Annotated in this window: 101 protein-coding genes; 38 read left to right on the top strand and 63 right to left on the bottom strand. The window is 73.4% G+C overall.

Annotated elements, in window-relative coordinates; genetic code table 11:
* Positions 1 to 109: 109 nt before the first annotated feature.
* On the bottom strand, positions 110 to 1,849 hold the full coding sequence (metG, locus tag AB0399_RS17020) for a methionine--tRNA ligase (RefSeq protein ID WP_366411839.1): 1,740 nt from the start codon (positions 1,847 to 1,849) through the stop codon (positions 110 to 112).
* 236 nt (positions 1,850 to 2,085) lie between these two features.
* Here metG and AB0399_RS17025 point away from each other — a divergent pair, with 236 nt between their 5' ends.
* Entirely contained in the window at positions 2,086 to 2,322 is a 237-nt protein-coding gene (locus AB0399_RS17025) for a DUF397 domain-containing protein (protein ID WP_328466874.1), read from the top strand.
* A gap of 192 nt (positions 2,323 to 2,514) precedes the next feature.
* Here the strand turns inward: AB0399_RS17025 and AB0399_RS17030 are convergent, their stop codons facing one another.
* Complete coding sequence (locus AB0399_RS17030; protein ID WP_328466876.1) at positions 2,515 to 2,970, bottom strand: ATP-binding protein; 456 nt, start codon at positions 2,968 to 2,970, stop codon at positions 2,515 to 2,517.
* 202 nt (positions 2,971 to 3,172) lie between these two features.
* Between AB0399_RS17030 and AB0399_RS17035 the strand changes: the two genes are divergently transcribed.
* Positions 3,173 to 4,039: a helix-turn-helix transcriptional regulator gene (locus AB0399_RS17035; protein WP_328466878.1), complete on the top strand. Its 867-nt coding sequence runs from the start codon at positions 3,173 to 3,175 to the stop codon at positions 4,037 to 4,039.
* A gap of 237 nt (positions 4,040 to 4,276) precedes the next feature.
* Entirely contained in the window at positions 4,277 to 5,734 is a 1,458-nt protein-coding gene (locus tag AB0399_RS17040) for an LCP family protein (RefSeq protein ID WP_329366799.1), read from the top strand.
* Positions 5,735 to 5,761: 27 nt separating this feature from the next.
* Here the strand turns inward: AB0399_RS17040 and AB0399_RS17045 are convergent, their stop codons facing one another.
* Both AB0399_RS17045 and AB0399_RS17050 read right to left on the bottom strand, forming a co-directional pair.
* Positions 5,762 to 6,202 carry a PPOX class F420-dependent oxidoreductase gene (locus tag AB0399_RS17045; RefSeq protein WP_329366797.1) on the bottom strand — a complete coding sequence of 147 codons (441 nt, stop codon included), beginning with the start codon at positions 6,200 to 6,202 and terminating at the stop codon, positions 5,762 to 5,764.
* An 85-nt stretch (positions 6,203 to 6,287) separates the two neighbouring features.
* Positions 6,288 to 6,518, bottom strand: coding sequence for a DUF2277 domain-containing protein (locus tag AB0399_RS17050; RefSeq protein ID WP_329366795.1), 231 nt, complete (start codon positions 6,516 to 6,518; stop codon positions 6,288 to 6,290).
* Between the two features lie 213 nt (positions 6,519 to 6,731).
* On the opposite strand from AB0399_RS17050, the gene AB0399_RS17055 reads away from it, so the two are divergent.
* The 3 genes from AB0399_RS17055 to AB0399_RS17065 all read left to right on the top strand — a co-directional run bounded on the left by AB0399_RS17055 (position 6,732) and on the right by AB0399_RS17065 (position 8,532).
* The gene (locus AB0399_RS17055) at positions 6,732 to 7,586 is read left to right on the top strand and encodes a chitosanase (protein ID WP_366411840.1); all 855 of its coding nucleotides are present in this window, start codon (positions 6,732 to 6,734) and stop codon (positions 7,584 to 7,586) included.
* A gap of 76 nt (positions 7,587 to 7,662) precedes the next feature.
* Positions 7,663 to 8,082 carry an RbsD/FucU domain-containing protein gene (locus AB0399_RS17060; RefSeq protein ID WP_329366791.1) on the top strand — a complete coding sequence of 140 codons (420 nt, stop codon included), beginning with the start codon at positions 7,663 to 7,665 and terminating at the stop codon, positions 8,080 to 8,082.
* 84 nt (positions 8,083 to 8,166) lie between these two features.
* Positions 8,167 to 8,532 (top strand): hypothetical protein, encoded by a 366-nt coding sequence (locus AB0399_RS17065; protein WP_328466890.1) that lies wholly within the window; start codon positions 8,167 to 8,169, stop codon positions 8,530 to 8,532.
* 100 nt (positions 8,533 to 8,632) lie between these two features.
* Here AB0399_RS17065 and AB0399_RS17070 read toward each other — a convergent pair whose 3' ends face one another.
* The 7 genes from AB0399_RS17070 to AB0399_RS17100 form a co-directional block, all read right to left on the bottom strand.
* Positions 8,633 to 10,102: a hypothetical protein gene (locus tag AB0399_RS17070; RefSeq protein ID WP_329366787.1), complete on the bottom strand. Its 1,470-nt coding sequence runs from the start codon at positions 10,100 to 10,102 to the stop codon at positions 8,633 to 8,635.
* A gap of 315 nt (positions 10,103 to 10,417) precedes the next feature.
* A complete protein-coding gene (locus tag AB0399_RS17075; protein ID WP_366411841.1) occupies positions 10,418 to 12,037 on the bottom strand; it encodes a HAMP domain-containing sensor histidine kinase in 1,620 nt (539 codons plus the stop codon).
* A 200-nt stretch (positions 12,038 to 12,237) separates the two neighbouring features.
* Entirely contained in the window at positions 12,238 to 12,978 is a 741-nt protein-coding gene (locus AB0399_RS17080; RefSeq protein WP_329366783.1) for a response regulator transcription factor, read from the bottom strand.
* Between the two features lie 69 nt (positions 12,979 to 13,047).
* Positions 13,048 to 13,965: a hypothetical protein gene (locus tag AB0399_RS17085; RefSeq protein WP_366411842.1), complete on the bottom strand. Its 918-nt coding sequence runs from the start codon at positions 13,963 to 13,965 to the stop codon at positions 13,048 to 13,050.
* A gap of 50 nt (positions 13,966 to 14,015) precedes the next feature.
* The gene (locus AB0399_RS17090) at positions 14,016 to 15,233 is read right to left on the bottom strand and encodes an ABC transporter permease (protein WP_329366779.1); all 1,218 of its coding nucleotides are present in this window, start codon (positions 15,231 to 15,233) and stop codon (positions 14,016 to 14,018) included.
* A complete protein-coding gene (locus AB0399_RS17095; protein WP_329366778.1) occupies positions 15,230 to 16,159 on the bottom strand; it encodes an ABC transporter ATP-binding protein in 930 nt (309 codons plus the stop codon). Before AB0399_RS17095 ends, AB0399_RS17090 begins: the two co-directional genes overlap by 4 nt.
* Positions 16,156 to 17,544, bottom strand: coding sequence for an HlyD family efflux transporter periplasmic adaptor subunit (locus tag AB0399_RS17100; RefSeq protein WP_329366777.1), 1,389 nt, complete (start codon positions 17,542 to 17,544; stop codon positions 16,156 to 16,158). The genes AB0399_RS17095 and AB0399_RS17100 overlap by 4 nt, the downstream gene beginning before the upstream one ends.
* Before the next feature lie 370 nt (positions 17,545 to 17,914).
* Here AB0399_RS17100 and AB0399_RS17105 point away from each other — a divergent pair, with 370 nt between their 5' ends.
* Complete coding sequence (locus tag AB0399_RS17105) at positions 17,915 to 18,595, top strand: hypothetical protein (RefSeq protein ID WP_366411843.1); 681 nt, start codon at positions 17,915 to 17,917, stop codon at positions 18,593 to 18,595.
* A gap of 113 nt (positions 18,596 to 18,708) precedes the next feature.
* Positions 18,709 to 19,248, top strand: coding sequence for a hypothetical protein (locus AB0399_RS17110; protein ID WP_366411844.1), 540 nt, complete (start codon positions 18,709 to 18,711; stop codon positions 19,246 to 19,248).
* Positions 19,249 to 19,269: 21 nt separating this feature from the next.
* Here AB0399_RS17110 and AB0399_RS17115 read toward each other — a convergent pair whose 3' ends face one another.
* The 5 genes from AB0399_RS17115 to AB0399_RS17135 form a co-directional block, all read right to left on the bottom strand.
* Complete coding sequence (locus tag AB0399_RS17115) at positions 19,270 to 19,464, bottom strand: hypothetical protein (RefSeq protein WP_366411845.1); 195 nt, start codon at positions 19,462 to 19,464, stop codon at positions 19,270 to 19,272.
* A gap of 86 nt (positions 19,465 to 19,550) precedes the next feature.
* Entirely contained in the window at positions 19,551 to 20,561 is a 1,011-nt protein-coding gene (locus AB0399_RS17120) for an aldo/keto reductase (protein ID WP_366411846.1), read from the bottom strand.
* Between the two features lie 152 nt (positions 20,562 to 20,713).
* Positions 20,714 to 21,241 carry a DUF3618 domain-containing protein gene (locus AB0399_RS17125; protein ID WP_366411847.1) on the bottom strand — a complete coding sequence of 176 codons (528 nt, stop codon included), beginning with the start codon at positions 21,239 to 21,241 and terminating at the stop codon, positions 20,714 to 20,716.
* The gene (locus AB0399_RS17130) at positions 21,238 to 21,639 is read right to left on the bottom strand and encodes a phage holin family protein (RefSeq protein ID WP_328466920.1); all 402 of its coding nucleotides are present in this window, start codon (positions 21,637 to 21,639) and stop codon (positions 21,238 to 21,240) included. Before AB0399_RS17130 ends, AB0399_RS17125 begins: the two co-directional genes overlap by 4 nt.
* A 124-nt stretch (positions 21,640 to 21,763) precedes the next feature.
* Positions 21,764 to 22,354, bottom strand: a complete 591-nt coding sequence (locus tag AB0399_RS17135) for a TetR family transcriptional regulator (protein WP_366411848.1) — start codon at positions 22,352 to 22,354, stop codon at positions 21,764 to 21,766.
* A gap of 88 nt (positions 22,355 to 22,442) precedes the next feature.
* On the opposite strand from AB0399_RS17135, the gene AB0399_RS17140 reads away from it, so the two are divergent.
* Together AB0399_RS17140 and AB0399_RS17145 are read left to right on the top strand one after the other, a co-directional pair.
* Positions 22,443 to 23,492: a zinc-binding dehydrogenase gene (locus AB0399_RS17140; RefSeq protein ID WP_366411849.1), complete on the top strand. Its 1,050-nt coding sequence runs from the start codon at positions 22,443 to 22,445 to the stop codon at positions 23,490 to 23,492.
* Between the two features lie 132 nt (positions 23,493 to 23,624).
* On the top strand, positions 23,625 to 23,933 hold the full coding sequence (locus AB0399_RS17145; protein ID WP_329366762.1) for a hypothetical protein: 309 nt from the start codon (positions 23,625 to 23,627) through the stop codon (positions 23,931 to 23,933).
* Here the strand turns inward: AB0399_RS17145 and AB0399_RS17150 are convergent.
* The gene (locus AB0399_RS17150) at positions 23,860 to 24,714 is read right to left on the bottom strand and encodes an NAD(P)H-dependent oxidoreductase (protein ID WP_366411850.1); all 855 of its coding nucleotides are present in this window, start codon (positions 24,712 to 24,714) and stop codon (positions 23,860 to 23,862) included. The two genes, AB0399_RS17145 and AB0399_RS17150, sit on opposite strands and share 74 nt — an antisense overlap.
* Positions 24,715 to 24,910: 196 nt before the next feature.
* Between AB0399_RS17150 and AB0399_RS17155 the strand changes: the two genes are divergently transcribed.
* The 3 genes from AB0399_RS17155 to AB0399_RS17165 all read left to right on the top strand — a co-directional run bounded on the left by AB0399_RS17155 (position 24,911) and on the right by AB0399_RS17165 (position 27,658).
* Positions 24,911 to 25,873: a sigma-70 family RNA polymerase sigma factor gene (locus AB0399_RS17155; RefSeq protein ID WP_366411897.1), complete on the top strand. Its 963-nt coding sequence runs from the start codon at positions 24,911 to 24,913 to the stop codon at positions 25,871 to 25,873.
* Between the two features lie 35 nt (positions 25,874 to 25,908).
* Positions 25,909 to 26,892, top strand: a complete 984-nt coding sequence (locus AB0399_RS17160) for an aldo/keto reductase (RefSeq protein ID WP_366411851.1) — start codon at positions 25,909 to 25,911, stop codon at positions 26,890 to 26,892.
* Positions 26,893 to 27,208: 316 nt separating this feature from the next.
* Positions 27,209 to 27,658 (top strand): type II toxin-antitoxin system PemK/MazF family toxin, encoded by a 450-nt coding sequence (locus AB0399_RS17165; protein ID WP_329366756.1) that lies wholly within the window; start codon positions 27,209 to 27,211, stop codon positions 27,656 to 27,658.
* A 49-nt stretch (positions 27,659 to 27,707) separates the two neighbouring features.
* Here AB0399_RS17165 and AB0399_RS17170 read toward each other — a convergent pair whose 3' ends face one another.
* Together AB0399_RS17170 and AB0399_RS17175 are read right to left on the bottom strand one after the other, a co-directional pair.
* The gene (locus tag AB0399_RS17170) at positions 27,708 to 28,436 is read right to left on the bottom strand and encodes a hypothetical protein (RefSeq protein WP_366411852.1); all 729 of its coding nucleotides are present in this window, start codon (positions 28,434 to 28,436) and stop codon (positions 27,708 to 27,710) included.
* Positions 28,437 to 28,824: 388 nt separating this feature from the next.
* Positions 28,825 to 30,294 carry a VWA domain-containing protein gene (locus AB0399_RS17175; RefSeq protein ID WP_366411853.1) on the bottom strand — a complete coding sequence of 490 codons (1,470 nt, stop codon included), beginning with the start codon at positions 30,292 to 30,294 and terminating at the stop codon, positions 28,825 to 28,827.
* Positions 30,295 to 30,392: 98 nt separating this feature from the next.
* Here AB0399_RS17175 and AB0399_RS17180 point away from each other — a divergent pair, with 98 nt between their 5' ends.
* On the top strand, positions 30,393 to 31,076 hold the full coding sequence (locus AB0399_RS17180) for a DUF4232 domain-containing protein (protein WP_366411854.1): 684 nt from the start codon (positions 30,393 to 30,395) through the stop codon (positions 31,074 to 31,076).
* An 83-nt stretch (positions 31,077 to 31,159) separates the two neighbouring features.
* Here the strand turns inward: AB0399_RS17180 and glpK are convergent, their stop codons facing one another.
* From glpK to AB0399_RS17200, 4 genes are all read right to left on the bottom strand, one after another.
* Positions 31,160 to 32,677, bottom strand: a complete 1,518-nt coding sequence (gene glpK / locus AB0399_RS17185) for a glycerol kinase GlpK (protein WP_329366750.1) — start codon at positions 32,675 to 32,677, stop codon at positions 31,160 to 31,162.
* A gap of 152 nt (positions 32,678 to 32,829) precedes the next feature.
* On the bottom strand, positions 32,830 to 33,675 hold the full coding sequence (locus AB0399_RS17190) for an MIP/aquaporin family protein (protein ID WP_366411855.1): 846 nt from the start codon (positions 33,673 to 33,675) through the stop codon (positions 32,830 to 32,832).
* A gap of 208 nt (positions 33,676 to 33,883) precedes the next feature.
* Positions 33,884 to 34,360: a universal stress protein gene (locus AB0399_RS17195; protein WP_366411856.1), complete on the bottom strand. Its 477-nt coding sequence runs from the start codon at positions 34,358 to 34,360 to the stop codon at positions 33,884 to 33,886.
* Positions 34,361 to 34,554: 194 nt separating this feature from the next.
* A complete protein-coding gene (locus AB0399_RS17200) occupies positions 34,555 to 35,811 on the bottom strand; it encodes an SLC13 family permease (RefSeq protein ID WP_366411857.1) in 1,257 nt (418 codons plus the stop codon).
* A gap of 605 nt (positions 35,812 to 36,416) precedes the next feature.
* On the opposite strand from AB0399_RS17200, the gene AB0399_RS17205 reads away from it, so the two are divergent.
* The 4 genes from AB0399_RS17205 (at position 36,417) to AB0399_RS17220 (ending at position 42,437) form a co-directional block, all read left to right on the top strand.
* Positions 36,417 to 38,417, top strand: coding sequence for a helix-turn-helix domain-containing protein (locus AB0399_RS17205; RefSeq protein WP_366411858.1), 2,001 nt, complete (start codon positions 36,417 to 36,419; stop codon positions 38,415 to 38,417).
* Positions 38,418 to 38,630: 213 nt separating this feature from the next.
* Positions 38,631 to 38,936 (top strand): zinc-ribbon domain-containing protein, encoded by a 306-nt coding sequence (locus AB0399_RS17210; RefSeq protein WP_328466947.1) that lies wholly within the window; start codon positions 38,631 to 38,633, stop codon positions 38,934 to 38,936.
* Between the two features lie 228 nt (positions 38,937 to 39,164).
* Positions 39,165 to 39,764: a TIGR03086 family metal-binding protein gene (locus AB0399_RS17215; RefSeq protein WP_329366741.1), complete on the top strand. Its 600-nt coding sequence runs from the start codon at positions 39,165 to 39,167 to the stop codon at positions 39,762 to 39,764.
* A 495-nt stretch (positions 39,765 to 40,259) separates the two neighbouring features.
* Complete coding sequence (locus AB0399_RS17220; RefSeq protein ID WP_366411859.1) at positions 40,260 to 42,437, top strand: transglycosylase domain-containing protein; 2,178 nt, start codon at positions 40,260 to 40,262, stop codon at positions 42,435 to 42,437.
* On the opposite strand, the gene AB0399_RS17225 is transcribed toward AB0399_RS17220, so the two are convergent.
* Together AB0399_RS17225 and AB0399_RS17230 are read right to left on the bottom strand one after the other, a co-directional pair.
* Complete coding sequence (locus AB0399_RS17225; RefSeq protein WP_366411860.1) at positions 42,427 to 43,695, bottom strand: hypothetical protein; 1,269 nt, start codon at positions 43,693 to 43,695, stop codon at positions 42,427 to 42,429. The two genes, AB0399_RS17220 and AB0399_RS17225, sit on opposite strands and share 11 nt — an antisense overlap.
* Before the next feature lie 228 nt (positions 43,696 to 43,923).
* A complete protein-coding gene (locus AB0399_RS17230) occupies positions 43,924 to 45,927 on the bottom strand; it encodes a S53 family peptidase (RefSeq protein WP_366411861.1) in 2,004 nt (667 codons plus the stop codon).
* A gap of 394 nt (positions 45,928 to 46,321) precedes the next feature.
* Here AB0399_RS17230 and AB0399_RS17235 point away from each other — a divergent pair, with 394 nt between their 5' ends.
* The 5 genes from AB0399_RS17235 to AB0399_RS17255 all read left to right on the top strand — a co-directional run bounded on the left by AB0399_RS17235 (position 46,322) and on the right by AB0399_RS17255 (position 52,032).
* Complete coding sequence (locus AB0399_RS17235) at positions 46,322 to 47,581, top strand: FAD-dependent oxidoreductase (protein WP_366411862.1); 1,260 nt, start codon at positions 46,322 to 46,324, stop codon at positions 47,579 to 47,581.
* A 137-nt stretch (positions 47,582 to 47,718) separates the two neighbouring features.
* The gene (locus AB0399_RS17240) at positions 47,719 to 48,432 is read left to right on the top strand and encodes a DUF1365 domain-containing protein (RefSeq protein WP_366411898.1); all 714 of its coding nucleotides are present in this window, start codon (positions 47,719 to 47,721) and stop codon (positions 48,430 to 48,432) included.
* Positions 48,429 to 49,814, top strand: coding sequence for a cyclopropane-fatty-acyl-phospholipid synthase family protein (locus tag AB0399_RS17245; RefSeq protein ID WP_366411863.1), 1,386 nt, complete (start codon positions 48,429 to 48,431; stop codon positions 49,812 to 49,814). Before AB0399_RS17240 ends, AB0399_RS17245 begins: the two co-directional genes overlap by 4 nt.
* Complete coding sequence (locus AB0399_RS17250) at positions 49,811 to 51,193, top strand: cyclopropane-fatty-acyl-phospholipid synthase family protein (RefSeq protein WP_366411864.1); 1,383 nt, start codon at positions 49,811 to 49,813, stop codon at positions 51,191 to 51,193. The genes AB0399_RS17245 and AB0399_RS17250 overlap by 4 nt, the downstream gene beginning before the upstream one ends.
* A complete protein-coding gene (locus tag AB0399_RS17255) occupies positions 51,190 to 52,032 on the top strand; it encodes a DUF1295 domain-containing protein (protein WP_366411865.1) in 843 nt (280 codons plus the stop codon). The genes AB0399_RS17250 and AB0399_RS17255 overlap by 4 nt, the downstream gene beginning before the upstream one ends.
* Here the strand turns inward: AB0399_RS17255 and AB0399_RS17260 are convergent.
* The 3 genes from AB0399_RS17260 to AB0399_RS17270 form a co-directional block, all read right to left on the bottom strand.
* On the bottom strand, positions 51,981 to 52,856 hold the full coding sequence (locus tag AB0399_RS17260) for a lysozyme (protein ID WP_329366727.1): 876 nt from the start codon (positions 52,854 to 52,856) through the stop codon (positions 51,981 to 51,983). The genes AB0399_RS17255 and AB0399_RS17260 overlap by 52 nt on opposite strands.
* 242 nt (positions 52,857 to 53,098) lie before the next feature.
* Positions 53,099 to 53,629 (bottom strand): TerD family protein, encoded by a 531-nt coding sequence (locus tag AB0399_RS17265; RefSeq protein ID WP_329366726.1) that lies wholly within the window; start codon positions 53,627 to 53,629, stop codon positions 53,099 to 53,101.
* Positions 53,630 to 53,783: 154 nt separating this feature from the next.
* Complete coding sequence (locus AB0399_RS17270; protein ID WP_366411866.1) at positions 53,784 to 54,779, bottom strand: amidohydrolase family protein; 996 nt, start codon at positions 54,777 to 54,779, stop codon at positions 53,784 to 53,786.
* A gap of 114 nt (positions 54,780 to 54,893) precedes the next feature.
* Between AB0399_RS17270 and AB0399_RS17275 the strand changes: the two genes are divergently transcribed.
* On the top strand, positions 54,894 to 56,723 hold the full coding sequence (locus tag AB0399_RS17275; protein ID WP_366411867.1) for an APC family permease: 1,830 nt from the start codon (positions 54,894 to 54,896) through the stop codon (positions 56,721 to 56,723).
* Positions 56,724 to 56,730: 7 nt separating this feature from the next.
* On the opposite strand, the gene AB0399_RS17280 is transcribed toward AB0399_RS17275, so the two are convergent.
* From AB0399_RS17280 to AB0399_RS17295, 4 genes are all read right to left on the bottom strand, one after another.
* A complete protein-coding gene (locus tag AB0399_RS17280) occupies positions 56,731 to 59,472 on the bottom strand; it encodes a molybdopterin-dependent oxidoreductase (protein ID WP_366411868.1) in 2,742 nt (913 codons plus the stop codon).
* Positions 59,469 to 60,380, bottom strand: a complete 912-nt coding sequence (locus tag AB0399_RS17285) for an FAD binding domain-containing protein (protein WP_366411869.1) — start codon at positions 60,378 to 60,380, stop codon at positions 59,469 to 59,471. The genes AB0399_RS17280 and AB0399_RS17285 overlap by 4 nt, the downstream gene beginning before the upstream one ends.
* A 192-nt stretch (positions 60,381 to 60,572) precedes the next feature.
* Positions 60,573 to 62,012 carry a cytosine permease gene (locus AB0399_RS17290; RefSeq protein WP_366411870.1) on the bottom strand — a complete coding sequence of 480 codons (1,440 nt, stop codon included), beginning with the start codon at positions 62,010 to 62,012 and terminating at the stop codon, positions 60,573 to 60,575.
* Between the two features lie 107 nt (positions 62,013 to 62,119).
* A complete protein-coding gene (locus AB0399_RS17295) occupies positions 62,120 to 63,046 on the bottom strand; it encodes an SDR family NAD(P)-dependent oxidoreductase (protein ID WP_329366715.1) in 927 nt (308 codons plus the stop codon).
* A 112-nt stretch (positions 63,047 to 63,158) separates the two neighbouring features.
* On the opposite strand from AB0399_RS17295, the gene AB0399_RS17300 reads away from it, so the two are divergent.
* Positions 63,159 to 63,725, top strand: coding sequence for a TetR family transcriptional regulator (locus AB0399_RS17300; RefSeq protein ID WP_329366713.1), 567 nt, complete (start codon positions 63,159 to 63,161; stop codon positions 63,723 to 63,725).
* 234 nt (positions 63,726 to 63,959) lie between these two features.
* The gene (locus AB0399_RS17305) at positions 63,960 to 64,817 is read left to right on the top strand and encodes a hypothetical protein (protein ID WP_366411871.1); all 858 of its coding nucleotides are present in this window, start codon (positions 63,960 to 63,962) and stop codon (positions 64,815 to 64,817) included.
* Positions 64,818 to 64,940: 123 nt separating this feature from the next.
* Here AB0399_RS17305 and AB0399_RS17310 read toward each other — a convergent pair whose 3' ends face one another.
* From AB0399_RS17310 to AB0399_RS17325, 4 genes are all read right to left on the bottom strand, one after another.
* Positions 64,941 to 65,882: a carbohydrate ABC transporter permease gene (locus AB0399_RS17310; protein WP_366411872.1), complete on the bottom strand. Its 942-nt coding sequence runs from the start codon at positions 65,880 to 65,882 to the stop codon at positions 64,941 to 64,943.
* On the bottom strand, positions 65,879 to 67,096 hold the full coding sequence (locus AB0399_RS17315) for a sugar ABC transporter permease (RefSeq protein WP_366411873.1): 1,218 nt from the start codon (positions 67,094 to 67,096) through the stop codon (positions 65,879 to 65,881). Before AB0399_RS17315 ends, AB0399_RS17310 begins: the two co-directional genes overlap by 4 nt.
* 93 nt (positions 67,097 to 67,189) lie before the next feature.
* Positions 67,190 to 68,428, bottom strand: a complete 1,239-nt coding sequence (locus AB0399_RS17320) for an extracellular solute-binding protein (RefSeq protein WP_328466989.1) — start codon at positions 68,426 to 68,428, stop codon at positions 67,190 to 67,192.
* 85 nt (positions 68,429 to 68,513) lie between these two features.
* A complete protein-coding gene (locus AB0399_RS17325; protein WP_366411874.1) occupies positions 68,514 to 69,668 on the bottom strand; it encodes a substrate-binding domain-containing protein in 1,155 nt (384 codons plus the stop codon).
* 199 nt (positions 69,669 to 69,867) lie between these two features.
* Here AB0399_RS17325 and AB0399_RS17330 point away from each other — a divergent pair, with 199 nt between their 5' ends.
* Positions 69,868 to 72,255 (top strand): glycogen debranching N-terminal domain-containing protein, encoded by a 2,388-nt coding sequence (locus AB0399_RS17330; protein WP_366411875.1) that lies wholly within the window; start codon positions 69,868 to 69,870, stop codon positions 72,253 to 72,255.
* Positions 72,256 to 72,300: 45 nt separating this feature from the next.
* Entirely contained in the window at positions 72,301 to 73,278 is a 978-nt protein-coding gene (locus AB0399_RS17335; protein WP_329366698.1) for an acetylxylan esterase, read from the top strand.
* Positions 73,279 to 73,329: 51 nt separating this feature from the next.
* On the opposite strand, the gene AB0399_RS17340 is transcribed toward AB0399_RS17335, so the two are convergent.
* From AB0399_RS17340 to AB0399_RS17350, 3 genes are all read right to left on the bottom strand, one after another.
* The gene (locus AB0399_RS17340; protein ID WP_366411876.1) at positions 73,330 to 73,632 is read right to left on the bottom strand and encodes an alpha/beta hydrolase; all 303 of its coding nucleotides are present in this window, start codon (positions 73,630 to 73,632) and stop codon (positions 73,330 to 73,332) included.
* The gene (locus tag AB0399_RS17345; protein ID WP_366411877.1) at positions 73,629 to 74,084 is read right to left on the bottom strand and encodes a hypothetical protein; all 456 of its coding nucleotides are present in this window, start codon (positions 74,082 to 74,084) and stop codon (positions 73,629 to 73,631) included. The genes AB0399_RS17340 and AB0399_RS17345 overlap by 4 nt, the downstream gene beginning before the upstream one ends.
* 149 nt (positions 74,085 to 74,233) lie before the next feature.
* On the bottom strand, positions 74,234 to 74,857 hold the full coding sequence (locus AB0399_RS17350) for a DUF998 domain-containing protein (protein WP_329366693.1): 624 nt from the start codon (positions 74,855 to 74,857) through the stop codon (positions 74,234 to 74,236).
* Between the two features lie 426 nt (positions 74,858 to 75,283).
* On the opposite strand from AB0399_RS17350, the gene AB0399_RS17355 reads away from it, so the two are divergent.
* Positions 75,284 to 76,432 (top strand): N-acetylmuramoyl-L-alanine amidase, encoded by a 1,149-nt coding sequence (locus AB0399_RS17355; protein ID WP_329366691.1) that lies wholly within the window; start codon positions 75,284 to 75,286, stop codon positions 76,430 to 76,432.
* Here the strand turns inward: AB0399_RS17355 and AB0399_RS17360 are convergent.
* Complete coding sequence (locus AB0399_RS17360; protein WP_366411878.1) at positions 76,429 to 77,706, bottom strand: TDT family transporter; 1,278 nt, start codon at positions 77,704 to 77,706, stop codon at positions 76,429 to 76,431. The two genes, AB0399_RS17355 and AB0399_RS17360, sit on opposite strands and share 4 nt — an antisense overlap.
* A gap of 70 nt (positions 77,707 to 77,776) precedes the next feature.
* Here AB0399_RS17360 and AB0399_RS17365 point away from each other — a divergent pair, with 70 nt between their 5' ends.
* Entirely contained in the window at positions 77,777 to 78,709 is a 933-nt protein-coding gene (locus AB0399_RS17365; protein ID WP_329366689.1) for a LysR family transcriptional regulator, read from the top strand.
* Between the two features lie 72 nt (positions 78,710 to 78,781).
* Here AB0399_RS17365 and AB0399_RS17370 read toward each other — a convergent pair whose 3' ends face one another.
* The 4 genes from AB0399_RS17370 to AB0399_RS17385 form a co-directional block, all read right to left on the bottom strand.
* Positions 78,782 to 79,408 (bottom strand): DUF5994 family protein, encoded by a 627-nt coding sequence (locus tag AB0399_RS17370; protein WP_366411879.1) that lies wholly within the window; start codon positions 79,406 to 79,408, stop codon positions 78,782 to 78,784.
* A 198-nt stretch (positions 79,409 to 79,606) separates the two neighbouring features.
* Entirely contained in the window at positions 79,607 to 79,969 is a 363-nt protein-coding gene (locus AB0399_RS17375) for an STAS domain-containing protein (protein ID WP_329366687.1), read from the bottom strand.
* A 387-nt stretch (positions 79,970 to 80,356) separates the two neighbouring features.
* Complete coding sequence (locus tag AB0399_RS17380; protein ID WP_366411880.1) at positions 80,357 to 81,568, bottom strand: PP2C family protein-serine/threonine phosphatase; 1,212 nt, start codon at positions 81,566 to 81,568, stop codon at positions 80,357 to 80,359.
* Between the two features lie 128 nt (positions 81,569 to 81,696).
* Entirely contained in the window at positions 81,697 to 81,942 is a 246-nt protein-coding gene (locus AB0399_RS17385; RefSeq protein WP_329366683.1) for a hypothetical protein, read from the bottom strand.
* 134 nt (positions 81,943 to 82,076) lie between these two features.
* On the opposite strand from AB0399_RS17385, the gene AB0399_RS17390 reads away from it, so the two are divergent.
* Positions 82,077 to 82,595 (top strand): GNAT family N-acetyltransferase, encoded by a 519-nt coding sequence (locus AB0399_RS17390; RefSeq protein ID WP_366411881.1) that lies wholly within the window; start codon positions 82,077 to 82,079, stop codon positions 82,593 to 82,595.
* A 32-nt stretch (positions 82,596 to 82,627) separates the two neighbouring features.
* Here AB0399_RS17390 and AB0399_RS17395 read toward each other — a convergent pair whose 3' ends face one another.
* The 4 genes from AB0399_RS17395 to AB0399_RS17410 form a co-directional block, all read right to left on the bottom strand.
* Positions 82,628 to 83,512, bottom strand: a complete 885-nt coding sequence (locus AB0399_RS17395) for a carbohydrate ABC transporter permease (protein ID WP_366411882.1) — start codon at positions 83,510 to 83,512, stop codon at positions 82,628 to 82,630.
* On the bottom strand, positions 83,509 to 84,507 hold the full coding sequence (locus AB0399_RS17400; RefSeq protein ID WP_328467018.1) for a sugar ABC transporter permease: 999 nt from the start codon (positions 84,505 to 84,507) through the stop codon (positions 83,509 to 83,511). Before AB0399_RS17400 ends, AB0399_RS17395 begins: the two co-directional genes overlap by 4 nt.
* 12 nt (positions 84,508 to 84,519) lie before the next feature.
* On the bottom strand, positions 84,520 to 85,860 hold the full coding sequence (locus AB0399_RS17405; RefSeq protein WP_366411883.1) for an extracellular solute-binding protein: 1,341 nt from the start codon (positions 85,858 to 85,860) through the stop codon (positions 84,520 to 84,522).
* Positions 85,861 to 86,178: 318 nt separating this feature from the next.
* Positions 86,179 to 87,342 (bottom strand): LacI family DNA-binding transcriptional regulator, encoded by a 1,164-nt coding sequence (locus tag AB0399_RS17410; protein WP_366411884.1) that lies wholly within the window; start codon positions 87,340 to 87,342, stop codon positions 86,179 to 86,181.
* Positions 87,343 to 87,502: 160 nt separating this feature from the next.
* Here AB0399_RS17410 and AB0399_RS17415 point away from each other — a divergent pair, with 160 nt between their 5' ends.
* Complete coding sequence (locus tag AB0399_RS17415) at positions 87,503 to 89,470, top strand: glycoside hydrolase family 2 TIM barrel-domain containing protein (RefSeq protein WP_366411885.1); 1,968 nt, start codon at positions 87,503 to 87,505, stop codon at positions 89,468 to 89,470.
* Positions 89,471 to 89,588: 118 nt separating this feature from the next.
* Here AB0399_RS17415 and AB0399_RS17420 read toward each other — a convergent pair whose 3' ends face one another.
* Together AB0399_RS17420 and AB0399_RS17425 are read right to left on the bottom strand one after the other, a co-directional pair.
* Positions 89,589 to 90,131 carry a hypothetical protein gene (locus AB0399_RS17420; protein ID WP_328467026.1) on the bottom strand — a complete coding sequence of 181 codons (543 nt, stop codon included), beginning with the start codon at positions 90,129 to 90,131 and terminating at the stop codon, positions 89,589 to 89,591.
* Positions 90,132 to 90,313: 182 nt separating this feature from the next.
* Positions 90,314 to 90,757, bottom strand: coding sequence for a protein-tyrosine phosphatase family protein (locus AB0399_RS17425; protein ID WP_329366670.1), 444 nt, complete (start codon positions 90,755 to 90,757; stop codon positions 90,314 to 90,316).
* Between the two features lie 76 nt (positions 90,758 to 90,833).
* Between AB0399_RS17425 and AB0399_RS17430 the strand changes: the two genes are divergently transcribed.
* Positions 90,834 to 92,402 carry an MFS transporter gene (locus AB0399_RS17430; protein ID WP_366411886.1) on the top strand — a complete coding sequence of 523 codons (1,569 nt, stop codon included), beginning with the start codon at positions 90,834 to 90,836 and terminating at the stop codon, positions 92,400 to 92,402.
* A gap of 133 nt (positions 92,403 to 92,535) precedes the next feature.
* Entirely contained in the window at positions 92,536 to 93,018 is a 483-nt protein-coding gene (locus AB0399_RS17435) for a MarR family transcriptional regulator (RefSeq protein WP_329366667.1), read from the top strand.
* 27 nt (positions 93,019 to 93,045) lie between these two features.
* Here the strand turns inward: AB0399_RS17435 and AB0399_RS17440 are convergent, their stop codons facing one another.
* On the bottom strand, positions 93,046 to 93,288 hold the full coding sequence (locus AB0399_RS17440; RefSeq protein WP_329366665.1) for a hypothetical protein: 243 nt from the start codon (positions 93,286 to 93,288) through the stop codon (positions 93,046 to 93,048).
* 300 nt (positions 93,289 to 93,588) lie between these two features.
* Here AB0399_RS17440 and AB0399_RS17445 point away from each other — a divergent pair, with 300 nt between their 5' ends.
* Positions 93,589 to 94,233, top strand: coding sequence for a methyltransferase domain-containing protein (locus AB0399_RS17445; protein ID WP_366411887.1), 645 nt, complete (start codon positions 93,589 to 93,591; stop codon positions 94,231 to 94,233).
* A 58-nt stretch (positions 94,234 to 94,291) separates the two neighbouring features.
* On the opposite strand, the gene AB0399_RS17450 is transcribed toward AB0399_RS17445, so the two are convergent.
* The 4 genes from AB0399_RS17450 to AB0399_RS17465 all read right to left on the bottom strand — a co-directional run bounded on the left by AB0399_RS17450 (position 94,292) and on the right by AB0399_RS17465 (position 99,047).
* Complete coding sequence (locus tag AB0399_RS17450; protein ID WP_366411888.1) at positions 94,292 to 95,704, bottom strand: hypothetical protein; 1,413 nt, start codon at positions 95,702 to 95,704, stop codon at positions 94,292 to 94,294.
* A gap of 340 nt (positions 95,705 to 96,044) precedes the next feature.
* The gene (locus AB0399_RS17455) at positions 96,045 to 96,881 is read right to left on the bottom strand and encodes a carbohydrate ABC transporter permease (protein ID WP_366411889.1); all 837 of its coding nucleotides are present in this window, start codon (positions 96,879 to 96,881) and stop codon (positions 96,045 to 96,047) included.
* Between the two features lies 1 nt (position 96,882).
* On the bottom strand, positions 96,883 to 97,776 hold the full coding sequence (locus AB0399_RS17460) for a sugar ABC transporter permease (protein ID WP_329366659.1): 894 nt from the start codon (positions 97,774 to 97,776) through the stop codon (positions 96,883 to 96,885).
* Entirely contained in the window at positions 97,773 to 99,047 is a 1,275-nt protein-coding gene (locus AB0399_RS17465) for an extracellular solute-binding protein (RefSeq protein WP_366411890.1), read from the bottom strand. The genes AB0399_RS17460 and AB0399_RS17465 overlap by 4 nt, the downstream gene beginning before the upstream one ends.
* 182 nt (positions 99,048 to 99,229) lie before the next feature.
* Here AB0399_RS17465 and AB0399_RS17470 point away from each other — a divergent pair, with 182 nt between their 5' ends.
* Positions 99,230 to 100,429 carry an MFS transporter gene (locus tag AB0399_RS17470; protein WP_329366655.1) on the top strand — a complete coding sequence of 400 codons (1,200 nt, stop codon included), beginning with the start codon at positions 99,230 to 99,232 and terminating at the stop codon, positions 100,427 to 100,429.
* A 210-nt stretch (positions 100,430 to 100,639) separates the two neighbouring features.
* Here the strand turns inward: AB0399_RS17470 and AB0399_RS17475 are convergent, their stop codons facing one another.
* From AB0399_RS17475 to AB0399_RS17510, 8 genes are all read right to left on the bottom strand, one after another.
* The gene (locus tag AB0399_RS17475; RefSeq protein ID WP_366411891.1) at positions 100,640 to 102,382 is read right to left on the bottom strand and encodes a zinc ribbon domain-containing protein; all 1,743 of its coding nucleotides are present in this window, start codon (positions 102,380 to 102,382) and stop codon (positions 100,640 to 100,642) included.
* Positions 102,363 to 102,887 carry a phage tail protein gene (locus tag AB0399_RS17480; protein WP_329374100.1) on the bottom strand — a complete coding sequence of 175 codons (525 nt, stop codon included), beginning with the start codon at positions 102,885 to 102,887 and terminating at the stop codon, positions 102,363 to 102,365. The genes AB0399_RS17475 and AB0399_RS17480 overlap by 20 nt, the downstream gene beginning before the upstream one ends.
* An 83-nt stretch (positions 102,888 to 102,970) precedes the next feature.
* Positions 102,971 to 104,929 (bottom strand): putative baseplate assembly protein, encoded by a 1,959-nt coding sequence (locus tag AB0399_RS17485; protein ID WP_366411892.1) that lies wholly within the window; start codon positions 104,927 to 104,929, stop codon positions 102,971 to 102,973.
* Positions 104,929 to 105,429 carry a GPW/gp25 family protein gene (locus AB0399_RS17490; RefSeq protein WP_329366648.1) on the bottom strand — a complete coding sequence of 167 codons (501 nt, stop codon included), beginning with the start codon at positions 105,427 to 105,429 and terminating at the stop codon, positions 104,929 to 104,931. The genes AB0399_RS17485 and AB0399_RS17490 overlap by 1 nt, the downstream gene beginning before the upstream one ends.
* Positions 105,429 to 107,330, bottom strand: a complete 1,902-nt coding sequence (locus AB0399_RS17495) for a VgrG-related protein (protein ID WP_366411893.1) — start codon at positions 107,328 to 107,330, stop codon at positions 105,429 to 105,431. The genes AB0399_RS17490 and AB0399_RS17495 overlap by 1 nt, the downstream gene beginning before the upstream one ends.
* A complete protein-coding gene (locus AB0399_RS17500) occupies positions 107,327 to 108,052 on the bottom strand; it encodes a LysM peptidoglycan-binding domain-containing protein (protein WP_328467050.1) in 726 nt (241 codons plus the stop codon). Before AB0399_RS17500 ends, AB0399_RS17495 begins: the two co-directional genes overlap by 4 nt.
* Complete coding sequence (locus AB0399_RS17505) at positions 108,053 to 108,490, bottom strand: phage tail protein (RefSeq protein ID WP_328467052.1); 438 nt, start codon at positions 108,488 to 108,490, stop codon at positions 108,053 to 108,055.
* Between the two features lie 109 nt (positions 108,491 to 108,599).
* Positions 108,600 to 109,541 (bottom strand): hypothetical protein, encoded by a 942-nt coding sequence (locus AB0399_RS17510; protein ID WP_366411894.1) that lies wholly within the window; start codon positions 109,539 to 109,541, stop codon positions 108,600 to 108,602.
* A gap of 445 nt (positions 109,542 to 109,986) precedes the next feature.
* On the opposite strand from AB0399_RS17510, the gene AB0399_RS17515 reads away from it, so the two are divergent.
* On the top strand, positions 109,987 to 110,919 hold the full coding sequence (locus tag AB0399_RS17515) for a hypothetical protein (protein ID WP_366411895.1): 933 nt from the start codon (positions 109,987 to 109,989) through the stop codon (positions 110,917 to 110,919).
* A gap of 627 nt (positions 110,920 to 111,546) precedes the next feature.
* A partial coding sequence (locus AB0399_RS17520; RefSeq protein WP_366411896.1) for a hypothetical protein occupies positions 111,547 to 111,755 on the top strand: 209 nt, incomplete at its 3' end.

Genomic DNA, 111,755 nt, shown 5'->3' on the forward strand with positions numbered 1-111,755 from the left:
GCCCCGTCTCCGCGATCGAGTTGGTGCCGTCCGACGGGCCGGGAAGCGCCGGGCGGGACCGGGCCGACTGAACCGGTGAACGGGGGCTCGGTGTTTCGCGGGTGGGTGGTTACGCCGCCGCGTCCGGGTCGCCGCCGAAGCGCTCGGTGTAGCCCGCCAGGTCCTCGTCGCTGATCTTGGCGAAGAGGACCGGCGGCACGGTGAACGGGGTGCCCGCGGGCAGGGTGGTGAGGGCCCGGGCCTGGTCGGCGGTGACCCAGGGCGCGGTGTCCCCCGGCAGGTCGAACGCGGCGCGCATGGCGCGGGCCGAGGCGGGGATGAACGGCTCGGAGACGACCGAGTAGAGGTGGATGAGGTTCATCGCGGTGCGCAGGGTGAGCGCGGCGCCCTCCGGGGAGGTCTTGATCTCCATCCAGGGCGCCTTCTCCTCCAGGTAGGAGTTGCCCGCGCTCCACAGCGCCCGCAGGGACTGGGCGGCCTTGCGGAACTGCAGGGTCTCCATGTGGCCCTCGTACTCGGCGAGGAGCGTGGAGATCTGCTCGCCGAGCTTCGCCTCGGCCGCGCCCGGGGCGCCGCCGTCCGGCACCGCGTCGCCGAACCGCTTGCGGGAGAAGGACAGCACCCGGTTGACGAAGTTGCCGAGGGTGTCGGCGAGGTCCTTGTTGACCGAGGAGGTGAACAACTCCCAGGTGAAGGAGGTGTCGTCGGACTCCGGCGCGTTGGCGATCAGGAAGTAGCGCCAGTAGTCGGCCGGCAGGATCTCCAGCGCGGCGTCGGTGAAGATACCGCGGCGCTGCGAGGTGGAGAACTTGCCGCCGTAGTAGTTGAGCCAGTTGAAGGCCTTGACGTAGTCGACCTTCTTCCACGGCTCGCGGGTGCCCAGTTGGGTGGCCGGGAACATCACGGTGTGGAAGGGGACGTTGTCCTTCGCCATGAACTCGGTGTAGCGGACCGGGTTCTCGCCGCCGTCCGCGTCGTACCACCACGACCGCCAGTCGCGGGTCTCGCCGTCGCCTGCGGCGTCGGCCCACTCCTTGGTGGAACCGATGTACTCGATCGGTGCGTCAAACCAGACATAGAAGACCTTGCCCTCGGCAGCCAACTCCGGCCAGGTGTCGGCGGGCACGGGGACACCCCACTCGAGGTCGCGGGTGATCGACCGGTCCTGGAGCCCTTCGGTGAGCCACTTGCGGGCGATCGAGGACGCCAGGGTCGGCCAGTCCCCGCTGCTGGCGTCGATCCACGCCTCGACCTCGCCGGCCAGCTTGGACTGGAGGAGGAAGAGGTGCTTGGTGTCGCGGACCTCCAGAGCGCTGCTTCCGCTGATCGCCGACCGCGGTTCGATCAGGTCGGTCGGGTCGAGCACGCGGGTGCAGTTCTCGCACTGGTCGCCGCGCGCCTTGTCGTACCCGCAGTGCGGGCAGGTGCCGACGATGTAGCGGTCGGGCAGGAAGCGCTCGTCGGCCAGCGAGTAGACCTGCCGGACGGTGCGCTCCTCGATGAAGCCGTTCTCGTGCAGGGTGCGGGCGAAGCGCTGGGTGATGTCGCGGTTCTGCGCGGAGGAGCTGCGGCCGAAGTGGTCGAAGGACAGCTCGAAGCCGTCGTAGATGGCCTTCTGCGCGTCGTGGGCCTGGGCGCAGAAGACGTCGACCGGCAGGCCGGCCTCCTTGGCGGCGAGTTCGGCAGGGGTGCCGTGCTCGTCGGTGGCACAGATGTACAGCACTTCGTGGCCGCGGTCACGCAGATACCGGGAGTAGACGTCCGCCGGGAGCATGGACCCCACCATGTTGCCCAGGTGCTTGATCCCGTTGATATAGGGCAAGGCAGAGGTGATGAGGTGACGAGCCATTGCAGGCTGCTCCCAATTCGTTGCGCGGAGTGAGTAATTCGTCTACGGACCGTCAATAGCGTATCTGACCCGAACAGGTGGTAACCGACCGTGGATAAGTCGGTACCGCAACCCGGAAGTTCAGCCCCGAAGATCACCGCGCGTGACTGCACATGCACATGCACGTGCACATGCACGCGACTTGGCTACGAGTTATGATTCGAGTACCAGACGAGGCACAGGTGTAGGAGTCGCTGATGCGCCGGACGCACAACGGAATGGCTGCGGAGGATCTCTCGGAAGCGGTCTGGCAGAAGAGTCGGCACAGCAATGCCAATGGCACCTGCATGGAGTTCGCCGCCCTGCCGGACGGCGAGGTCGCGGTGCGCAATTCGCGGTTCCCTGACGGGCCCGCGCTGATTTACACCCGGGCCGAGATCGAATCGATGATCATCGGTGTGAAGGCCGGCGAGTTCGACCATCTCATGCCCTAGCGGACGGACGTCCGACCTGGTAACCGCCTCGATCTCCGCTTCGATCTTCACGTCCGACCGACCGTCCGACCCGCCCGTCCGGTAGCCGGCGTCGGTTTTCCGATGCCGGTCTCCCGGCGCGGGTTCCTCGGTTTCCCGGCCGTCCGGTTTCCCGGCCGTCCGCGTCGCTGTCCCCGTCCCCGCGGGGGGAAGTCAGAGCGCACCGCCGGGCGCGAGGAAAAGCGCCCAGACCACCTTTCCCGCCCCGCTCAGCGGGTGCCAGCCCCAGTTCTCGCTGAAGGACTCCACCAGGTGCAGTCCGCGGCCGGTCTCGGCGACGTAGTCGGCGTCCTTCGCGATCGGCGCGACCCCGCTGGGGTCGCGCACCGCACACACCACGCGTGACGTCCAGCGCACCAGGCTCAGTTGGACCGGTCTGCCGGGCGTGCCGATCGGCACCGCGTACCGCAGCGCGTTGGTGACCAACTCGGAGGCGACCAGTTCCATCGCGTCGCGCAGCAGCGGCAGATCCCAGCGCTGAAGGGTGGCGCGGGTGAACCCGCGCGCCTCGCGCACCGACGCGGGGGCAGCCGCCAGTCCGCACGTGGCCCCGTTGCCGGCGGCGAGTCGCTCTGGCGCGAGTACGCCTTGCCATAACGGTTCCAGCACGGCTGCTGCCTCTGCCCTCATGCGAGCCCCCGAGGTATCTGCACGGTCACCATGCTCATGGATCAGCACCCCACCATGCAAGGGCGTCTGCACGTGCATCTGCAAGGAATTGATGCACGTGACGATGGAGAGTGACTGTATGGGTACTGCGCGCAGCGCATAAGTGGCAGACTGCTGATGAGCTAAGGGCGGAGCGTGACCTATGAGCGCAGGGCAGCCGGGAGGCGGGTCCATCGTGCGACGAATGCTGCTCGGAGCGCAGTTGCGGCGGCTGCGGGAGTCCCAGGGCATCAGCAGGGAGGACGCGGGCTACTCGATCCGTGCCTCCGAGTCGAAGATCAGCCGCATGGAACTGGGGCGGGTCAGCTTCAAGGAACGCGATGTCGCGGACCTGCTGACCATGTACGGAGTGACGGAGGAGGCCGAGCGGTTGGCGATGCTGGGACTGGTCCGGGAGGCCAACGCGGCCGGCTGGTGGCACGGGTACGGCGAGGTGATGCCGACCTGGTTCCAGACGTACGTCGGGCTGGAGGAGTCGGCGGCGCTGATCCGTACCTTCGAGGTGCAGTTCGTGCACGGCCTGCTGCAGACCGAGGACTACATAAGGGCCGTGATCCGGCTCGGGCACCCCGGCGCGGCCGATTCCTGGGTGGAAAGACGAGTCGGCCTACGCCTGGAGCGGCAGAAGCTCCTCGTCTCCGAGCGGGCACCCCACTTCGTATCGGTGATGGACGAGGGCGCCCTGCGCCGGGCGTTCGGCGGACCGAAGGTCATGCGGGATCAGGTCGGCCACCTCCTCGAAGCGGCCGAGGCGTCCAACGTCGACGTACGTATCCTGCCGTTCGCGACCGGCGGCCACGCGGCGGGCGGCGGCGCCTTCACGCTGCTGAGCTTCCCCGAGTCCGATCTGCCCGACCTGGTCTACCTGGAGCAGCTGACCGGCGCGCTCTACGTCGACAAGCACGACGAGGTGGTCGAGTACACCAAGGCGATGGACGCGCTGGACCGGATCGCCCTGGACCCGGCCCGGTCGGTGGACTGGCTGCGCGCCCTCCAGCGCGAACTGTGAGGCGCGGGGCCGGTTCCGGCCCCGCCCCGCCGGTGTTCCGCGCGCCTGAAAGACAACGGTAAGGATCGCGCTTCCGCGGTCCCCTTCCTTCGAAGTCCCCGGCAACTACAGTGGCTTGCCGGGTGCCGGCCCGATCCCCGATGGGCGATGTGACCTGCGTCATATATCCGCTCAGGGAGAGCTGGTAGAAGTTGGGGCTTCGTGTGTCGCGAAGGCCGCCGGACCGAAGGTGTGGGGATGGGCGTTCGTGGGCGTAAGCCCAAGCGGAGCCGCAAGCGCTGGATCATCGCGATCGCGGTCTCCTTCGTCCTGCTGGTCGTCGGCGGCGCCGGGGCGATCTACTTCAAGCTGAACGCCAACATCTCGACCTTCGACTCCGCCGGCCTCAGCAAGGACCGCCCGGAGGCCGAGCAGGCCGACGCCAACGGGCACAAGGCGGAGAACGTCCTGCTGATCGGCTCCGACACCCGCTCGGGCGACAACGCCAAACTGGGCGGCAAGGGCACCTCCGGCGACATCGGCCGCTCGGACACCACGATCCTGTTGCACGTCTACCCCGACCACAAGCACGCGGTGGGCATCTCCATCCCGCGCGACTCGCTGGTGGACGTCCCGCCCTGCCTGCTGCCGGACGGCAAGTGGTCGGCGGAGCAGCCGAGCGCGATGTTCAACTCGGCCTTCTCGGTGGGCGACACCGCCAAGGGCAACCCGGCCTGCACGCAGAACACCGTGGAGAAGCTCTCCGGGATGCGCGTGGACCACACCATCGTGGTCGACTTCGAGGGCTTCGCCGCCATGACCTCGGCCGTGCACGGCGTCGACGTCTGCGTGCCCAACGACATCTACTCCGGGGACATGAACCCCAACCTCGGCTACAAGGGCAAGCTCGTCCTGCACAAGGGCATGCAGAACCTGTCCGGGCAGGACGCGCTGGACTACGTACGGATGCGGCACGGCATCGGCGACGGTTCCGACGTCGGCCGGATGCTGCGCCAGCAGGCCTTCCTGTCCGCCCTGATAGCCAAGGTCAAGGGCGAGGGCATGAACCCCACCACGCTGCTGCCGCTGGCCAACGCGGCGACCAAGTCGCTCACGGTGGACCCGGGGCTCGGCACCGCGGCGAAGCTGATGTCCTTCGGGCTGTCGCTGAAGAACGTCGACCTGGACAACATCCAGTTCATCACCGCGCCCTGGAAGTACGCCGGGGCGCGGATAGACCTCGTCCACCCGGACGTGGACGACCTGTTCGCGGAGCTGCGGGCCAACCGCACGCTGAACGGGACGAACGCCTCCGGCCAGGTCACCCCGAAGGCCACCCCGGCGCCGACGGTCGACGGCTCCGGCATCGCCGTCGCCGTCTACAACGGCACGACCACGGACGGGCTCGGCGGCAAGGCGTCGGACAAGCTGACGAAGTCCGGGTTCACCGTCACCGGCACGTCGACCGCGCGGACCCAGGACCACGCGACGACCGTCATCGAGTACGGCTCCGCGCAGGCCGATCAGGCCCAGTCGCTCAAGAAGCTCTTCCCGGGGTCCCAGTTGCAGCCGCTGGCCATCAGCGGGATCAATCTGGTGGTCGGCGCGGACTACGCGAAGTCCGCGGACTCCACGCCCAAGCAGCTCTCCAAGTCCGTCACCGACTCCGCCCGCAGCGCCTCCAGCAACCCCTGCGACAAGCTCTCCTACGGGTGAGCGGCCGGCCCGCGTCGCCGGGCCCCGTCAGTCCGACACGTTCGCCACGGCCGTGAGGCGGTCGATGCGACCCCTGACGAGGTACTCACCGGGTACGGCGTTGCGCGCGCCGAACTCGGCGGCGCGCTCCGCTCCCATGTAGCGCGCGCCGATCCGGGTGCCCCAGTCCTGGAGGGCCACCGGGTCCTCCAGCAGCTCCGCGGTGCACTCGAAGAGCACGTAGGAGTAGGGCGGCGCCTGGTCGTCCACGCAGAGCGCGAAGTGCGGGTCGCGCCGGAGCGCGTGGCCCTTGAGGGAGTCCTGCCCGGTCATGAAGACCACGCCGACGTCGGCGGGGTCGGCGTCGTCCAGGACGAACCAGACAGGAGTGACGTGCGGCCGCCCGTTCTTGCGCTGGACGGCGAGCTTTCCGGTGCGAGTGCCGGTCGTGGCGAACTCGCGCCACTCCGCCTCGGTCATGTGCGCCATGGCGAAAGGTTAGTGCCGCGCCACCGTGCGTGACGTGCGGCGCGGCGGGCGCGTGCGCCACCGGTCGTGCGCGGTCGGCGCGCGGTCAGCCCGCCGCCTTCGCCGGCGAGGCGCCCCGCACCTCCAGGCCGTCGAGCAGCTCGGCGGTGGCCGCGGCGACGGCGGCCACCGCCGCGTCGAAGACCTCCTGGTTGTGCGCGGCGGGCGCGCGGAACCCGGAGACCTTCCGTACGTACTGGAGCGCGGCGGCGCGGATGTCCTCGTCGTGCACCTCGGGGACCATCGGCGGACGCAGGGTCTTGATGCTTCTGCACATGCCTCCAGTGTGCCGCGCGGGTCCGACATGGGGCGCGGGTGGCGGAAGGGGGGCGTGCGAATCGATCCGGTCCACCCCCTTGGCGAGCGGCCCCAGTGGTGCTTCAATGCTGCGCATAGTTAGGAACCTTTCCTAACTAACGGCAACTCCCAGCACAGCAACCGCAGTTGGCCGCTGCCCGGAACCGGGTCGTGGCCGGAAACGGAGACGCACGTGCACACCTCCCCCCACCGCGCCGGCGCCCCGCGCCGCACCCTGACCCGGCGCACCGCGCTGGCCGCCGCCGCGGCCGTGCTCGCCGCGGGCACCGCGACCCTGTCGATGGCCGGCACCGCCGGCGCGTCGACCGCCACCGGTCTCGACGACCCGCACAAGAAGGAGATGGCGATGGAGCTGGTCTCCTCCGCCGAGAACTCCTCGCTGGACTGGAAGGCGCAGTACAAGTACATCGAGGACATCGGCGACGGCCGCGGCTACACGGCCGGCATCATCGGCTTCTGTTCCGGCACCGGCGACATGCTCGAACTCGTCCAGCACTACACGGACATGGAGCCGGGCAACCCGCTGGCGAAGTACCTGCCCGCCCTGGAGGCGGACAACGGCTCCGACTCGCACTCCGGTCTCGGCTCGGCGTTCGTCAGCGCGTGGAAGACCGCCGCGAAGGACACCGTCTTCCAGCAGGCGCAGGACGACGAGCGCGACGACGTGTACTTCAACCCGGCGGTGGACCAGGCCAAGTCGGACGGGCTGGGCACGCTGGGCCAGTTCATCTACTACGACGCCATGGTCATGCACGGCCCCGGCGACGACCCGGTGAGCTTCGGGGGCATCCGCAAGACCGCGATGAAGAAGGCGAAGACGCCCGCGCAGGGCGGCGACGAGACGAAGTACCTCAACGCCTACCTCGACGCGCGCAAGGCCGCGATGCTCACCGAGGCCGCGCACGACGACACCAGCCGGGTGGACACCGAGCAGCGGGTGTTCCTCAACGCCGGCAACCTCAACCTCGACCCGCCGCTGCACTGGAAGACCTACGGGGACTCGTACGAGATCCTCACCCTGCCGTAGGGCCTGCCGGTCCCGGTACGCTCGCGGGCGTAGAGATCCGATCTCTACGCCCGTCTGCGCGTTCAAGGAGCCGTCCATGCTGCGATACCAGCTCACCCACCCGACGATTCTCGCCGCGCTCGCGTCGGCGGGCCACGGCTCGCGGGTGCTGATCAGCGACGGCCACTACCCGCACACCACGGGCGCCCACCCGGCCGCCCAGCGGGTCTACCTCAACCTCACCCCGGACCGGATGCTGGTCACGGAGGTGCTGGCCGCGCTGGTGGACGCGGCGCCGTTCGAGGCCGCCACGGTGATGACCCCGCCGCCCGAGCAGCCCGAACCCCCGGTCTTCGCCGAATTCCGTTCCGCGCTGCCGGAGTTGACCCTCGACGGCCTGGACCGGCACGCCTTCTACGAGGCCGCCCGCGGCGCCGACACCGCGCTGGTGATCGCCACCGGCGACCGGCGCACGTACGCGAACCTGCTGCTCACGCTCGGCGTGCGCGCGGACTGACCGGCACCCGCCCGCGGCCCTAAGCTGTAACCGTCAAAGAGCAGCGGGTGCCGGACGGCACCGGGCGGATGGGGGCGCGGCGCGATGGATGCCTGGGTGTGGTGGGTGATCGCCATCTTCGGCCTCGGAGGGGTCAAGTCGGTGAACGACACGGTGCGCACCGCGTTGCGCACCCGCCACAAGCGGCAGATGGAACGGATGAAGGCCGAGCAGGCCGAGCGGCGCGAACTCGCCGCGGCCGGGCGCGCGCCGGAGCCGGTGTGCGGCTGCACCCACCACCTCGCCAAGCACGACAAGCAGGGCAAGTGCCATGAGGCGGTGGAGGTCCCGACCGCGTGGGACGCCGACCGCAAGCCCACCCAGTACGAAGCCGGCACCTGCAACTGCCAGCAGTACGTCGGCCCGCAGCCGCTCGGGCAGATCTACGCCGAGGAGATCGCGGACCTGTAGCCGTGCCCGGGAAGGGAGCCGTCCGCGCGGCCGCGGTGGCGGCCCTGCCCCCGGCCGCACCGGTCGCACCGGTCGCACCTTCCGGGTCGGCCGCCCGGCCTCACCGGGACGGCGGCAGGTAGGCGCGGAAGGCGCGGGCACCGTGCGGGGTGGGCAGCGGCACCGACCGCCAGTCGCGGGCGAAGGCGGGCGGGCGGCCGCCGCCGGTGACCAGGTAGGCGACCGGCCGCTGACGGGTCTGCGCCAGCAGCCCCGCCGTGTCGATGCTCACGTCAGGTCCGCTCAACTGCCGTGACGAGCAACCGGCGTAGAAGGCGATCGGCACCGCCGAGACACCGCTGACGGTGCAGGGCGCGCGGACGCCGTGGGCGTGCAGCCCGTCGGCGACGGCGCGGTACTCCTGGCTGGTGCGGTGGTTGTTGCGGGTGGCGATGTGCAGGATGCCGCCCTGGATGGCGAGGTGGCCGCACAGCCCGACGGCGACCAGCGCGGTGGCCACCGGGCGCAGCCGCGACTTCCCTGGCAGGCCCGGGCGTTCGCCCGGCACCTCGCCCGGGCGCCGGACCTGGTCCGCCTCGGTCCGGCTGTCGGGGCGTGTGACCAGCCACCACAGGCACTCCGAGACCGGCAGCGCCAGCAGCGCGTACGTCGGCAGCAGGAAGCGCGGGGCCGCGTACGAGATCGTGAAGAGGTACGGCACGGCCATCGCGAGCCCGGTCAGCGCGGCGATCCACACCGCCGAGCGCCGTACCCGGGGCGCCACGGCGGCGCCGCCCGCGGCCAGGAACGGCAGCACGAACCACCAGACCGACGCGTCCTTGTGCCGCCACGGCACGTTGCAGGGGCGGCACAGCGCGCGGCCGCTGAGCGAGCGGATCTGGTCGTCGATCGCCAGGTGCAGGCCCATCCCGCCCTCGACCGCGCTGGAGCTGTGCAGCCGCTCGGTCACGCCGCCGTAGCGGACGTACGCCTCGATCACCCACTCCGCGCAGCCGAGCACCACGCCCGCGACCAGCACCGCGAACAGCGCCGGCCGCCGCCAGCGCGGCACCGCCAGCGCCACGACGGCCAGCGGCAGCGCCAGCCAGCCCGCGTCCGGCGGGCGCATCAGCCCCACCACGGTGATGCCCGCGGCGAGCCCGACCAGCGCGGCGCGGTTACGGGGATCGCGGGTGGCCCGCACGAAGCAGCCCACGGCGGCGAGCGCGCCGAAGGTGCTCCACATGTTCGGCATCACCTGCGGCCCGTAGAACAGGGTGATCCACAGTCCGGCGAACAGGGCGCCGGCCAGCGCGAGTACGCGTTCGGGCAGTACCCCGCGCCATGCGCGCAGCGCGACGTAGAGCCCGATGCCGGACAGTGCCGCCATCCACAGCCGCAGCGCGACCGGGGAGTCGGTGAACTGCGCGACCGGCGCGGCCAGGAAGGAGATCCCGCGGGCCCGCGGGGCGCTGAAGGTGGCCGCCGGGATGTGGCCGCTGACCTGGCTGGTGTAGACCGTCTCGTCCCAGCCGAGCCCCGAACCCGGCAGCACCAGGATCAGTTGCGCCGCGACGTACACCGTGCACACGGCCGCGATCCACAGCCCCCACCGCCTGGGCGCCCCTGCCGCCGCTCCCGCCGAGGACGCGGCGGCCCTCCCGGGTGCCGACGACGGGTCTCGGCGTGCAGCGCTCAGCGGTTCGGGCATCGGCGACCTTCCAGCCTCGGGCGTGGCGCGGTCCCCCCGGATTCGCGAGCGTAGACGTACGAAACGCCGAAACCGCAGTTGAACGCGCGTGTGCACCTAAAGAGCGGCTATCCGGACGGATGGTTGCCTCCTGATACCCATCCGTAACCCGCGCACCACGGAGCGGAGTCCGGGCCCGGCGGCGAGGCGTCCAGGTCAGCGCGCGGACGGCAGGCGGATGCGGAAGGTGGCGCCGTCGCCGGGCTCGGTGTCGAGTTCGACGGTGCCGTGGTGGGCGGTGACGAGCGCGGAGGCGATGGCGAGGCCGAGGCCCGCGCCGCCGCCGGTGGCGCGGGAGCGGGAGGCGTCGACCCGGTAGAAGCGCTCGAAGACGCGCGCGGCCTGGTCAGGGGTCAGGCCCGGCCCGCGGTCGGCGACTTCGAGGATTCCGTGCCCGCCCGAGGCGCCGACGCCGATCCGTACCGGGGTGCCGGGCGGTGTGTGGGCGACGGCGTTGCCGACGAGGTTGGCGACGACCTGGCGCAGCCGCGCCTCGTCGCCGAGCACCGGTGCCGGCCCTGGCGGGGTGCCGGTGCCGCCGGGCCCGGTGAGGGTGACCGGGCGGGTCGGGTCGAGGGCGGTGGTGTCGTGCAGGGCGTCCACCGCGAGGGTGCGCAGGTCCATCGGCGCGAGCTGGACCGGCCGCTGCTCGTCCATCCGCACCAGCGTGAGCAGGTCCTCCACCAGGCCGCCGAGGCGTACGGCCTCGCTCTCGATCCGGGCCATCGTCCGCTTCACGTCGGCGTCGTCGGCGAGCGCGCCCATCCGGTACAGCTCGGCGAAGCCGCGGATACCGGCCAGCGGGGTGCGCAGTTCGTGGCTGGCGTCGGCGACGAACCGCCGCATCTGCTGCTCGGACTCGGCGCGGGCGGCGAACGCGGACTCTATCTGCGCGAGCATGCCGTTGAGCGCGGACGACAGCCGGCCGACCTCGGTGCCCGGCGACGCCTCCGGCATGCGGTGCGACAGCGGGCGGCCCGCGGCGATCTCGGCCGCGGTCGCCTCGATCCGCCGCAGCGGCCGCAGCCCGGCGCGGACGGCGAACCAGCCCGCGACCCCGAGCAGCGCCACCACGACGCCGCCGATCAGCAGGAACGCGGTGCTGAGGTGGCTGGTGGTGGAGGAGACGTCGTCCAGGGAGGAGGCCACCACGACCCCGGCGGGCAGATCGGCGGTGGGCGTGCCGGCGCGGTCGAGGGCCTCGTCGGTGTCGGTGCCGACCGGCATGATCAGCACCCGCCAGCTGCCGCCGCCGTGGTCGCTGCGTACGTCGAAGGGGTGGCCGAAGCGGGAGCGCAGCTGGGCCGCGTCCATCGTGGGCCACAGCGGCTGCGGGTCGTTCGCGGCGACCGGCATCCGGAACTGCTCGGCCACGTGGCCGTCGGCGGCGGCGAAGGCGACGACGAACTGGCTGGGCAGCCAGGGGCGGGCCCCGCCGGGGCCGTTCACGGTGTTCGCGGCGGCCGGGCCCGAAGCGTTGCCGCTCCCGCCGGTCGTGCCGTTCGCGTTGCTTCCACTGGTCGTGCCGGTCGCGCCGTTCGCGCCGTGCGTGCTCATGGAGCCGCCGTGGCCGGTTCCGGGGGCCAGGTAGCGCGGCGGCGGGACGCCCTCCGTGCCGAGCCGGCGGGCGAGCGGCTGGCCGTACCGCTGGAGCTGCTGGTCCACCCGCTGCACCAACTGCCCGCGCACCGAGCCGAGGACCACCGTGTCGCTGACCGCCAGGCCCAGCAGCACCAGCACCAGGGCGAGCAGCACCAGCCGGGAGCGCAGCGACACCGCCGACCACTGGAAGCCGGCCGGCCACCGCCTGATCCGGCGCGGCGCCGCGCCGGGGCCTGAGCGTCCGGCCGGTCCGGACGCGCCGGGTCGTGTGCCGGGCGGGTCGGTCCGTATGCCGGGCGGGTCGGTCCGTGTGCCGGGCGGGTCGGGAGGGCCCGCTGGTCGCGGCGGTGGGAACCCCATGGCCGCGCCGCCGTTCAGCCCTGGCCCGGCGCGGGACGGCGCAGCACGTAGCCGACCCCCCGCACCGTGTGGATCAGCTTCGGGCCGCCGCCCGCCGCCGCGTCCACCTTGCGCCGCACGTACGAGATGTACGACTCGACGATGCTCAGGTCGCCGCCGAAGTCGTACGCCCACACGTGGTCGAGGATCTGCAGCTTGGAGACCACCCGGTCGGCGTTGGCCATCAGGTAGGCGAGCAGCTTGAACTCGGTGGGGGACAGGGAGATCTGGCGGCCGGCCCGCAGCACCTGGTGGCCGACCGGGTCGAGCTCCAGGTCGCCCGCGACCAGCCGCCCGTCGTCGGTGGGGCCGCCGGTGCGGCGCAGGATCGCCCTGATCCGGGCGATCAGCTCCTCCAGGCTGAACGGCTTGGTGACGTAGTCGTCGCCGCCCGCGGTGAGGCCGCTGATCTTGTCGTCGACGCCGTCCTTCGCGGTGAGGAAGAGCACCGGCAGCCGGTCGGGCCCGCCGCCCGCCCGCGGGTGCGGCCCGGTCTCCTCGCGCAGCCGCTTGACGACGGTGAAGCCGTTCATGTCCGGCAGCATCACGTCGAGGACCACCAGGTCGGGCCGTTCGCGGGCGACGGCGGCCAGCGCGTCGGCGCCGGTGGCGGCGGAGACCACCTTGAAGCCGACGAACCGCAGGGACGCGGAGAGCAGTTCCCTGATGTTCGGTTCGTCGTCCACGACCAGCAGGCTGGCCTCGGGTGTCTCCATGGGGACTCCTCCTCCCGGCCCGGTGGGATACGACCGCACCGTACGTGCCGATGCTGTGAGCCGCGTGTGTCAGTTGCCGGTGCCCCCGGTGCCCCCGGTGCCCCCGGTGCCCCCGGTGCCGCCCGCGGTGCTCCCGCCGCCGAAGCCCCCGAACCCGCCGAACCCGCCGAAGCCGCCGGCGGTGCCGCCGCCCTCGGTGACGGTGGTCGCGGTCACGTTGCCGTCGGCGCCCTTGGTGCCGAGGACGGTGACGCTCTGGCCGGCCTTGAGGTCGGAGACTTTGCCGGACTTGGACTCGGTGACCTTGGTGGAGCCGCCGGTGGTGACCTTGACGATGTTGCCCTGGGCGTCGGTGACGTAGAGGGTCTTGCCGTCGACGAGCTTGACCGTGCCGACCGTCACGCCGTTCGCGGCGGTGCCGCCGCCCGCGGTCGTGCCGGTGCCCGCGGTGCCGCCGAAGCGCCCGCCCGCGCCGCCGGTCCGGCCGGTGGCGCCGGTGCCGCCGGTCAGCCCGCTCGGGAAGCCGGACCGCCCGGCCGTGGTGCTGCCGTTCAGATGGTGCTTCTCGACGAGGGCGCCGCCGGAGAACGCCGCCGCGGCCACCACGCACGCGGACAGCACCAGGGTCAGCCACGGCAGCTTGCGGCGCGGCGGGGCGGCCAGCTCGGCGGAGATGTCGCGGGCGTCCGGCGGCTCGGCGAGGATGTCCTCGGGGTGCTCGCCGGGACGCTCGGCGTCGTACCCGTCCTCGGGATACGTGCCTTCGGGGTACGTGCCCTCGGGGCCCGCGCCGTTCGCCGGGTACCCGGCTCCGCCGCGGGGGTCGGGCACGGTGCCGCCCGGACCGCCCGCGCGGCTCGGACCACCGGGGCCGCCGGCGCCGGCCGGGGTCTGCGAACTCCCGGTCTGCCGCGGCCCTTCCATGATCTCGATCCCGCCTGCGGCCTCGGCGTCTGCCTTGACAAGCTCGGTGCGGCGTCGCGCCATCTCGGCCCCTCTTCCTGATCCCGTGTTCCGCTTGTGTCTCTTGGTGAACATCACTCGTGCCGCAGGGCCTCGATGGGCCGCAGGCCCGCCGCCCGGTTGGCCGGGTAGCTGCCGAAGAAGAGCCCGATGGCCACCGCGATGGCGAACGCGCCCCACACCGACGCGGGGATGACCGCGGGTTTGATGCCGACGATGGTGAACCGCGAACCGATCAGCCCGCCGACCACCCCGAGCCCGCCGCCGATCAGCGACAGCAGCGTGGACTCGGCGAGGAACTGCCCGAGGATGACGCCCTTGGGCGCGCCGATCGCCTTGCGGATGCCGATCTCCCGGGTCCGCTCGGTGACCGTGACCAGCATGATGTTGGTGATGCCGATCCCGCCGACCAGCAGCGAGATCGCCGCGACCGCGCCGAGCAGCACCGTGAAGGTCTTGTTGGTGTCGGACTGGGTGCTCAGCAGCGACGCCTGGTTGCTCACCCGGAAGTCGAGCGCGTTCGGGTCGCTGATGCCGTGCGTGCCCATCAGGATCGTGGTGATCTCGTTCTGCGCGGGCGTGGTCGCGCCGGCGGACTTCGCCTCGACCAGGATCTGGCTGATCGGCCCGAAGCCGGTGAAGGCGTTCTGCACGGTCGGCAGCGGCGCGATCACCGTGTCGTCCGGGTCCTGGAAGCCGGTGCCGCCCTTGGTGGCCAGCTCCCCGACGACCGTGAACGGGGTGCCGCCGATCACCAGCTTCTTCCCGATCGGGGAGGCGGTGCCGAACAGGTCGGTCGCGGTGGTGGAGCCGATCACGGCGACCTTGCGGGAGTTGAGCACGTCGTCGGCGCTGAAGTAGTCGCCCTTGTCGACCTTGCTGTTGGAGGTCTGGAAGTAGGCCGGGTACGTGCCCACGACCTGCCCGACGGTGTGCGAGGTGCCGTTGTAGACCGCCGACTGCGAGGTGGTGACCTCGGGCGCGACGGACTGGATGTCCGGCGCGTCGGCGGGGTTGGCGAGCGCGCGGGCGTCGTCCACGGTGAGCGGCTTGGTGCTGGTCGCGGACGACGAGCCCGACGCGCTGAAGCCGCCGCCGGAGGAGACGGTGAGCGAGTTGGTGCCGAGCTTCTCGATGGAGTCCTTGACCGACTGCGAGGAGCCGTTGCCGACCGCGAGCAGGATGATCACGGCGGCCACGCCGATCAGCACGCCGAGCATGGTCAGCGCGGAGCGCACCTTGTTCGCGGCGAGCCCGCCGACGGCGAACCGCAGGATCTCGAACGGGTTCACCGGGCCGCACCCCCGCTCATGGCGTGCGGGGCGTGGGAGGCGAACTCGGCCGGGTCGCGCAGCGCGGGCGGCGGCCCGTCCACCGCGGCCTGCCGTACGTCCTCCACGACCTGCCCGTCCACCAGCCGGATCACCCGCTTGGCGTGCCGGGCCACTTCGTCCTCGTGGGTGATCAGTACGACGGTGCGGCCGGACGCGTTGAGCCGGTCGATGATGGCGAGCACATCCTCGGTGCTGTGGCTGTCCAGGTTGCCGGTCGGCTCGTCGGCGAGCAGCATCGCCGGCGCCGTGACCAGGGCGCGGGCCACCGCCACGCGCTGCTGCTGGCCGCCGGACAGTTCGTTGGGCCGGTGGTCGACGCGGTCGGCGAGGCCGACCAGGGACAGCGCGGCCAGCGCCCGGCGGCGCCGCTCGGCGGCCTTCACGCCGGCGTAGGCGAGCGGGAGTTCGACCTGGGCGAGCGCCGGGGTGCGCGGCACCAGGTTGAACGACTGGAAGACGAAGCCGATCTTGCGGTTGCGGACCAGGGAGAGCTGGTGCTCGTCCAGGCCGCCGACGTCGATGCCGTCCAGCAGGTAGCGGCCGGCGGTCGGCACGTCGAGGCAGCCGAGGATGTTCATCAGGGTGGACTTGCCGGAGCCGGAACTGCCCATCACCGCGACCATGTCGCCCTGTTCGACCAGCAGGTCCACGCCGGGGGAGTCACCGGTGAGCGGGTCGGCGGGGCCGCCGAGCGCGCGGACGGCGGCGTCGCCGTGGCCGTACGTCTTGAGCAGGGAGCGCACCTCGATGACCGGGGCCGGGCCCCAGGGGCCGTCGTCGGCCGGCTCGGCGGCCGCCTGGTCATCCGCCGTGCGGCGCAGCCGGTGCAGCCCGGACGCCGCTCCGGCCAGGCCGCCGAGCCGCTTGCCCAGGGCCTGCCTCATCCGCGGCCACCTCCGCCGGCGAAGCCGCCGGTACGGAAGCCGCCGCCGGCGCCGCCCGCGGTGCCGAGCCGGTTGGCGCCGCCGCCGATGCCGCCGGGGAACGCACCGCTCGGGAAGCCGCCGTTGCCGGAGGAGGCGACCTGCGGGATCTGCACCTGCTGGCCCTCCTTCAGGCCGCTGGTGATCTGGTCGGCCGAGTCACCCTCGACGCCCACGGTCACCGGGGTGCGGGTGGTGGAGCCGTCGGAGTTGACCACCAGGACCGTACGGTTGGTGCCGGTGCCGGAGACCGCGGCGGTCGGCACGCTCAGCGCGTCGGCCGCCTGGCCGGTGGTCACCTGGATGCTGGCGCTCAGGCCGGTGCGCAGGTTCGAGGTGTCACTGGTGATGCTCAGCGTGGCGGCGTACTGCACCGCGCTGCCGCTGGAGCCCGACCCGCCGGAGCTGGAACTGCTGCTGACCGGAAGCGAACTGATCGACAGCACCTTGGCGTCGAGCACGGTGCCGGACTCGGCGTTCAGCGTGACGGTCGCGGCCTGGCCGGCCTTGATCTTCAGCGAGTCGGCCTCGGAGAAGTCCGCCTTCACCTGCATGCCCGAGGGGTTGGTGAGGACCACGAACCCGGTCGGGGTGGAACCGGAGGAGCCGGTGGAGGAGCCCGACGACGAACTGCCGCTGGAACCCGAACCCGACGAGCCCGAGCCCGAACTCGTACCGCTGCCGGAGGTGCCGCTGACCGTGTCGCCCTTCACGCCGTCCACCGAGGCCACGGTGCCGCTGACGGCGGCCTTCAGCACGCAGCCGTCCACCGCGCGCTGAGCGGCGTCCACGGCGTTCTGGGCTTGCGTCAACTGGGCCTGTGCGGAGGCGAGTTGGGCCGGGTCGACGGTCGGGGTGGGGGTCGGGGTGACGACCGTCTCGCGGCTGCCGCCGGAGTTGGAGCCGGAGCCGGACGAGCCGGAGCCGGAGTCCGTGCCGGAGGAGGCGGGGGTCTCGCCGGCCTCGACCTTCGTCAGGTTCGCCTCGGCCGCGGTCAGGGACGCCTCGTCCTGCTGGAGCGTCTCCTTCGCGGCGGTCGGGTCGACCTTCGCCAGCACCTGGTCCTTCTTCACCTTGTCGCCCGGCTTGACGTCGACCTCGGTGAGGGTGCCGCCGGTGGTGAAGTTCAGCCCCGCGTCGCTCGGGGAGGAGAGCGTGCCGGAGCCGGATACGGTGGCCGACACCGTGGCCGTGGTCACGGTCGCGGTCCGTGCGCCGCCCGAGCTGGCGGACTTGCCGCTGTCGTCGTGCACCGCCGCGTAGGCGCCGCCGGCGCCCGCGAGGACCACCACGCCGAGCACCGAGTTGATCAGGACGGCCCTGCGCCGCCGTGGGAGCACCTTCATGGCGCGCATCTTGGACTCCGACGCCATTGAAGGCCTGGGAGCAGCCTGGGAGTTTGCTGGGAACCTGGCCGGCCGTGCGGCCGCCGCGGGCGCCTCCGAAACGGACTTCCGCCGCTCAACCGGGCGAAAAGGCCGCCCCGGGAAGCCCGTTGCGACGGGGCGCTCCCCGGGAACTCACAGCTCGATCCCCGACAGTCCCCACCTGTATGCGGTTCAGTTCCACCGTCGCTCGCGTGTCCCCGCGTCCCGTGCGTGCGCGCGGGCGGCCCCAAGTACGGCTGACAGCCATACGGCAACGTGCCGCGGCACCTCGCCACCGGACGCCGATCCGGTGGTGCGGTGTCCGGCTTTCCCCGAGGAGACCACGGTCATGAACTGGACCACCAGCCGGCCGCCCGAGGCGCGCATCGCGGTGCGGGCCGGGGCGTTCGTCGCCGTACTCGCCTCGGGCGCGCTCGCGCTCACCGCGTGCTCCTCCGGCGGTTCCTCCTCCTCGGACGCGAAGTCCTCCGCGTCCGCCTCCGCGTCCGTGGCCGCCTCGGGCGGCGGGGGCGGGCAGGACATGGAGGCGTATCGGCAGTGCCTGTCGCAGCACGGTGTCAACCTGCCCACCTTCAAACGCCCTTCGGGCGGTGCGCGGCCCAGCGGCCGCCCCAGCGGTGACCCGAGCGGACGTCCCAGCGGCGGGTACCGCGGCGGTTTCGGCGGCGGCTTCGGCGGGATCGGCGGGGCCTCGCCCGACGCGGCCACCCAGAAGGCGCTCAAGGCGTGCGCCTCCAAGCAGCCGAAGTTCCCGGGCGGCGGCCCCGGCGGCGCCAACGGCGGGGCCGACGCCAGCGCGATCCAGGCGTTCACCAGTTGCCTCAAGGACCACGGCGTCACCCTCCCCACCCCCTCACCCGACGCGAGCCCCTCCGCCGGCAACGGCCGCGGCGGCTACGGCGGCTTCGGCGCCATCCGCAACCTCAACACCGCCGACCCGAAAACCGCCAAGGCCTACGCCACCTGCAAACCCCTCCTCCCCCAACGCCCCACCTCCACCCCCTCCTAGACCCCACCCGGCTCCACTCCACCAGGGCCCCCTCCCGCCCCGGCCCACCGTGCGGTAGTTTCCGAACGCACGCCGTCCGAGGCCGTGCGGTCATGCCACACATGGGGGTCCATATGTCCGGGATCGGGCGACGCGGGCACCTGCCACGCGGCGCCGTGCGGCTCTCCACCTGTGCGGTCGGTGCGGTGGTGCTCGTGCTGGCGGTGTCGGGGTGCTCCAGTTCGCCGTCGGGCCCGAAGGCGAAGGACTCGGCGGCGACGATGTCGACGGACGCGCGGTGGGTGGCGGCGAAGGTGCGGGCGGGCTTCAAGCCACTGGGCGTGTTCACGGTGACCCAGGACGGGACGAAGGCGGTGTCCTGCGGTCACGGCAAGGCCAGCTACTCCTTCGCCGGGCACCAGACGTTCACCATCGGCCCGGTGGACACGTATCTGAACCTGTCGACAGTGGTTGATCCGTGGCTCAAGGGCCGCGGCTACTCCATCGATTTCGACAAGAAGTCGACCTATGAGTTCGGCACCCGAAATTCCCAGAATCTGGTGAACAAGAAAGCCCACATCAACTTGACCGTGAGCGCGACCGCGTCCAGTGAGAAGGCCACCACCGAGGTATGGACCGCTACCTCGCACACGGACTGCCTGCGCGCCGGCTGAACCGGGCCGGGGGCAGGACGCTCAGATGTATCGGCTCTGGTCCATGTGCCACTGCTTGGCCTCGGCCTGAGTGACCTCGGCCGGGGTTCTGGCGATCTCCGCGTCGACGATCGGCAGGAGCTTGTCGACCAGGGTCTTCACCTGGGACCGCTGGTACGTCCCGTGTTGTTCCCAGCTACTGGCGGCCTTGCCGGTCCACACCTTCCTTCCGCCCATGTCGCCGGCGGTGAGACACCGTATCCACTGCGATGCGGCGGGCGCAGCCCCGAGTTGTGGGGGGCAACTCGCGGGCGGGGGTGGGGTTACCAGGCGAAGGATTCCGGGGCGGGGCCGGGGCTCGGGAAGATGGTGTCGAGTTCGGCGAGGAATTCCGGAGTGAGGGTCAACTCGGATGCGCGGAGGGCGGATTCGAGGTGGTGCGGGGTGCGCGGGCCGACGATGGGGCCGGTGACGCCGGGGCGGGTGAGCAGCCAGGCGAGGGCGACCTCGCCGGGCTCGACCGCGTGCTTGTCGCAGAGCGCTTCGTACGCCTCGACCTGTGCGCGGACCGCCGGTTTCGCCAGGCCCGCGCCGGAGCGGCCGACGGAGGTACGGGACCCGCCGCCCTCGCGCTCCTTGCGCAGTGCCCCGCCCAACAGCCCCTGGTGCAGGGGTGACCAGGGGATGACGCCGAGCCCGTACGCCTGCGCCGCGGGGATCACGTCGGTCTCGGCGCTCCGCTCGAAGAGGTTGTAGAGGCACTGCTCGCTGACCAGGCCGAGCGAACCGCGCCGGGCCGCCGCTTCGTTGGCCTGGGCGATGTGCCAGCCGGCGAAGTTGCTGGACCCGGCGTAGAGGATCTTGCCCTGCCGCACCAGGACGTCGATCGCCTGCCAGATCTCCTCCCACGGTGTCGCGCGGTCCACGTGGTGGAACTGGTAGACGTCGATGTGGTCGGTACGCAGCCGCCTGAGGCTCGCCTCCACCGCGCGGCGGATGCCCAGCGCGGAGAGCCGGTCGTGGTTGGGCCACGCCCGGTCGAACAGCGTCGAGCCGTCGTTCGTGTCGTTCAGGTAGACCTTCGTGGCCAGCACGACCTTGTCCCGGCGGCCACCGCCCCGGGCGAGCCAGTTCCCGATGATCTCCTCGGTGTAGCCCTTGTTCTCGTCCACCCCGTAGACGTTCGCGGTGTCGAAGAAGTTCACCCCCGCGTCGAGGGCCGCGTCCATCAGCGCATGGCTTCCCTCTTCCGTCACTTCCTCGCCGAAGTTCATGGTTCCGAGTACGACCCGGCTCACTCTGAGCCCCGTCCGACCGAGCTGCACGTATTCCATGGCGCCAGCGAACACCTTGGAGCGCACTCGATGGCAAGCCCCCGCGTACGGGACCGGCGTACGGGCACGGGCATACGGGCACGGGTTCGGCGTACGGGTTCGGCCCGGCGCCGGCCGACGGGGGCCGGTCCGGGCCGAGCCGGAGCGACGGGTCAGGTGCGGTCGTTGTGACGGGCCCACACGAGGGCGGCGGCCGCCGCCGCGGACAGGGTCGCCGCCGCGACCGCGGGGGCGTAGGAGCGGACGGCGGACACGGCGGTCGCGGCAGACGCGGATACGGACCTGGACGCCGGTCCGGACGCTGACCCAGTGGCTGATCCGGCGGCGGGGGACGCCGCGGCCTCGGCGTCCGGCGCGGCCTCCGGCACGGATACGGGCGCGGCCGGGATCTCCGCACGGTGGGAGCCTGACCCCGCGGAGAGCTCCGCCGCGCCGTCGGGCCCGCCCGTCGAGCCCCCCGGCAGCCGGGACTTGACGCTGCTCGCCGCCTGAGCGGCCCTCGTCCGGGTCCGGTCCTCCGCCGACCGCAGCCGGCCCGCGGTGTCCCGCGCCTTCGCCTTCGCCCGGGACGTGACGTCCACCTTGGCGGCGAGTTCCTCGACGGTCTGGCCCAGCGCCTCGCGGGTCTCGGCGATCTGCCGTTCGAGTTCGGCGAGGTGGGGGTCGGTACGGGGCGTCATCGCTTGGCCCTCTCCTTCAGGATCACCAGGTCCTGGTGAACGCTGTCCACGGTCTCCCCCGGCACGGGTGGCACCGCCCGCTTCACCTCACCGCGGCCGATGAGCGCCGCGATCCCGGCGATGAGCAGCAGCCCGCCCGCCACGATCAGCGCGGACGCCCACAGCGTCAGCGGCATCGCGATCGCGGCGATCGCGGCCGTGATCAGGGCGGCGAGGGCGAAGAACGCCATCAGCCCGGCCGCCCCGAACAGCCCGCCGCCGATCCCGGCCCGCTTGCCCTTCTGCGTCAGTTCGGCCTGCGCCAGCTTCAGTTCCTGTCTGACCAGGTCGGAAAGCTGCTCGGTGCCCTCCTTGACCAGTGTGCCCACCGACCTGGCGGACCCGTTCGCATGCGCCACGACCTTCACCTCCGGCTCCAGGGAGTTGTCCTGCCCGGGTTGCCCGTATTCGCGAACGGAAACATGCGAGCGGATCGAACCCGCGAACCCGCGAACCCGCGAACCGCCCGGGCGCCGGGGCGCCCTACCCCCGAGGCGGCGCGGCGGCCCGCACCAGCGCCCGTGCCAGCTCCGCACTCCCCGCCAGCGTGTCGACCCCGAGCGTGCCGACCGCGAGCGGCTGCGTCGCCAGCGCACCCTCGTGCAGCACGAGCAGCCGCGTGGCAAGGGTGTCGGGCTCCGCGCACCCGGCCTCCGCGGCGAGGCCCCTGAACAGGTCCAGCAGCCAGAGCTTCTGCTCCGCGGCGACCCGGTGCGCGGGATGCGCGGGGTCCGGAAGCTCGGCGAGCGCGTTGACGAACGCGCAGCCGCGGCGGTTGGTCCCGCTCCAGGTCCGCAGCGCGTCGAAGGGCGCGGTGACGGCTCGGACCGGGTCGTCGCAGACGTCGACGGCGGCGACGACCAGCGACCGCCAGCGCCGGTCGCGCTCCGCGAGGTAGGCCGCCACGAGGTGGTCCTTGGAGCCGAACCGGTTGTACAGGGTCCGCTTGGTCACGCCCGAGCGCTCGGCGATCAGGTCCACGCCGACCGCCGTGATCCCGCGGTCGTAGAACAGCTCCTCGGCCGCCGCCACGATGCGGCGGCCGGCCGGTGTCATGGGCCGCGTCTCCGGCATCGGGCGCTCCTTCACTGATCGGTGTAGCTGAGCGGTGTACCGTGGGTCGAAGTTCACAGATCAGTATACCTGCGAGGAGGTTCAGGCGATGGGTGTTCCCGAGCGGATGCGCGCGGTGCGGATCGCACGGCACGGAGGGCCGGAGGTCCTCGAACCGGTGGAGGTGGCCGTGCCCGCCCCGAAGGCCGGGGAGGTGCTGGTCCGGGTCGGCGCGGTCGCGCTGAACAACACCGACCTGTGGACCCGGGAGGGCGCCTACGGCCGCCCGGGAGACCCGAAGGCGGCGGCGGGCTGGCGCGGCCCGATCGACTTCCCGCGCATCCAGGGCGCCGACGTGGCCGGCCGGGTCGTGGCGGTCGGCGCCGGCGCGGACGAGCGCCTGATCGGCCGCCGGGTGGTCGTCGACCCGGCGATCTACGACGGTGACGGCCCGGACGCGAACCCGGTGGGCCTGATGGGCAGCGAGCGCGACGGCGGATACGCCGAGTACGTGACCGCGCCGGCCGAGCGGGTGCACGACATGACGGAGTCCCCGCTCACGGACGACCAGCTCGCGACGCTGCCGACCGCCTACGGCACGGCGCTGGGCATGATCGAACGGGGCCGGCTGGGCGCGGGCGAGACCGCCCTCGTCTCGGGGGCCTCCGGCGGTGTCGGCCTCGCGCTGGTGCAGCTCGCCCGGGCGCGCGGCGCGCGGGTGCTCGCCGTCAGCAGCGGACCCAAGATCGACGCGGTACGCGCGGCGGGCGCCCACGAGGTCGTCGACCGCGCACGGGACGTCGCCGGGCAGGTCCGTGCCGCCGCCCCGGAGGGCGTCGATGTCGCACTCGACGTCGTCGCCGGTGAACTGGTGGGCGAGGGGCTGCCGTTGCTGCGCGAGGGCGGCCGGTGGGTGGTGGCCGGCGCGCTCGGCGGGTACGACGTGACCTTCGACGTGCGCCGTCTCTACCTGCACAACACGCGGCTGATCGGCTCCTCGATGCACACGCCCGCGCACTTCGGGCTCCTGATGGACCTGGCCCGGCGGGCCGCGATCCGACCCGTCGTCGCGGCGTCGTTCCCGCTGGACCAGGCGGCTCGGGCCCAGGAGGAACTGGCCCGCAGAGGGCACGTGGGGAAGATCGTGCTGCACCCGTAGGGGCCCGGACCGGGCGCCCACATCGCGGAAAGTGAAAATCGTTACCAGGTATGGTGTTGCGCGATTCCGGGCGTACGCTCATCTGTGGGGGGCGAATCGGGACAAACCGATGGTGTAGATCGAGGTGGGCATATGGCGCTGTACAGCTCTGAGACGACCCATCGAAGGGCCCTTGTGCTGAGCGAGGTCGCCGCGGACGGGGCGAGCGGGCTCTCCCGCGTCCTGCGGCGGGCCTCCTCCGGGGACGAGGACGCGGCGGCGATCACCGTATCCGCCCTCGTCCGCTCGGTCCGACCGCTCACCGCGCTCGACGCGCACGAATTCCTGCGACGCGCACACATCCGTGAGACCGACCTCGCCGGTGACATCAGCCCCGGCCAGCGGGTCGCGCTGGTGTCCGTGGTCGACCGTTTCTCCCATCTGCATCCGCCGCGCTTGTAAGCGGCGCTTCTCCACCGGAGGAGGCCTCGCCGCTACCTGCGCCCGCACCCGTCCAGGTGCCGTCGCCGTCCACGTCATCGGTGGCGCACGCGACCACCGCCGCGCGGGCCGCGGCCAGCGAGGCGGCGGCCTGCGCGCGGTGCCCGGCCAGGTGCGGCACGAGGTCCGCGAGCGTCGACTCGGCGCTGATCACCCGGACGTTCGCGTCGGCCACCCCCTGCTTGCCGAAGTACGCCCGCAGGTAAGGCGTCTGGAAGTCGTACGCGGCGCGGGGCGTGCCCGGCCGGTAGCTGCCGCCACGGGTGGCGACCACCACGACCCGCGTGGCGGCGAGCAGTGGCGCCCGGGTGCCCGGGGCGGTGAAGGCGCCGGGGAAGCTCACCCGGTCGATCCACGCCTTGAGCAGCGCGGACACCGTGTAGTTGTACATCGGCGCGCCGATCAGCACGGTGCCGGCCGCCAGCACCTCGTCGATCAGCGGCCGGGTCAGCGCCCATGCGCGCCGCTCGGCCGGGTCCCCGATCAGCGCGGCCACGCCGTCCGGCGGGCAGAACCCGTGCCTCTCCACCCGCCGGCCGAGCGCGCAGTATGCGCTGTCCAGCGGCGGCACCGGATCGGCGGCGAGATCGCGGTACCGGTACTCGTACTGGAGACCGGCAGCGTCGTGCCGCGCCCGCCAGGTCCGCGCGAACAGGGCGGTCAGCCGCCTGCTGACCGAGCCGTCGGAACCGTCGGCACCGGAGTCCAGGTGCAGCAAGGACGCCCTCACGTCTTCCGTCACTACGTCTCCCGTCACTTTCGCCGTGTCGTCTTCGTCAGGAGCAGTGACGGATCAGGGCGCGGAAAGGGGACCGGTGACCGAGTACGGCGGCGAGCGGGTGGAGCGGGGCGAGCGGGTGGCGGCAGCGGAGCAGGGTGAACCGGCGGAGCAGGGTGAACCGGCGGAGCAGGGTGAACCGGCGGAAGCGGCCGGGCCCGTGGAAGCGGCCGGGCCCGCGGACCCGGAGGCACTGGCGGAGCGGTTCGAGGCGCGCCGCCCCCTCCTGCACGCCGTCGCCCACCGGATGCTCGGCTCCGCGAGCGAGGCCGAGGACGCCGTGCAGGAGACATGGCTGCGCCTGGGCCGTACCGACGTCGCCGACGTGGCGAACCTGTCCGGCTGGCTGCGTACGGTGGTGACCCGGATCTGCCTCGACATGCTGCGTGCCCGCGGCTCGCGGCGCGAGGACCTGACCGAGCAGCACGCCTTCGACGAGGTTCCGGGCCCCGCGCGCGGCGGCGGCAGCGGCCGGCCGGAGGACGAGGCGGTGCTCGCGGACGCCGTGAGCGGCGCGCTCCTCGTGGTGCTGGACACCCTGGACCCGGACGAGCGGATCACGTTCGTGCTGCACGACGTGTTCGCCGTGCCCTTCGAGCAGATCGCGCCCCTGGTGGCGCGAACGCCCGGCACCACCAAGAAGCTGGCCAGCCGTGCGCGCCGCAAGGTGCGCGGCACCCCCGCCGTCCCGGCGGAGGAACTCGCCCGCCGGCGCCGGGTCGTCACCGCGTTCCTGTCGGCGATGCGGGCCGGTGACCTCGACGCGATCCTCGCCGTGCTCGCCCCCGACGTGGTGCGCCGCACCGATCCGATCGCGCTCGCACCCGGGGCGGCGGCGGTGGTACGCGGGGCGCGGGCCGTCGCCGAGGGCACCGCCCTCCTCGCCCACCGGGCGCGGTACGCCGAGCCGGCCCTGGTCGACGGCGCGGTGGGGATCGTGGTGGCCCCGCACGGCCGGCTGCTGCTCGCCCTGACCGTCGCCTTCGCGGACGACGGCCTGATCGCCGGGTACGAGGTGATCGCCGACCCGGACCGGCTGCGCCGGCTGGACCTGGCGGTTCTCGACCTGGCCGTGCTCGACCCCGGCGGGCTCGACGGGGGCGGGCCGGGCGACCCCTGGTGACCGGTCGCGGGCGGCCCGGCTCGTAGGCTCGGGGCATGGAACAGCGCGTATTGGGCCGGACCGGCCGGGAAGTGTCCGTGGTGGGGCTGGGGACGTGGCAGCTGGGGGCCGACTGGGGGGAGGTGCGGGAGGAGGACGCGGTGGCGGTGCTGGACGCGGCCGTGGCGTCCGGGGTGACCTTCTTCGACACCGCGGACGTCTACGGCGACGGGCGCAGCGAGCAGCTCATCGGGCGCTACCTGAAGGCGCACCCCGAGCTGGACGTGTTCGTCGCCACGAAGATGGGGCGCCGCGCCGACCAGCTCCCGGAGAACTACAACCTCGACAACTTCCGTGCGTGGAACGACCGTTCGCGTGCGAACCTCGGGGTGGACACCCTCGACCTGGTGCAGCTGCACTGCCCGCCGACCGCCGTCTACTCCACCGACGCGGTCTTCGACGCGCTGGACACGCTCGTCGCCGAGAAGCGCGTCGCGAACTACGCGGTCAGCGTGGAGACCTGCGCCGAGGCGCTCGCGGCGATCGCCCGGCCGGGCGTGGCGAGCGTGCAGATCATCCTCAACGCGTTCCGGCTCAAGCCGCTGGAGGAGGTGCTGCCGGCGGCGGCCGAGGCGGGGGTCGGCATCATCGCCCGGGTGCCGCTGGCGTCCGGGCTGCTCAGCGGCAAGTACACCCGCGAGACGGTGTTCGCGGCGAACGACCACCGCACGTACAACCGGCACGGTGAGGCGTTCGACCAGGGCGAGACGTTCTCCGGGGTCGACTTCGCGACCGGGCTCCAGGCGGCCGCGGAGTTCGCCGAGCTGGCGCCCGAGGGCGCCACACCCGCGCAGACCGCGTTGCGGTGGGTCGTCCAGCAGCCCGGGGTGACCTCGGTCATCCCGGGAGCGCGGTCGGTGGAACAGGCCCGGGCGAACGCGGCGGCTGCGGAGTTGCCGGAGTTGCCGGAGGAAGTGGTGGGCGGGGTGAGGGAGTTGTACGAGCGGAGGGTGCGGGAGCAGGTTCACGGGCGTTGGTGAGCGGACCCTCCGGGGTGGGTGGTGCTGTCGGTTCCGGGACCACCTGCCGGTGGGGGGTTCTCGCGCCGTTCCCCGCGCCCCTGGGTATGCGACGGCTCTTCCTTGAAAGGAAGCTCCCCTGTCGGGGGTGGTGATGCTTGTTTGGGGATCACCTGTCGGCGGGGGTTGCTCGCGCAGTTCCCCGCGCCCCTGGGTATGCGACGGCCCTTCCTTGAAAAGAAGCTGTTGCCCTTGCGGTTTGTGGGCTGGTTTGGGGTTCACGCATGGGGCGCCCGGGGTTGCCTGATGCGGTGGTGGGGGCACTACGGTCGGGTGGGTGACGACGTTTACTGAGAGTCAGCCTGAGTTTCCGGGGGCCGCGGGCCCGTATGCCACCACGGAGGCGGAGCCGAGGGGGGTGGGTCGGGTGCGGATGGAGTACGCGCCGGTGCATGACGGGGACCCTGATCCGGGGGAGATCGTGTGGACGTGGGTCCCGTATGAGGAGCGGGACGGGCGGGGGAAGGACCGGCCGGTTCTGGTGGTGGCGCGGGAGGAGGGCGGCACGTTGCTCGCGGTGCAGCTCACCAGCAAGCGGCATGACGGCGGGGACTGGCTCGCGCTCGGGGCGGGGCCGTGGGACCGGGAGGGGCGCGACTCGTGGGTCGTGCTCGACCGCGTGCTGAGGCTGTACGAGAAGGGGATGCGGCGGGAGGCGTGCGCGCTGGACCGCGGGCGGTTCAACCTGGTCGCCAACCGGCTCCGCGAGCTCTACGGGTGGGCCTGACCCCCAGGTGTCCCGGTGCCGTCGGCGCCGGGACCACCTGGCGGTGGCGTCAGGACTTCTGAGCGGGCTCCGCCTTGTCCGAGGTCTCGTCCTCCGAGGTGTCGGGCTCCGCGTCGTCCTTGGCGGCGTCCTCGTCCGTGGACGTGGCCTCCGCGTCGGCGTCCTCGGCCGGCTCCGGGGCGGTCTCCTCGGCTTCTTCCGGCTCTTCCTCGGCCTCGAAGTAGGTGTCGAGGACCGTGTCGAGCCGGCTGGTCCACTCCTTGAGCAGGCCCCGCGAGGTCGCCTCGACCTGCGCGTCGTACCACCGGCGCTCAGGCGTGTACACGGTCACCGAGAAGCGCCGCCCGAACCGCGGAGTGTCGATCTCCACCGCGGCGATCTCGTCCCAGGTGAACTCCGCTTCCTCCTCGTCAAGGCGGAAACGCACCCCCACCCGGTCCGCGACGATCGCACCGCGCCGGTCCGAGACGTCGAACACGGGGCCGTCGTCGTCGCCGTCCCCCGCGTCCTCGTCCTTCTCCGCGGCTTCCGTGTCCTCCGCCTCGGCGTCGTCCTCCGCCTCGACCTCAGCGTCCGCCTCGGGCTCCACCTCCGGCTCGGCCGTCGGTTCCGCCTTCAGTTCCGCTTTCGGCTCCTCGGGAGCCTCCGCCTGCTCCGGTACGGCGTCGGCCGTCCCGTCCGCGTCGGAGCGCGGCGGGGTCAGGCCGGGCACGTACGCCGGGTCGAGGCCGGCGGCGGGCACGGACGGGGTGATCGAACCTATGCGCTGCTGCTCCACGGCAAGCAGTATGGCCGATGAAGCTGTGTCGGCAATCGCCGAACCACATAACAACATGGCAGCCCTTGCGTTTATGCCGTCCCAGGGTCCGAATTGCCCCAAAGGTCAGCTATTGCCGTATAGCCAACCACCCACAGAACCCCATCCACGAAGTACCCGAGCCAACCCAGGGGCGCGGGGAACTGCGCGAGCAACCCCCGCCGACAGGTGATCCCCCAACAAGCATCACCACCCCCGACAGGGGAGCTTCTTTTCAAGGAATAGCCGAGCCAACCCAGGGGCGCGTGGGGGCACCTCCCAGGCGAAGCTCTGGGGGAGAACGGCGCGAGAACCCCCCACCGGCAGGTGGTCCCTCAACCGACAGCACCACCCACCCCGGAGGGTCCGCTCACCTAATGATCCGCGCTGCCCTCGCAGACTTCAGCCACGTCGGGAACTCCGCCATGAGCAGGTCGTACAGCTCGCCGTCGTCCCGTTGGCGGGGGTCGCGGCCGGCCGCGAAGAACCCCGCGTTGTCGATCGTGCGCCCCTTGAGCGTGTCGAGCCCTTGGAGGAACTTCAGGCCGCGCGGGCTGCCGAAGCCGACGAACTGCCAGAAGATCGGCAGCGTGGAGCACTCCTGGAGCAGCCGCTTGGTGGCGCCGCGGTCGAAGGGCTCGCCGTCGGTCTGGAAGACCACGTACGCCGGGTCGGTGGCGCCGCACCGCTGGTAGTGGTCGATCACCGCGCGCATCGCGGGGGAGTAACAGGTGCCGCCCCAGGGCAGTTTGCGCTGGAGCGCCTCGACCCGGCCGGTGTGGTTGTCCAGCGAGATCTCGGAGACGAGGTTGACCTGGCTGCCGAACACCACCACGGGCACCACACCGTCGTCGTCGAGGTTCGCGGACAACCCGAGCACCTGCTCGGCGAGGTGCTGCATGGTGCCGCTGCGGTAGTACGACTTCATGCTCGCGGAGTGGTCGAGGACGAGGTAGACCGCGGCACGCTGACCGGTGATGCCCTGCTTCTGGAGGGAGATCCCGGCCTGCTTGTAGAGGTTGACCAGCGCGGGCGCGGCCTGCTCGACCTTCTCCAGGCTGATCGCGGGCGCCAGCGCCGGCGCCGGCGCGGGTGGGGGCGGGGGCGGGGGCACCGAAGCTCGCACGGGCATAGGCGCAGGCATCGGCGGGGGAGCGGTCGGCGGAGCCGCGGGCGGTGGCGGTACGGGCGGCGCCCACGCGGGCGGCGGCGGCCCGAACCCCGCTGCGGGCGAAGGCATTTGCAGGGTGGGCGGCGCGAGCACGGCGTCGGGCACCGTGGGCGGCGACGGCGCGGGCTCCGCGGCGGCCACCGGGGCGGGCGAGGGAGCCGCGGCGGGTTCGTCGTCCACCGACACCCCGAAGTCCCGGGCCAGCCCGGCGAGTCCGTCGGCGTATCCCTGCCCGACCGCCCGCACCTTCCACCCGCCCGCCCGGCGGTAGAACTCGGCGAGCACCACGACGGTCTCGCCGAGCCGGCACGGCGGTGGCTCGAAAGTGACCAGCCGGTCGCCCGAGGTGACGCCGAGGCGCAGGCCGCTGCCGCTGTCGAAGACCGTGCCGGGCTCGTCGGCGTCGACGCTGACCACGACCGCGACCGTGTGCACGGCGGCCGGCACGAGGGCCAGTTCGACGCCGATGGCCTGCCCCTGCACGGTGACGCCGTCCTGCGCCGGGTGGTTGTAGAAGACCAGGTCCGTGTCGCCGCGCACCTTGCGGTCCTCGGCGAGCAGCACCGCCGACACGTCGACGGCGGTGCCGGTCGCGGTGACCTCGGCGCGGGCCCGGCCGCCGTCGAGGGCCGTGTTGCCGCCCGGTGTGAGTGCGATGGCGCCGGCCATGGCCTGCCTCCCCCTGCTGCGTGGTCTGGAGCGTCCCATTCTTGTCGCACCGGGCGCCGGACGGACCGTTGAGACGCGGATTATGTGATGATCGCGCGATGTGGACGACAGTGACCTCGCGGAGACCGCGGCGCGCGAGGACGGCGGTGGCGGCGCTGGCGGTGGCCGGAACCGCGGTGGTGGCGGCCGGCTGCGGGACACAGAGCGGCAGCGGCGCGTCGATGCCGGCGCCGGCGGGCACGGGCGACTTCAGGGTGCACGCCGACACCCTCCCGCCGGGCATCTCCGGCGGCACCGGCGTCCCGTCGTACGGTGTGCCGCCGACCGGCGGGCCCGGTGTCACCACCTCGGCACCCCCCGCCGGCCCCTGTCCCGCCTCGGGTCTGCGGGTGGGCGTCGAAGCGACGGACGCGGCGACGGGGCTGCGCCAGACCACGGTCACCCTCACCAACTGCGGCGCCAAGTCCCTTGCCGTCAGCGGCTATCCGAAGCTGCGGCTGCTGGACGACCACGGCCGTACGGTGGAGGTTCGGGTGCACCACGGCGACGACATCGTCGACAGCGTCACCGACCCCGGGCCGGCCACGACGACCCTGCGCCCCGGCCGGCAGGTCATCGCGATCCTGGCCTGGCGGAACACCTACACCGAGTCGAACGACCCCCCCGCGCTCGCCACCACCCTGGAGTTCACCGTCGCGGGTGCCAAGCAGCGCGTCCCGCTCCACGTCGACCTCGGCAACACCGGCAAGCTCGACGTCACCGCCTGGTACGTCCACAAGTGACCCACCGGGCACGGCGAAGGCGGCCCTGACCCTCGGTCAGGACCGCCTCGGCGCGGGACGCCCGCTGCTCGCGCGGGTGTCGGCTACTCGACGTCCACCCAGTCCAGGGTGCGCTCGACCGCCTTCTTCCAGCCCTTGTAGCCGGTGTCGCGCTGCTCGTCGGACCACTGCGGCTGCCACCGCTTCGACTCGTGCCAGTGCTCGCGCAGCTCGTCGGTGTCGCGCCAGAAGCCGACCGCGAGACCGGCCGCGTACGCGGCGCCGAGCGCGGTGGTCTCGGCGACCACCGGACGGCTGACCGGCACGCCGAGGATGTCCGCCTGGGTCTGCATGCACAGGTCGTTGGCGGTGACACCGCCGTCGACCTTGAGCACGTCCAGGTGCACCCCGGAGTCCTGCTCCATCGCCTCGACCACGTCGCGGCTCTGGTAGCACATCGACTCCAGCGTCGCCCGGGCCAGGTGGCCGTCGGTGTGGAAGCGGGCCAGGCCGACGATCGCGCCGCGGGCGTCGGAACGCCAGTACGGCGCGAACAGCCCGGAGAACGCGGGCACGAAGTAGATGCCGTCGCTGCCGTCCACGGTCTTGGCCAGCCGCTCGCTCTCCGGCGCGGCCTTGATGATGTGCAGCTGGTCGCGCAGCCACTGCACGGCCGAGCCGGTCACCGCGATCGAGCCCTCCAGCGCGTAGACCGCCGGGGCGTCGCCGAACTTGTAGGCGACCGTGGTGAGCAGGCCGTGCTCGCTGCGCACCGCCTCCGTACCGGTGTTGAGCAGCAGGAAGTTGCCGGTGCCGTAGGTGTTCTTCGCCTCGCCGGGGGCGAAGCACACCTGGCCGACGGTGGCCGCCTGCTGGTCGCCGAGCACGCCGCAGATCGGCACCTCCTGCGAGAGCGGCCGGGAGGTGCGGGTCTTGCCGTACGCCTCGGAATGCGAGGACGGGTTGATCTTCGGCAGCATCGACCGCGGGATGCCGAAGATGCCCAGCAGTTCGTCGTCCCAGTCCAGCGTCTCCAGGTCCATCAGCATGGTGCGGCTGGCGTTGGTGACGTCGGTGGCGTGGATGCCGCCGTTGGGGCCGCCGGTGAGGTTCCACAGCACCCACGAGTCGGTGGTGCCGAAGATCGCGTTGCCCTGCTCGGCGGCCTCGCGCAGCCCGTCGACGTTCTCCAGCATCCACTTGATCTTGCCGCCGGAGAAGTACGTGGCCGGCGGCAGACCGGCCCGCTGCCGGATCAGGTCGCCGTGGCCGTCGCGCTCCAGCGCCTTGGCGATGGAGTCGGTGCGGGTGTCCTGCCAGACGATCGCGTTGCCGTACGGCCGCCCGTTGCGCGGGTCCCACACCACCGCGGTCTCGCGCTGGTTGGTGATGCCGATGGCGGCCAGGTCGGCCGCGGTGATCCCGGCGTTGCGCACCGCGGTCTGGATGACCACGTTGGTGCGCTCCCAGATCTCGGTCGGGTCGTGCTCGACCCAGCCGGGGCGCGGCAGGTACTGGGTGTGCTCCAGCTGGTGCCGGGCCACCTCGTTGCCGTCGTGGTCGAAGATCATGAACCGGGTGCTGGTGGTCCCCTGGTCCACCGCGCCGACGAAGTCCGCCATGGCTAGCTGCCTCTCCTGGATCTGCTGGAGCTCCTGGGTCAACGAACATGTGGGGCAGCCGAGTCGCCTCGGCTGCCCGGGCTCACGTGCGTGGGATCGGCCCCGCGGGACCGGTCCTGCGGGATCAGCCCCGCGGGACCGGTCCTACGGGGTCAGCTCTGCGGGATCGGGGTGCGGCCCTCGGGCTCCGGCGCCGCGCCCGGCAGGAAGCGGCCGACGAAGAGCTTGTAGGCGACGCCGCCGACGAGGCCGCCGACCAGCGGGCCGACGATCGGCACCCAGAAGTAGAGGTTGCCCCACTCGTCCCGCCACGCGTGGCGGTAACCGGTGATGTAACTCGCCAGCCGGGGCCCGAAGTCACGGGCCGGGTTGATCGCGTATCCCGCGTCCGTACCGAACGCCATGCCGATCGCGACGACCACCAGGCCGATGATGAACGGGCCCATGTTCGCGCCGGGCGGGTTGTTGAGCAGGTCGGTCAGGGCCAGGATCAGGATCAGCAGGATCGCGGTGCCGATCACCTGGTCGCGGAACGCGCCCCACTCGTGCACGCCGGCGGCGGGGTTACCGTTGCCCGGCAGGGTGGAGAAGATGAACTGGGTCTTGATGGTGTGGCCGGGGTCGGCCCGCGCGAGTACTTCGGTGTAGTTCCAGCGCACCAGCAGCGCGGCGCAGAACGCGCCGAGGACCTGGGCCGCCATGTACGGCGCGACCTTCCTCCAGGGGAATCCCTTGAAGGTGGCGAGGGTCAGCGTCACAGCCGGGTTGAGGTGGGCCCCGCTGAGTCGGGCCGCCAGGTAGACGCCCAGCGTCACGCCGAGTCCCCAGGCCCAGGAGATGCTGTCGTGATTTCCCAGACCGCCCGGGGGCGTGGTCAGGGCTCCACCGGCGACGACCTGGGCGACCACGCCGATGCCGAAGAGGAGAAGGATCAGGGTGCCGGCGAACTCCGCGGACAACTCGCCGATCAGCCCTGAGCCGCGTGAACGTGGCGCCATGTCAGCCTGCTTCCCGCCGGTCGTACCGGACCGGCTCTGGCTCGTATTCGCATTTCTGCTCCTACTCAAGGAAGCACGGTGGAAACGGGCTGGCGCGTATGGATGGGCCGTTCAGGGGAGCGCGCTGCGCCGGGCTGCGGGAAGAGCGTCCGGCGCTGTAGAGGTGGCCCCGCGCCGGTCCTGGTGAGGCGGTCCTGGTGAGGCGGTCCTAGTGCGGGGGCGGGGGAAGGGTGTTGGGGCTGGGCGGGGGCTCGGGCCAGACGAGGAGGACGGGGCAGGGGGCGTGGTCGACGATGAAGCGGCTGTGCGGGCCGAGGCTGTGGGGGCCGAGGCGGGTGTGGTCGCCGTCGCGGGCCAGGACGAGGAGGGCGGCGTCCTCCGCTTCGGCGACGATCTCGCGTTCGACCCGGCCGGTGCGCTGGAGGGTGGTGCAGGGGCGGGCCAGGCGGGCGGCGGCTTCGGCGAGGAGCGCCTGGCCGGCGGAGGTGGCCTGTTCGGACAGTGCGAGGCCGGGGTCGCGGGCCGGGCGGCCGCGGCCGAGCAGTCCGGCGAACGCGCCGTGGGCGGCGCCGGCCACCTCCGGTTCCGGCACGTGCACCAGGACGATGTCGGCGCTGTCGGACGCGTGGCTGCGGACCGCGTCCACGCAGGCCGGCCAGGTGCCCTCGACGATCCAGGCGACCACGGTCTCGGCGCCGCCGGCCCGGTGGGCGCGGCCCGGCTCCGGAGGTTCGTACGGTTCGTGCGGGACGGACGGCGGGTGGGGTTCGCGCGGCCGGCCGGGTCCGCCGGGTCCACCTGGCCCGTCCGGTCCGCCCGGGCCCCGGGGACCCGGCCGATGCGGGGGCGGCGGGGGCGGCGGGGGCGTTGGCATGGGGGTCACCCTCCGATCACGGTCAACGAGAGCCACAGTGCCACCACGGCGACCAGCAGCGAGGCAGGCACGGCGATCGCGCCGAGGCGGGTGAACTCGCCGAGGTCCACCTCGGCTTCGTGGGCCCGCACGATACGCCGCCACAGCAGGGTGGCGAGAGACCCCGCGTAGGTGAGGTTGGGACCGATGTTGACGCCGAGCAGGACGGCGAGCACCGCGCCCGCGCCGTGCGGCGCGGTCAGCGGGAGCAGGACCAGGACCGCGGGGAGGTTGTTGATCAGGTTCGCCAGCACCGCGGCCAGTGCGGCGAGCGCGAGCAGCGCGGGCAGTCCGGTGCCGCCGGGTACCGCGTGGCCGAGCGCCGAGCCGAGCCCGTGGTCGACCAGCGCGCGGACCACGATGCCGAGCGCGAGCACGAAGGCGAGGAAGGGGACGGCGGCCGACCGGACCAGGGCGCCGGGGGTGGTCCGGCGCCGGACCAGGGCGCGTACGGCGAGCACCGCGGCGCCGGCGAAGGCCGCCCACGCCGGGTTGACGCCGAGCAGCGAGGCCACCACGAAACCGGCGAGCGTGCAGCCGACCGTGGCGAGGGCGAACCGGGGCAGCGGGGGCCGGTCGTCGGACTGCTGAGGGTGCGCGCCGGCGGCCAGGTCGGTGCCGAAGAACCGCCGCAGCACCACGTACTCCACGCCGATCGCGGCCAGCCACGGCAGCGCCATCAGCGCGGCGAACCGGGTGAAACTCAGCCCGCTGGCGGCCAGGGCGAGGAGGTTGGTGAGGTTGGAGACCGGCAGCAGCAGGGACGCGGTGTTGGACAGGTGCGTGCAGGCGTAGACGTGCGGTTTGGGGCGGGCGCCCAACCGGGCGGCCGTCGCGAAGACCACCGGGGTGAGCAGCACGATGGTCGCGTCCAGGCTGAGCACCGCGGTGATCACCGAGGCGAGCACGAAGACCTGCCCGAGCAGGCGGTAGGGGCTGCCGCCGGCCGCGCTCGCCATCCAGCCGCCGCATGCGGTGAACAGCCCTTCCTCGTCGCAGAGTTGGGCCAGTACCAGGACCGCGGCGAGGAACCCGATCACCGGGCCGAGCTGCTGCGCCTCGGCCCGCGCGTGGTCCAGGGAGATCGCCCCGGTGCCGATCAGTACGGCGGCGGCCGGCACCGCGACGGCGGCCTCGGGCAGGCCCCACGGGCGCACCACCGCGCAGCCCAGCACGAGGACGAGCAGGACGGCGCTGAGCGTTTCGGCGGCGGCGCTGTTCATCGGGCGGTGTTCATACGGAGGCGTTCATGGGGTGAGGTGCGGCCTTCCTGTCGCCGGGGAGCGCGGCGGTCGTCGGTGGTCGTGGCGGGCGTGGCGTTCGTATGCGTCGTACGGGTCGTACGGGTCCGGCGCCGGTGGGAGACCGGGCGGACCCGACTGCCAGTGTGAGGGGTGCCGGCCGTGACAGGCGGATACGCCGGCCGCATGCCGCGCGTGCCGTGGTGCACGGGTGCCGTGTGCCGGGCGGAAATGGTGCACGCGTGCCGTGGTGCGGTGCGGGCGCGCCGCCGTACGGTCGAGGTGGTCGGCGGTCCGCGTGAACGGGGGAGTCCGCGTACGGGGGAGGGGACCGCCGGCCGGTCGCGCGGGCTCGCCGGGGGAGGGGGATCGCCGACCGTCCGCACCGCCTCGTGGGTATCGCGCCCGGGGCGGTGCGCGTGCGTGCGCTCTTCTTGGACGCGGTGCGTGCGGCTTAGGGTGGAGGTTGACGACCCGCCGCGCGGGGCCGTTGTCGTCGGCAGGTGGGGACGGTCGTCCGGGGGGCCGGACCCGGTGCCGGCTTGCGGTCGTGTGCGGTTCGCCCTCCACCGACCCCGGGAACCCGCGTGCTCACTCTCCACGACCTCGTCGCCGTGCCCGATTTCGGGTTGACCCTTGTCTCCGGCGACGGTGGTGCCGAGGTGGAGCAGGTGCTGGTTCCGGCCGACCCGGACGCGGAGTGGGGCGGCACGCCGATGGAGCGGGCGCTCGTGGTCGCCGACCCCGGCAGGATCGGCCGCCCGGACCGGCTGGCGCGGGCCCTCGCCGGGGGCGGCGCGGCCGGGCTGGTGCTCGCGGGCACCGGCACCGGCACCGGCCCCGTCACTGACCCCGGCACCCGCGTCGACCCCGGCATTGACCCCGGAACTGACCCCGGCTTTCTCCCCGGCACCGCGGGCCCGTCGGACGAGCAGCCGGCGGCGACTGCCGAGACTGCCGTCGCGGCGGCCGTCGCCTCGGCTGTCGCGGCCGCCGGGGTGCCGGTGCTAGCCGGCCCGCACCCGGTCGCCGCCTGGCGTGAACTGGCCCCACGCGTATCGGCGTTGGGCGCCGACGCGGTACGGCGCGGGCACGCCCGGCTGGCCGGTCTGCTGGACCGGCTGCCGGTGCCCGGTGCCGACGAGCGCTCGACCGTAAGGAAGTTGGCCGGCTACCTTGCCGAGGCGCTCGACGCGCGGGTGCTGGTGCACGCCGACGGGGAGGTGCTCGCCGCCGAGCCCGCGAGCGCCGCCGCCGCGCTCGCCCCGCTGCTCGGCACGCCTCCGGGCAGCCGGCAGCCCACCGCGGCGGGCGACTTCGCGCAGACCGTCATGCTCGCCCCGGCCGGCGACGCGATGCTCGTGGTCGCCACCGCGGAGCCCGCACCCGACCGGGTCCTGGTCGCGTACACCGCCAAGGCGCTCCGGCTGGCCGTCGCGGGGCTGCGCGAGCGGCGCGTGAACGGGGCGGTCGGCGACGCGCTGCGCGGGGTCCGGCTGTCCGCGTTCCAACTCTTCATGACCGGGCACGCCGTGGCCGCGCAGCGCGTCGTGGCGGGTATCGAGGGCTCGTTGATGGACAGCGACACCGCGCGGGTGTTCATCCTCGACTGCGCCCGGGCGGCCCGCGACACGGTGCTCGCCGAGGCCGAACACACCCTCGCCGAGCAGGCGTTGGCCATCCGCTGCCCCGCCTACCGGCGGCACCTGATCTTCCTCGCGCCGCACCGCACCAGCGCCCGGGCGGAGGAGGGCCTGCACCGGCTGATGGATACCTTCGCCGACGCCCGCGTGCTGCTCGGCGGCAGCCTCGCCCACCCGCTGGACGACGTCCCCGACGCCTACGGCGAGGCGCTGGACTGCCTCACCCGGGCCGGCCGCAACCCCGACCGGATCGCGATGGCCACCCGCAGCACCGGCATCGTCGACGTGCTCGCCCCCGACGCCGCGCTCGCCTGGGCCACCCACCTGCTGCGGCCGGTGCTGGCGATGCCGCGCGGCGGCGGGCAGATCCTCGAAACCACCGCGATGGCCGTCGAGTTCGAGATGTCCGCGACCGCGCGGGTGATCGGGGTGCACCGCAACACCGTCACCCGCCGGGTCCGGCAGGTGTTCGACGCGGTCGGGCTCGACCAGGACGCCATCCTCGACCGGGTGGTGCTGTCGCTGGCCGCGCAGATCGTGGCGCGGTACGGCAGCGCCGACCGCGGCGGGCGCGACGCGGACGCGGGCACCGTGCCCGACCTGCACACCCTGCTCTCCGAACCCGCGCTGCGGGCCTGGGCGGAGAAGGTGCTGCGGCCGCTCGCCGACGACCGCCGCGACCTGCTGCGCACCGTACGGGAGTGGGTGCGGCACGGCTGCCGGTACGAGCCGGCCGCGGCGTCGCTGGGGATCGCGGCGAAGACGGTGCGGTCGCGGATCAGGGCGGCCGAGCCGCTGCTGGAGCGGGACTTGATCGGGGAGTTGCCGCTGGTGCCCGGCGAGAGCGAGCACCGGTTGGCCAGCGTCCGGCCGCTGGCGGTGGCCCTCTACGCCACCACCGGGCCGGGCATACCCCGGCCGCCCCTTCCCGGCGGGTGGGCCTGAGCGGTGGGTCGGCCTGGGCGGTGGACGGGCCTTCCCGGCGGGCGGGCCTGAGCGGCGCGGCCGGCTCGGAGCTTCGGCAGGGCACTCCGGCATGGCATGGATAGGTAAATTCCGCCGCCCGGCTGCCGTCCCGTCGACCGGGTGGGGCACACTGTGCTCCTTGACACCGAGACCGTCGCAGGGGCGGGCACTCCAGGGGGAAGGCGAACCACCATGATCATTTGGGGTACCAGAAGTTACATCTACCAGCTGGCGATGATCACGCTGCTCTGCGGGCGGTGCGGCAACCCGTCCGCCCACGCGCTGCGCCGGCGGGTCATGAAGTTCACCCTGTTCTTCATCCCGCTGTTCCCGATCAGCTCCAAGTACTCCACGCAGTGCACCTTCTGCGGTGCGCAGACGGCGGTTCCGAAGGAGCAGGCCGAGCAGCTCCAGGCGCAGATCGCCGCGTCGCCGCAGCCGGCGCCGCCCGCCGGCCAGCCGGTGCCGCCGCAGGGCGCGAACCCGTACCAGAGCTGAAGCGCCCGGCGTACGGGCCGACGTCGTTCGCCCCGGGGCCACGGACTCCTCGTCCGGGACCCGGGGCGCTGGTGTGTCCGGGGCGGGACGGGACCGAGCGGGACCGGAGGGGACCGGGCGGGACCGGACCGGACCGATGAGTTCCGCGGGTCCGGGTGGTCTGCCCTGGGTGAGACATCGGACCGTGCCGTGCGGAGTGCGGTCGCGGAACCAACGAGGGAGTCACCCATGACGGACGACGCAGTGCGGATGGTCGACCTGGGGCCGGCCGCGGCCCGGGTCGCGGCGCTTGCCGAGGGCGTCGGCGACGATCAGCTCGCCGCTCCGACGCCCTGTCCCGACACCGCGGTACGCAACCTCCTCGGCCACGTCATCGGCCTCAGCCAGGGGTTTCGCGCCGCGGGCCGCAAGGAGTTGGGCGCCGCCACCTCGACACCGCCCTTCACCACCGTTCCCGACATCGACGACGAAGGCGCCTGGCGGGCGGAGTTGCCCGCGGCGCTGGACGAGCTGGCCGCCGCCTGGCGGGAGCCGGCCGCCTGGACCGAGATGACCCAGGTGGGCGGCGTGACCCTCCCCGCAGCCCAGGCCGGCGTGGTCGCGCTCAACGAACTGGTCGTCCACGGATGGGACCTGGCCCGCGCGACCGGCCAGGACTACCAGCCCACCCCGGAAGAGCTCGCCACCTGCCGCGACTTCCTCGCCCCCTCCGCCGCCGACCGCCCCGCCGGCGGCCCCTTCGGCCCCGCCCTCCCCATCCCCCCGACCGCCCCCCTCCTCGACCAGCTCATCGCCCTCAGCGGCCGCTCCCCCTCCTGGCGCCCCTGACCACCCCACCCATCCCGCACGGGGCGCTGTGTCACCGGCAGGTGCCGCCCCCCGGGGGGGACTGCGCGCTCAGCCGTCGTGGTGGCGCGCTGTGGCCCGGGGCCTGAGCCTGCGCGGCGGGGTGGTGAGCCACCGGCAGGTGCCCTGTAGGGGCGCGGGGAACTGCGCGCTCAGCCATCGCAGTGGCGCGCTGTGGCCCGGGGCCTGAGCCTGCGCGGCGGGCCGGGGGACCGTGGGTTCGGCTCGTGCCGGCGGGGGCCGTGGCACGGGGTGGGGGCCGCGGGGTGGCGGGGGTCGGCAACACGGGGGTGTCGGACTGGTGCGGGGTTTGTTACAGACCTGTGGAGATCGGGACCCCTGCGGAGGTGGGCACCCGACATAGGGTCGAAGCCGTGTTCGGGGCGCGGGGGACGTCCCTGTCCAGGGGCGTCGAGGAGGGACATGTTCGCGCGGCGAAGCGGTGAGCAACGGGGGCTGCGGCCGAGGCAGTTAGCCGTGCGGACGCTGCGGACGGCACGTTCGGCGGCGGCCCGGCTGCCGAAGCCGCACCGCGGCACCGGGAAGACCGAGGCACCCGAGACACCTGAGGCACCCGCGAACCCCGAGGCACCCTCGGACCGTACCGGCGCCGTCGGGGACGGAAAGCGGTGGTGGGCGCCGCTGCGCCCGCGGTACCCGCGGCCGAACCGCACCGGCTGGCGCCGGTGGGTCCCCTCGCTGCGCCAGACCCTGCTGCTGTGCACCTGGAGCGTGCTCGCCCTGATCGCGCTGGTCGGCTGGGCCTATGCGCGCACCGCGATCCCCACCGACCTGAACGCCTACGCGACCCAGCAGGACAACGTCTACTACTGGGCCGACGGCACCGAGATGGCCCGGGTCGGCCCGGTCGACCGGCAGGCGATGCCGCTGGACCGTATACCGACCGCCGTGCAGTCCGCGGTGCTCGCCGCCGAGAACGCGTCGTTCTACTCCGACCACGGCGTCTCCCCTCGGGGCATCACCCGGGCGGTGGCGAACATGGCCACCGGCGGCCAGACGCAGGGCGGTTCCACGATCACCCAGCAGTACGTCAAGAACGTGTACCTCGACCAGGACCAGACGATCTCCCGCAAGATCTCCGAGATCTTCATCGCGATCAAGCTCGACCGCAAGATGAGCAAGAAGCAGATCCTCGACGGCTACCTCAACACCAGTTGGTTCGGCCGCGGCGCCTACGGGGTGCAGCGCGCCGCGAAGGCGTACTACGGCGAGGACGTCTCCCAACTCAACCCGAGCCAGGCCGCGTTCCTCGCCGCGCTGCTCAAGGGCGCCGGCCAGTTCGACCCGTCGGTGAGCGCCGCGAACCACCACCGCGCGGTGGCGCGCTGGAACTGGGTGCTGGACCGGATGGTGAAGACCGGCAAGCTGTCGGCGGCGCAGCGGGCCACGTACACGAAGTTCCCCGAGCCGATCGCGCCGCCGAAGCCGGCCGGGCTGAGCGGGCAGACCGGCTACCTCGTGGACACCGCACGCGCCTACGTCTCCGCGCACAGCGGCATCTCCGACCAGCGGTTCGACCTCGGCGGCTACCAGATCTACACCACCTTCCAGAAGCCGAAAGTGGACGCGCTGGCCGCCGCCGTCAAGCAGCAGATCTCCCGGCTGCGCCCGAAGGACCGCCCCGCCGATCGCAATGTGCGGGTGGGCGCCGCCTCGGTCGCGACCGACGGCCGCATCCTCGCACTCTACGGCGGCCCCGACTACGTCAAGCAGGGTTTCGACGACGCCGACATCGCGATCGTGCCGGCCGGCACCACCTACGCGCCGTTCGTGTACGCGGCGGCCCTGCGCGACGGCGTGGTCCGCACCCGGGACGCGCCGCGGGCCCGGGTCGACCCGCAGTCCCGCTACGACGGCGACAACAAGGTGCCGATACAGACGCCCGAGGGCCCGTACTGGAGCCGGGACGGGAAGGTCGTCAAGACCGCCAACGCGGACGGCCGTTCGTACGGGAAGATCCCGCTCGGCGAGGCCGTCGCGAAGGGCGTGAACGGGCCGATCACACAACTCGGCGTGGACGTCGGGCTCAACCAGGTGCGGCAGGCGTCGATCGACGCCGGGCTGCTGCCGGACAGCGGCTTCGCCGAGCAGGTGCCGAGCTTCTCGCTGGGCACGTCCACGCCCAGCCCGATCCGGATGGCCGACGGGTACGCCACCTTCGCGGCCGGCGGCACCCACACCGACCCGTACTCGGTGCTGCGCATCACCCGCGACGGCGCCGCGGTGCCGCTCCAGAAGCCCACCGTCACGCACCCGTTCACCCCGAAGGTGGCCGGGGAGGTGGACGACGCGCTGCGCGACGCGGTCGACACCGGCGCCGCGCACGCGGTGGCGAAGGCCGGGCCGGGGCTGGCCGGGCTGCCGGGCACCGCGCAGGACAACACCTCGGCGTCGTTCGTCGGTTACGACGCGGAGATGGCCACCGCGGTCACGCTGTTCCGGATCGACCCGAAGACGCAGCAGTTGCAGCCGCTGACCGGGATCGGCGGGCGGTCCGTGAAGAAGCCGGGCAGCGATGCCCCGGCGGACATCTGGACCCACTACGCCGAGGCGACGCTCCCGCCGGGCGGATCGGAGTCGGCGACGCGCACGCCGGTCGGCCCCGACGCCGCCCGCAAGGCCACTACTTGGTGAGGAAGGTCGACCAGTCCGGCGACTCGCCCGGGTCCAGGTTGCGCAGCTTCGCCAGCACCGCGGGGTCCTGCATGTCCAGCCAGTCGCACAGCTCCTTGAAGGACACGCACTCCACGCCCTTCCTGGGGCAGACGTCCTTCACCACGTCGGAGATGGCCTGCATGTAGATGCCGCCGTTCCAGTCCTCGAAGTGGTTGCCGATGAACAGCGGTGCCCGGCTGCCGTTGTAGACCCGCTGGAAGCCTTCGAGGTAGCCCTGCCGGGTCTGCTTCTCCCACTCCGGGTACTTCGCCGGGTCGCCCTCGGTGACGTCGCCGCCGGACTGGTTGTAGAGGAAGTTGAAGTCCATCGTCAGGCCCTGGAAGCTCTTGCCCGGGTAGGGCACCAGCTCCAGCGGGAAGTTCCAGATCCCGTCCTGCTTCTGCGGCCAGAGCTGGAAGTCGCCGGGCGAGCTGGCGTCGTACCGCCAGCCGAGCTGCTTCTCGGCCGGCAGCAGGTTCTTCTGGCCCTCCAGGCACGGCGCGCGCCCGCCGACCAGCTCCTGGGCGTAGTCGAACGGCAGCGGCGGGATGTCGGTGTCGCCGGTGTTCGTCTTCCAGTTCTGCACGAAGGAGTACGCCTGGCTGGTCTCGCTCAGCCACTCCTTGGTGCTCCAGTCCGCGCCCGCGCCCTTGTCGGGCTTGCAGAAGTGCCCGTTGAAGTGGGTGCCGATCTCGTCGCCGTCCTCCCAGGCCAGCCGGAGCTGCTGGAGGGTCCACTTGATGTGCTGGTCGGTGGGGAAGTCGATCGCGGAGGCGCCCGGCGCGTGCTGCGGCGGGTGGTAGAGGGTGCGCTTGTCCTTCGGCAGCAGGTAGATGCCGCTGAGGAAGAACGTCATGTTGGCGTGGTACTTCTCGGCCAGCGTGCGGAAGCGGGAGAAGTCGTGGTCGTCGCCCTCCAGCGCGCCGTCCCAGGAGAAGACCACGAACTGCGGCGGCTTCTCGCCCGGCTTGAGCTTGTGCCACTTCGGCTGGTGCGGCTGCGGCCCGGTGTACGACGTGGAGCCGTCGCCGATCACCTTCGTCTTGCCGTCCCACGCGGGGGTGGTGGAGGCGGTCGGCGCGTGCCGGACCGGTGCCTGCGCGGTGGTGTGCCCGGCCGCCTTGGCGTGCCCGGAGCCGCCGCCTCCGGTGCCGACCGCGATCAGCGTCCCGGCTAACGCCGCCGCCACACCCGCGGTGGCCAGCCCGGCCACCGCCCCTCGCTTGAGCTTCACCATCGGTGCGTGTCCCCCCCAAGGGCACGCCACCCACGGGCGTACCGGGACCCATTATTCAGTTGATCCGATCAAACGTGCGGGCGGGCCCCGGTGGAGGAGTCGTCCTCCGCCGGAGCCCGCCCGGTCACACCCGTGGATCGGTCGATCCGCTGATCGGTCGATCCGTCAAAGCGTCAACGCGTCAAAACGTCAACGCGTCAAGCGTCGATCCGTCCTGCCGGCGAACCGTCAGAAGCGGTACGACTTCAGGTAGCTCGCGTTCGGCGAGCCGACACCCGTCGCGTCGTCGTAGCCGCGGACCGCGTTGAGCGAGGTGTCCTGGCCGAAGCCGATCAGTCGGACCAGCAGGTTGCCGTTGACCACACCGGCGTCGTAGACGCTGCTCAGCGGGGTGCTCGAGTGCTGCGCCTGCTTGTCCACCACGTCGGTGGTCAGGTGCGAGCGGGCGTAGATCGCCGGGTTGGCGAAGCCGATCGCGTGGTGGCCGGCCTGGATCGCGTCGGCCTGCACCGCCGCGAACTCGGGCGAGGAGACGCTGGTGCCGCCGTAGCCGCCCTCGCTGTACGCGGCGCCGTCGGAGATGCCGACCAGCACCGAGGTGTACAGGTCGCCGACCATCGAGATGTCCGGGGTGACCCGCTTGGCGGCGCCCACCTTCTGACCGGTCATCAGGGTGTGCGACAGCGTGTCCGGGACCACGCCGCGCTGGTAGCCCGGCTGCGCGAAGTCCTCGCTGGTGCCGCCGCCACCGCCGAAGTAGAACGGCGCCGCGGCCGGGGCCGGGGTCCAGCTCTTGCCGTCGGCCGACAGCGCGGAGCGGGTGGTGCCCATGTCGGTCTCGAAGCCGTACTTGCCGCTCTTGTCCGCCAGGGCGAGCGCGGTGCCGCCGACCGAGGTCACCCACGGGTCGGAGTCCGGCCAGTTGGCCTGCGCACGGGCGGTGTCGGTCTGGCAGTTGGCACCGGTGGCCGCCGCCAGCGGGCTGCTGTCACCGCAGTCGCCGGCCGAGAAGCCGACGCTGATGCCCTCGATCGCGGCCTGCTGGAAGATCTGCTCGTACGCCGCGATCTCCGACGCGGTGACGTCCGCGTTGTCCGTGGTGTGCATGATCTCGCCCCACGAGTTGGAGACGACATCGGCGAGGTGGTTGTCCACGATCTTGGTGATCGCGGCCAGCAGGTCGTCGTCGTTGCAGGAGTTCGCACCGACGTAGACCACGTTGGCGTCGGGGGCGAGGCCGTGCGCCATCTCGACGTCCAGCGCCTCCTCGGGCGCCCAGCCCTCGGGGCCGCCGCACAGGTCCTGGTCCGTCCACTGCGAGGAGTCGACGACCTCGGAGTACTGGCCCTTCTTGAACGCCTTGTCACCGTGGTTGGTGGCGTACTGGTTGGCGTCGGCCTCCATGGTGGAGCTGCCGTACGCGTCCACGATGGCGATCGTCGCGCCCTTGCCGGTCAGCCCGGTGGAGGTGATGCCGTACGCCTTGCGGATCTGCGAGGGGTACAGCGAGCACTGGTCGAACGCCACGTCCTTCTTGGTGAAGCCGGCCGGCGCGCCCTTGGCGGTCTTCTGGCCCCAGTACGCGGAGCAGGTCGGCGTGGTGGGCAGGCTCTTGTCGGCCTTGGCGCCCTTCGCCGAAGTGGCGGTGTCCGAGGTGACCTTGTGCGAGTCCGGGCGCACCACGTTGCTGCCGACCGAGGAGAGGCCGTCGACGCCGAGGATCGCGCTGGAGACGGAGGCCGGCACCTTCAGGTCGCGGGCCGGCGCGTGCCGCAGCTCGCCGGACACCTTGTACTGGTGCTCACCGGTGCCGAACGCCTTGGTGAGCGCGGAGTTGGTGCCCTTGACGGTGATCGCGTGCGAGGTGGTGCCCAGCACCTTCAGGCCGGAGTCCTCGGCCCACTTCTGCACGGCGGCGATCTGCGCCTTGGTGGCCCCGAACCGGGCCTGGTACTGCGCGGGGCTGAGGAACTTGCCGTAACTGGCGTTGCTCGGGTCCGATACGGCCGTCGCGTACGAGGTGAGCCCGGCCGGGTCCTGGCCCGCGAGGTACACGGTGCCGGTGATCTCGGCGGAGGACGACACCGAACCGGCGTCCGCGGAGGCGGTGGCCCACGCGGGGTGGGAGCCGGTGATGGTCTTGGCGGACGCGGCCGGCGCCGACGCCTGCGAAGGCGTGGCCGCCAGCAGCAGCGAACCGGAGAGCAGGGCCAGCGAGGCGGCCGCTACCACTCCGGTACGGCCTGCGCCGCTACGGGGTGTGTGTATGTGGGTGATGACGACTCCAACATGATGGTCCGTGAGAGGGCAACGACAGGCACGGGCCTTGTACCGCACGCTCGTTCACGACCCACACCCGGCCTGTAGTGTGCACGCCACGTGAGCGTTGTGGGAATACCGTATGGCGCTCAGCGGTGTCGCTTTACCGAAAACCGACGATCACCGGCGGCTCATATCCGGTCGGAACCGGGCGATCGCCGCATCCGGGCCCGCGCCCTCACTCCCGCCCCGCGCCAGACCCCGGCCTCTCCACCAATCCTTTTCGGCCGCCGCGCCGAATCACTGGTGACGGGGGTCGACAGGGAGCGGGCGAGGCGCGAAGAAGGCGCGGAGACGAGGCGACGAGGTGCGGCGGCGTATCGCGGTGGTGGGTTCGGGAGTGGCCGGCCTGACCGCGGCCTACGTGTTGCGGCAGGTGTGCGAGGTGTCGCTCTACGAAGCCGACGACCGGCTCGGCGGCCACGCGCACACCCACGACGTGGCCGACCCGGGCGGGCAGGCGCTGCGGATCGACACCGGCTTCATCGTGCACAACGACCGCACCTACCCGACGCTGCTGCGGCTCTTCCGCGAACTCGGCGTCGCCACCCAGGACTCCGAGATGAGCCTGTCCGTGCGGTGCGACGGCTGCGGCCTGCAGTACGCGGGCGCGCGCGGCCCCGGCGGCCTGTTCGCCCACCCCGGCAGCGCGATACGCGGCCGCTACCTGGGCCTGCTCGCCGAGGTGCCGTCCTTCCACCGGGCGGCGCGCGCGGCGCTCGCCTCGGGCCGGGCCGACCGCCTGACGCTGGGCGGCTTCCTGGCCGAGCGCGACTTCACTCCGTACTTCACCGCGCACTTCGTGGTGCCGCTGGTCTCCTCGGTGTGGTCCTGCGCCCCCGACCAGGCGATGCGGTACCCGGCGGCCTACCTCTTCCGCTTCCTGCGCCACCACGGGCTGCTGTCGGTGGGCGGGTCACCGCGGTGGCGCACGGTCACCGGCGGCTCCGCGGAGTACGTGCGGCGGATCGGCAAGCAGCTGACCACGGTGTACACCGGCACCCCGGTCCGCGCGGTGCGCCGCTTCCCCGACCGCGCCGAGGTCACCGCCGCCGACGGTATTACCCGCGGTTATGACGCGGTGGTCCTGGCCACCCACCCCGACCAGGCGCTCGCCGTCCTCGCCGACGCCACCGACGCCGAGGCGCGGGTGCTCGGCGCGTTCCGCTACTCGCGCAACGAGACGGTGCTGCACACCGACGCGTCGCTGCTGCCCACCGCCCGCAGGGCCCGCGCCTCCTGGAACTACCTGATGCCCTCGTGCGCGGCTCCCGCCGAGAAGGTGCAGGTCAGCTACCACATGAACCGGTTGCAGCGGCTCGATGCCGCCGAGGAGTACGTGGTCACGCTCAACGCGTCGCAGGCGGTCGACCCCGGCCGGGTGCTGGCCCGCATGGTCTACGAACACCCCCTGTACACGCCGGAGTCGGTGGCCGCCCAGCGGCGTCTGCCGGAGCTGGACACGGCGGTGACGGCGTTCGCGGGCGCGTACCACGGCTGGGGGTTCCACGAGGACGGCTGCCGCGCGGGGGTGGCGGCCGCCGCGGCGCTCGGGGTGCGCTGGTGAACCCCGCCCGGCCGCTCGCGGACACGGCGTCCGCCGACACGGCGCCCGCGGACACGGCGTCCTCCGACACGGCTTCCGCACCCGCGGTCGCGGGCGTCCCGCACACCGGCGCGCACCGCGCCCCCGGCACCGCGAGCCTGTACGCCTGCGCGATCACCCACGTGCGCACCCGGCCGATCCGCCGCACCTTCCGGCACCGCACCTACATGTGGCTGGTCGACCTCGACCACCTTCCGGTGCAACCCCGGGCGCTGCGCCCGTTGGCCCGGTTCGCCGCGCGCGACCACTTCGCGGGCACCGCACCCACCCTGCGCGCGGGCTTGGAGCGCTACCTGGACGCGCAGGGCGTGTCACTCGACGGCGGCCGGGTGCTGATGCTCGCGCACGCCCGCGTCCTCGGCCACGTCTTCAACCCGCTCACCGTGTACTGGTGCCACCGACGGGACGGCTCGCCGCTGTGCACCGTCGCCGAGGTGCACAACACCTACGGCGAGCGGCACTGCTACCTGCTGCACACCGACGAGCGGGGCCGGGCCGAGGTGCCCAAGGAGTTCTACGTCTCGCCGTTCTTCCCGGTCGACGGCACCTACCGGATGCGGCTGCCCGAACCCGGCGAGAAGCTGGAACTGGCCGTGCACCTGGAGCGTGAGGGCGGCCGGCCGTTCACCGCGACGGTGCGCGGCACCCGCCGCCCGGCCGGCACCCGCGCCCTGCTGGCCGCCGCCGCCCGGCACCCCTGGTCCACGCTCGCCGTCTCCGCGGCGATCCGCCTGCAGGGCATCCGCCTGTACCTGCGCGGCCTGCCCGTTCTCCCCCGCCCGCACCACCGCACCCAGGAGGGCCTGAAGTGAGCGGACTCGTCTCCGACCGCACCACCGCCACCGCTCCCGGCATCCCCGCCCCGGCGCCGCGAGCCGGCGTGGACCCCGCCGTGTGGCCGGACGCGGCCCGGGTGCCGCGCAGTTCGCCGCCGCGCACCGCGGTGGCCCGGCTGCTGGTCGGCCGCGCGTTCGCCCGGCTGCCGCTGCGGGTGCGGCTGCCCGACGGCTCCGGCAGCGGCGACCGGGGGCCGGTGCTGCGGCTGCACGACCCGCGGGCCTTCCACCGCCGGATCGCCGTCGACGGCCTGATCGGCTTCGGCGAGTCGTACATGGCCGGCGAGTGGGACGCGGACGACCTGGTCGGGGTGCTCACCGTGCTCGCCGCGAACGCCACCGCGCTGGTCCCGCACGGCCTCCAGCGGCTGCGCCGGGCCTGGGTGCACGCCACCCCGGATCGGCAGCGCAACACCCCCGACGGCGCCCGCGACAACATCCGCCGGCACTACGACCTGTCGAACGCGCTGTTCGCGCTCTTCCTCGACGACACGATGACGTACTCCGCCGGCCTGTTCCGCGGCTTCCCCGCCGAGCAGGCCACCCTCGCCGCCGCCCAGCACCGCAAGATCGACCGGCTGCTGGACCTGGCCGGCGTCGGCGAGGGCACCCGGCTGCTGGAGATCGGCACCGGCTGGGGCGAGTTGGCGCTGCGGGCGGCCGGGCGCGGTGCGCGGGTGCTGACCGTGACGCTCTCCCGCGAGCAGCGCGACCTGGCGCAGGCGCGGATCGCCGCCGCGGGCCTCGCCGGGAAGGCCGCGGTCGAACTGCGCGACTACCGCGAGGTGCGCGGCCGGTTCGACGCCGTGGTCAGCGTGGAGATGATCGAGGCGGTCGGCGCCGAGTTCTGGCCGGAGTACTTCGGCACCCTCGCCCGCGTCCTCGCCCCCGGCGGCCGGATCGCCCTGCAGGCCATCACCATGGCGCACGACCGGATGCTCGCCACCCACGGCACCTACACCTGGATCGGCAAGTACGTCTTCCCCGGCGGCCTGATCCCCTCGTCCCAGGCCATCGAACGGGAGGCCGCCGCGCACGGCCTGCGGGTCGCCGGGGACGACGGCTTCGGCCCGCACTACGCGGAGACGCTGCGGCTGTGGCGCGAGCGGTTCACCGCCGCCGACGACGCCGGCGAGGTCGCCGCGCTCGGCTTCGACGCGACCTTCCGCCGGATGTGGGAGTTCTACCTCGCCTACTCCGAGGCCGGGTTCCGCTCCCGCTACCTGGACGTGCGGCAGACGGTACTGACCCGCGCCGCGGACGGTGCCGGGCCCGCGGACGGCGCCGCGAGCCCCGGCGCCATGGCCGGAACCGGCACGGGGACCGACCCCGGGCGTACGGACGGAGACGACCGATGAGCACAGTGGCGGACCGGCTCGGGCGGCTGCTCGACGGGTACTTCGGCGACCGGCCGCCGGTGCGGCTGCGCGCCTGGGACGGCAGCGAGACCGGGCCGGCCGACGCGCCCGTGATCGTCGTGCGCAGCCGCCGCGCGCTGCGCCGCCTGCTGTGGCAGCCCAGCGGCACGGGCCTGGCCGAGGCGTACATCGCGGGGGAACTCGACATCGAGGGCGACCTGCCCGACGGGCTCGGCCGGGTGGCCCGGGCGGTGCGGGAGCGCGGTTCGGCACCCGGCCGCCCCCGTCCGCGGGCACTCGCCGCGGCCGCCGCGACCGCGCTGCGGCTGGGCGCGCTCGGCCCCCGCCCGGCGCCGCCGGGCGTCCGGAAGGCGAAGCAGCGCGGCGCACTGCACAGCACCGGCCGCGACCGGGCCGCCATCAGCCACCACTACGACCTGTCCAACGACTGGTACGCCGAACTGCTGGACCCGTCGATGGCGTACTCCTGCGGCTACTGGACCCAGCCCGAGACCGAGCCCGCGACCGAGCCCGGTGTCGAGCCCGGGACCGAGCCTGATCATGAGCCCGAGTCCGAGCCCGGGGACGTACCGGGCGGCGCCGGTTACGGCATCGCCGAGGCGCAGCGCGACAAGCTCGAACTGGTCTGCCGCAAGCTGGCGTTGACCCCCGGCGCGCGGCTGCTGGACATGGGCTGCGGCTGGGGCAGCCTCTCCCTCTACGCGGCACGGGAGTTCAAGGCCCGCGTCACCGCCGTCACCCTCTCCCGCGAGCAGCGCGACTTCGTGGCCGCCCGGATCGCGGAGCAGGGCCTCGGTGACCTGGTCGAGGTGCGGCTGAGCCACTACCGCGACCTCGGCGCCGCCGACGGCGGATACGACGCGGTGAGCGCGATCGAGATGGGCGAGCACGTCGGGGAGGAGCAGTACCCGGACTTCGCCGCCCGGCTGCACGCCCTGCTGCGCCCGCGCGGCCGGCTGCTGGTCCAGCAGATGTCCCGCGGCGCCGACGCGCCCGGCGGTGGCGCGTTCATCGAGTCGTACATCGTCCCCGACATGCACATGCGCCCGGTCGGCCGGACCGTGGACCTGCTGGAGGACGCCGGCCTGGAGGTGCGGTCGGTGGAGGCGATGCGCGAGCACTACGTCCGGACGATCGCGGCCTGGTACCGCACCCTGGAGGAGCGCCGGCCGGTGTTCGCCGCGCTGGCGGGCGAGCCGACGGTCCGGGTCTGGCAGCTCTACCTGGCCGGGTCGATGCTGACCTTCGCGGAGCGCCGGATGGGCGTGGACCAGATCCTCGCGGTGCGCCCGGAGCCGTTCGGCGGCTCGGGCCTGCCGGCCACCCCGCACGACTGGTACGTACCGGTGCGCCCGTGACCGGCTTCCCCTGGGCCGCGTTCGCCGAGGGCCTCGGCTGGGCGGCGCTCGCGGCCTTCGGCGTCATGGCGGCCACCTTCGCGGTCGCCCTCGCCAAGGGCGTGCACCGTGTGGTGGACGTCGCGTGGGGCGTGGCCTTCACCGCGGTCGCCGCCGCGTCGTACGCCGCCTCGGCCGGGCACGGCGACGACGGGCGGCGGCTGCTGGTCACGCTCGCCACCGCCGGGTGGGGGCTGCGGCTGGCCGTGCACATCGCCCGCCGCGGCCGCGGCCACGGCGAGGACCCGCGCTACGACCGGATGCTCGCCAAGGCGCCCGGCAGCCGCGCCGGGTACGCGCTGCGCACCGTCTACCTGGTCCAGGGCGCGCTGGTGTGGGTCGTCTCGCTGCCGGTGCAGGCCATGCAGTACGCCCCCGAGCGGCTCGGCGGGTGGGCGGCGGCCGGCGGCGCGCTGTGGGCGGCCGGGCTGGCCTTCGAGGCGGTCGGCGACCACCAACTCGCCCGCTTCAAGGCCGATCCGGCGAACCGCGGCCGCATCATGGACCGCGGCCTGTGGGCCTGGACCCGGCACCCCAACTACTTCGGCGACTGCCTGGTGTGGTGGGGCCTGTACGCGATGGCGTGCGCGAGCCCGCAGGCCGCCGCGGTGGCGGCGCCGGGCCCGCTGCTGATGACCGCCCTGCTGGTCTTCGGCAGCGGGAAACGGCTGCTGGAGCGGCAGATGGCCGACCGGCCCGGCTACGCCGCGTACGCCGCCCGCACCAGCGGCTTCCTGCCGCGTCCGCCTCAGGTGTTGTTGGCGAGGTTGCGCAGGCCGCTGAGGGGGCCGTTGAAGTAGTCCTGGTCGCCGGGGAACGTGCCGGAGTCGGCGTGCTGCCAGAAGGTGTAGAACGGCCAGCCGGCCGGCAGCTTGCCGGCGCTGGAGGCGTAACGCGCCACGAACAGCGGGTCGTCGGCGGCGAAGACCGAGGTGTTGCCGGTGCACCGGGTCCACCAGTCGGTGGTGGAGTAGATGGTCGCCCAGCGGGTCGTCTTCGCGTGCACCTCGTCGACGAACGCCCTGATCCAGCTGACCATCGCGCTCTTGCTCAGGCCGTAGCAGGCCGCGCCGGACGGGTACTCGATGTCCAGCGCCGGCGGCAGCGTCTTGCCGTCCTTGGACCAGCCGCCGCCGTGCGACACGAAGTAGTCCGCCTGCGCCTTGCCGCCGGAGCTGTCCGGGCGGGCGAAGTGGTAGGCACCGCGGATGAAGCCCGCGTAGTAGGAGTTGGTGTAGTTCGCGTCGAACTTCGGGTCCTTGTACGTGGTGCCCTCGGTCGCCTTGATGTACGCGAACCGGGCGCCCTTGCGGTACTGGGCCGCCCAGTCGATGGTGCCCTGCCAGTTGCTGACGTCGAATCCGGGGGTGCGGGTGACGTTCGAGGAGCCGCCGGTGGCCGTGGTGGTGCTGGAGCGGCCCTCGTGGGCCGCGACGGACGACCCCATCCAGTCCTGCTCGGGGTGGAGCACCGCGCCGCGTACGTGCGGCGCACCGCCGACCGCTTCGGCCGGCCCGGCGGGCGCGGCCAGCACTCCGGCGACCGCGACCGCCGCGCACCCGATCCCCAGCGCCGACTTCCGTACGCCCGTACGTCCCCGCACGCCCTGCCCGGCGTCCCGCATGACTGCCTCCATGGGTGTGGCTTTGCTTCGGTGATGCCCCATATGCGCTATTGGAACAGAGGGGTGCGAAGCTCCGGCGCTGGACGCGCGGGCCATCACGGTCTCTCCGGTCGGCGCGTACGCGGCCGTGGCGCCGGGCAGTTCGGCGCGCGCGGGGAAAAGGCCACGTCGGCGCGGGTGGCGCCGGTGGTTCACCGGGGTGTGCGGGTCGGGTGGCGGGCGGGCCGCGGATCGGGACGCGGTCAGGACGGCGGGCGGCCCATCGAGTGGCCGAAGGTGTCGGGGTCCTCGTCGTAGCCGCGCAGCAGCGAGTGGAAGGACCAGGCGCCGGACCCGCTCCGGGTGAACTCCGCGAAGGTCGCGGCCGTGGTGCCGCCCAGCTCGGTCAGGCCGCCCTCCACCAGCACCGTCCAGCCGGTGACGATCTGGTAGGCCGGGTTGGCCACCGCGCCGAACTCCAGCCGTCCGAAGCTCTGCTGGATCATCGCGCCGACCACGACCCGGCGGTACCCGTCGCCGAGCCGGTCCAGCTCCAGCGTCATCACCTCGTCGAAGCCGAAGCCCTGGCCGTTCTTGCTGTCCCGGTTGAGCCACATGGTCCCGTCGGGCGCCCTGCTGTCGAAGTGCACGAGGTAGGCCGGATCACCCTGCTCCGCACCGGCCGAGTACGTGGCCGCGATCAGGTCCAGATCGCTCGGCGGGGCGCCCAGCGGGCTCGGGTCCCACTTCAACCGCACCTCGACCCGCTCGATCCCCTTGCTGAGGCCGTTCATCCCATGCCTCCACCCCGACGCCCCGTCATGGGCCGCCACACTTACCCCGATTAACGCCTCTCCACCCCACCCTGTCCACACCCACCGACGCCTTCCGGCCACCGGTCGCCGCCGCTCGCGGCCGGTCGCGGCCGGTCTCTTCAGGGGGGCCGGGTCAGAGGGAGAAGAGCCGGGTGGCGTTGTCGTGGCAGACGGCGCGGAGCCAGGGGGTGCCGAGGTCGGCGGTGCGCAGGGCGGTCAGGGCGGCGGCGTAGGTGTAGGGGATGTTGGGGAAGTCGGTGCCGAGCAGGACGCGGTCCTGGAGGGCGGCGAGGCGGGGGAGCGCGGCGCGGGGGAAGGGGGCGGCGGACTCGACGAAGGGGGTGAACGCCATGGTGGTGTCGAGCATGACGTCGCCGTGGCGTTCGGCGAGGTCGAGGAAGTCCTCGTACTCGGGCATGCCGAGGTGGGCGACGACCAGCCGCAGCCGGGGGTGGCGGGCCAGGAGCGCGGCGATCGGGGCCGGGCCGGTGTGGGCGCCGGGCACCGGGCCGGAGCCGCAGTGCGTCACCACCGGCACCCCCTCGTCGGCGAGCAGCCGCCATACGGCGTCCAGGTGCGGGTCGTTGGGGTCGAACCCGCCCACCTGGACGTGGCACTTGAAGACCCGCGCGCCCTGGCCGAGCGCGCGCCGCACGTCGGCGAGGGCGCCCGGCTCGGCGAAGAAGGTGGCCGTGTGCAGGCAGTCCGGGGTGCGGGCGGCGAAGTCGGCGGACCAGTCGTTGAGCCAGCGGGCCATCCCCGGCTTGTGCGGGTAGAGCATCGACGTGAAGGCCCGCACGCCGAAGCCGCGCAGCACCTCCACCCGGCGCTGCTCCTCCATCCGGTAGGCGATCGGCCAGTGCCGGCCCACCAGCGGCCCGGCCGCGTCGAAGTACGCCCACACCTTGGACAGCACCTGCTGCGGCATGAAGTGGGTGTGGACGTCGACCAGGTGGTCCAGCCCGAGCGACTCCCGGAAGGCCGCCACCTCGCGCCGCTCGGCCTCCGCCCGCCGCTCCGCTTCGGCGCCGTCCGCTCCGGCTCCGCCCGGCTCCGCCTCGGCTCGCGGTATCCCGCCCACCTCGCTACCGCCCTCCGCGTCCGTCCGTCCGGCCTCCGACCGGGCCATGGTGCCACGCCGGTGATCGCCGCCGACCGCCGCCCGCGCGTCCCGGGCGTGCGGGCTGGCCCGGCGGTCACACTGAACGGACAAAAGGACCGTATCGCCCCTCACGAGGTGTCCATGACGTTCGGCCTGGCCCGTCGCCAACTGCGGCCGAGGGTGCCCGTGCGCCCGGGCGAGGGGCACCGCAAGGCCGAGAAGGACCGGCTGACCAGCCTGGAGGGGCTGGCCGCGCTGTCGCTCGACGCGCTCAGCTCGGTCGCGTACGGGCCGGAGGCGATCGTGCTGGTGCTGGTCACGGCCGGCACCGGGGCGATCGACGCGACGCTCCCGATCACGCTGGTGATCACCGCCCTGCTGGTGGTGCTGGTGGTCTCCTACGGCCAGGTGATCGCGGTGCACCCCGACGGCGGCGGCGCGTACGCCGTCGCCAAGAAGGACCTCGGGACGCGGGTCAGCCTGCTGGCGGCGGCGAGCCTCGTCGTCGACTACGTGCTGACCGTCGCGGTGAGCCTCGCCGCGGGCGCGGCCGCGCTCGCCTCCGCCTACCCCGCGCTCAACTCGCACCTGCTGGAGGTGTGCCTGCTCGGCCTGCTGCTGCTCACCGCGGTGAACCTGCGCGGGGTCGCCGAGAGCGCCCGGGTGCTGATGCTGCCCACCGCGCTGTTCGTGCTGGGCATCCTCGGTGTCGTGGTGATCGGGCTGCTGCGCGGCCACCCCGCGGCCGAGGTCGGCACCCACGAGCCGGTGCACGTCACCGAGACGCTCGGCATCCTGCTGCTGCTCAAGGCGTTCTCGGCGGGCTGCTCCGCGCTGACCGGCGTCGAGGCCATCGCCAACGGCGTGCCGACCTTCCGCACCCCGCGCGTGCGGCGCGCCCAGCGCACCGAGCTGATGCTCGGCGGGCTGCTCGGCCTGATGCTGGTCGGGCTGTCGGTGCTGATCCACCGCGACCACGTCGTCCCGCGCGGCGGCGTGACGGTGCTCGCCCAGCTCACCGCCGGGGCGTACGGCACCGGCTGGCCGTACATCGCCACCAACCTCGTGGTCACCCTCGTGCTCGCGCTCGCCGCGAACACCAGCTTCGGCGGGCTGCCGGTCCTGATGAGCCTGCTCGCCCGCGACCACCGGCTGCCGCACATCTTCGGGCTGCGCGCCGAACGCCCGGTCTACCGCTACGGCGTGCTCGCGCTCGCCGCGCTCGCGGCCGTGCTGCTCATCGCGGTCGACGCCGACACCCACAAGCTGCTGCCGCTCTTCGCGATCGGCGTGTTCATCGGCTTCTCGATCAGCCAGATCGGCCTGGTCCGGCACTGGGCCGGCGACCGGCCGCCGAAGTGGCTGCGCCGGGCCATGGTCAACGGCCTGGGCGCGGTGCTCACCACCATCGCCGGCGTGGTGCTGCTCAGCACCAAGTTCCTCGAAGGCGCCTGGGTGGTGGTGGTCGCGGTGCCGCTGCTGATGCTGCTCTTCAGCCGGGTGCAGCGCTACTACACCGAGGTCGGCAGGGAGCTCGGCCTCGGCCGTATCCCCGCACCGCCCGGGCGCGGCGGCATCGGGCTCGTCGTGGTGCCGGTCGGAGAGATCAGCGAGGTCGCCCGGTACGCCCTCACCGCTGCCCTCGCGTTGGGCGACGAGGTGGTCGCGGTGGCCGTGCACTCGAACCCGGAGCGGGCCGGGGCGCTGCGCGACGCCTGGGCGCGGTGGGAGCCCGGGGTGCGCCTGGACATCGTGGACAGCCCGCACCGCTCGCTGGTCGAGCCGGTGGTCGCCTACGTCAAACGGCTCGCGGCGGACGGCCGGCAGATCGCGGTCCTCATCCCCGAGGTGGAGCCGCGGCACCGTCGCTACCAGATCCTGCAGAACCAGCGCGGCATCCTGCTGGCCACGGTGCTACGGGCCCGTACCGACGTCGTCGTCTGCCTGCTGCCGTACCGCCTGAAGATCTGACGGAAGGTCAATTCACCTTCCGTGCCGCCGCGTCGATGCGCTGCCAGACGCGGTCGCGGGTGAAGGGCAGCTCGGTGAAGCGGATGCCGGTCGCGTCGCGCAGGGCGTTGGCCAGGGCGGGGGCGACCGGGTTGAACGGGCTCTCGCTCATCGACTTGGCGCCCAGCGGGCCGGTCGCGTCGGCGGTCCTGGTGAAGTGCACCTCGGTGCGCGGCACGTCGGCGTAGGCGGGCAGCCGGTAGCGGCGGAAGGTGGCGGTCTCGACCCGGCCGCTCCCGTCGACGCGGACGTTCTCGAAGAGGGTCGCGCCCAGCGCCTGGGCGACGCCGCCCTCGACCTGGCCGCGGCACTGCATCGGGTTCAGCACCTTCCCGGCGTCGGCGGCGTGCACGCTGCGCAGGACGCGGATCTCGCCGCTGCCGGGGTCGACGGCGATCCGGAAGTACTGCGCGTTGAAGGCCATCGAGCGCGGGGTGCCGCCGAAGTGGCCGTCCGCGGCGAGGGTGACGCCGACCGCCCGGGCCGCGGCGTGCACCTCCTCGAGGGGGAGCCGCAGCCCGGCGGCGTCGGCGAGCACCGCGTCCTCGGTGAGCCTGACCTGCGCGCGGGGCACCCGCAGCCGCGCGGCGGCGAAGTCCAGGACGGCGTCGGCCAGCGCCCGGGCGGCGCGCAGCGTGGCCTTGCCGGCGACCACCACGCCGGTGGAGCCGAAGGCGCCGGTGTCGTGGCCCACGACGTCGGTGTCGGACTGGCGGACGTTGATCCGGTCGACGGTGGTGCCGAGTTCGCCCGCCGCGACCTGGCGGTGGACGGTGGTGGTGCCGTTGCCGAACTCGGCTGTGCCGACGCTGAGTTCGTAGCCGCCGTCGGGGCGCAGCAGCATCCGCGCGTCGGCGAAGTGGCCGCCGGGCGGGCCGGTGGCGTTCATCGACAGGGCGCTGCCCTCGCCGACCAGCCAGCCGTCGGGGACCTGCTCCGTGCGGGGCTCCGCCTGCGCGCGGCGGACGATGTCCAGGCACTGGTCGAGGCCGTAGCCGCCGAGGCGCAGGTCCTCCTCCGGCTCGCTGACGGGGGTGACCAGCGGGTCGTCCGGGCCGATGACGGTGCGGGCCCTGAGCAGCAGCGGGTCCAGGCCGAGCCGGCGGGCCAGCTCGTCGAGCGCGGACTCCATCGCGAAGGTGACCTGGCCGAGGCCGTAGCCGCGGTAGGCGCCGGCCGGCACGGTGTGGGTGTAGACGCAGTAGCCGTCGGCCTTCTTGTTCGGGCAGCGGTAGACCGACAGCGACTCGTCGCAGCCGTGGAAGAGCACCGCCGGGCCGTGGTTGCCGTAGGCGCCGGTGTTCGCCACCACCCGCAGCTCCAGCGCGGTCAGGGTGCCGTCGCGGCGCGCGCCGGCCTTGACCCGGACGCTGAACGGGTGCCGGGTGGTCGCGCCGAAGAACTGCTCGGCCCGGGTGTACTCCAGCTTCACCGGCCGGCGCAGCCGCAGTACCGCCAGCGCCACCACGTCCTCGACGAGCATCTCCTGCTTGCCGCCGAAGCCGCCGCCGACCCGGCCGGCCACCACCCGCACCTGATCGGCCGGCAGGTCGTACAGCGCGCACAGCGCCCGGCGGGTCAGGAACGGGGTCTGCGAGCTGGTGCGTACGGTCAGCCGTCCGCCGTCGTCGATCCAGCCGACCGCGCCGTGCGTCTCCAGGCTGGCGTGCTGGACCCGGACGGTGCGGAAGGTCTCCTCGTAGACCTCGTCGGCCGCCGCGAACCCGGCCGCGACGTCGCCGACCTCGCCGTGCAGCTCGCCGACCACGTTCCGCCGCGGCCGGGCGATGCGCGCGGTGCGGGCGTCCTTGTCGTGGACCACCGGGGCGCCGGGCTCCATCGCCCGCTCCGGGTCGAGCACGGCGGGCAGCACCTGGTAGTCCACCTCGATCCGGCGGCAGCCCTCCTCGGCGGCGCCCTCGCTGTCCGCGACGACGGCCGCGACCCGCTGGCCGGCGTACCGGACGGTGTCGTCGAGCACCCGGGTGTCGTCCGGGTCGTCCTCGGGGTGCTCGTGGCGCGCGGTGGAGAAGTGCCGGTCGGGGGCGTCGTGGTGGGTGAACACCGCCTGCACGCCCGGAACTTGGAGCGCGGCGGAGGTGTCGATCGCGGTGATCCGGGCGTGCGCGTGCGGGGAGCGCAGCAGCTTCATGTGCAGCAGCCCCGGCACGTCGACGTCGAAGGTGTAGCGGGCGGTGCCGGTGACGACCTGCGGGCCGGCCGGCGCGGGCAGGTTGCGGCCGACCGCCTCGCCCGCCCCGGGCGCCTCGGCGTGCCGCACCCCGCGGATCGCGTCCTCGATCGCCCGGTAGCCGGTGCAGCGGCACAGGTTTCCCTTCAACGCCTGCGGCAGGTCGTCGAGTTGCTCCTCGTCCAGGGCGGCGGCGGTCATCAGGAACCCGGCGGTGCAGAAGCCGCACTGGAAGCCCTGGGCGTCGAGGAACCGCCGCTGTACGGGGTGGAGTTCGCCGTCGGCGCCGGCCAGGCCCTCCACGGTGGTGACCCGGCGGCCCTCGGCGCGCACCGCCGGGTAGAGGCAGCTGTGCACGGGCTCGCCGTCGACCTGCACGGTGCAGGCGCCGCAGTCGCCCGCGTCGCAGCCCTTCTTGACGCCGAACCAGCCCCGGTCCCGCAGATACGTGCGCAGGCACTGGCCCGGCCGCGGCTCCACGTCGAACGGCCGGCCGTTGACCTCGATCCGGTAACTCATCGCGCACCGGCCTCCGTCGCGTCTCCGCCGGGCCGTGCGGCCAGTTCCGCGCGGATCTCCTCCGCGAGCCGGTACGTCATGTGCCGCCGCCAGGCGGGCAGTCCGTGGATGTCGTCGAACCAGTCGCCGTCACCGATCGCCGCGTCCAGCGCGGCCCGCAGCCGGTCGGCGGACGGCGGCCCGGCGAAGGCCAGCCGGAACGGCCGTACGGTCGAGGCGGTCACGGTCAGTGCCCAGGTGCGGTGGGTGCGGCCCGTGTGATCCGTGCGCGCGGCCCGCTCGGCCCGCTCGGCCGGGTCCGGCGGTTCCTCGGTACCGACCAGCAGCACGCCGGAGCGGCCCAGCGCGTACAGGGACGCCTGGCGGAAGGCGGTGCGCGCGGACAGCGCGCGCGGCGGCAGCGTCACCGCGCGCAGCAACTCGCCCTCGGCGAGGTCGTTGAGCCCGGCGCCGGTGACGAAGTCCGCCACCCGCGAACCGCGTTGCCCGCCCGCCTGGTCGAGCAGCAGGCACACCCCGTCGAGCGCAGTGGTGAGCGAGATCATCGGGCCGGCCGGCAGGGCGTTGCAGAGGTTGCCGCCGACGGTGGCCACGTTCCAGACCTTGAACGAGGCGAGGAAGGCCCGGCAGCACTGCTCGATCAGCGGCGCGGCCGGGTGGGCGGCCGGGTCCAGGCTCCGCCCGAAGCGGGACAGCCGGGCGATCGTGCAGGTCGCCGCGATCTCCAGCGAGCCGTCGGGCAGGTGCCGCAGCGGCTCCCAGCCGGTACGGCTCAGGTCGTGCAGCCGGCGCAGGTGCGGCTGCGGTTCGGAGAACAGGTGGGTCCCGCCGGCGAGCCAGGCGTCGCCCGGCCGCCACGGGGAGGCGTGCCGGGCGTCCCGGATCTCCACCACGGTGTTCAGGTCCATGACTCAGTGAAGCAACCGCCCGCGGGGCGGACGACCGTTTCCCGGCGGGGAACCACCGCGTGTCGGAGTGGAGGGTCGCACAGGAGGTGGAAGGCGGTGGTGCGGACGCCATCCGCACGCCGAACGGCCGGTTCACGTCGGATGATGCGGTCATCACATCCGGTGCCGCGGCCCGCGGCGCCGCCCCCGTTCTCACCCCGTCCCGGCCGTCTCCAGCGACGCGGCCTCGGCGTCGGCGAGTTCGATCTCCGCGGCCACGTCGATGGTGCGGGCCAGCCACCAGTACAGCAGTCCCGACACGGGCAGCCCGATGAACAAGGAGATGTCCGCGCCGTTCAGCGCCTTCGCGGCGGGCCCGGTGAAGAGCGTGCCCACCGAGAAGAACGGCACCATCGCGCCGAAGCCCACCAGGTACGCGATGATCCCGCGCCAGCCCCAACGTCCGTATATGCCGTGCGGCTTGAAGATCTCCGCGATGGCGTAATGCCCGCGCCGCACCACGTAGTAGTCCATCAGGTTCACCGCGGTCCACGGGATGAACAGGTAGAGCACCAGCAGCAGGAAGTTGTTGAAGTTCGTCAGGAAGTGCGAGGTCGCGGCGAGCGCGCCGGCCAGCGACAGGGCCGCGGTGAAGGCGAGGGTCAGCAGCCGGGCGCTGATCGTCGGGCGGACCTTGCGGATCGAGTCGGCCGCGCTGATCAGCGTCAGCGAACCGCCGTACATGTTCAGCGCGGTGACCGAGACCAGGCCGAGCGCCGAGAAGACCAGCACCACCGCGCCGAAGCCGTCGAAGACCTTGTCGCCGGCCGCGTCGATCGAGGCGATCGTGTCGAAGTCCTGGCCCGCCCACGCGGCCAGCAGGGAGCCCAGCACCATCAGCCACGCGCCGCCGAGCGCGGAGCCGAAGTACGTCCAGTAGAAGGTCCTGCGCACGGTGACGCCAGGCGGCAGGTAGCGGGAGTAGTCGGACACGTAGATCGCCCAGCTGATCTGGTAGCCCGCCACCACCCCGAACTGCGCCAGGAACGGGGTCCACCTGAAGCCGCCGAGGTCGAACGACCCGGCCGGGTAGTGCAGCGTCACCAGCACCCCGACGGTGAAGACGCCGAAGACCGCCAGGAACACGTAGGTGAGGACCTGCTCGGCGCGGTGGATGACGTCGTAGCCGACGAGCGCGACCAGCAGGGCGAGCACGGTCACGCCGGCCACCCACCACTTCACCCCGCCGTGCGCGGTGCGGCTCATCGCCTGGCCGGCCAGGATGGTGTTGAAGACGTTGAACCCGGCGTACTGCACGTAGGCGAAGAGCCACACCAGCAGCGCGCCGACGTAGCCGAACTGCGGCCGGGACTGGATCATCTGCGGCAGCCCGAGCTGAGGCCCCTGCGCGGAGTGGAACGCCATGAAGAACGTGCCGAGCGCGGTGCCCAGCACGATGGAGATCAGTGACCAGATCAGGTTGCCGCCGCCGGTGATGCTGATCAGGCCGACGGCGAGGGTGGCGATCTGGGCGTTCGACATGAACCACAGCGGGCCCAGGTGCCAGAGCTTCCCGTGCCGTTCGCGCAGCGGCACGTAGTCGATGGAGCGGACTTCCAGACCCGGAACGCGCGGTTGCTCGGTGGTCGTCATGCCGCCTCCTGGGCCCCACGTGCCCCTTGGTTGGTGACCCTCTTTCCGCGGAGGGGGCCGCACAAACCAGGGGCGGGTGGGGGTACTTCCCAGTCGAGGCCCGGGGATCAGGGGCGCGGCTCGTCGTGGCCGAGGGGGTCGAGGTGGGCGTCGGTGGCGCCGTCGGAGGTGGTGGACTCGCTCAGCGCCCTGTGCTGCTCGTCGGAGGCGAGCAGGGCGCGGCCGGCGGCGGTGGCGTAGCGGAAGGCGTCGGCGCCCACGAGCAGCCGCAGCGGCGGGTCGGGGAGGGCGACGACGTCGAGGACGAGACGGGCGACCTTGGCCGGGTCGCTCGCCGCCGTCGCGGAGCCGCCGCTGTGCAGGGCGGCCATCGCCCCCACGGTCGGCTCGTACGCGGGCCGGACCGGGTCGACCCGCATCGAGGAGCCGGCCCACTCCGTGGACATCCCGCCCGGTTCGAGCACGGTGACCTTGATGCCGAGCGGCGCGACCTCGGCCGCCAGCACCGAGGAGAACCCGCCGACCGCCCACTTCGCGGACTGGTAGGCCGCCAGCCCCGGGGTGGCCAGCCGGCCGCCGACCGACGAGACCTGCACGATGTGCCCCGACCCCTGCTCGCGCAGTACCGGCAGCGCGGCCTGGGTGAGCCGGACCACGCCGAGGAGGTTGGTGTCGATCTGCGCGCGGAAGTCGTCGAAGGCGACGTCCTCCACGGCCCCGACGTTGGCGTACCCGGCGTTGTTGACCAGCACGTCGAGCCGGCCGAAGCGGTCCACGGCGGTGCGCACGGCGGCCCGGACCTGCGTGTCGTCGGTCACGTCCAGCGGGACGACGGCGATCTGCTCGCCGTAGCGCTCGGCGAGGTCGTCCAGCGATGCCGGCGTGCGTACGCCGGCCACCACGCGGTGCCCGGCCTCCGCGGCGGCCCGCACGATCTCCCGGCCCAGCCCGCGGGAGGCGCCGCTGACGAGGAAGACGGCGGACTGGTGCGAGGGGGCGTTCGCGTTCGAGGGGGTGGCGGACGGTGAGGGCATGGCGGGGCTCCGATCCGGGACGGGTTGCTGACTAACCGGTTGATTAGCAACTCCATCCGACTCCTCCACCCGCCCTTTGTCAACTATCTGGTTAGTAGATAGGCTGAGTGCCATGAACAGGGATGCCGAGGCGACCCGTCGCCGGCTGCTGCGCGCGGCGACCGAGGAGTTCGCCGCGTACGGCATCGCGGGCGCCCGGGTGGACCGGATCGCCGCCGCGGCGAAGAGCAACAAGGCGCAGATCTACCACTACTTCAGCAGCAAGGACGGCCTGTTCGACGCGGTCTTCGACGCCATGTGCCGCGAGACCGTGGACGCCGTGCCGATCGACCCGGCCGACCTGCCCGAGTACGCGGGCCGGCTCTTCGACTCGTACGAGGCGCGGCCGTGGGTGCAGCGCCTCGCGACCTGGTACCGGCTGGAGCGGTCCGGCACCGGCGCCCCGATCCCGGTGGTCATGCAGAGCAACGCCGCCAAGATCGAGGCGGTCGCGGGCGCGCAGCGCGACGGCCTGCTGCCCACCCGGTTCAGCGCGGAGGAACTGCTCGGCCTGGTGCTGCACCTGTCCGGCTTCTGGAGTTCCAACACCCCGGAGCTCGACGCCAGCCTGGCGGGGGGCGGGACGGCACGCCGGCGCAAGGTGGTCACCGACGCGGTGGCGGCGCTGATCGCGGGGTGAGGCTGCGGCGGTCGGCCCTTGTTGCGGCGGTCGACGGTGGCTGCGGCTGCGGCTGCGGCTGCGGCTGCGGGCGTACGAGGCGCACGGGGCGCGGGCGTACGAGGCGCGGGCGTACGAGGCGTACGGGGGCTCGGGTGGGGGCTCGCGCATGGCCTTTCGGCGGGCGGGAGTTGGGAACCGGCCACAGTCGTACTCGCGGGTAGATTTTCCGCCCGCCGTGCCTACGATGGCCGTATGACACTGACGGCGGCCCGGCACTGCAACAGCGCGCTCAACCCGTTGCACTCGCTGATCTACTTCGCGCCCGAGGCGGAGCGGGAGTTCACCGCGATCGGCCTGGAACCGGGCGGTATGGCATACCTCGCGAGCCGGTCGGCGGCCATGGGCGCCGTGGGCGCGGGCGTCGTGGCGGCCACCTTCTACAACTTCAACCCCGCGCTGATCGCCCGGCACATCCCCCGGGCGTGGCAGGCCGCCGCGCCGGCGGCCGTGCTGGACGCGCGGTGGCGGGCGGTGGAGGCCGCGCTGCGCCGGGTGCTCGGCGAGGACGCCGCCGACGACCCCGAGGTCGCCGAGGCCGCCGCGCTGGCGACGACCGCCACCGAGGCGTGCGCCGCCCCCGGCCGCCCGCTGTACGCCGCCCACGCCGATCTGGACGCGCCGAAGGCGCCGCAGCTGGCGTTGTGGCACTGCGCCGCGCTGCTGCGCGAGCACCGCGGCGACGGCCACATCGCCGCGCTGGCCGGCGCCGGACTCGACGGGATCGAGGCGCTGATCACCCATACCGCGACCGGCCAGGGCATGACCCGGGAGTTCGCGTGCGCCAGCCGCGGCTGGAGCCGGCAGGAGTGGACCGCCGGCTGCGAGCGGCTGCGCGAGCGCGGCCTGCTCGACGCCGACGACGCCCTCACCCCGGCGGGCACCGCGCTGCGCCACGACATCGAGGAGACCACCGACCGGCTGGCCGCCGACCCCTACCGCCACCTCGGCGAGACCGGCACGGCCCGGCTCACCGAGATCGGCGCCCGCCTGACCCGTACGGCCGTGGCGAACGGCGCCTTCCCGGCAGGCGTCTTCGCCACGAGGGGCTGACCCGTCACGCCGTCGGGCTGACCCGTCACGCCGTCGGGCCGGCCCCTCACGCCGTCCCGACGGCCGCGCGGCCGCTCAGCGGCTCGGCGCGGCCATGGCGGCGGGGCCGGCCCGGTTCCGCGCTCAGCCCTTGACGGAGCCGGAGTTGGCGCCGCGCACGAAGTGGCGCTGGAAGACGAAGAACAGGACGGCCACCGGGATCGTGGCGAGCAGGGCCGCGGTGAGCTTCAGCGGGTACTGGGTGCCGGCGCTGAGGCTGCCGGAGACGAACCGCGCCAGGCCGGTGGTCAGGGTCTCGTACTGGGGGGACTGGGTGGCCACGAGGAAGTGGGTGAACTCGTTCCAGGACGACTGGAAGGAGAGGATGGTCAGGGTGATCAGGGCCGGGCGGGCCATCGGCAGCACCACCGACCAGAAGGTGCGGAAGACCCCGGCGCCGTCGATCCGCGCGGCCTCCTCGACCTCCTTGGGCACGGACAGGAAGAACTGCCGCATGATGAACACCCCGGCGGCGTCGACCAGCAGGGGCACGATCATGCCCGCGTAGGTGTCGAACATGCCCAGCTGGTTGAGGACCAGGAACTTCGGGATGAGCAGCACCACGCCGGGCACCGACATCACCGTCAGCAGGCCGTTGAAGAGCAGGTTGCGGCCGCGGAAGTCCAGCCGGGCCAGCGCGTATCCGGCGAGGGAGTCGAAGAACACCCGGCCGCCGGTGATGAAGACGGTGACCAGCACGGAGTTGCCCAGCCAGCGGGTGAACGGGATCGACTCGCCCCCGCCGAACCCGAACAGCCGCCGGTAGGAGTCCAGCGTGAAGGGGTCGGGCAGCAGCGACAGCGGGTGGGCCGCCGCGTCGGGGTCGGTCTTGAACGACGTCACGAGCTGGATCACGAACGGCAGGACGTACACCACGCCCAGCAGCCCGGCCACGCCCAGCACCAGGACGGTGCTCACCGAGCGCCGCGGCCGCGGTGCGGCGCGCTCGGCGTGCTCGGCGTGCTCGGGGTTCCGGGCGTTCGCAGGACCCTCGGCGTGCTCGGGATTCCTTCGGATGATGCTCATCGGTTCCTCCCGAGGAGTCGGCGGACACGGCCCGGGTGCTCACCGCGCTCCCGCAGCAGCACCCGCTGCACCAGCGTCATCAGCATGATGATCGCCAGCAGGATGAACGCGATCGCGGCCGCGTGGCCGTAGTCGCTGTCCTGGAAACCGGAGGTGTACGACAGGTAGGCGGGCGTGAGGGTGGTGTTGCCGGGGGCGCCCTGGCTCATCACGTACACGGCGTCGAAGACCTGCCAGGTGCCGATCAGCCCGAGGGTGAGCACCAGGAAGATCACCGGGCGCAGCGCGGGCAGGGTGACGTGGCGCAGCGACTGCCAGCGGCTGGCGCCGTCCACCCGGGCCTGCTCCTCCAGTTCGGCGGGCACGTCCTGGAGCGCGGCGAGGAACATCAGCATGAAGGTGCCCGAGGTGGTCCACACCGCCAGCACGATGATCGTGCACATCGCGATGGACGGCCCGGCCAGCCAGTCCCACCAGGACAGCCCGAGCACGCTGTGCGCGGCGAGCGCGTGCACCGGCTTGTTCGGGTCGACCAGGCCGAGCCCGCCGAGCACCGTCCAGACCAGGCCGTGCGCGTCGGTGAACCACTTGGGCCCGGTGATGCCCACCCACTTCAGCAGCGCGTTGACCGCGCCGCTGCCCTGGAAGAGGAAGAGGAAGACGGTGGAGATCGCGATGGAGCTGGTGACGGACGGGAAGAAGAACGCCGTGCGCAGCGGCCCCTTGCGCTTGAGCCGGCGGCTGTTGACCGCCAGCGCCAGGCCCAGTGCCAGCACGGTCTGGAGCGGCACCACCAGCACCACGTAGTAGAGGTTGTTGCGCAGCGAGATCATGAAGAGCTGGTGGTTGAGCCCGCCGCTGCTGCCGAACAGGTCGGTGTAGTTGCGTACGCCGACGAAGTCGGCCGCCGAGCTGAACGGGTTGGACTGGCCGTCCCAGTGCAGCAGGCTGACCCACAGCGCCATCAGGATCGGGAGCAGCAGGAACAGCCCGAGCACGATCACCATCGGGCTGACGAACAGCCAGCCCCAGCGGCCGTGTCGCCGGCTCATGAGGCTGCCCCGGGTCCGGCCGGCCTTCCCCGCCTTCCCGGCCGGCGCCTTCCCTGCTCCCGGTCCGGCCGGTTCCTTCTCGCCGCCCGGTCCGTTCGGCCCCGTCCGGCGAACCGCGGGCAGTGCGACGGCTGCCGCGCCGCCCTGCTGCTCCTTGCGCATGTTCCTTCCCTTCACACTGCCCGCTGATCGGGTGCTGCCGGTCGATCGGACCGTTCGATGCCGCCTACGGCCGGCTGCCGCCGGCGTCGGGGATCAGCCGCCCGACTTGAGCGCCGCCGTGCCGTTCTTCTGCAGGCTGGACAGGATCGTCTTCGGGTCGGCGGTGGCCAGCCCGCTCAGATCGGTGTCGAACTGCGCGAGCACCTTCGAGAACCCGGGGATCGTCACCGGCCCCTGCCCGTAGGACGCGCCGTCGGCGAACGCCTTGTTCGCGGGGTACTTCTCGCTGTACGCGGCCAGGGCGCTGGTCCGGGAGGGCAGCACGCCGTAGGCGCCGGCGAAGGACAGCTCCTGCGGCACGGCGGTGAACGCCTTCACCAGGTCGACCGCCGCGTCGTGGTGGGCGCTCTTGTTGGCGACGCCCCAGCAGGTGCTGAACGACAGCGTGCCCTTGCCCGCCGGGCCGTCAGGCAGCGACAGCACCTTGTACCCGACCTTCGGGTAGTCCGACTGCATCGCGCCGGTCAGCCAGTTGCCCTCGATGGTCATCGCGGCCTTCTGGGTGCCCAGCGCCTCGCCGCCCCAGCCGGTGTCGACCTGCTTGGGGAACTTCAGCGCACCTTCCTTCAGCAGCTTCTTGACGTACGTCAGTGCCTCGACGTTCGCGGCGCTGTCGGCGGTCATCGCGGTCTGCCCGGGGTTGGTGATCCAGCCGCCGGCCTGCTTCATGAAGACGCCCAGCTCGTTGTAGGACGCGTCCACCACCAGCCCGGTCGTCTTGGAGCTGGTGAGCTTCTTCGCGACCTTCTCCAGCTGCGGCCAGGTGGTGGGGTAGTCGGCCGCGGTCAGGCCGGCCTTCTTCCACATGTCCGTGTTGATCGCCAGCGCCAGCGTCGAGGTGTCCTTGGGCGCGCAGACGAACTTGCCGTTGTAGGAGAAGGACTTCCGCAGCGAGTCGGAGAAGTCGTCCTGGTACGAGAGCTGGTCGCCGTACGGGTACAGCGAGTTGCCCTTGGCGTAGTTGGCGAAGGTGTTGGAGCCGACGTAGAAGACGTCCGGCGGCTTGCCGCCCGCCAGGGCCTGGCCGAGCTGCTGGTCGAGGTTCTGCGCCGGGGTCACCGTGACGGTGTTGCCGGTCTTCTTCGCCCAGGCGGCGGCCGCCGCCTTCACGGCGTTGGTCTCGGCGTCACCGGACGAGCCGATCATCACCGTGAGGTGCTGCTTACCTCCGCTGTCCTGCTTGCTGCTGGAGTCGCTGCCGAAATTCGACGAGCAACCGGCCAGCAGGAGGGCGCCGCACAAGGCGGCGGGGGCGGCTCTGCGTACGTTCATCATCTCTCCGAGGCTGTACGGATAGCGGTGTGCGGGTGCGAAAGCGAAAGCGGGTGGGGGCCCGGCCCGGGGGCGGGGCCGGGGGTCATTCGGGGGACGGGTGCGCGTCCGGGCGGGGGTCCGGGTGCGCGTCCGGGCGGGGGGCCGGGTGCGGCTCCGGCCGCTCTGGCAGCTCCGACCGCTCGCCCGGGTGCGGCGCGGAACTCTCCCGGGCCACCAGTTCCGGTGCGAGCAGAAGCTGTTGCGGATCGGCCCGCGGGTTCTCGATCCGGTTCACCAGCAGCCGGGTGCAGGCCCGGCCGACCTCCTCCAGTGGCTGGTGCAGGCTGCTCAGGCTCGGCGAGAGCAGCGCGGCGGCCGGCGAGTCGTCGAAGCCGACCACGGCCACGTCGGTGCCGGGGGTACGGCCGCGCTCGCGCAGCGCCCGGTAGACACCCAGCGCGAGGGTGTCGCTGACCGCGACCACGGCGGTGACGCCGTTGCCGTTGTCCAGCAGCGGGGCCACGGCCTCCTGGGCCGCCTTCGCGTCGTCCTCGGCGAACCGCCGCAGGCCGCGTACCGGCAGGTCGTGCCGTTCCATCGCCTCGCGCCAGCCGCGGGCCCGGTCGTCGCCGACGCCGGAACCGCGCGGCCAGCCGAGCAGGCCGATCCGGCGGTGCCCGGCGGCGACCAGGTGGTCCACCGCCTCGGACGTGCCGTGCGCGCCGTCGACGTCGACCCAGTCGCCGGCGTCACGGGCGGCCCAGGAGCGGCCGAACGCCACGTACGGGATCTCCCACTTGGCCAGCCAGCCCGGCCGGCGGTCGCCCCGGTGGGTGTTGCTGAGCACGAACGCGTCCACCGAGTGGTCGCGCACGAGCTGGTCGTAGCGCTCCTGCTCGTCCTCGGTACCGAACGGCGCGGCGAAGAGCAGCACCCGGTAACCGGCCCGGTCGGCCGAGTCCGACAGCGCGTGCAGGAAGCGGTCGGCCACGAACGTGGAGATGGTCGGCGGGGTCGGGGCGAGGCCGTAGCCGATCAGCCGGCTGGAGCGGGTGCGCAGCGAGCGGGCGGCCTGGCTCGGCCGGTAGTCGAGGTCCGCGATCGCCCGGCGGACCCGCTCCAGGGTCTCGCCGGCCAGCAGGCCGGGGGAGTTCAGCGCATTGGAAACGGTCTGCGCCGACACCCCGGCCCGCTGCGCCACCATGGCCAGCGTTACCGGCTTGCCCCCGTTGCCACCTGCGGCTTTGCCACGCGCCACCTACGGCCTCCCTCGTTCTCCGAAGTCCCCGCGGCACCACGTTACCGACGCAGCGCTGCGTTTGATGGAACGATAAAATCCCCTTCAGGTGCTGGTTGGCAAGGGGTAAGGTGCTATTTGATCGATCCAAACGATGATCAACGCATCGGTCCCACCATCGACCAACCGTCGTCACGACGAGAGGCACAGCACCGTGAACATGGCTGTCCAGGGGCGCTCCGCCGCCGAACCCCCGTCTTCCGCGGGTGCAGCAGAAGGGCTCCAGCCGTTCCTGCACGACGCCTGTACGACCGTGTACGCGCCGAGCCTGGCGCTCTCCCGTCGCAGCGGTGATCTGGCCGGCGGCGCGGACGGCTTCTTCCACGGTGACCGGCGCGCGCTGTCCCGCCTCGAGGTGCGCTTCGAGACGGACGCGGACGGGGGCGGGGACGCCGGTACGGATGGGGACGCGGGCGCCGTGCCGGTGCTGCTGGCGCCGCTCGGGCACACGCTGCGGGCGGCCGACGAGACCGGCTACCGCGCGGTGCTGCGCGGTGTGGGCGAGGTCACGGCCGACCCGGCGGTCACGCTCCATCGGGTCCGACGCTTGACGCCCGGCCGGTTGCGGGAGACGCTGCGGATCACGAACTCCGGTGCCCTGCACGTCTCACTGACCATGGTGGTGGCCGCGGGCACCGACCTGGCGCGGATGGACGACGTCAAGAGCGGCCGCTTCCCGCGGCCCTGGCCCGCGGCGGCGGCCTCCGCCGAGCACTTCGGACCCCACGACCCCGGTGGCCGCGGCGACTCCGGCACGTCCGGCGGCACCGGCGCACCTGACAGCGTCGAGACCGCCGCGGACGACGCGGACGCCGCGGCCACCGGTCTGATCTGGCAGGACGAGGACGGGCTGCGGGTGGTGCTTCGCCCGCTCACGGGCCCCGCCGGAGCCGGAGCCGGAGCCGGAGCCGACGCCGACGCCGACGCCGACGGCACCGACCCGGACCCGGGTGCCGCGCCGGCCACCCTCGCCGGCGCCCCGGCCGTCCGCCCCGAGGACGGCGAGCTGCGCTACCGCGTCGCGCTCGCCCCCGGCGCCTCCTGGCAGGCCGTACTCGAATGCACCGTGTACGACCCGCTGCCCGCGCCCTTCCCGGCCCCCGCCCCCGGCAGCGTGGACTGGCCCCACCCCCGGCTCGCCTCCGCCGACCAGCGGCTGGACCGGCTCGTGGCGCGCTCGGTCGGCGACCTGGAACGGCTGCTGCTCACCGACCCCGACCACCCCGGCGACACCTTCCTCGCCGCCGGCTCCCCCTGGTTCCTCACCCTCTTCGGGCGCGACTCGCTCTGGGCCGCCCGCATGCTGCTGCCGCTCGGCACCGAGCTGGCCGCGGGCACCCTGCGCACCCTGGCCCGCCGCCAGGGCACCCGCGTCGACCCGCACACCGAGGAGCAGCCCGGCAAGATCCTGCACGAGGTGCGCCGCGAGCCGCTGCGGCTGGCCGACTCCCGCGCGCTGCCCGCCGTCTACTACGGCACCGTGGACGCCACCCCGCTGTGGATCACGCTGCTGCACGACGCGTGGCGCTGGGGCATGCCCGCCGCCGAGGTCGCCGAGCTGCTGCCGCACGCCGAGGCCGGGCTGGAGTGGCTGGCCCGCTACGGCGACGCGGACGGCGACGGCCTGCTGGAGTACGTCGACAGCACCGGCAGCGGCCTGGCCAACCAGGGCTGGAAGGACTCCGGCGACTCCATCCGCTGGCGCGACGGACGGCTCGCCGCGCCGCCCATCGCCCTGTGCGAGGTCCAGGCGTACGCCTACGAGGCCGCCCTCGCCGGCGCCGCCCTGCTGCGCGCCTTCGACCGGCCCGGCGCGGACCGCTGGGAGGAGTGGGCGGCCACCGTCCGGCGCCGCTTCCGGGAGAGCTTCTGGGTCTCCGACGCGCTCGGCAGCTACCCGGCGGTCGCGCTCGACGTGGACAAGCGCCCGGTCGACTCCGCCACCTCCGCCTTCGGGCACCTGCTCGGCACCGGGCTGCTGGACCACGAGGAGAGCGCGCTGCTCGCCGACCGGCTGGCCGGGCCCGACCTCGACTGCGGCTTCGGAGTGCGCACCCTCAGCAGCCGCAACGCCGGCTTCAACCCGCTTGGCTACCACGTCGGTTCGGTGTGGCCACACGACACGGCGATAGCGGTGCACGGCCTGGTCAGGGCCGGCTTCCCGGCCCAGGCGGTACCGCTGGCCAAGGGCATCGTCGCCGCCTCGGTCGGCTTCGAGGCCCGCCTGCCCGAGCTGTACGGCGGGCACGGCAGCGGCTACGACGAGGCCCCCGCCCCCTACCCCGCCGCCTGCCGCCCCCAGGCGTGGTCGGCCGCCGCCGGCGTGCTGCTGCTCCAGGCCGCGCTCGGGCTGTCGGCCGATGTGCCCGGCGGCCGGCTGCGGATCGACCCCGCCGCCGCCGGTGCGTTCGGCCCGCTGCACGTCAGCGGACTGCGGGTGGCCGGCGCCCCGCTCTCGGTACGGCTCGACGCCGACGGGCGCGCCGAGGTCACCGCCCCGGACAGCCTCACGCTGGAAGGCGCCCACCGGGCGGCTCCCCGGTCCTGACGCCCTGCCGCACCCCGACCCCGCCCCACGGAGGAGGACAGCCCCGTGCCCGAGACCGATCTGCCGCTCGACGAACTGCGCCGCTACCTGCCGGACCGTCAGGAGCCGCCGGACTTCGACGCGTTCTGGGCCACCACGCTCGCCGAGGCCCGCAGCCACGACCGCCCGGCCGAGTTCACGCCGTACGACGCCCGGCTGAGCGAGGTGCGCGTCTACGACGTGCGCTTCCCCGGGTACGGCGGCGACCCGGTGGCCGGCTGGCTGCTGGTGCCCGCTGCCGCCCGCACGCCCCGCCCCTGCGTCGTCGGCTACCTCGGCTACGGCGGCGGGCGCGGCTTTCCGTACGAGTGGCTGACCTGGCCCGCCGCCGGCTACGTCCACCTGCTGATGGACACCCGCGGGCAGGGCGGCTCGCTCCAGCCCGGCGCGACCGGCGACCCGCACGGCAGCGCCGGCTCCTCCTCACCCGGCATGGTCACCCGCGGCATCCAGCGCCCGGAGGACTACTACTACCGCCGGGTGTTCACCGACGCGGTCCGCGCCGTGGACGCCGCGCGCGCCCACCCGGCGGTCGACCGGGAACGGGTCGTGGTGGCCGGCGGCAGCCAGGGCGGCGGCATCGCGCTCGCGGCCGCCGCACTGGCCGACGGGGTACGGGCCGCCGTCATCGACCAGCCGTCGCTGTGCCACTACCGGCGGGCGCTGTCCGTCGTGGAGGGCAACGCCTACCGCGAGATCTGGACCTATCTGCGCACCCACCGTGACCAGGTGGAGCAGGTCTTCGACACCCTGTCCTACTTCGACGGCGTCAACTTCGCCGCCCGCGCCACCGCGCCCGCGCTCTTCGCGGTCGGCCTGATGGACGACATCTGCCCTCCCTCGACGGTCTTCGCCGCCCACAACCACTACGCGGGGCCGAAGGACATCCGGGTCTGGCCGTACAACCGTCACGAAGGCGGCGGGCAGCACCAGGTGGTCCACCAGCTCGACTTTCTGCGGTCGGTGCTGGGCGAGGTCGGCTGACCCAGGCGCCAGGCGCCAGGCGCCAGGCGGTCGCGCCGCCCGGCGGAGGGGTCAGTCCGCCGCCGGGCAGATGCCGGAGCGGGGCGGCCGCAGTCGTATGAGGAAGCGGGTCACGGCTGCCGCCACGCAGCCGTGGGAGGTGTCCACGCCGTGGCCCGCCGCGTCCACGGTGACCATCGCCGCGCGGTGGCCGAAGGCGCGGAGGGTCTGGCGCGCGGCGGCGGGGCCGGCGCCGAGCAGGCACCCCGCGGCGAGTAACAGGGCGAGAGCGCCGGCCGTGCGCCCCCGCGGGCGGCGCGCCCGCAGCGGGGCAGCCGGAGAGTGCACCGTCGGAGAGGCCGTCGGGGAGGTCATCGCGCCACCGCCGTCTGCACGCGGCCCAGCAGCACCAGGCGCTGCACGCTGAGCACGATCCCGAAGTAGAGCAGGACGCTGGCCGAGCCGAGGCCCGAGCTGATCACGTCGTCGATCAGCAGGTGGAGCCCTATGCCGACGATCCAGAGCACCGCGGTGAGCGGGCCGCCCTTGCGGAAGGTCTGGCCGCCCTCCTGCCACACGGTGAGGGTGAAACCGCGGACGGCGGCGAGCGCCACCCCGATCGCCAGGCTCAGCGCCAGCAGCGAGACGTCCCGGCCGGACAGGCTGTGCTTCGAGGTGAAGGAGACGGTCTCGATCACGCCCACCACGATCAGGACGAAGCCGAGCCGGGACCTCTCGCGCACCGGGCGCGTGGACAGCTGCCGGCTCAGCAGCCAGACCAGGACCACCACGGCGACGGCCACATTGATCAGACCGTTGGAACCCACGGGGCAACCCGCCCTTCGACAGTCAGCGGAAGGAGAACGCCTTCCATGCTGCCGATTCGCCCCCGCGAACGGACCAACCCACGGGTTGAACCTGGCTGAACCCGGGTGGAGATCCGCGTTCCACCCCCGGGTGGAGAGAACGGCTCGGGCTACGTCCGCGCCTGTGCCACCGCGGCACGGTGGCGGGCCTGGCGCCGGGCCTGCCACAGGCAGGACGCCACGACCACGACCGGCCACACCGCCTGCACCGAGGTCACGACGCGCTCGGCGACACCCGCCGCGCCGTCGCTCTCCACCTCGAACAGGAACCAGGCCGCCCCCACCCACATCAGCGCGCTGACCACCACCGACGGCACGAACCGCAGACCCCATGGCGCGCGCCGGCCGCGGCGGGTGGCGAAGACCGGCCACAGCGCCAGAAGGGTGAATCCGACGCCGACCACGGCACCGTGCGACATCGAGCCGCCGGTGCGCGGCGCGGGGAACACCGTCAGCAGGATCGCCGCCACCCCGCCGCCGGCCAGACAGAGCCGTCCGGAGAGTTTGGCGGCGCGCAACCCCCACGCGGTCGCCATGTAGCAGGTTCCGACGGCGATCAGCGTGCCGGTCAGCACCAGGTATCCGCGATGGTTACCGGCGGCGAGCACGCTGATCGTCTGCGTGACAGGGTTGTATCCCGGCTCTTCCAGGAGCGTGGCCGTGGTGAATCCCACGACCAGCAGAACAGGGGCACAGCTCGACGAGATCAGCGCCCACCAAGCCACAAGTCGCATTAGTCCATGATAAAACCGTCACATCGCACGCGCGCATCCTGCGAGTTCCTCGCGGTGCCGGATCGAACGTTTCCAGCCGCGCCGCACGCGCGTTCGCCGCGCATGTGGCGAGCGGCCCCGCGCCCTCCTGACGTGGCACCGTCCGCCCTCCCGACGTGCGGCATGCACGTTCCGCGAACGCGGCCCCCCTCCGTCCTCCCGGCGCGCGCCCGTCCGTCCTCCCGGCGCGCACCCGGCGCTCCCCCGTATACGGACCGACCCTCCGCCGCGGGGCGAAAAGCCGCGCATGCACGGCCTTTCCGGGACATCCGGCGGCGGTCGTCGTGACGATCTCGAAGAGTTTCTGGTGAAGCGTCAGTCGGCCGCATATTCTCCGGGTGCCACTGGCGGCCGGGAGAGGCCGCCACGTTCGTCACGGGAGACTGCATGGCCGTCCACGAGCACGAGGTCGATCGGCGCACGCTGTTCAAGGTCGGCCTGGGAGGGGCCGTGGCCGCCGTCGTCGGCACCGAACTGGCCTTCCCCGGCGCCGCGCACGCCGCGGGCGCCGCGCCCGAGACGCCCTCGGCGGAGTTCCCCTGGATCATCGACTGCGACACCTGGGGCGCCCGCCCGCCGTCGAGCCCGATCCAGATCACCGGCAACGCCACCAACAAGATCATCCTGCACCACATGGCGTTCCCGAACGTGACCGACTACTCGCGTGACCACGCGATCCAGTTGGCCAAGGACTGCCAGAACCTGCACATGGACACCAACGGCTGGGCGGACACCGGCCAGCACTTCACCGTCAGCCGCGGCGGATACGTGCTGGAGGGCCGGCACCAGAGCCTCTCGACGCTGGAGACCGGCGAGCACCAGGTGATCGCCGCGCACTGCCCGGGCGAGAACGGCAACGCGATCGGCATCGAGAACGAGGGCACGTACATCACCGAGACCCCGCCCGAGGCGCTGCTGGACTCGCTGGTGGAGCTGTGCGTCGCGGTGTGCCGGCAGTTCGGCCTGAACGCCTGGGACATCTTCGGGCACTGGGACTTCTACACCACGGACTGCCCCGGCATCGCGTTCTACGCGCAGTTCCCGATGGTCCGCAGGCGCGTCCTGGAGGCGATGCACACCCCGCACGCGCAGATCCCGGCCCGCCGCTGGCCGGACATCTGGCGGTTCGTCGACGGACCGGTGGTCGAGGTCGCGCAGTACCTCCTCGACAACGCCGGCTACGCCCTGGCCACCGACGGCAACTTCGGCCTCGACATGAACGACGCGGTCGCGGACTTCCAGACCACGCACGGCATACCGGTCACCGCGGACTGCACCTTCGACGCCACCACCTGGGAGGCACTCGCCCCTCGCCTCGACAAGCACGCCACCGGACTCCCCGTCAGCGCGCTCCAGTTGATGCTGAGCCGCAAGGGCTACGGCGACGTCACCGTCAGCGGCGCCTACGACCACGCGACGATGAAGGCCGTGCAGGGCATGCAGCGCCTGCACGGCCTCACCCCCGACGGCAAGGTGGACCTGAGCACGTGGTGCGCCGTCGTCGGCGGCTCGGTGCGCGAGGCGTTCGACTGCTAACGCCCGGCTGACCGGCCGGCCATGGCGCCCGCACCGGCCCCCGCGCCCGCGCCCGCACCGGCCCCCGCGCCCGCACCCGCGCCTGCCCCCGTACCCGCGCCCGCTGCCGCTCCCGGCAGCGGCGCGGGGCGGAAGAGGCCGCCGCGGGCACTGTTCGCGGCGGTCCGGGCGGCGACGGTGAGCCAGGCGGCGACGAGGAGGACGTAGAGCGCGACCGCCGCCGTCTTCAGGGGCGTCGAACCGAGGTGGACGGCGAGCGCGCTGGTGCCGGTGACGCAGGTGCCGACCGGGAAGGTGAAGCTCCACCAGGTCAGCGAGAAGGGCAGGCCGGTGCGGAAGGTGCGCACCGTGACGCTCGCGGCCAGCGCGAGCCACATCATGGCGAAGCCCCAGGTGGGGACGCCGTAGAGGAAGCCGAACGCCTCCGCCGCGCCGGCGTACGGGCGGGGCAGGGCGAGGTGCGCGACGTTGCCGAGCAGGTTGGCGGCGGTGACGGACTGGCCGAGCGGGCCGAGCACGATCCACAGGGTGGGGACCATGGCGGCCGGGCCGACCGAGTGGTGGACCAGCCGCCCCCAGATCTGGGTGATGATCACCACGCTCGCGAAGAGGCTGATGCCGAACATCGCGTAACAGCCCAGCAGCAGCGTCAACCGGCCCTGGCCGGGCGCGAGGTGGGGGACGAGCGCCGCGCCGGTGGCGGCCGAGACCATGGGCGGCACCACCGGCATCAGCCAGCCGCCGAACGCGGAGTCGGCGGACGCCTTGCCGCCGGTCATCACCCGGTACGGAATCCACACCGCGGTGACCAGCCCGAGCGCGGTGCCCGCGGACCACAGCACGACGTCGACGACGACGGCCGTGTGCAGCCCGATCCAGTCCTGCCCGAGGGAGAGCGTGCCCGCGCCCACGGTGAGCAGCGCCATCGGCGGGGCGCCCCAGAAGTACGCCATCACCGGGTGGTAGGCGTGCCCCCTGGCCTGCTCGCGGTGCCGGGTCCAGTGCACGGCCCAGGCCGCGGTGAGCGCCACCAGCAGGAACGCGGCGAGCGCCCAGACGACGGTGGCGGCCGTCCGCAGCCCCGGCGCGTGCACCGGCAGCGTCGCCGCCGCGTTCGCGGTGATGCCGGTGCCCATGACCGAGGCGTACCAGTTCGGGCCGAGGTGCCGGAACAGGTCGGACGGGTGGTCGAGTTCGCGCAGCAGGCCCCAGGGAAGGCGGTGCGCCGGCCGGGGTCCGCCGGATCGCGGCGATGCGGCGAGCGAGGTGGTCATGTCCCCACCTTCGGGCCGGGCCGGGACCGCCGGTAGGGAGCAATACGGCATGGCGCCATAGACTCGACTTATGCCTTTGACCAGCCGGGTGAGCGACCTGGGCCCGTTCGACCTGCTGCTGTCCGTGGCGCGCCTGGGCAGCCTGGGCGCCGCGGCGCGCGAGCACGGCATCAGCCAGCCCGCGGCCAGCTCCCGGATCAGGTACCTGGAGCGGCGTACGGGGGTCACGCTGCTGGAGCGCTCGCCGCAGGGCTCGCGGCTGACCGCGCAGGGCTCGCTGGTCGCCGACTGGGCGCGTACGGCGCTCGACGCGGCCGCCGCGCTGGAGGCCGGCCTCACCTCGCTGCACCTCAGCGCCGAGGCGCGGCTGCCGGTGGCCGCGAGCATGACGATCGCCGAGTACCTGCTGCCGCACTGGCTGGTGCGTTTCCACGCGGCGGTCGAGGGCACCGCTGTCGCGCTGACCACCGGGAACTCCGACGAGGTGGCCGCGGCCGTGCTGAGCGGCGCCGCGGTGATCGGGTTCGTGGAGGGCCCGGCGGTTCCGCGCGGGATCACCGCGGACCCGGTCGGGCGGGACGAGCTGACCGTGATCGTGCACCCGGAGCACCCGTGGGCCCGCCGCCGGCCGCCGGCCGCCGTCACCCCGGACGAGCTGGCCGCGACCTCCCTGGTCAGCCGCGAGCACGGTTCCGGAACCCGGCTCTACCTGGAGCGCGCGCTGCGGGCCAGGACCTCCCGCCCGCTGGCCGCGCCGGTCATCGAGGTCTCGTCCACCACCGCGATCAAGACGGCGGTGGCCGAGGGGGTGGCGCCGGCCGTGCTCAGCTCGCTCGCGGTCGAGCGGGACCTCGCGGCCGGCACCGTCGTCGCGGTTCCGGTCGACGGGCTCGACCTGACCCGCACGCTGCGGGTGGTGCACCGCACCGGCCAGGAGTTCTCCGGCGCCGCCCGCGAACTCGCCGCCATCGCCCGCCGCTGGGCGCCCCCGGCGCCGCGCTGAGGGCTCGGCCGTGCGCGCGGTTCGGCCGCGTCGAGGGCTCGGCCGTGCACACGGTTCGGCCGCGTCGAGGGCTCAGTCGTGCGCGCCCGCGACCGAGGGGAGGCCGTCGGCGACGGTTCCCCCTTCGGAGGTCCACACCGCCTCCATGTCCTGGTCGGTGGACGCGGCGGCGTCCGGGCCTTCCGTCCCGTGGCCCTCCTCTGCCATCAACTGGCTCGCCGTCATGGGCCGTTGCGGGTCGGAGGTGGCCGCCATCAGCCGGTCGGCCGTGTCGGGGTCGGTCTCCGGGGGGATCACCAGGAGGTCCCAGCGGCCCACCTGGTAGGAGAGCAACATCACGCTGTGCGGGTCCTGTTGCTCCGCGAACCAGCCGACCTTCACCACGTGCCCCGGCACCGGGACCTTGTGCGGGACGACCGGCCAGTAGGTCGGGTTGACGGTGACCCGGGTGATCCGGTCCCATCGCGCGTCGAGGGCCTCGATCAGCCCGGGGAGTTCCGCGGTCAGGTCGCGGGAGTACGGCCACCAGGCGCCGTCGAGCAGGGCGCGGGCGGAGCCGGGCCGGGCCAGTGCCAGGCGCAGCGCGGGACCCGCGGACCGCTCGGCGGTCGGCCGGTCGGAGGCCGGGCCGGAAGCGGCCGGGTCGGGAGTCGTCGTGCCGTCGTGGGAGTTCCGCATGGTCGGAGTGAGCGTGTGCATGGCGCGAACCTTGGTCCGGGACGGTGCTGGACCGGTCCCGGCGTCGTCGATCGCCGAAAACGACACAAGCGTGGTCGCCCGTGCGCGAAATACCCTCGGTGGCTCAACCCTACTCTTCGGCCGGTCCGGGAGCCGGTGCCGTCACGCAGCCGCTGTCATGCAGCCGGCCGTCACGCAGCCGCCGTCATACGGCCGCCGTCACGCGGCGCGCGCGGCCGGTCCGGGCACGGGGACCGCGGCGGGCTCGTCGAGAAGGAGGGCGGCCGACCCGGTCAGCGCGAACACCCGCGCCACCGCGGGCGCCGGGTGGTGCAAGCGCAGCACCCCGCCTGCCTCGGTGGTGCGCAGCGCGACGGCCAGGAAGGCGTTGATGCCGCTGCAGTCGCAGAAGCTGACGGCGGTGAGGTCGACGTCGATGGTGCGTATGCCGTCGAGCAGGCACCGTCCCAGGGTTTCGCGTATCAGCGGTGCCGAGTCGAGGTCCACCTCGCCGGTGAGCGTGATCATCGCGCGGTTCTCCGTGTCGTGGCGGTGGGCGTGGAGCGCGTGCGGCAGGGACATGATGTGCCTCGGTTCACGGGACCGCCCCGGGCTGTCCGGGTGCGGTCGTACGTCGGCAGGCGGCGGAGGGGCGAGGTGCCGTTCCGGCGGCTCGTGGGCGACGGACGTCGGGTCGGCGGGGAAGCGCGGGTTCCTCGGAAGGGTGTGGCGCCGGCGGACCGGAGGACCGGTGCGCGTCGACGGGCATCCGTACGCGGAACACGTACGGGAGGGCGTTCGCCGCCGGGCTCCAGGACGCCGTAGAAGCAGCATAGCCCGTGTGGCGCAAGCCGGCGTGGTGGCGTCCGGCGGGCGCCGGCGGCCTACGGCGGGCGTTCGCGGTGCGCGACAGGCGTCGGCGGCGCATGGCGTGCGGCGTATGGCGGGCCCGGCGCACGGCCCGTGCCGTCAGTCCAACGTCGCCAGGTGGTCGGCCGTCCCGCCGCGCCACTCGATGAGCAGGATCGTCGCGTCGTCGGTGGTGACTCCGCCGCGGGCCTGCTTGAGCGTGTGCGAGAGGTCCTGCACCATCGGCCGGACCCGGTGGTGCCGCAGGCTCACCTCGGAGATCACCGAGGTGAGCTGGTCGAGTCCGAACTCCTTCCCGCCCGAGCGGTGTTCCTCGACGAGACCGTCGGTGAAGCACAGCACGCGGTCGCCCTTGCGCAGCGTCTGCTCGCTGACCACGGGTTCCTGGCCGCCGAAGCCCACCGGGAGCGTGGTGGTGCCGTGCAACTGCCGGATGTCGTCGTGGCCGCGGATCAGCAGCGGCCACGGATGGCCGGCGTTGACCCACCGCAGCCGTCCGGTCCTGACGTCGAGCTGCATCATCTGGGCCGTGACGAACTGCTCGGGCCCGAACTGCGCGGCGATCACCTCGTCCATGTAGGCGTAGATCCCGGACAGGCCGACGCCGCTCCGGCGGGAGTGCCGGTAGGCGCCGATCGCGGCGGTGGCCATCACGGCGGCGCTCAGTCCGTGCCCCATCGCGTCGATCATGGCGACGTGCAGGACGTCCTCGTTGAGGGCGTAGTCGAAGCTGTCGCCCGCGACGTCGTAGGCGGGTTCGAGGATGCCCGCCAGCTCGACCTGGGGCACCGCCATGCGCAGCGGCGGCAGCAGGGACCACTGGATCTCGGCGGCCACGCTCATCGGGGCCCGGCGCCGGGTCAGGGTGAAGACGTCGGTGTAGCTGTCCTTGGTCACCACCATGTCGGCGACCAGGCCCGCCAGCCGGCGCAGCAGCCGGCGGTCGTCGTCGTCCACGACGTCCAGGGTCACGGCCATGACGCCCACCTGGTCGCTGCCGTCCAGCAGCGGCAGGAACATCCGTGTCCCGCCGTCCTGTTCGACCTCGATCGTCTTCGCCTCCAGGAAGGCCGTGCCCGCGTGCGACCCGGACACCGGCTGGGGCTCCTCGACGAAGAGCCGCCGGCCGCGCAGCGGCATGAGCATCAACTGCTCGTAGTCCTGGAGCAGGACCGACACGTCGCGCCCGCCGATGCGGGTGACCTCCTCCGCGACGAGCGGGGCGATCAGCTCGGGCGGCATCTCGTGCGCCCGGTCCAGCAGGAGGCCCAGCAGGCGCTCTCCGAAACCCTCGGACCGATCGACCGTCATACCGCGGGGCTGCCGCCGGTGTTCTTCCACACCCCTGCATAGCATGGGAAAAGGCGCCAACGCGGTGAAGCGCACCGATTCACGGCGATACGGGCGCCGGGCCGGCCGCGCCGCCGGGCGGGCGAAGGTCAGCGCAGCGTCTCCGCGGTGCCGGTCTCGGCGTCGACGGCCACCCGCAGCGGCAACGACCTCCGGTTCCAGGCGTCGCTGGCGGGCGCGCGGAAGGTGAAGACGAGCGACGGCCGGGACCCGGTCGCGGTCTGTACGTCCTGCACGGCGGGTCCGGTGACGGTCCACCCCGCGTTCTTCGAGCCGCCCTCGGTGAAGTGCGCAACGGCTGTACGGCGTGCCTCGTCGGTTTCCATGCTCGCCATGGTCGCACCTGCGGGCCCCGGCGGACGGCCCTGTACGTTGGGTCGCGGACGGTGGCGGGCGGAGCGACGGAGGCGGAATGCGGCAGGGGCGAGTACCGCAGGGGCCGGTGCGGGGGCGCGGCCGGGACGTCAGGGTGTCCGTACGCCCGCGCGTCGCGGCCGACCTCGAAGGCTGCGCGAGGGTGCTCGCGGCGGTGCACCGGCAGGACGGCTACCCGGTGAACTGGCCCGCCGAACCCGCGGGTTGGCTGTCGCCGTCCACGCTGCTCGCCGCCTGGGTGGCCGAACTGGACGGCGCCGTCGCCGGCCACGTGGTGCTCTCCCGCAGCGGCCCGGACGACCTCGCGCCGGCGCTGTGGGCGGCGGAGGCGGGCGCGGAGGCGGGGCAGGCCGCCGTCGTCAACCGGCTCTTCGTGGCACCGGCCGCGCGTGGCCACCGGATCGGCGCGCGCCTGATGGCCGAGGCGACCCGGGCGGCCCACGACCTCGGCCTGCACCCGGTGCTCGACGTCGTGGCCACCGACACGGCCGCCGCCGCCCTCTACGAACGGCTCGGCTGGCGCCTGCTGGCCACCACCGAGCAGCGCTGGAGCCCCGAACAGACCGTGTCCGTACGGTCGTACGCGGCTCCCGCCGTGCCTCCGCCCGACTGACCGGGGCCGCCCCGGCCGGAGCCGCCGCGCCGCTACTTCAGGCCGGTGGTCGCGACCCCCTGCACGATCTGCCGCTGGAAGACCAGGAAGACGGCGATCAGCGGGAGGAAGCCGAGCACGGAGGACGCCATCACCTCGGCGTACTGGATGTTGCTCGGGTTGACCAGCGATGCCAGACCGACCGGCACCGTCTGGGACTTGGTCTGGCTGAGCACCAGCAGCGGCCAGAGGAAGGCGTTCCAGGAGCTGATGAAGGTGAGGATGGCGACGGTGGCGACCGCCGGGCGGGAGATCGGCAGGCAGACCGACCGGTAGATCCGCCACCAGCTCGCCCCGTCCAGCCGGGCGGCCTCGATCAGCGGCGTCGGGATGCCCTGGAAGAAGGAGTGGAAGACGAAGACCGAGACCGGGGCGGCGACCGACGGGAGCACCAACGCCCAGTAGGTGCCCAGCAGATGGAGCGAGCGGTACTCGATGAACTGCGGCAGCACCAGCCCCTCGGTGGGCAGCATCAGCCCGGCGACCACCAGCGCCATCACCACGTTGCGCCCGGGGAACTTCAGCAGCGCCAGCGCGAAGCCGGCCATCGAGCAGAACGTCACGGTGAACAGCACCGCGAGCGCGGCGATCACCAGGCTGTTGAGATACCAGTAGCCGAGCGGGTAGTTGTCCCACGCGTAGGAGTAGGCGTGGAAGGACCAGCCGCCCGCGAACGGCGAGGTGGGCTTGGCGGTGATCGACCCGTCCGAGCGCAGCGAGGTGATCAGCGCCCACACCAGCGGCACCAGCCAGATCAGCGCGAACAGCGTCACGCACACCGCGCACAGCCGGTTGAAGAGCTTCGCTCCGTTGGAGCGGTCCGCGATCGCCGCCGGCGCCGGGGTGCGGCGCCGCCCCACGGGGGCAAGGGTGGTCATGAGGTCCTCCGTTCGGCCCGCGGTGCCGGCCGTTCGGCGGCCCGTTCGGCGACGGTCGTACGGCGGTGGCGCAGCCCGTACCAGACCGCCGAGATCGCGACGATGATGACGAAATAGACCATGGTGGCGGCGGCGCCGTAGCCGCCGCGGTACGACGTGAACCCGGTGTCGTAGATGTACTCGATGACCGGCCGGGTGGACTGGTTCGGGCCGCCGCCCAGCAGCAGGTAGATCTGGTCGAACACCTTGAGCGAGGCCAGGATCTGCAGGATGAGCACCAGGCTGGTGGTGCGGCCGAGCAGCGGCACGGTCAGGAAGCGGATCTGCTGCCACGGGCTCGCGCCGTCGATGGCGGCGGCCTCGTACACCTCGGGCGGCACGTCCTGGATGGCCGCGGTGTAGAGGACGAAGTTGAAGCCGAAGGTCCACCACAGGGTCATCAGCACCACGGCGGTCCAGCCGCCCGAGGTGGAGCCGATGAAGTCCGGCGAGGTCAGCCCGACCGCGCTGAAGAGCTTGGGGACCAGCCCGACCTGCGGGGTGTACATCCACAGGAAGACCAGCACGACCACCGACGACGGCACGACGTAGGGCGCGAAGAACGCCAGCCGGTAGAAGACGGTGCCGCGCCTGATCCGGGAGGCGAGGACGGCGAAGGCGAGGGCGAGCACCACCAGCAGCGGCGTGGTCAGCAAGGTGAACAGCACCGAGTGCCACATCGCCGACCAGAAGAGCGAATCCTCCAGCACGGCACGGTAGTTGGCCAGGCCCACCCAGCCGCCTAGGCCGCTCTTGACGGTCGTGGTGTTGAAGAAGCTCACCACGACGCCGACCAGCAGCGGGCCGATCATGAACAGCAGGTAGATGATCAGGAAGGGGGAGCTGAGCAGCAGCCCGGCCCGCCGGTCGGAACGCGGCGCGCGCTCCCGGTCCGTGCGCAGCGTGACGCGGCTGGTGGGCCGCTCGGCGGGCCGCTCAGAGGCGATGGTCGTCATGGTGGCGGCCTCCTATCCGATGGTGACCGGCGGTCGGGCGGTGGTGTAGCGCTTCAGGTCCGAACGCAGCCGGGAGACACCCGACTTGGGGCTGAGCCGCCCGGCGATGACCTCGATGACGGTCGATCCCACCGTGGTCTGGAAGTCCGAGCCGGCGCCGGTGTACCAGGCGACCGGGTCGTACACCGCGTTGAACGCGGCCTGCACGTAGTTGCGTTGCGGGGTCTGGTCGAGGAAGGCCGTGCTGCGCTGGGTGGACAGCCAGGCCGGCACATGGCCGCCGTGCGCCCAGATCGCGCTGTTGTCGAGCAGGCTCTTGATGAACAGCGCCGCGTGCGCGGTGCGCGCCGAGGACCGCTTGCCGCTGCGCGGGATCACCAGCGAGTGCGAGTCGGCGTAGGCGACCGGCTTGGGGCCGAGCAGCGCGGGGAAGGGCACCACGTTGAAGTGGAAGTCCTTGACCCCGCGGTAGGTGGGGATCTGCCACTCGCCGTCGAAGAGGAAGCCCGCCTTGCCGGTGGAGAACAGGGCGTTCACCCCGGAGCCGGTCAGGCTCTTGGGCATCAGGCCGCCCGCGGTCAGGCTCTGCATGAACGCGAACGTCGACCGCGCCGCGTCGTCGTCCACGTCGACCTTGGTGCCCGCGTCCGTGACGACCGGACCGGCGATGCCGGAGTAGATCATGCTGAAGTAGCGCCAGCAGGTGGACGGGTCGGCGGTGGTCGACATCACCGCGCCGTACTGCGCGCCGGCGTCCTTCATCGCCCGGAGCGCGTCGGTGAACGCGGCCCCGTCCTTCATCGGCTTCAGGCCGTCGCCGGCCGCGTCGAGCAGCCCGGCCTTGCGCGCCAGGTCGCTGTTGTAGAAGAGCACGAACGGGTGGGTGTCCAGCGGCACCGCGTAGACGGTGCCGTCCACGGTGGCCTTCTTCCACGCGGCGGGCGTGAACTTGTCCGCGGTGATGCCGAGTTCGCCGACGCCCGCGTCCTGCACCGGTTCCAGCAGCCCGGCCGCGGCCAGCAGCGGCAGCCGGGACAGGTGCGCGATGCCGACGTCGGGCGGGGTGCCGCTCGCCGTCGCCAGCGCCAGCTTCGTGTAGTACGGGTTCCCCCACCCCAGGATGGTCGCCTCGACCGACAGCCCCGGGTGGGCCTTGCGGAACGCGTTCTCCATCAGCACCATGTTGGCACCGTCACCACCGGTGAACAGGTTCCAGAAGATGACGTCCGCGGTGTCCGGCTGCGTGCCGGCCAGACCCGTGGCCAACGGGGAAGAGCACGCCGCGAGTCCTCCGGACAGGGCCAGCCCTCCACCGAGCGCCAGGAACCGGCGGCGCCCCAACGCTCCGCTCATGGGCGTATTCACCTCGTTAATTCGATGTGAACTCGATGCCGGAGACCTTGGCATAGGATTTGCAACGTTGCAATAGATCGGCGGTAAGTCCCTTCGAGGGCGAGGCGGGACATACCCGGAGGTCGGTGACGTACGGCAGGCCCGCGCCGCCGCGCGTCCGGTCCGGGACGGGCGCGGGAACGGTGGACCGGTGCACACCGGGCCGGCGCGGAGGCCGGGTACGGGCGCGCGCGGGGGCGGGGCGGGGGAGGGGCGGGCGCCGCCGCCGCGGGGTGCCGCTCCGGGGCCGGGGCCGCGCCGGTTCGCTTCCGGCGCGCGCTACTTCGCGGTCGGCGGGCGCTGCGAGGACTCGCGGACCACGAGTCGGAACGGGGTCGCCTCCGAGGCGCCCGCCCAGTGCTGGGCGCCCTCCGAGGTGTCCTCCCGGGCGCCCTCCCGGTCGCCGGGGTCCCCGCCGTCCGCCGCGTCGTCGCAGGTCACACCGGTGGTGTCGGTGCCGGTGTCGGTGCGGGTGCGGGTGCCGGTGTCGGTGTCGCCCGGCCGGCCGGCGCCTCGGGTCTGCGCGTCCAGCAGGCTGAGCGCGCGTTCGGCGATCACGTCCAGGTCGGGTGCGATCGAGGTGAGCGGGGGGTGCGTGTACGCGCACTCGGGGATGTCGTCCACGCCCACCACCGCGACCTCGTCCGGTACACGCACCCCCGAGGCGTCGAGCGCGCGCAACGCGCCCACCGCGAGCGCGTCGTTGAAGGCGAAGATCGCGTCGGGCAGCGGCCCGCTGCCCTCCAGCAGCCGCCGGACGGTCGCGTAGCCGTGCGCCCTGGTCCAGTCCGCGACCGGCTCGACCAGCCAGTTCACCCGCCGCACGCCGGCCGCGGAGAGCGCCTGCTGGTAGCCCTCGGCGCGCTGCCGGCCGTTCTCGCTGCCGTTCAGGCCGAGCGCGACGATCCGCCGGCAGCCCTGCGCGAGCAGGTGCTCCACGGCGGTGCGGGCGGCCGCCACGTTGTCGATGCCGACCCGCGGCAGGTGGTCGCCGACATTGTGCTCACCCAGCATGACCAGCGGAAAGTCCGGTCCGGTGGGCGGGACGTCGGCGGCCGGCACGGTGAGCGCGCTGAACAGCACGCCGTCGGCGACGTTGGTCAGGCCGCCCGCCAGGATGCGCCGCTCGACCTCGCGGTCGCCCCCGGTCGACTCCACGAGCACGGTGATCCCGCGCCGGGCCGCGGCCTGGATGACGGCCTGCGCGAGCGCGGCGAAGTACGGCTCCACCACGAACGGCACGGCCAGCGCGACGAACCCGGTGCGGCCCGAACGCAGACCGCGCGCGAGGTAGTCCATCTTGTAGCCCAGCTCGTCCAGCGAGCGCTGCACCCGGGCCCGGGTCGCCTCGCTGACGTGCGTGTATCCGCTGACCACGTTGGACACGGTCCGCACCGACACACCGGCGTGCTCGGCGACGTCGCGCATCCTCACTCTGGCCACCGGGCGTTCCCCTCTGGTCGGAACGGTCGGGTCCGCTCGGGATGCTGCCTCTTGCATCGATGCAAATTATCGCCCAAGCTGGACGCCGACCTTGATCACACGAATCTTACGACCCCAGGTCGTGACGACGCCCGTTGCCGGGCAGGCAGAAGGAGGAGCCGTGAGGGCGAGCGAGCAGGACGGGTCGTATCCGCGGCCGATGCTCTGCCGGGAGCAGTGGAGCAGTCTGGACGGCGAGTGGGACTTCGGGTACGACGACGCGGGGGTCGGCGAGCGCGAGTCCTGGTTCGCGGCCGGCGATCCGGCCGAGGGCGGTCCGGCCGAGGGCGGTCCGGCCGAGGGCGGTCCGGCGGCGGGCGGTCCGGGCGCCGGCGCCGACCCGTTCGACCGGCGGATCACCGTGCCGTTCCCGCCGGAGGCGCCGGCCTCCGGTGTCGGCGAGACCGGGCGGCACCCGGTCGTCTGGTACCGGCGCCGCGTCCCGCACGCGGTCCTCGTGCCGGACGGCCCGGCCGAAGGCGCCGCGGACCGGCGGGCGTTGATCCACTTCGGCGCCGTGGACCACCGCGCGCGGGTGTGGCTCGACGGGCGGCTGGTGGCCGAACACGTCGGCGGGCAGGCGCCGTTCACCGCCGACGTGACCGACGCGCTGCGGCCCGGCGCCGCCGAGCACGTCCTGGTGGTCCGGGCCGAGGACGACCCGGTCGAGCTCGCGCAGCCGCGCGGCAAGCAGGACTGGCAGGAGCGGCCGCACGCGGTCTGGTACGAGCGGACCACCGGCATCTGGCAGAGCGTGTGGACCGAGTCGGTGCCCGCGCGGCACATCGCCGAGCTGGCGTGGACCACCGACCCCGCGCGCGGCGTGACCGCCGAAGTGACCCTCGCCCGCCCGCCGGCCACCCCGCTCGCCGTGGACGTGGTGATCCGCCGCGGCGACCAGGTGCTCGCCGAGACCTCGGCCGTGCTCCGGGGCCGCCGGGCCCGGATCGACGTGGAGATTCCCGCGCTGCGCAACGGCATCGACCGGGAGCAGCTGGTGTGGCGCCCGGAGCACCCGGTGCTGCTGGACGCCCGGGTCACCGTGCGCGATCCGGACGAGGCCGGGACCGGGACCGGGACCGGGGCGGGCGCCTCGGCCGGGGCCGTCGTGGACCAGGTGGACAGCTACGTCGGGGTGCGCTCCGTCGGCGTCGGGCGCGGCGCCTTCCTCCTCAACGGCCACCCCTACTACGTGCGTTCGGTGCTCAACCAGGGCTACCGCCCGCGCACCCTGCTGGCCAACGCCGGCACCGGGGAACTGCGCCGCGAGGTCGAGCTGACCAAGGCGATGGGCTTCAACGCCACCCGGATACACCAGAAGGCCGAGGACCCGCGGTTCCTGTTCTGGGCCGACCGGCTCGGCCTGCTGGTGTGGGGCGAGACCGCCGCGACGTACGACTTCTGCGGCGAGGCCGTCGAGACGCTGACCCGGGAGTGGCTGGACCTGGTCCACCGCGACCGCAGCCACCCGAGCGTGGTCACCTGGGTCCCGATCAACGAGAGCTGGGGCATCACCGACCTGGCCCGCGATCCCGCGCAGCGCCACTTCTCGGTCGCGCTCGCCAACCTCACCCGCGCCCTCGACCCGACCCGGCCGGTCGTCTCCAACGAGGGCTGGGAGCACGCCGACAGCGACATCCTCGGCGTGCACGACTACACCGCGGACCCGGCCCGGCTGACCGCGCGCTACGGCGACGCCGCCGCCTTCGACGCGGTGCTGGCCGGCCCGGGCCCGTCCGGCCGAGCCCTCTCGCTCACCGCGGCGCAGGCCGAACGGTTCGCCGCGGGCGACGCCCCGCTGATGGTCACCGAGTTCGGCGGGCTGTCGCTGCGCGCCGACGAGGGCGACTTCGCGTACACGTACACCAGCTCCGACACCCAGTACGCGGCGCTGCTGCGGGAGATGTTCGGCGCGCTTCTGCGCAGCCCGCTCGTCGCGGGCTTCTGCTACACGCAGTTCATGGACACCGCCCAGGAGACCAACGGGCTGCTCTTCGACGACGGCACCCCGAAGCTGCCGCTGGAGTCCATCAGCGAGATCGTCACCGGGACGAAGGGGGGCGGCTCCGCGCCGGGCGACTCCGAGTGACGGCCGGCGTCGCCCCGCCCCCGGTCGTGCCGGGGCCGGGGCGACGCCATGCCCGCGACGGCCGGGTCCGCCTGGGGCGCGTCCGCGCGGGGTTCCGCGCGCGGCGGCTCCGCCGGGGTCAGGCCCGCGGGGGCAGCGTGTAGAAGGGGACTTCCTGGTACGCGGCGAGGTTCGGGTCGTCCGCGGAGACCCGACTCGGGGCGGCCGGGCAGAGCAGCCGTACGCCCTGGGCGCGTTCCTGCCGGGCGACCCACCGGGCCTGGCTCAGCATGCCCGCGCCGACACCGCTGAGCACGAGCCCCGCGGGGATGCCGGTGGTGTACGCGATGAGCAGCCCGACGCCGATCGACACGATCACCGTGGAGGTCATCGGGCGGGTGACGCGTTCGAAGGTCTCCTCCGGCGCGGTCACCACGGACTCGTCGGGCGCCGGTACCGCCGCCTCCAGCCGGGTCCGGTACCAGGCGCGCCGCGGCCCGGCGGACCACGCGCAGGGTATGGCGAACAGCAGCGCCCCGATCACGGCCACCACCGCGCCGCTCAGCCCCTTGGTGTGCCCGAGCAGCACGGGCAGCGCCCCGGCCGCACCGGTCAGCACCGCGAGCGAGCCCAGGGCCCGGGCCGATCCGACGACGCCGACCAGGTCAGGTTTGCTGCTCACGCGCACTCTCCTCCGTCCGACTGTTCGATTCCCCGAAGGATCGTAACCGGACAGCGCCGCCGGACGCGGAGAGCCGAGCGTGCGGGGCTCGGTACCGAGGCCGCCGGGAGCGGGCGTCGGAGCTGCCGGGGGCGGGCGTCGGAGCCGAGGGGGAGCGGGCGTCGGAGCTGGTGGGAGGGGCGTCAGGGCCGGCGGGAGCGGGCGAAGGCGGTCACGAAGCGGCGTTGCCACGGCGTCTCGACGGCCCGGCGGGAGTAGTGCGCGCGGACGTAGCCGACGGCTTCGTCGCCGGGGACGCCGTCGAGCGCCGCGAGGCAGGCCAGCGCGGTGCCGGTGCGCCCGAACCCGCCCCCGCAGGCGATCTCCACGCGGGCGTCCTCCGCCCGCCGCCACAGCTCGGCCAGTGCCTCGGCGAACGCCGTACGGTCCGACGGCAGCCGGAAGTCCGGCCAGCGCACCCACCGCGCCTCCCACTCCACCGGCGGCGGCCGGCGCCCGAGCAGATGGACGGCGAAGTCCGGCGGCGGCCCCTCGGGCAGCGCGTTGCGCAGCCCCCGGCCGCGCACCAGCCGCCCGGACGGCAGCCTCAGCACGCCGGTGGCCGCCGGCTCCCATGTACCGCTCATGTGCCGAGGGTAGCCGCCGCGGCCCCGGCCCAAGACGGTCTCCGAACAGTTCGGTGACCGATGTATGCTCGGCCGTATGACGACGCGTGCGGGGACCCGGCCGGCGGACGGGCGTACGCGCTGGCCGGCGCTGCTGCTGCACGAGCGGGCCCGGCCGGACGCGGTGCGCGGCCGCCCGTACGCATGGCGGCTGGCCGTCGCGACCGTCTGCTTCGGCGCGTTCATGGGGCAGCTCGACGCGAGCATCGTGACGCTCACCTACGGCGGGCTGCGGCAGCGGTTCGACGCCTCGCCGGCCGCCGTGGAGTGGGTGTCCCTGGCCTATCTACTGGTGCTGATCGCCCTGCTGGTGCCGGCCGGACGGCTGTCGGACGCGCACGGGCGCAAGCTGCTCTACCTCTACGGGTTCGCCGTGTTCACGGCGGCCTCGGCGGTGTGCGGGCTGGCCCCGTCGCTGCTGATGCTGGTGGTGTTCCGCGGTGTGCAGGCGGTGGGTGCCGCACTGATGCAGGCCAACAGCGTGGCGCTGGTGACCACGAGCGCGCCGCGCGAGCGGATGCGGGCCGCGCTGGGCGTGCAGGCGGCGGCCCAGGCGCTGGGCCTGGCGCTGGGGCCCACGGTCGGCGGCGTGCTGGTCTCGACGCTGGGCTGGCGCTGGGTGTTCGGGGTGAACGTCCCGATCGGCGTGCTCGCCCTGGTCGCCGGGCACTACCTGCTGCCGCGGACCAGGGAGCGGCGCGGCAGCGGCGGTTTCGACTGGCCCGGGCTCGCGCTGCTCGCCGCCGCGACGGGCGGCGGCCTGCTGGGGGTGTCGGCGGCCTCGGGCCTGCCGGTGCCGGGCTGGGCGGTCGTGGCGCTGTTCGCGGTGGCGGCAGCGGCGGGCTGGGGATTCGTGGTGCGGCAGGGCCGGGCGCGTACCCCGCTGCTCGACCTCGCGCTGGTCCGCGGCCGTACGGTCTCCCTCGGGCTGGTCGGCGCGCTCAGCGGGTATCTGGTGCTCTTCGGGCCCCTGGTGCTGGTGCCCGTCGTGCTCGCCGGGTCCGGCTCGTCCGAGCTGATCACCGGGCTGGTGCTCACCGCGCTCCCGGCCGGGTTCGCGGCTGCCGCGACCGGCGGCGACCGGGTCCTGCCGCGCGGGCTGTCCGACCGCGGCCGGTGCGTGCTGGGCGCGGGCGTGCTGACCGCCGCGACGGCCGCGCTGCTGGTGGTGCCGCTGACCGCGGGCCTGCTGGCCGTGGTGCTCGCCGTCGTCGGCCTGGGTCTGGGCACCTTCACCCCGGCGAACAACGCGATGATCATGGCGGCCATCCCGCGCCGGTCCTCCGGCACCGGCGGCGGCCTGGTCAACATGGCGCGCGGGCTGGGCACCGCACTCGGCGTCGCCCTGGTCACCCTCGCGCTGCACCTCGGCGAGCGGTACGGCCCCGCGGGCGGCGCCCTCGCCGGCGGTACGGGCGCGGCGCGCTGGGCGGCGGCGGTCCTGGTGGCGGCCGCGGCGGTGGCGGTGGCCGCCGCGTGGTTCGGCCCGCGGGCGCCGGGCCGGCGCCCGGACGGAAACGGAAACGAGGCCGGGGATGCGGACGGGGCGCGCGGCGGTTCCGCTTGCGCGGGGAGGGCGCCGGGCGAGGGCGCGCCGCGGCGCTGAGGAGCGGCGGGCGGCGGTTCCGGCCAGGGCGTGCGGGTGCGGCGCGCCGGGCGCCGTACCCGGGTGTGCCGATGGCGTGCTTCCTTCCGGGCACGGCGATCCGAACCACCGGCCCGCGCCGTAGGCTTGGGCCATGTCGTCGCAGCCGACCCCCGAACTCGCCGCGTCCGGTGACGCCTCGGACGCCCGCCGGCTCACCGAGGCCGTGACGCGGCTGCGCCGCGCCCTGCGGGCGTCGATCCGCACCGACTACCCGTGGGAGACCCTGCCGATGGCGCAGGTCGAACTCCTCCAGGTGCTGGCCGAGCGCTCGCCGGCCCGGGTCAGCGAGCTGGCCACCCGGCAGCGACTGGCGAACAGCACGGTCAGCGGCCTGGTCGGCCAGATGATCACGTCCGGCCTGGTCACCCGGGACGTCGACCCCGGCGAGCGGCGCGCCGCCGCCGTCGCGCTCACCGACGCCGGCCGCGAGCAGCTCGCCGCGTGGACCCGGGCCCACGAGCGGCGGCTCGACAGCGCGCTCGGCGCCCTCGACGACGCGGACCGCGACGCCGTACGCGCCGCGCTCCCCGCCCTGTTCCGCCTGGTCGACCACCTCAACGACGACCCGTCCTGAAGGGCGGCGGAGCGCCGAACGCCCAGGTCAGCTCCGTAGGACGATCTGCCAGACGATGGCCAGCCGGGGCGCCTCCAGCACCACCCAGTGGAAGGCCATCCCGGGCAGCAGCTCCGCGCGCCGCCCCACCCCGTCGGGCGTGCCCGCGCCCTGGGCGGAGGCGTCCGCCAGCCGGTCCAGCGCCTCGTGGATCTCGCGCTGCCGATCGGCGTCGTAGGTGCTCAGCTCCATCGAGACCTCGGCCGTGGTCGTCACCCTCAAGCCGCTCACGCGTCCACCTCTTCGTCCTGGTTCCGGGTTCCGCTTCGGCCGCGGCGGCCGGGCGGGCTGCTGCGGAACCGTCTGCCCTTGATCGCCCGCCGCAGCCGTACGTCTCCGCGCGTCCTCGTGCGCTCCTCGTCCCGGCGATCCCTTCCCCCATCCCGCGCACTCGTCCCGAGCACCCCTCCCGCGCACACCTCCCACCCCGCTTGCCGTTCCGGCAACGAAGCTTGGCGTTACGGCAGAGGGCGACCCATGCTCGGCGGTGCACCGGAAGCGGTGCTCGCGACAGGGAGAGGAGCCGTCCGGATGGGCGAGGTGGCATCGGCGGAGGAGTACTGGGACGAGCGGTACGGCGGCACGGAACGGATCTGGAGCGGCCGGCCCAACGTGGCGCTGGTCCGCGAGGTGACCGGACTGGCGCCGGGTACGGCGCTCGACCTGGGGTGCGGGGAGGGCGGGGACGCGATCTGGCTGGCCGGGCAGGGCTGGCGGGTGGTCGGGACGGACGTCTCCCGGCGGGCGCTGGAGCGCGCGGCCGGCCACGCCGAGCAGGCCGGGGTGGCCGACCGGGTGGAGTGGCGCCGGCACGACCTGGCCGTGGACTTCCCGGCCGGCCGCTTCGACCTGGTGTCCGCGCACTTCCTGCACTCACCGGTCGAGATGCCGCGCGAGGAGATCCTCCGGTCGGCGGCGGCCGCGGTGGCCCCCGGCGGGGTGCTGCTGGTCGTCGGGCACGCGGGCTGGCCCGCGGGGGACGAACCCCCGGACCTCGACGTGCACTTCCCCACCCCGGAGGAGGTCCACGCGAGCCTGGAGCTGCCGCCCGGCGGGTGGGAACTCCTGGTCGCCACCGAGTACGAGCGCGAGTTCACCGACCCCGAGGGCCGTACCCGGATGCGCCGCGACAACACGCTGAAGCTCCGCCGCGCGGCCGCGCTCACCTCCTCCTGAGGCCGGCGCCGGCGATCCGCGGGGGCGCCCGAGCCCGTCCCCGGCGGCCCCGTGGAGGTCAGGACGACCGGTGCGGCGACAGCCGGTACAGGGCGGCGGCCCCGCCGTCGAGGGTGAGGGAGAGGTCCGCCGGGCGGCTCGCCCGCGGATAGGTCGCGGTGGACGGGTCGAAGCGGGAGACCGCCTCCACCGTCGACGCGTTCAGGCCGATCCGTACGGTGGCCGACGAGTCCGGGTCGCGGTTGACGACGAGCAGGTGGCGGGTGCCGTCGTCGGTGGCGCCCTTGAAGACGCCGAGGATCGCCGGGTCGCCGGTGGCGCTCGTGAGGTGCGCGCCGGGCGCGAACGGCGTGGTGCCGGTCGGCGCCGGTGCGTCGTTGAGGTGCTGCACGGACTCCGAGACCAGCGGCTTGAGCTGGCGGCCGACGGGTCGCAGCCAGCCCGCGTTGAGCTTGGTGGCGGCGTCGTAGAGCGGGGTGCGCTCGCCGTCGGCGGTGATCAGGGCCTGGGTGTAGCCCTCGCCGCGGGCCGGGTCGGGGGTCCAGTAGGTGAAGTACTGGATGCCCTTGCAGCCGTACGCCAGGCTCACGTTCACCTGCCAGGACATCTGCGCGGCCGTCGGCGTGACATGACCGTTGAAGCCGGCGGACTGGATGTACGTCCAGGCCGGGACGCCCGCCGCCATCGCGGCCTTGCGGACGATCGCCCAGGTCTCGAAGTAGTCCGTGTCCAGGCCCTCGGTGAGGAACGGGTAGCGGTCGAAGGAGATCAGCGCGGGCTTGACCGTGTCGAGGTAGCTCTGCACGAAGCGGGTGTAGTGCGCGCCGTTGCCGCGGTTGATGTTGGCGTACGGCAGCAGGCCGGGGGTGGCCGTGCGGACGATGCCGGTCAGCGCGCCGACGGTGGGGAAGCGGTCGGTGCCGGGCTCGTCGTAGAGGCTGAGTCCGGCGAACGACGGGTGGCGCGCGTAGCTGCCGGTGGCCGACCGTATCCACTCGGTGGCGTCGGCGGTGGTGATCGAGGTCGGCACGCTGCGGTCGTCCGTGACGGTCATGTGCTGCGCGACCACGCTCACCCGCGGGTCCCCGGCGACCAGCACCTTCAGGCCCACCTGGTCGGCCATGCCCAGCGCCTGGTTCGCGCTGGCCTCGTCGAGCTGGTAGTTGCCGGTGATCAGGAAGGTGAAGCCCGCGTCGGTGATCTCCCGGTAGCGGGCGAGGGTGGTCTGGTACGGGTGCGGCGGCCAGTACAGGCCGATCGGGAAGTCCGGCCCGCCGGTGAGCGGCAGGTCGGCGGCGGGCGCGGGCGCCGCGCTGTCCGACGTGTTGGTCGCCGCGACCACCCGTCCCACCGTGGCGGCGCCGGCGGCGAGCACCCCGGCCCCCATGCCGGCCGCCTGAAGCAGCGCCCGGCGGTTCAGGCCGCGCGACGCACCGGGCCCCGAGGGCGCCGGAATTCTCCGTTCCGACACGGTCGCTCCCTCCGGGGCCCTCGTCGGGGGCCCGTTTCGTACCTTCTGGCCTCCAGGCAAAGTACGACACTAGGGGCACGTCTCCCTATAGCCGGTCGAAACTCCCCGCCTCCCCGCGGTGAAGACCGGGTGCCGCCCGGGGCGCGCAAATCCCGGGCCCCGCCTGCCGATCCGGCCCCCGATCGCCGCCGGGCGCCCGGGGCCCACGTGAGCGATCCCACACCACCGCGGGCCCGCCCCGCGGCGGCGGCTCCGGCGGGGCGCCGCGTGGGCGCAGAGTGAGGGGTCGGGCGCTGTCGGTGAAGGGGTCCGGTGGTTCAGGGGAATGATGCCCAGGGCGTCAGTCGTCGATGCCGGAGCGCTCGACACCCGCCACGATGTGCCGCTGGAGCAGCAGGAAGACCAGCAGCAGCGGCAGGATCGACACCGCCGACGCGGCGAACAGCTCGTGGATGTTGACCACTTGGGCGGTGGTCAGGGTGGACAGCGCGACCTGGACGGTCCACGTCGACTGGTCCTGCCCGATCACCAGCGGCCACAGGAAGGAGTTCCAGGCGCCGATGAAGACGATCGTGGCGACCGCCGCGAAGACCGGCCGCGAGTTGGGCACCACGATCCGCCAGTACGTCCGCCAGTAGCCCAGCCCGTCCACCTTCGCGGCGTCCTCCAACTCGCCGGGGAAGCCGAGGAAGTACTGCCGGAAGACGAAGCAGGCGAACGCGGAGAAGAGCGTCGGGATGATCAGGCCGCGCAGCGTGGAGATCCAGCCGAGCGAGGAGACCAGCACGAAGCTCGGCAGGAAGGTGACGGCCGCCGGCACCATCATGGTGCCGAGGATCGCGTAGAAGACCTGGTCGGCGTACCGGTAGGGGATACGGGCCAGGCCGTAGCCGGCCAGCGACGCCAGCAGCACCGTGCCGAGGGTGGTGGTGACCGCGATCAGCGCCGAGGTGAGCAGCGCGTGGGCCATCGGCAGCGCCGGGTCGTCGAACACCTCGGTGACGTTGGACCAGTGCAGGTGGGCCGGGAAGAAGGTCCACTCCGGCGAGGTGATGTCCTGCTCGGTGGACAGCCCGTTGCGCACCAGCAGGTAGAAGGGGATCAGGAAGAGCAGCGCGAGCACCACCAGCAGCACCACGCGTATCGCGCGCCCGAGGGCGAGCAGGGCCTTGTCCACGTCAGTCCTCCCTCCTGCCCAGCCCGAACCAGCGCGCCTGGCCGACGGTGACCACCGCGATGATCAGCGCGAGGATCACCGCGCCCGCGCTGCCCTCGCCGAGGTTCTGCCCCTGCCCGAGCGCGAGGTAGTAGAGGTAGACCAGCGGCGGCCGGGCGTAGGGCGGGTAGCCGCGGGAGTCGCTGAGCAGGTTGTAGAACTCGTCGAACGCCTGGAACGCGTTGATGACCAGCAGCAGCGCCACCGCCACGGAGGTGGCCCGCAGTTGCGGGAAGGTGATGTGCCGGAAGACCTGCCAGCCGGGCCGCGCGCCGTCCACGGCGGCCGCCTCGTACAGCGGCGCCGGGATGCGTTGCAGGCCGGCCAGGAAGAGCACCATGTAGAAGCCGGCCTGCAGCCACAGCCGCACGGTCACGATCACCAGCCAGTACCACGGCGGGTGGGTGGTGGACAGCCACGCGACCTGGTCGGCGCCGAACCAGCCGAGCACGGTGTTGGCCAGGCCGAACCGCACCCCGTTGAAGATCGACATCTTCCAGATCAGCGCGGCCACCACGTAGGAGCAGGCGGTCGGCAGGAAGAACACCGAGCGGAAGAACGCCCGGGCGTACCGCAGCCGGTTGACCATCAGCGCCAAACCCAGCGACAGCGCGAAGGTGGCGGGCACGATCAGCAGCGCGAACAGCCCGAACGTGCCCAGGCTGTCGGTGAACGCCCGGTCGCGGAGCATCGACGCGTAGTTGTCCAGGCCCACGAAGTGGTGCGGGGAGACCGTGTTGTGCGCGTCGAAGAAGCTCAGGTACACGCTCCACAGCAGCGGAACGTAGGTGAACAGCGCCAGCCCGGCGGCGAACGGTCCGACGAACGCCCAGAACCACAGCGTGCGGTGCCTCACGGCTTCTTCCGCACCCGCTGGAGCTCCGCGGCGGTCGTGCGGACCACCGCCTTCAGCTCCGAGCCGGGGTCCGCGCCGTCCTTGATGATGCGGCTCAGCGCGTCCTGGTACGAGGTCTGGCTGGCCGGGGTCCACAACAGCGGCTGGGCGTAGCCATGGTCCGTGGTGTACGACACGGCGTCGGCCGCCGCGCCCTGGCGCAGCTTGGCCGCCTTCCTCGCCAGCGAGATCCGGGCCGGGATGTGGAAGCCGTAGGAGAGCGCGAAGTCCTCCTGGTAGTCGGTGCGGTCGACCCACAGCCACTTCACGTACGCCTTGGCCTCGGCCTGGTGCTTGCCGCGCGCGTTGACGGCCGAGCCGTACGCGCCGACCGGCACCGTGGGCTTGCCGGCCGCGCCGTCCGCGGGGAACGGCAGCACCCCGAAGTCGTCACCGAGCGCCTTCTGGACCGCGGGCAGCGCCCACAGCCCGGACCACTGCATCGCGGTGAGCCCCTGGACGAAGGCCGACGGGTCGGACCAGTCGGCCGGCGCGCCCAGCAGCAGCGACTTGTCGGCGTACAGGTGGTGGAACTTGCCGAGGGTGCGGGCGGCGGCCGGGTCGTCGAAGCCGACCTGGCCGCCCGCGGTGACCAGGCTCAACCCGGCGGCGTACAGCGGGGTGCCGCCCAGCACCCCGGCGCCGCCGTCGTTGCCGAGGAACAGGCCCTTGACCTTCTTCGTGGTCAAGGCGCCGGCCGCGTCGATCAGTTCGTCCAGGCTGGTCGGCGGCTGGACGTGCGCGTCGGCGAGCAGGCTCTTGCGGTAGTAGAGCATCTGCATGTCGATGACCTGGGGGACGCCCCAGATCTTCCCGTCATACGTCTTCGGCGCCAGCACCGCCGGGTTGAAGTCGTCCTTCACCGCGGCCACCAGGTCGGTGAGGTCGGCCACCTGGCCGCCCTGGATCTGGTCCAGCGTCGGGCTGCCCTCGAAGACGTCCGGGCCCGAGGAGGTCAGCAGCGCCGCGGCGGTCTGCTGGTCGTAGTCGCCGGGCCGCCACTGCACCTTCACCTTCGCCGGGTGGTACGCGGCGGCGTACCGGCGGACGGCCTGCTCGGTGCCCGCCTCGCCGTACTGGTGGTACCACTGCTGGAGGGTGACCTCGCCCCCCTTGCCGCCCCCGCCCCCGCCGTCGCCCCGCCCGGTGTCGGACCCGCACGCCGCGGTCAGCGCGCCGGTGAAGGCGAGGCCGCCACCGGCACCGAGCAGTCGTCTGCGGCTGAACGTCATCTCGCGTCTCCCGTCGTCGCCCTGTCCGGCCGACGATCTTCACGCCGACTCAAGGAACAACCATGCAGGCGAATTACGACAGGGATGTTGCGTGAACATGGCGGCATCCCCGGCACCCGGCCGCGGCGCGCGGGCGGTGGCGGCGACGGCCCTGGCGCCGGGTGCGGGCCTAGGTTGTGAGCATGACGACTCCCGGCGCCGGAGCGCGCCCCGTCCGGCCCTGGTACGCCCTGGCCGCCGTGGTGTTCGCGGTGGGCATGGCGGGGACCACCCTGCCGACGCCGCTGTACGGGCTCTACCGTCAGCAACTCGGGTTCTCCGAGTTCATGGTGACCGTGGTCTTCGCCGTCTACGCCTGCGGGGTGATCACCGCGCTGCTGATCGCCGGCGACTTCTCCGACCTGCTGGGCCGCCGTCCGGTGCTGCTGGCCGGGCTCGGCTTCTCCGCGCTGAGCGCGGTGTGCTTCGTGTCCGAGGGCGGGCTGCCGCTGCTGTTCGTCGGGCGGCTGCTGTCGGGCTTCTCGGCCGGCCTGTTCAGCGGCGCCGGCACCGCCGCGGTCACCGAACTGGCCGCGCCCGCCCAGCGCGGGCGGGCCGCGCTCGCCGCGACGGCCGCCAACATGGGCGGGCTGGGCTGCGGGCCGATGCTCGCCGGGGTGCTGGCGCAGTACGCGCCCTACCCGCTGCGGCTGCCGTACCTGGTCCACCTGGGCCTGCTCGCCGTCAGCTGCGCGATCGTCTGGCGGCTGCCGGAGACGGTGCGCCGCCGCGATCCGCGGCCCCGGCTGCGCCCGCAGGGCATGGCGGTGCCGGCCCAGGTGCGGGGTGTCTTCGCGCCCGCCGCGCTCGCCGCGTTCGCCGGGTTCTCCGTACTGGGCCTGTTCACCGCGGTCGCCCCGTCGTTCGTCGCCGAGTACCTGGGCGTGCACAACCTCGCGGTCTCCGGGGCGGTGGTGCTGTCGGTCTTCCTCGCCTCGATGGTCGGGCAGTCGCTGATGGGCCGGTTCGGCGCCGCGCGCTCCCTGCCGCTCGGCTGCCTGGTGCTGATGGCGGGTCTGGTGCTGATCGGCTGCTCGCTGCTGGCGGAGTCGCTGGGCCTGCTCGTCGCGGGCGCGGTGGTCAGCGGTGTCGGCCAGGGCCTGGCGTTCCGCGGCGCGGTGGCCACGGTGAGCCGGGTCGCGCCCGCGGAGCAGCGCGGCGCGACGATCTCGGCGCTGTTCGTCGCCGCCTACGTTGGGATCGCGCTGCCGGTGGTGGGCATCGGCGCGGTGGCGGTGGGGGTGGGACTGCGCAGCGCCGGCCTGATCTTCGTGGCGTGCGTGATCGCGATGTCGGGCACCGTGGCGGCGTACCTGCTGCGCAGGCCGCTGCCGTCGCAGTGACGGTGCGCGGCCGGTGGGCCGGACGGTGCGTGGCCGGTGGGTGCGTGGCCGGTGGGCCGGACGGCGCGCGTACGGGTGGGGGCGGGTGTGCGGACGGCGGCGGTCCCGGACGGCGGTGGTCCCGGACGGCGGTGGTCCCGGACGGCGGCTGACGCGCGGACGGGCCCGGCCCCCGGGCGGGGGACGGGCCCGTCGGCTTGCGCGCGGCCGTCAGTTGGAGTGCTTCGGGCCGAAGAACTCGATCTCGGCGATGGCCACTTGCTTCTTCTTGTCGATGCCGTAGGAGGAGCGCACGGTGAACCGGACCGAGGTCACCTTCGTGGCACGGAAGGAGACGGTCTGGCCGCCGCTGCCCTGGTCGAGGGTGATGTGGCGGACGATGGTGCGGCCGTCGGCGGTGGTGACGGTGACGTCGAGCTGGTGCGGCTCCGCGGACTTCTGCAGGTCGGCCGGCTGGGTCGACTCACCCGGGGTGATGACGAGGTCCAGCAGGTGCACCGGCTGGATGAACTTCGCCTCCAGCCACTCCCCGGCCCCGGACTCCGAGATGCCCGGCCCCCACCAGGTGTTGTTGTACTCGTCGAACGCCAGCTTCGGCCCGTGGCCCGGGTAGGAGTGCGACGCCGACATGGAGTCGGGGACGACCGAGGCCCGCTTGGCGAAGTGGTCCTGCGTCGCCCGCACCCCGTCGTCGATGTGCATCGCGCCCACCACCACCAGGGCGGCGGCGCCCGCGCCGACCAGCCAGGTCACCACCCGGCCCAGGTTGCGGCCCAGCCGCGGCCGGTCACCGGCCCACGGGGTCTCCCGCCGGCGGAAGAAGTCCAGCAGCCGCCGCCACCACGGCCGGCGGACCAGGTCGTCCTGCGGCCGCCCCGACATCGGCATCGCGCAGCGCCGGCAGAAGTGCCGTTCCACGCGGTTGCCGGTCTGGCACCAGGGGCAGCCCGCCGGGCCGTCGTCGTCGGGCAGTTCGCCGGGCGTACGGACCAGGGGCCGCGCCGCGACCGGACGGCCGGGCATGACCGCGCCCACCGACGGGGCCGCCGCCGGCCGCTGCTGCGGGTCGGCGACCGGGATGAGCAGGGCGCGGGCCCGCTCCTCGGCGGAGGGCGACTGGGGCGGTTGCTGGGGCTGCGGCGGCTGCCCCGGCTGCGGCGGTTGCTGTGCCTGCGGCGGTTGCTGTGCCTGCGGGTACTGCGGGTAGTGCGGATCGGTGGCGGGCGGCTGCGCCTGCGGGTACTGCGGGTCGGTGGCGGGCGGCTGCTCCAGGGTGTCTTCCATGGGGTCCGTACGGGCACCCGGGCCACCTGGACCTGGGCCCGGGCCCGGGACGCCCGCACCCGCGCCCGCACCCGCACCCGCGTCCGGGGCCGGCCCGGCGGCAGCGGCCTGCCACTCGGCGACCGGGGGCTGCCCCTGCCGTGGCACCTCGCCCCACGACTCCTGGCCGCCACCCGTCCCGCCGATCGGCGCCGCGGACTTGGCGCCCGGGTCCTCGATCACGTCCTGTCCCGCGCCGCCGCCGAAGCCGCGGCCGCCGGTCCCCTCGCCCGCGCGCGGCGGCATCGGCCCCGCGCCCTCGGCTCCCGGACGGCCCGCGCCCGCGCCCGAACCCGCGCCGGACCCCGGCGGGGCGTACGGCGAGCCGCCACCGGAGGACGGCGGCGGGAAGCCGCCGGCGCCCGCCGCACCCGCGCCCTCGCTCGCCGCCGGCGGCAGCGGTCCCGCGCCCGCGCCCGCCGCGGCGGGAGCCGGCGCGGGACCGGCCGCCGCGCTCAGCGGCGCCTCGGACGGGCGCCGCGCGGAGCTTGCGGCCGGCGGCTCCGCCCAGCCGAGCACTGCCCCGCACCCGTCGCAGAACGACTGGTCGGGACCCGCTTGCGTGCCGCACTCCGCGCAGGTCCGCGCCCGCGGCCGGGGCGGCTCGGCGTCATAGCTTCGTCCGGTCACCTTCGGAGGTCCTTTCAACCGCGGTCACCTGGACCGTGTAGGGCATGTGAGCGGGGCGGGCCGCCGCGACGAGGCGGTCCAGCCGCACCTGGTCGGAGGGGTGCGGGTCGGGCAGCCGTATGGAGATGTGCAGGTGCGGGCGGCGCTCGCCGGGCACCGGGCCGAGGGGCCTGGCGTTCCAGGCCACGGCGCCGCTCTCGCTGATCTCGGGCTCCACGCCGAAGGCGAGCCGTACCACCTCGGCCAGGCCGCGCCGGGTGCCGCGGATGCGGTGCAGGTGCGCGGCGGCGGCGACGGCCCGGCGCAGCGCGGCGATGTCCTCGACGCCGTCGGTCTCCGCGCCCACCCAGTCACCGAGCCAGCGGGTGAAGTCCGCGGGCGCCAGCGACGGCGCGAAGTACGAGTCCAGGCAGTCCAGCACGTTGTGGATCGGGGCGAGCACCTCGTCGAGCCCGGCGACGAAGCGCTGTGCGAGGTCGTCCTCGGCGAAGACGGCGGGCAGCATCGCCCCCAGCGGCGAGGACGAGCCGAGCCCGTCGATCGAGCCGCGCCCGCCGGGCGCCACCTGCCCCAGGTCCGCCGCCGCGGTCACTCCTGGCCCCCGATCACGCGCACCCGGTGGTCGAAGGAGAAGACCAGGGACGGCGGTTCGAGGTCGATCCGCTCGGTCGGGTCGCCGCGCTTGCCGGTGAGCGGGTCGGCCGGGTGCAGCAGCACCTGGTCGACGAGTTCCACGCCCGGCACCCGCTGCAGCACCGCGAAGACCTCGCCGGCCTGCACCGGGCGGCCGAAGGCCCAACCGGTGCCGCGGGCCCCGCCGGTGAGCGGGTCCAGGTGGCGGTAGAGGGCGTCGTGCGCGCGCTGCCTGACCAGTTCGGTGTCGGTGCCGCGGAAGGCGTGCAGCGTGGCCACCACGGTCACGCCCTGGTAGTAGGGCGGGCCGACCGCGAGCCGGGTGCCGATCAGCCGCCGGTCGTCGAGGTAGTCGGTGATCCGCTCCAGCAGGGCGTCGTCCGGGACGAGTTGCTCGAACCGCAGCCGCCCGCCGGGGTCGGTGACCGCCTGCGGGACGACCAGCACCCGCACCGCGTGGGCGCCGTGCTCGTCGGGGTCGGCGGCCAGGCAGGTGATGCGGGCGGTCTCGGGCGCGGCGCGCCGGGCCAGTTCCTCGTAGTCCCGCAAGGTCACCGCGCGGTCCTGGGCGCGCAGGGTGATCGGGGCGCGGGCCTTGGCCTCCTCGACGGTCTCGCCGTCCACCCCGCCCTTGGCGGCCTCGCGGTTGACCACCTCGGCGACGTACGGGACGGAGTTGCGCAGCACCTGGATGGCGCCGCGCGCGACGTTCCCGGCCCGGCCGCCGCCGGTGCGGTAGCGGCGGACCCGGATCGCGGCACCCATCGGCGGCACCGCGCCGTACTGCCGCAGGCTGCCGTCGGGTTCGCGGACGGCGGGGCCGAAGGCGATCTCCCCGGTGGCCGCGTCGAGCGTGACGTGCCGGTCGTACGGGCCGGACGCGGCGAAGTGCCCGACGGCCTCCCAGTCGGTCCAGCCGTTGTCCCCCGCGACCTGCAGCAGCAGCGCGGGCACGTCGCCGACCACGGGGGAGTGCGCCAGCCGCAGCCGCTGGCCGGGCAGCCCGGTGGACTCGCCCAGCACCTCGTCGCGGACCGTCTCGGCGTGCACGACGCCGGTGGTGCCGCCGATGGTGAACGCCTCGACCGACCGGACGGTGGGCGAGGTGGTGTAGAAGGGCTGGCCTGCCAGCGGCTCGGTGACCCGGCAGCGCAGCCAACCCGCCTCGCGCCGCCCGGTCCTGGACAGCGTGTGGCCGCCGGGGACGTGCAGCACCACCTCGCCGGGCCGGTTGAGGCCGCCGGTGCCGTCCCGGTCGACCTCGCAGGGAGTCCAGCCGTCCGCGGTCCACGCCTCCCAGACCAGCGGCGGCTGCCGCGGGTCCACGCCGACACCGTCGACCCGGCTGTCCAGGGTCAGCGCGACCGCGCAGTGCGGGACGGCGGAGCTCAGGCCCAGCAGCATGCAGTCACCGGGGCGCGGCGACTCGCTGAAGCACATCAGGTCGCCGCCCTCGGCGAGGTCCGAGGTGCGGTCCACCGCGGCCTTCTCGCCGTGCTGCACCACCAGGTACTCCAACTCGCACGGCACCACGGTGAGTTCGGCCTCGGTGGCGAAGACCACCGCTTCCTCGCTCTCGGTGCGGGCGGTGGCGACCTCGGTGCCGGTGGGCAGCCGGACCGGCTCGCCCACCGGCGCGGACAGCCAGAACGTCACGTCGGTGCGGGCGGCCGTCGGCGGGAACAGGGTGATCCCGATCAGGTCGAGGAAGGCCAGGTGGTTCTTCTCCGGCACCCGGTTGAGCCGGTAGACCACCTGGTCGGCCATGTGGGCGACCGTCTCGACCAGGGTGATGCCGGGGTCGGAGACGTTGTGGTCGGTCCACTCGGGGGCGCGCTGCTGGATGTAGCGCTTGGCGTCGTCCACGAACTGCTGGAAGCGGCGGTCGTCGAGGTTGGGCGAGGGCAGGGCCATCAGCGGTCGCTTTCGGGGGCCGGCCGGGAGTCCGCGGACGACCCGCCAGGGAAGTCGGCGGAACCGGGGAAGCCGGCGGAACTGGACGAATCGGGCAGGTCGGGGTAGTCGTGCGAGGGGATGGTGTAGAACGGGAAGACCAGGCTGCGCGGGTTGTTGGTGCCCCGCACCGAGTAGCGCACGTCGATGTAGAGCACGCCCTGGCCGTCCCCCGCGGTGACCTCGACGTCCTCCACCTCGATCCGCGGCTCCCAGCGGTCCAGACTGGCATACACCTCGTGCTGGATTCGACCGGCGGTCGCCTCGTTGACGGGCGCGAAGACCATGTCGTGGATGGCGCAGCCGAACTCGGGCCGCATCGGCCGCTCGCCCGGCGCGGTGGCGAGCACCAGCCGCATCGCCTCCTCGACCTCCTGCTGCCCGCTGACCATGGCGATGCCGCCGCCCGGGCCGATCCGCAGCGGGAACGCCCAGCCGGTACCGACGAATTGCTCTGCCATCACACCACCGGCATCCCGTTGGCGGTGACCACACCCAGCAGCATGACACTGGTGCCGTCCACCGTGACGTCCAGCGGCGAGCTGAGCATGAGCGCGCCCTCGCCGGACACTGTCGTGACGCCCACCGCGTTCAGCTCCAGCGCGGCCAGCGCGTTGATGGCGACCGCACCCAGCGAGCGGGCACTGATGGTGGACGCCTCGATGTTGAGCACCCCGCCGCTCTTGAGCGACAGGTTCCCGCCCGCCTTCAGCGACAGGCTCCCGCCCGCCTCTATCGACACCGACCGGGTGCCCTTGATGCTCACCGAGCCCTTGCTGTCCACGGTGATCTCGGTGCGGGTGCGGTCCAGGTTGACCACCAGCCGGTTGTCGCCGGAGCTCAGCCGCACCCCGCGCTTGCCGCCGGTCCGCTGGTCGAGCAGGTCCAGCCGGTTGCCGCTGCGGTCGGCCAGCGTGTGCCGCACGGCCTTGCCGGACGTCCCGTCGTACGGCGGGACGTCCACGGTGCCGGGCTTGTCCTTGCCGTTGTAGAGCCCGCCGATCACGAACGGGTGGTCCAGGGCGCCGCGGTCGAAGCTCACCAGCACCTCGTCGCCGACGTCCGGGCCGATCAGCCCGCCGCCGCTGGTCCCGCCGAACTGCACGGTCCTGGTCCAGTCGCTGACGTAGGTGTCGTCGAGCCACGGGAACCGCAGCTTGACCCGGCCCTGCTTGAGCGGGTCCTTGATGTCGGTGACCAGGGCGTTGGCGACCCCCGGCAGCCTTGCGGCGCCCGCGCCGCCGCCGGACCCGCCGGACCCGCCGGAGGCGAGCCCGTACAGCGAGCGCCACTGCCGGCCGCTGACGGTCAGCCAGGTCTCGTAGTGCCGGCCCTCGCCGAAGGTGTGGCGGGCGGCGGTCACCGTGTACTTGCCCTCGAAGGGCGTGCCGACGTCGGCGAGGGCGACCGGGACGCCGGGCCGCAGCTTCGGGTTCCCGTGGACGGTCACCTCCAGCTCGGCGAACGAGCCGGTGACGTCGGCGGCCAGCGAGTCGGCGGCGTTCTTCACCTCGCCCTGCTTGTCGTACGGGATGTCGGTCTCGACGAGCGTCGCGGTTCCGAACGCGGCGACCGCCGCGGCCGGGCTGGTGCCGATCCTGATGCCGGGGTTGTCCGCGGCCGTGGACCGCCCGACCAGGTCGCGCTTGGTCGTCACGTCCCAGCCGCGCGCCTCGACCCGGGCCACCTGGTCGGCGGAGGTCACCGCCGCCCGGCAGCGCAGGATGTCGACGCCGGCCTCCAGGACGTACGGGCTCTTGTCGCTCGGCGTGCTCACCGGGGGAGCGCCCGACGCCGGGTCGGGCTTGACGAACTGGAACTTCCCCTTGGAGCTCAGGGACATCACCATGTCGTTCTCGTCCGCGAGCCGGTTCAGGAAGTCCCAGTCGGTGACGTTGGCCTGGGTGATGAACTCGTAGAGCGTGCTGGTGGACTCGACCTGGCCGATCGGGACCTTGTCCTGGCCGGCCAGCTTGCGGGCGATGTCCGAGGCGGTCATGTTGCGGTAGGCGACCACCCGGCGCTGGCGCAGCATCCGGTGCCCGAGGTCGTAGCCGCGGATCACGCTGAACGTGCCGGTGCCGTCGTAGTCCGTCTCCAGGCCGGTGATCTCGCCGGTGAGCAGCGGGGACTGCGCGCCCTGGCCGTCGGAGACCGGCGCCAGCACCACGTCCGCGCCGATCTTGGCGCCCGCCTCGCCGAGCAGCTTCCGCTTCGGGTCGCGGAAGGTGAGCTGGAACGCGCCGGGCACCCCCACGCCGAAGTCCACCCAGCCGCCGACCAGCAGCGTGGCGTGGTACGGCAGCAGCGGCCGGCCGGCGATGGTGACGTGCAGGACGTTGGAGTAGCCGATCTTGGTCATCGCAGGCCGACCTCCTCGGCTGCCGGCAGGATGAGTTCGGTGCCCGGCACCAGCTGGGTCGGGTCGTCGATGTCGTTGCTCTCGGCGATCGCCCGCCAGACGGTGGCGTCGCCGTACTCCCGCCAGGCCAGGAACTGGAGCGAGTCGCCGGCCACCACCCGGTGCACCCGGCGGGCGGTGAGCGCGCCGGAGGTCGGGTTCTGGCCGAGGGTGTTGCTCGGGATCTCGTTCAGCTGGAGCCGGCAGGTGGCCCGGATCGGCACGCCGGTGGTGCCGAAGAGGGTGTACGACGCGTCCACCGAGCTGACGTACGCGGTGAACCGGGCGGTGGAGAACGACCCCCACTGGAAGACCACCCACGGCGTCGAGGGCTGCTTCGCCTCGATGCTCGCCGAGGTCACCTCGCAGCAGGAGAAGAGCGCCTCCACGTTCTTGCGCACGTCGTTGCTGTTCGGGTCGTCGGAGCGGTCCAGGAAGACCTCGACCGACAGCTCGCGCGGCTCGGGCCCCATGAACTCCGGTACCGCGCCGTCCCGCACGGCGGCGGTCGGCGTGGTCTTCCACTGCGCGCGCCGGCTGAGCGACAGCTCCGAGGGGTTGAAGTCGAAGTCGAAGGTCTTGATCAGCCCGCCGGGCGTGGTGCTGTAGCCGATCGGCGCCTGGTGGATGGCGAGCGAGGCCCGTACCAGGCTCTTGCCCGCGCCGCCGCTGCTGCTCGCCATCTACGCCGCCCCCGCGTCCGTGAAGCCGTGGTGCGCGATCTCCAGCACCTCGGTGGCCACCGACGGGCTCGACGGGTCGAGCGACGGGCCGCGCCAGCTCACCGGCAGCACGTCGATCAGCCCCCAGCGGGCGACGATCGAGCCGTCCGCGCGCAGCGCGGCGATCTGCGCGGTGGGCCGTGTCACCCCGGTGGTGATGGACGTGATCCAGGCCGCCACCTTGGAGGTGTCCTTGGTGAGCGGCCGGGTGAGCGTGATGTTCGAGAACGTCACGCGGGAGGGCAGGTTCCACACGAAGCCGTTGTTGCCGCCCTCCTGGTGCTGGTGGATCTCGACGGAGGAGCTGAGTCCCTCGCAGCCGTTGAACGTGCCCAGGTTCTCGCCGTCGATGGTCAGGTTGAAGAAGATGGTGGAGCCGGGGTCAAGGTCGCTGGCCATCGATCACTGCCTTTCTGCGGACGAGTCGGGTGGGCCCGGGGTGCGGGCCGAAGTGGCGCGGGCGGGCCGGCGGGTCGGCCCGGCGGGGGCCGCCCGCCGGGCGGCGCGGTCAGCGGCGGGAGTCACGCAACCTGCCGATCCGCTCCCGGTCCAGCCGCAGTTCGGTGCGCAGCAGCCGGGTCAGCGGGCCGATCAGCCGGTGCGTCAACTCGTCCACCTGGCCGTCGGAGAGCGTGCGGGCGTCGAAGTCGGCGCCGCCCGCGGCGTCGTTGCCGCCGCTCCCGCTGTTCCCGCCGTTCCCGCGGGGCGGGTTGGTGCGGCGGGTGTCGTAACGGCTGTACGCGGGTGGCGGGTCGGCCGGTGGTTTGGCGGCGCGGGAGCCGCCGCTGCTTCCGCCGTCGTCCCGGCCCACCGTGACGGGCGTGACCCGCGCCTCGGCGGTGCGCTGCGGGGAGACGAACTTCGTCATCCGCGAGGCGAGCGACGGTGTGGCGGGTGCGCGCTGCACCGGCAGCTCCGCGGCGGACGTGGAGGTGACCGGGGCGAGGGAGACGGCGGCCTGCGCCGAGGTCGGGACCGCCTGGTGCACGGCGGTCTGTACGGCGGTCTGTACGGCGGCCGGTACGCCGCCGGTGGCCGTGCCGGCCGCTACGGGCGCGAGCACCGCGCGCTGCACCGGCAACTGCCCGGTGGGCGCGCCGGATACGCCGACCGCGGGCGTCGCGGGCCGTACGGCGGGGAACGCCTCGGCGACGCCGTTCAGCGGCAGCGCGTCGGTGCCGTGCCGGACCGGTCCTGTGCTGTCGGGGCGTACGTCCGGGCTCGGCACCGGCATGGGCGCGGGAACCGGCGCGTGGAGCGCGGCGGTCGGCGCGGCCCCGGCGGCCGCCATGCGCTGCACGGCGGGGAGCGGGTGCGCGGAGCGGGCCGCCGGCGGGTTGCCGGTCACCGGGGTCAGCGGCGCGGCGGTGCCGAGGGGCGCGGTGGCGAGCGGTCCGGCCATCGAGCGCTGGACGAATCCGGGCCCGGCCGTGGTCGCGGCCGTGGACATGGTCGCGGGCGCCGGGCGTACGGGTGCGGGTGCAGGCACGGATGCGGGTACGGGGGCGGCGGGCGGAACGGCTCCGGTCGCCGGGGCCGGCCCTCCGGCCGCGGTACGGCGCTGCACCGGCGCGGTGGCCGGCTGCGCGACAGCCGCCGTCCCCAACGGGTTCGCGCCGGACGGCTGTTGGGGAGACGGCTGGGGACGGGTCGCGGACGCTTCGGGGTGCCCGGTGGGGCGCAGGGGCACCGCCGCCGGTGTGGCGGGCTGCCGGGGGCCCGCGGCCGCCACGGGCCGCAGGGTCGTCCGCACCGGACGTGCGGACGCCAACGGCCTTGCGGCCACCGCGCGTTGCACGGGGGCGGGAGAGGAGGCGGGGGCCGCTGCCGCCGTGGTCGCCGTGGCCGTCGCGCGGTCGCCGCCGGAGGGCGGGACCGGTGCACCGGCGGTGCCCGTGGCGCTGTTCTGGCCGGCGGGGGTGGCCGCGCCGCGCTGCACGGGAGCCGGGCCGGCCGGGACGCTTGCCGAACCGGCCGACGGGGAGGGCGCGTTCGGCGCGCTCGGCGCGTTCGGCGCGGCGGACGCGCGCTGGACGGGAGCGGTGGGCGACTGGCTCACGGGGGGAGCGCCGCCGGGCGAACGGTCCGGTGCGGAGGGCGGGTTCGAGGCCGCCGACGGCTGCGGGAACGGCACCGCGGTCTGCGGGCGCGTCGGCGTACCGGCCGGGGCGCCGGGAGCGGCCGGGGCGGCCGGCACAACCGGTACGGCCGGGGTGCTGCCGGACGGGCCCGCAACGCCCTTGCTGACAGCGGAGGTTGTACCCGCCTGCGGGGCGGACGGCCGGACCGCTGCCGAGGCGGCGGACCTCTGTACCGCGCGTCCGGTGAGCGGCGCCGCGCCGGGCGGCGGCGCGGACATCGGGGCGCCGAGCAGCGGCCGTTGCCGGGGGGCCGAGCCGCCCGGGGTGGTGGCGGGCCGCGATCCCGTGCTGCCCGAGGGCGCGGCCGGGCCGGCCACCGGACCGGTGGCCGCCCGCTGGACGGGAGCCGCCGCGGCGGGACCCGCGGCCTGCCCGGGAGAAGGCACGGGTGCGCCGAGCCCGGCGGACGGGGTCGTCGGGTCAGCGGCCGGGCGCTGGACGGCGCCGGGTCCGGCGGGTGCCGCACCCGCACCCGCAGGCGCGGCCGAGGGGCCGTGGGGCACGGACGGCCCGTCGGCCCCGCGCGGCGCGGAGACCGGAAGCGCCGAAGTCGCGCCCTGGGCCGAGGACATGGGCGCCCCGAGCCCGGTCGCCGGGGGCACCGGACCCGCCGGGGTCGTGCCGCTCGTCGGGGTCGCCGGGGTCGCCGCGTTCGCCGGGTTCGCCGGGGGCACCGCACGGCGCTGAACGGCCGCGGGAGCAGCGGGCGTCGCCCCGGGCGCGGCCGAGGCCGCGGGTGACGTACCCGGGCCGGCCGGTCGTACGGGTACGGGTACGGGTACCGACGTGGAACCGCCGGTGCCCGCCGAACTCCGCCCGGTCGGCGGCCCGATCGGGCTCTGCCGCGCGGGAGCGGGGCTCGCCGGGGGAGCGGCGGCGGACGTCCGCCGCTGGACCTGGGCCACCGGGTGCACGGGGGCGGGTCCCTGGAGGGGCGCGCCGAGCCCGCCGGTGCGGCCGGCGCCGCCCTGCGCGGGCGTGGCCGTCCGCTGAACGGGGGCCACCGGAAGGGAAGTCGAGGCGTTCTGGGGCGCGCCGGCGTCGGGCGCCGCGAGGGGCGCCGTACGGGCCGGGGCGCTGTCACCGCCGGGCGTACCGCGGCCCGGGAGCGGGCCGGTGGCGGCGCCCTCGCGCTCGATCTGCCGCTGGACCGGCGCAGGGGCAGGCGCGGGTGCCGGTCCGGGGGGCGTGCCACCGCCCGGTCCGCCGAACCCGCCTGATCCGCCGGGGCTGTTGCCGCCCGGCTCCCCGCCCGTTCCGCCGGCGGACCCGCCACCGGCCGGCCCGGAGGACGTGGTGGGGGCGGTGGGGGCGTTGACCGGTGCGACCGGCGCGCTCGGCGCCGGGGTGACGGTCGGAAGCGCGCGTCGCGCCACCTGCGGGGCCGGCGCCCTGGTCAGCGCGGTGGGCGCGGGCGGCCTGGACACCAGCGGCACCACGCGGGGCCCGGTGGCCTGGGCCGCCGACACCGCGCGCTGCACCGCGGGTCCGGCCGCCGGCTCCGCCGGGACGTCGCCGCTGCC

Origin of the sequence: Streptomyces sp. NPDC088194, from assembly GCF_040702025.1 — a bacterium.
In the GTDB taxonomy this organism is placed as follows: domain Bacteria; phylum Actinomycetota; class Actinomycetes; order Streptomycetales; family Streptomycetaceae; genus Actinacidiphila.

Coding starts and splice junctions, on each gene's coding strand:
- AB0399_RS17035 (WP_328466878.1), top strand. CDS start 3,173: ATGAGCGCAGGGCAGCCGGGAGGCGGGTCCATCGTGCGACGAATGCTG.
- AB0399_RS17385 (WP_329366683.1), bottom strand. CDS start 81,942: ATGGCGAGCATGGAAACCGACGAGGCACGCCGTACAGCCGTTGCGCAC.
- AB0399_RS17435 (WP_329366667.1), top strand. CDS start 92,536: ATGTCGTCGCAGCCGACCCCCGAACTCGCCGCGTCCGGTGACGCCTCG.
- AB0399_RS17330 (WP_366411875.1), top strand. CDS start 69,868: ATGGCTGTCCAGGGGCGCTCCGCCGCCGAACCCCCGTCTTCCGCGGGT.
- AB0399_RS17465 (WP_366411890.1), bottom strand. CDS start 99,047: ATGACGTTCAGCCGCAGACGACTGCTCGGTGCCGGTGGCGGCCTCGCC.
- AB0399_RS17510 (WP_366411894.1), bottom strand. CDS start 109,541: ATGTCCACGGCCGCGACCACGGCCGGGCCCGGATTCGTCCAGCGCTCG.
- AB0399_RS17175 (WP_366411853.1), bottom strand. CDS start 30,294: ATGGCCGGCGCCATCGCACTCACACCGGGCGGCAACACGGCCCTCGAC.
- AB0399_RS17360 (WP_366411878.1), bottom strand. CDS start 77,706: ATGACCACCTCGCTCGCCGCATCGCCGCGATCCGGCGGACCCCGGCCG.
- AB0399_RS17310 (WP_366411872.1), bottom strand. CDS start 65,882: ATGAGCATCATCCGAAGGAATCCCGAGCACGCCGAGGGTCCTGCGAAC.
- AB0399_RS17050 (WP_329366795.1), bottom strand. CDS start 6,518: ATGTGCAGAAGCATCAAGACCCTGCGTCCGCCGATGGTCCCCGAGGTG.
- AB0399_RS17135 (WP_366411848.1), bottom strand. CDS start 22,354: ATGCCGGAGACGCGGCCCATGACACCGGCCGGCCGCCGCATCGTGGCG.
- AB0399_RS17500 (WP_328467050.1), bottom strand. CDS start 108,052: ATGGCGAGCAGCAGCGGCGGCGCGGGCAAGAGCCTGGTACGGGCCTCG.
- AB0399_RS17095 (WP_329366778.1), bottom strand. CDS start 16,159: ATGAGGCAGGCCCTGGGCAAGCGGCTCGGCGGCCTGGCCGGAGCGGCG.
- AB0399_RS17180 (WP_366411854.1), top strand. CDS start 30,393: ATGTGGACGACAGTGACCTCGCGGAGACCGCGGCGCGCGAGGACGGCG.
- AB0399_RS17125 (WP_366411847.1), bottom strand. CDS start 21,241: ATGACGCCCCGTACCGACCCCCACCTCGCCGAACTCGAACGGCAGATC.
- AB0399_RS17395 (WP_366411882.1), bottom strand. CDS start 83,512: ATGACCACCCTTGCCCCCGTGGGGCGGCGCCGCACCCCGGCGCCGGCG.
- AB0399_RS17265 (WP_329366726.1), bottom strand. CDS start 53,629: ATGAACGGCCTCAGCAAGGGGATCGAGCGGGTCGAGGTGCGGTTGAAG.
- AB0399_RS17105 (WP_366411843.1), top strand. CDS start 17,915: ATGAACTGGACCACCAGCCGGCCGCCCGAGGCGCGCATCGCGGTGCGG.
- AB0399_RS17260 (WP_329366727.1), bottom strand. CDS start 52,856: ATGCGGGACGCCGGGCAGGGCGTGCGGGGACGTACGGGCGTACGGAAG.
- AB0399_RS17295 (WP_329366715.1), bottom strand. CDS start 63,046: ATGCCCTCACCGTCCGCCACCCCCTCGAACGCGAACGCCCCCTCGCAC.
- AB0399_RS17145 (WP_329366762.1), top strand. CDS start 23,625: ATGGCGCTGTACAGCTCTGAGACGACCCATCGAAGGGCCCTTGTGCTG.
- AB0399_RS17275 (WP_366411867.1), top strand. CDS start 54,894: ATGACGTTCGGCCTGGCCCGTCGCCAACTGCGGCCGAGGGTGCCCGTG.
- AB0399_RS17490 (WP_329366648.1), bottom strand. CDS start 105,429: ATGGCAGAGCAATTCGTCGGTACCGGCTGGGCGTTCCCGCTGCGGATC.
- AB0399_RS17065 (WP_328466890.1), top strand. CDS start 8,167: ATGGATGCCTGGGTGTGGTGGGTGATCGCCATCTTCGGCCTCGGAGGG.
- AB0399_RS17375 (WP_329366687.1), bottom strand. CDS start 79,969: ATGTCCCTGCCGCACGCGCTCCACGCCCACCGCCACGACACGGAGAAC.
- AB0399_RS17200 (WP_366411857.1), bottom strand. CDS start 35,811: ATGAACAGCGCCGCCGCCGAAACGCTCAGCGCCGTCCTGCTCGTCCTC.
- AB0399_RS17215 (WP_329366741.1), top strand. CDS start 39,165: ATGACGGACGACGCAGTGCGGATGGTCGACCTGGGGCCGGCCGCGGCC.
- AB0399_RS17425 (WP_329366670.1), bottom strand. CDS start 90,757: ATGAGCGGTACATGGGAGCCGGCGGCCACCGGCGTGCTGAGGCTGCCG.
- AB0399_RS17320 (WP_328466989.1), bottom strand. CDS start 68,428: ATGAACGTACGCAGAGCCGCCCCCGCCGCCTTGTGCGGCGCCCTCCTG.
- AB0399_RS17365 (WP_329366689.1), top strand. CDS start 77,777: ATGCCTTTGACCAGCCGGGTGAGCGACCTGGGCCCGTTCGACCTGCTG.
- AB0399_RS17480 (WP_329374100.1), bottom strand. CDS start 102,887: ATGCTGCCCGCCGTCTTCGCCGAGGACGACCTCGCACAGCGCTTCGTC.
- AB0399_RS17285 (WP_366411869.1), bottom strand. CDS start 60,380: ATGGACCTGAACACCGTGGTGGAGATCCGGGACGCCCGGCACGCCTCC.
- AB0399_RS17340 (WP_366411876.1), bottom strand. CDS start 73,632: ATGACCTCCCCGACGGCCTCTCCGACGGTGCACTCTCCGGCTGCCCCG.
- AB0399_RS17190 (WP_366411855.1), bottom strand. CDS start 33,675: ATGGCGCCACGTTCACGCGGCTCAGGGCTGATCGGCGAGTTGTCCGCG.
- metG (WP_366411839.1), bottom strand. CDS start 1,849: ATGGCTCGTCACCTCATCACCTCTGCCTTGCCCTATATCAACGGGATC.
- AB0399_RS17505 (WP_328467052.1), bottom strand. CDS start 108,490: ATGGCCAGCGACCTTGACCCCGGCTCCACCATCTTCTTCAACCTGACC.
- AB0399_RS17405 (WP_366411883.1), bottom strand. CDS start 85,860: ATGAGCGGAGCGTTGGGGCGCCGCCGGTTCCTGGCGCTCGGTGGAGGG.
- AB0399_RS17355 (WP_329366691.1), top strand. CDS start 75,284: ATGGCCGTCCACGAGCACGAGGTCGATCGGCGCACGCTGTTCAAGGTC.
- AB0399_RS17470 (WP_329366655.1), top strand. CDS start 99,230: ATGACGACTCCCGGCGCCGGAGCGCGCCCCGTCCGGCCCTGGTACGCC.
- AB0399_RS17160 (WP_366411851.1), top strand. CDS start 25,909: ATGGAACAGCGCGTATTGGGCCGGACCGGCCGGGAAGTGTCCGTGGTG.
- AB0399_RS17300 (WP_329366713.1), top strand. CDS start 63,159: ATGAACAGGGATGCCGAGGCGACCCGTCGCCGGCTGCTGCGCGCGGCG.
- AB0399_RS17115 (WP_366411845.1), bottom strand. CDS start 19,464: ATGGGCGGAAGGAAGGTGTGGACCGGCAAGGCCGCCAGTAGCTGGGAA.
- AB0399_RS17140 (WP_366411849.1), top strand. CDS start 22,443: ATGGGTGTTCCCGAGCGGATGCGCGCGGTGCGGATCGCACGGCACGGA.
- AB0399_RS17350 (WP_329366693.1), bottom strand. CDS start 74,857: ATGCGACTTGTGGCTTGGTGGGCGCTGATCTCGTCGAGCTGTGCCCCT.
- AB0399_RS17250 (WP_366411864.1), top strand. CDS start 49,811: ATGAGCACAGTGGCGGACCGGCTCGGGCGGCTGCTCGACGGGTACTTC.
- AB0399_RS17400 (WP_328467018.1), bottom strand. CDS start 84,507: ATGACGACCATCGCCTCTGAGCGGCCCGCCGAGCGGCCCACCAGCCGC.
- AB0399_RS17485 (WP_366411892.1), bottom strand. CDS start 104,929: ATGGCCCTGCCCTCGCCCAACCTCGACGACCGCCGCTTCCAGCAGTTC.
- AB0399_RS17080 (WP_329366783.1), bottom strand. CDS start 12,978: ATGGAGACACCCGAGGCCAGCCTGCTGGTCGTGGACGACGAACCGAAC.
- AB0399_RS17025 (WP_328466874.1), top strand. CDS start 2,086: ATGCGCCGGACGCACAACGGAATGGCTGCGGAGGATCTCTCGGAAGCG.
- AB0399_RS17290 (WP_366411870.1), bottom strand. CDS start 62,012: ATGACGACCACCGAGCAACCGCGCGTTCCGGGTCTGGAAGTCCGCTCC.
- AB0399_RS17225 (WP_366411860.1), bottom strand. CDS start 43,695: ATGGTGAAGCTCAAGCGAGGGGCGGTGGCCGGGCTGGCCACCGCGGGT.
- AB0399_RS17380 (WP_366411880.1), bottom strand. CDS start 81,568: ATGACGGTCGATCGGTCCGAGGGTTTCGGAGAGCGCCTGCTGGGCCTC.
- AB0399_RS17430 (WP_366411886.1), top strand. CDS start 90,834: ATGACGACGCGTGCGGGGACCCGGCCGGCGGACGGGCGTACGCGCTGG.
- AB0399_RS17305 (WP_366411871.1), top strand. CDS start 63,960: ATGACACTGACGGCGGCCCGGCACTGCAACAGCGCGCTCAACCCGTTG.
- AB0399_RS17495 (WP_366411893.1), bottom strand. CDS start 107,330: ATGACCAAGATCGGCTACTCCAACGTCCTGCACGTCACCATCGCCGGC.
- AB0399_RS17060 (WP_329366791.1), top strand. CDS start 7,663: ATGCTGCGATACCAGCTCACCCACCCGACGATTCTCGCCGCGCTCGCG.
- AB0399_RS17280 (WP_366411868.1), bottom strand. CDS start 59,472: ATGAGTTACCGGATCGAGGTCAACGGCCGGCCGTTCGACGTGGAGCCG.
- glpK (WP_329366750.1), bottom strand. CDS start 32,677: ATGGCGGACTTCGTCGGCGCGGTGGACCAGGGGACCACCAGCACCCGG.
- AB0399_RS17445 (WP_366411887.1), top strand. CDS start 93,589: ATGGGCGAGGTGGCATCGGCGGAGGAGTACTGGGACGAGCGGTACGGC.
- AB0399_RS17040 (WP_329366799.1), top strand. CDS start 4,277: ATGGGCGTTCGTGGGCGTAAGCCCAAGCGGAGCCGCAAGCGCTGGATC.
- AB0399_RS17315 (WP_366411873.1), bottom strand. CDS start 67,096: ATGCGCAAGGAGCAGCAGGGCGGCGCGGCAGCCGTCGCACTGCCCGCG.
- AB0399_RS17100 (WP_329366777.1), bottom strand. CDS start 17,544: ATGAAGGTGCTCCCACGGCGGCGCAGGGCCGTCCTGATCAACTCGGTG.
- AB0399_RS17120 (WP_366411846.1), bottom strand. CDS start 20,561: ATGGAATACGTGCAGCTCGGTCGGACGGGGCTCAGAGTGAGCCGGGTC.
- AB0399_RS17110 (WP_366411844.1), top strand. CDS start 18,709: ATGTCCGGGATCGGGCGACGCGGGCACCTGCCACGCGGCGCCGTGCGG.
- AB0399_RS17210 (WP_328466947.1), top strand. CDS start 38,631: ATGATCATTTGGGGTACCAGAAGTTACATCTACCAGCTGGCGATGATC.
- AB0399_RS17085 (WP_366411842.1), bottom strand. CDS start 13,965: ATGGCGCGACGCCGCACCGAGCTTGTCAAGGCAGACGCCGAGGCCGCA.
- AB0399_RS17270 (WP_366411866.1), bottom strand. CDS start 54,779: ATGGCCCGGTCGGAGGCCGGACGGACGGACGCGGAGGGCGGTAGCGAG.
- AB0399_RS17370 (WP_366411879.1), bottom strand. CDS start 79,408: ATGCACACGCTCACTCCGACCATGCGGAACTCCCACGACGGCACGACG.
- AB0399_RS17045 (WP_329366797.1), bottom strand. CDS start 6,202: ATGGCGCACATGACCGAGGCGGAGTGGCGCGAGTTCGCCACGACCGGC.